The organism is Ruminococcus sp. YE71 (assembly GCF_900119155.1).
Classification (GTDB): domain Bacteria; phylum Bacillota; class Clostridia; order Oscillospirales; family Ruminococcaceae; genus YE71.
The window spans coordinates 25,672-138,785 of record NZ_FPIR01000010.1 but is presented as its reverse complement, the minus strand read 5'-3'; the positions used below and the strand labels follow the sequence as shown (position 1 = coordinate 138,785).

At 52.0% G+C, this 113,114-nt stretch carries 101 protein-coding genes, 1 tRNA gene, 1 other RNA gene and 1 riboswitch; of the genes, 33 read left to right on the top strand and 70 right to left on the bottom strand.

Annotated features, from left to right (window positions below; genetic code table 11):
• The 7 genes from BT142_RS10975 to BT142_RS10945 all read right to left on the bottom strand — a co-directional run.
• The coding region (locus BT142_RS10975) for a hypothetical protein (protein ID WP_072418238.1) at nucleotides 1–309 on the bottom strand (309 nt) is incomplete at its 3' end.
• A 12-nt stretch (nucleotides 310–321) separates the two neighbouring features.
• Nucleotides 322–2,145, bottom strand: a complete 1,824-nt coding sequence (locus BT142_RS10970; protein ID WP_072418237.1) for a VirB4 family type IV secretion system protein — start codon at nucleotides 2,143–2,145, stop codon at nucleotides 322–324.
• Nucleotides 2,142–2,714, bottom strand: a complete 573-nt coding sequence (locus BT142_RS10965; protein WP_072418236.1) for a hypothetical protein — start codon at nucleotides 2,712–2,714, stop codon at nucleotides 2,142–2,144. The genes BT142_RS10970 and BT142_RS10965 overlap by 4 nt, the downstream gene beginning before the upstream one ends.
• The gene (locus tag BT142_RS10960) at nucleotides 2,715–2,897 is read right to left on the bottom strand and encodes a hypothetical protein (RefSeq protein ID WP_242871962.1); all 183 of its coding nucleotides are present in this window, start codon (nucleotides 2,895–2,897) and stop codon (nucleotides 2,715–2,717) included.
• 149 nt (nucleotides 2,898–3,046) lie between these two features.
• A complete protein-coding gene (locus BT142_RS10955; RefSeq protein ID WP_072418234.1) occupies nucleotides 3,047–3,235 on the bottom strand; it encodes a hypothetical protein in 189 nt (62 codons plus the stop codon).
• 89 nt (nucleotides 3,236–3,324) lie between these two features.
• Nucleotides 3,325–4,251, bottom strand: a complete 927-nt coding sequence (locus BT142_RS10950) for a conjugal transfer protein TrbL family protein (RefSeq protein WP_084659435.1) — start codon at nucleotides 4,249–4,251, stop codon at nucleotides 3,325–3,327.
• Nucleotides 4,251–4,532: a helix-turn-helix domain-containing protein gene (locus tag BT142_RS10945; protein ID WP_072418233.1), complete on the bottom strand. Its 282-nt coding sequence runs from the start codon at nucleotides 4,530–4,532 to the stop codon at nucleotides 4,251–4,253. The genes BT142_RS10950 and BT142_RS10945 overlap by 1 nt, the downstream gene beginning before the upstream one ends.
• Before the next feature lie 139 nt (nucleotides 4,533–4,671).
• On the opposite strand from BT142_RS10945, the gene BT142_RS10940 reads away from it, so the two are divergent.
• From BT142_RS10940 to BT142_RS10930, 3 genes are all read left to right on the top strand, one after another.
• Nucleotides 4,672–8,343, top strand: coding sequence for a hypothetical protein (locus BT142_RS10940; RefSeq protein ID WP_072418232.1), 3,672 nt, complete (start codon nucleotides 4,672–4,674; stop codon nucleotides 8,341–8,343).
• Nucleotides 8,344–8,717: 374 nt separating this feature from the next.
• Complete coding sequence (locus tag BT142_RS10935) at nucleotides 8,718–10,223, top strand: O-antigen ligase family protein (protein ID WP_072418231.1); 1,506 nt, start codon at nucleotides 8,718–8,720, stop codon at nucleotides 10,221–10,223.
• Between the two features lie 289 nt (nucleotides 10,224–10,512).
• Nucleotides 10,513–12,969, top strand: a complete 2,457-nt coding sequence (locus BT142_RS10930; RefSeq protein WP_072418230.1) for a SpaA isopeptide-forming pilin-related protein — start codon at nucleotides 10,513–10,515, stop codon at nucleotides 12,967–12,969.
• Between the two features lie 83 nt (nucleotides 12,970–13,052).
• Here BT142_RS10930 and BT142_RS10925 read toward each other — a convergent pair whose 3' ends face one another.
• A complete protein-coding gene (locus BT142_RS10925; protein WP_072418229.1) occupies nucleotides 13,053–13,433 on the bottom strand; it encodes a GntR family transcriptional regulator in 381 nt (126 codons plus the stop codon).
• A 377-nt stretch (nucleotides 13,434–13,810) separates the two neighbouring features.
• Here BT142_RS10925 and BT142_RS10920 point away from each other — a divergent pair, with 377 nt between their 5' ends.
• The 6 genes from BT142_RS10920 to BT142_RS10895 all read left to right on the top strand — a co-directional run bounded on the left by BT142_RS10920 (nucleotide 13,811) and on the right by BT142_RS10895 (nucleotide 18,651).
• Nucleotides 13,811–14,089, top strand: coding sequence for an HU family DNA-binding protein (locus tag BT142_RS10920; RefSeq protein WP_072418228.1), 279 nt, complete (start codon nucleotides 13,811–13,813; stop codon nucleotides 14,087–14,089).
• Between the two features lie 15 nt (nucleotides 14,090–14,104).
• The gene (locus BT142_RS10915) at nucleotides 14,105–14,470 is read left to right on the top strand and encodes a DUF6465 family protein (RefSeq protein ID WP_072418227.1); all 366 of its coding nucleotides are present in this window, start codon (nucleotides 14,105–14,107) and stop codon (nucleotides 14,468–14,470) included.
• A gap of 219 nt (nucleotides 14,471–14,689) precedes the next feature.
• The gene (locus BT142_RS10910) at nucleotides 14,690–15,499 is read left to right on the top strand and encodes an alpha/beta hydrolase (RefSeq protein WP_084659434.1); all 810 of its coding nucleotides are present in this window, start codon (nucleotides 14,690–14,692) and stop codon (nucleotides 15,497–15,499) included.
• A gap of 341 nt (nucleotides 15,500–15,840) precedes the next feature.
• The gene (locus tag BT142_RS10905) at nucleotides 15,841–16,422 is read left to right on the top strand and encodes a cyclase family protein (protein ID WP_072418226.1); all 582 of its coding nucleotides are present in this window, start codon (nucleotides 15,841–15,843) and stop codon (nucleotides 16,420–16,422) included.
• Nucleotides 16,423–16,428: 6 nt separating this feature from the next.
• Nucleotides 16,429–16,893 carry a GNAT family N-acetyltransferase gene (locus BT142_RS10900; RefSeq protein WP_072418225.1) on the top strand — a complete coding sequence of 155 codons (465 nt, stop codon included), beginning with the start codon at nucleotides 16,429–16,431 and terminating at the stop codon, nucleotides 16,891–16,893.
• A gap of 447 nt (nucleotides 16,894–17,340) precedes the next feature.
• Complete coding sequence (locus BT142_RS10895) at nucleotides 17,341–18,651, top strand: serpin family protein (RefSeq protein WP_175444930.1); 1,311 nt, start codon at nucleotides 17,341–17,343, stop codon at nucleotides 18,649–18,651.
• 591 nt (nucleotides 18,652–19,242) lie between these two features.
• On the opposite strand, the gene BT142_RS10890 is transcribed toward BT142_RS10895, so the two are convergent.
• A complete protein-coding gene (locus tag BT142_RS10890) occupies nucleotides 19,243–19,527 on the bottom strand; it encodes a DUF378 domain-containing protein (RefSeq protein WP_347497660.1) in 285 nt (94 codons plus the stop codon).
• Between the two features lie 53 nt (nucleotides 19,528–19,580).
• On the opposite strand from BT142_RS10890, the gene BT142_RS10885 reads away from it, so the two are divergent.
• Nucleotides 19,581–20,369, top strand: a complete 789-nt coding sequence (locus BT142_RS10885; protein WP_072418223.1) for a ZIP family metal transporter — start codon at nucleotides 19,581–19,583, stop codon at nucleotides 20,367–20,369.
• A gap of 69 nt (nucleotides 20,370–20,438) precedes the next feature.
• Here the strand turns inward: BT142_RS10885 and BT142_RS10880 are convergent, their stop codons facing one another.
• The 5 genes from BT142_RS10880 to serC form a co-directional block, all read right to left on the bottom strand.
• Nucleotides 20,439–20,732 carry a hypothetical protein gene (locus BT142_RS10880; RefSeq protein ID WP_072418222.1) on the bottom strand — a complete coding sequence of 98 codons (294 nt, stop codon included), beginning with the start codon at nucleotides 20,730–20,732 and terminating at the stop codon, nucleotides 20,439–20,441.
• Complete coding sequence (locus BT142_RS10875) at nucleotides 20,732–21,883, bottom strand: 3-phosphoglycerate dehydrogenase family protein (RefSeq protein ID WP_072418221.1); 1,152 nt, start codon at nucleotides 21,881–21,883, stop codon at nucleotides 20,732–20,734. The genes BT142_RS10880 and BT142_RS10875 overlap by 1 nt, the downstream gene beginning before the upstream one ends.
• Before the next feature lie 24 nt (nucleotides 21,884–21,907).
• Nucleotides 21,908–22,102: a DUF6440 family protein gene (locus tag BT142_RS10870; RefSeq protein ID WP_072418220.1), complete on the bottom strand. Its 195-nt coding sequence runs from the start codon at nucleotides 22,100–22,102 to the stop codon at nucleotides 21,908–21,910.
• Nucleotides 22,103–22,112: 10 nt separating this feature from the next.
• On the bottom strand, nucleotides 22,113–22,328 hold the full coding sequence (locus BT142_RS10865) for a DUF6440 family protein (protein ID WP_072418219.1): 216 nt from the start codon (nucleotides 22,326–22,328) through the stop codon (nucleotides 22,113–22,115).
• Nucleotides 22,329–22,444: 116 nt separating this feature from the next.
• Nucleotides 22,445–23,530, bottom strand: a complete 1,086-nt coding sequence (gene serC, locus BT142_RS10860) for a 3-phosphoserine/phosphohydroxythreonine transaminase (RefSeq protein ID WP_072418218.1) — start codon at nucleotides 23,528–23,530, stop codon at nucleotides 22,445–22,447.
• A gap of 332 nt (nucleotides 23,531–23,862) precedes the next feature.
• On the opposite strand from serC, the gene BT142_RS10855 reads away from it, so the two are divergent.
• Together BT142_RS10855 and BT142_RS10850 are read left to right on the top strand one after the other, a co-directional pair.
• Entirely contained in the window at nucleotides 23,863–24,171 is a 309-nt protein-coding gene (locus BT142_RS10855; protein WP_072418217.1) for an autorepressor SdpR family transcription factor, read from the top strand.
• Complete coding sequence (locus BT142_RS10850) at nucleotides 24,146–24,766, top strand: SdpI family protein (RefSeq protein ID WP_072418216.1); 621 nt, start codon at nucleotides 24,146–24,148, stop codon at nucleotides 24,764–24,766. Before BT142_RS10855 ends, BT142_RS10850 begins: the two co-directional genes overlap by 26 nt.
• 43 nt (nucleotides 24,767–24,809) lie before the next feature.
• On the opposite strand, the gene BT142_RS10845 is transcribed toward BT142_RS10850, so the two are convergent.
• From BT142_RS10845 to BT142_RS10810, 8 genes are all read right to left on the bottom strand, one after another.
• Nucleotides 24,810–25,391, bottom strand: coding sequence for a DUF6434 domain-containing protein (locus BT142_RS10845; protein WP_072418215.1), 582 nt, complete (start codon nucleotides 25,389–25,391; stop codon nucleotides 24,810–24,812).
• Nucleotides 25,392–25,402: 11 nt separating this feature from the next.
• Nucleotides 25,403–26,242 carry a carboxylating nicotinate-nucleotide diphosphorylase gene (gene nadC, locus BT142_RS10840; protein ID WP_072418214.1) on the bottom strand — a complete coding sequence of 280 codons (840 nt, stop codon included), beginning with the start codon at nucleotides 26,240–26,242 and terminating at the stop codon, nucleotides 25,403–25,405.
• Entirely contained in the window at nucleotides 26,239–26,739 is a 501-nt protein-coding gene (locus tag BT142_RS10835; RefSeq protein WP_072418213.1) for a hypothetical protein, read from the bottom strand. Before BT142_RS10835 ends, nadC begins: the two co-directional genes overlap by 4 nt.
• Before the next feature lie 10 nt (nucleotides 26,740–26,749).
• Nucleotides 26,750–27,172, bottom strand: coding sequence for an SMI1/KNR4 family protein (locus BT142_RS10830; RefSeq protein ID WP_072418212.1), 423 nt, complete (start codon nucleotides 27,170–27,172; stop codon nucleotides 26,750–26,752).
• 6 nt (nucleotides 27,173–27,178) lie between these two features.
• Nucleotides 27,179–28,693, bottom strand: a complete 1,515-nt coding sequence (locus BT142_RS10825; RefSeq protein ID WP_072418211.1) for an L-aspartate oxidase — start codon at nucleotides 28,691–28,693, stop codon at nucleotides 27,179–27,181.
• A 29-nt stretch (nucleotides 28,694–28,722) separates the two neighbouring features.
• The gene (locus BT142_RS10820) at nucleotides 28,723–29,367 is read right to left on the bottom strand and encodes an NUDIX hydrolase (RefSeq protein WP_072418210.1); all 645 of its coding nucleotides are present in this window, start codon (nucleotides 29,365–29,367) and stop codon (nucleotides 28,723–28,725) included.
• 234 nt (nucleotides 29,368–29,601) lie between these two features.
• Complete coding sequence (locus BT142_RS10815; protein WP_072418209.1) at nucleotides 29,602–30,807, bottom strand: GGDEF domain-containing protein; 1,206 nt, start codon at nucleotides 30,805–30,807, stop codon at nucleotides 29,602–29,604.
• A gap of 15 nt (nucleotides 30,808–30,822) precedes the next feature.
• On the bottom strand, nucleotides 30,823–31,986 hold the full coding sequence (locus tag BT142_RS10810) for a substrate-binding domain-containing protein (RefSeq protein WP_072418208.1): 1,164 nt from the start codon (nucleotides 31,984–31,986) through the stop codon (nucleotides 30,823–30,825).
• A 537-nt stretch (nucleotides 31,987–32,523) separates the two neighbouring features.
• On the opposite strand from BT142_RS10810, the gene BT142_RS10805 reads away from it, so the two are divergent.
• The 6 genes from BT142_RS10805 to BT142_RS19100 are packed head-to-tail and all read left to right on the top strand — an operon-like array spanning nucleotide 32,524 to nucleotide 39,193.
• Entirely contained in the window at nucleotides 32,524–33,588 is a 1,065-nt protein-coding gene (locus BT142_RS10805) for a leucine-rich repeat protein (RefSeq protein WP_072418207.1), read from the top strand.
• A 57-nt stretch (nucleotides 33,589–33,645) separates the two neighbouring features.
• Complete coding sequence (locus tag BT142_RS10800) at nucleotides 33,646–34,992, top strand: protein kinase (protein ID WP_072418206.1); 1,347 nt, start codon at nucleotides 33,646–33,648, stop codon at nucleotides 34,990–34,992.
• Nucleotides 34,993–35,032: 40 nt separating this feature from the next.
• Nucleotides 35,033–35,827 carry a vWA domain-containing protein gene (locus BT142_RS10795; RefSeq protein WP_072418205.1) on the top strand — a complete coding sequence of 265 codons (795 nt, stop codon included), beginning with the start codon at nucleotides 35,033–35,035 and terminating at the stop codon, nucleotides 35,825–35,827.
• 39 nt (nucleotides 35,828–35,866) lie between these two features.
• Nucleotides 35,867–36,772, top strand: coding sequence for a PP2C family serine/threonine-protein phosphatase (locus tag BT142_RS10790; RefSeq protein WP_072418204.1), 906 nt, complete (start codon nucleotides 35,867–35,869; stop codon nucleotides 36,770–36,772).
• A gap of 55 nt (nucleotides 36,773–36,827) precedes the next feature.
• Nucleotides 36,828–37,853: a GGDEF domain-containing protein gene (locus BT142_RS10785; RefSeq protein WP_072418203.1), complete on the top strand. Its 1,026-nt coding sequence runs from the start codon at nucleotides 36,828–36,830 to the stop codon at nucleotides 37,851–37,853.
• Nucleotides 37,854–37,888: 35 nt separating this feature from the next.
• The gene (locus tag BT142_RS19100; RefSeq protein WP_175444929.1) at nucleotides 37,889–39,193 is read left to right on the top strand and encodes a hypothetical protein; all 1,305 of its coding nucleotides are present in this window, start codon (nucleotides 37,889–37,891) and stop codon (nucleotides 39,191–39,193) included.
• 141 nt (nucleotides 39,194–39,334) lie between these two features.
• On the opposite strand, the gene BT142_RS10775 is transcribed toward BT142_RS19100, so the two are convergent.
• The 11 genes from BT142_RS10775 to BT142_RS10725 form a co-directional block, all read right to left on the bottom strand.
• Nucleotides 39,335–39,838, bottom strand: a complete 504-nt coding sequence (locus tag BT142_RS10775) for a hypothetical protein (protein ID WP_242940032.1) — start codon at nucleotides 39,836–39,838, stop codon at nucleotides 39,335–39,337.
• 308 nt (nucleotides 39,839–40,146) lie between these two features.
• On the bottom strand, nucleotides 40,147–40,734 hold the full coding sequence (locus BT142_RS10770; RefSeq protein ID WP_072418202.1) for a manganese efflux pump MntP: 588 nt from the start codon (nucleotides 40,732–40,734) through the stop codon (nucleotides 40,147–40,149).
• A gap of 400 nt (nucleotides 40,735–41,134) precedes the next feature.
• Nucleotides 41,135–41,947: an AraC family transcriptional regulator gene (locus BT142_RS10765; protein ID WP_072418201.1), complete on the bottom strand. Its 813-nt coding sequence runs from the start codon at nucleotides 41,945–41,947 to the stop codon at nucleotides 41,135–41,137.
• 9 nt (nucleotides 41,948–41,956) lie between these two features.
• A complete protein-coding gene (locus tag BT142_RS10760; protein WP_072418200.1) occupies nucleotides 41,957–42,550 on the bottom strand; it encodes a hypothetical protein in 594 nt (197 codons plus the stop codon).
• A gap of 125 nt (nucleotides 42,551–42,675) precedes the next feature.
• Nucleotides 42,676–43,158: a hypothetical protein gene (locus tag BT142_RS10755; RefSeq protein ID WP_072418199.1), complete on the bottom strand. Its 483-nt coding sequence runs from the start codon at nucleotides 43,156–43,158 to the stop codon at nucleotides 42,676–42,678.
• Nucleotides 43,159–43,205: 47 nt separating this feature from the next.
• Complete coding sequence (locus BT142_RS10750; RefSeq protein WP_072418198.1) at nucleotides 43,206–44,723, bottom strand: bifunctional ADP-dependent NAD(P)H-hydrate dehydratase/NAD(P)H-hydrate epimerase; 1,518 nt, start codon at nucleotides 44,721–44,723, stop codon at nucleotides 43,206–43,208.
• Between the two features lie 4 nt (nucleotides 44,724–44,727).
• Nucleotides 44,728–45,090 (bottom strand): holo-ACP synthase, encoded by a 363-nt coding sequence (gene acpS / locus BT142_RS10745; RefSeq protein ID WP_072418197.1) that lies wholly within the window; start codon nucleotides 45,088–45,090, stop codon nucleotides 44,728–44,730.
• Complete coding sequence (locus BT142_RS10740) at nucleotides 45,087–45,599, bottom strand: hypothetical protein (RefSeq protein ID WP_072418196.1); 513 nt, start codon at nucleotides 45,597–45,599, stop codon at nucleotides 45,087–45,089. The genes acpS and BT142_RS10740 overlap by 4 nt, the downstream gene beginning before the upstream one ends.
• 22 nt (nucleotides 45,600–45,621) lie before the next feature.
• The gene (locus tag BT142_RS10735) at nucleotides 45,622–47,157 is read right to left on the bottom strand and encodes an O-antigen ligase family protein (RefSeq protein ID WP_072418195.1); all 1,536 of its coding nucleotides are present in this window, start codon (nucleotides 47,155–47,157) and stop codon (nucleotides 45,622–45,624) included.
• A gap of 66 nt (nucleotides 47,158–47,223) precedes the next feature.
• Nucleotides 47,224–48,801: a ribonuclease Y gene (gene rny / locus BT142_RS10730; RefSeq protein ID WP_072418194.1), complete on the bottom strand. Its 1,578-nt coding sequence runs from the start codon at nucleotides 48,799–48,801 to the stop codon at nucleotides 47,224–47,226.
• Between the two features lie 686 nt (nucleotides 48,802–49,487).
• On the bottom strand, nucleotides 49,488–50,762 hold the full coding sequence (locus BT142_RS10725; RefSeq protein ID WP_072418193.1) for an amidohydrolase family protein: 1,275 nt from the start codon (nucleotides 50,760–50,762) through the stop codon (nucleotides 49,488–49,490).
• A gap of 722 nt (nucleotides 50,763–51,484) precedes the next feature.
• Here BT142_RS10725 and BT142_RS10720 point away from each other — a divergent pair.
• Together BT142_RS10720 and BT142_RS10715 are read left to right on the top strand one after the other, a co-directional pair.
• A complete protein-coding gene (locus BT142_RS10720; protein WP_072418192.1) occupies nucleotides 51,485–52,858 on the top strand; it encodes a TrkH family potassium uptake protein in 1,374 nt (457 codons plus the stop codon).
• A 279-nt stretch (nucleotides 52,859–53,137) separates the two neighbouring features.
• Nucleotides 53,138–53,785: a potassium channel family protein gene (locus tag BT142_RS10715; protein WP_092983156.1), complete on the top strand. Its 648-nt coding sequence runs from the start codon at nucleotides 53,138–53,140 to the stop codon at nucleotides 53,783–53,785.
• Between the two features lie 92 nt (nucleotides 53,786–53,877).
• On the opposite strand, the gene BT142_RS10710 is transcribed toward BT142_RS10715, so the two are convergent.
• The 8 genes from BT142_RS10710 to rnpB all read right to left on the bottom strand — a co-directional run bounded on the left by BT142_RS10710 (nucleotide 53,878) and on the right by rnpB (nucleotide 61,957).
• On the bottom strand, nucleotides 53,878–54,726 hold the full coding sequence (locus BT142_RS10710; protein ID WP_072418190.1) for a sensor histidine kinase: 849 nt from the start codon (nucleotides 54,724–54,726) through the stop codon (nucleotides 53,878–53,880).
• A 10-nt stretch (nucleotides 54,727–54,736) separates the two neighbouring features.
• Entirely contained in the window at nucleotides 54,737–55,480 is a 744-nt protein-coding gene (locus BT142_RS10705; RefSeq protein ID WP_072418189.1) for a hypothetical protein, read from the bottom strand.
• Between the two features lie 253 nt (nucleotides 55,481–55,733).
• The gene (locus tag BT142_RS10700; protein ID WP_072418188.1) at nucleotides 55,734–56,405 is read right to left on the bottom strand and encodes a response regulator transcription factor; all 672 of its coding nucleotides are present in this window, start codon (nucleotides 56,403–56,405) and stop codon (nucleotides 55,734–55,736) included.
• An 11-nt stretch (nucleotides 56,406–56,416) separates the two neighbouring features.
• Complete coding sequence (locus tag BT142_RS10695; RefSeq protein ID WP_175545494.1) at nucleotides 56,417–58,756, bottom strand: ATP-dependent Clp protease ATP-binding subunit; 2,340 nt, start codon at nucleotides 58,754–58,756, stop codon at nucleotides 56,417–56,419.
• A gap of 317 nt (nucleotides 58,757–59,073) precedes the next feature.
• Complete coding sequence (locus tag BT142_RS10690; RefSeq protein ID WP_072418187.1) at nucleotides 59,074–60,012, bottom strand: hypothetical protein; 939 nt, start codon at nucleotides 60,010–60,012, stop codon at nucleotides 59,074–59,076.
• The gene (locus tag BT142_RS10685; protein WP_242940031.1) at nucleotides 60,009–60,650 is read right to left on the bottom strand and encodes a class D sortase; all 642 of its coding nucleotides are present in this window, start codon (nucleotides 60,648–60,650) and stop codon (nucleotides 60,009–60,011) included. The genes BT142_RS10690 and BT142_RS10685 overlap by 4 nt, the downstream gene beginning before the upstream one ends.
• Nucleotides 60,651–60,785: 135 nt before the next feature.
• On the bottom strand, nucleotides 60,786–61,385 hold the full coding sequence (locus BT142_RS10680) for a hypothetical protein (RefSeq protein WP_072418185.1): 600 nt from the start codon (nucleotides 61,383–61,385) through the stop codon (nucleotides 60,786–60,788).
• 224 nt (nucleotides 61,386–61,609) lie between these two features.
• Nucleotides 61,610–61,957, bottom strand: an RNA gene (gene rnpB / locus BT142_RS10675) — RNase P RNA component class A.
• A 338-nt stretch (nucleotides 61,958–62,295) separates the two neighbouring features.
• On the opposite strand from rnpB, the gene BT142_RS10670 reads away from it, so the two are divergent.
• Nucleotides 62,296–63,570: an aspartate aminotransferase type Ic gene (locus tag BT142_RS10670; RefSeq protein WP_072418184.1), complete on the top strand. Its 1,275-nt coding sequence runs from the start codon at nucleotides 62,296–62,298 to the stop codon at nucleotides 63,568–63,570.
• 153 nt (nucleotides 63,571–63,723) lie between these two features.
• Here the strand turns inward: BT142_RS10670 and BT142_RS10665 are convergent, their stop codons facing one another.
• From BT142_RS10665 to BT142_RS10650, 4 genes are read right to left on the bottom strand one after another with little or no spacing between them, the layout of a single operon-like run.
• The gene (locus BT142_RS10665) at nucleotides 63,724–65,379 is read right to left on the bottom strand and encodes a S41 family peptidase (protein ID WP_072418183.1); all 1,656 of its coding nucleotides are present in this window, start codon (nucleotides 65,377–65,379) and stop codon (nucleotides 63,724–63,726) included.
• A gap of 12 nt (nucleotides 65,380–65,391) precedes the next feature.
• Nucleotides 65,392–66,177, bottom strand: coding sequence for an ABC transporter permease subunit (locus tag BT142_RS10660; RefSeq protein WP_072418182.1), 786 nt, complete (start codon nucleotides 66,175–66,177; stop codon nucleotides 65,392–65,394).
• Nucleotides 66,178–66,187: 10 nt separating this feature from the next.
• Complete coding sequence (locus BT142_RS10655) at nucleotides 66,188–66,997, bottom strand: ABC transporter permease (protein WP_139182219.1); 810 nt, start codon at nucleotides 66,995–66,997, stop codon at nucleotides 66,188–66,190.
• Complete coding sequence (locus tag BT142_RS10650; protein ID WP_072418180.1) at nucleotides 66,948–67,904, bottom strand: ABC transporter ATP-binding protein; 957 nt, start codon at nucleotides 67,902–67,904, stop codon at nucleotides 66,948–66,950. Before BT142_RS10650 ends, BT142_RS10655 begins: the two co-directional genes overlap by 50 nt.
• Before the next feature lie 213 nt (nucleotides 67,905–68,117).
• Between BT142_RS10650 and BT142_RS10645 the strand changes: the two genes are divergently transcribed.
• Nucleotides 68,118–68,873 (top strand): GNAT family N-acetyltransferase, encoded by a 756-nt coding sequence (locus BT142_RS10645; protein ID WP_072418179.1) that lies wholly within the window; start codon nucleotides 68,118–68,120, stop codon nucleotides 68,871–68,873.
• Nucleotides 68,874–68,990: 117 nt separating this feature from the next.
• Nucleotides 68,991–69,077: transfer RNA gene (locus BT142_RS10640), tRNA-Leu, on the top strand.
• A gap of 160 nt (nucleotides 69,078–69,237) precedes the next feature.
• On the opposite strand, the gene BT142_RS10635 is transcribed toward BT142_RS10640, so the two are convergent.
• Nucleotides 69,238–69,600 (bottom strand): site-specific integrase, encoded by a 363-nt coding sequence (locus tag BT142_RS10635; RefSeq protein ID WP_242940030.1) that lies wholly within the window; start codon nucleotides 69,598–69,600, stop codon nucleotides 69,238–69,240.
• Between the two features lie 226 nt (nucleotides 69,601–69,826).
• Here BT142_RS10635 and BT142_RS10630 point away from each other — a divergent pair, with 226 nt between their 5' ends.
• Nucleotides 69,827–72,112, top strand: a complete 2,286-nt coding sequence (locus BT142_RS10630; protein ID WP_072418177.1) for a leucine-rich repeat domain-containing protein — start codon at nucleotides 69,827–69,829, stop codon at nucleotides 72,110–72,112.
• Nucleotides 72,113–72,377: 265 nt separating this feature from the next.
• Here BT142_RS10630 and BT142_RS10625 read toward each other — a convergent pair whose 3' ends face one another.
• The 12 genes from BT142_RS10625 to BT142_RS10565 form a co-directional block, all read right to left on the bottom strand.
• Entirely contained in the window at nucleotides 72,378–72,935 is a 558-nt protein-coding gene (locus BT142_RS10625; RefSeq protein ID WP_072418176.1) for a fibronectin type III domain-containing protein, read from the bottom strand.
• Between the two features lie 211 nt (nucleotides 72,936–73,146).
• On the bottom strand, nucleotides 73,147–74,115 hold the full coding sequence (locus BT142_RS10615; RefSeq protein ID WP_084659429.1) for a leucine-rich repeat domain-containing protein: 969 nt from the start codon (nucleotides 74,113–74,115) through the stop codon (nucleotides 73,147–73,149).
• Between the two features lie 3 nt (nucleotides 74,116–74,118).
• Nucleotides 74,119–74,322: a hypothetical protein gene (locus tag BT142_RS10610; protein ID WP_072418174.1), complete on the bottom strand. Its 204-nt coding sequence runs from the start codon at nucleotides 74,320–74,322 to the stop codon at nucleotides 74,119–74,121.
• Between the two features lie 240 nt (nucleotides 74,323–74,562).
• Nucleotides 74,563–75,213 carry an HAD family hydrolase gene (locus BT142_RS10605; RefSeq protein WP_072418173.1) on the bottom strand — a complete coding sequence of 217 codons (651 nt, stop codon included), beginning with the start codon at nucleotides 75,211–75,213 and terminating at the stop codon, nucleotides 74,563–74,565.
• A 191-nt stretch (nucleotides 75,214–75,404) separates the two neighbouring features.
• The gene (locus tag BT142_RS10600) at nucleotides 75,405–77,885 is read right to left on the bottom strand and encodes an FtsX-like permease family protein (RefSeq protein WP_072418172.1); all 2,481 of its coding nucleotides are present in this window, start codon (nucleotides 77,883–77,885) and stop codon (nucleotides 75,405–75,407) included.
• Nucleotides 77,885–78,586, bottom strand: a complete 702-nt coding sequence (locus BT142_RS10595; RefSeq protein ID WP_072418171.1) for an ABC transporter ATP-binding protein — start codon at nucleotides 78,584–78,586, stop codon at nucleotides 77,885–77,887. Before BT142_RS10595 ends, BT142_RS10600 begins: the two co-directional genes overlap by 1 nt.
• Before the next feature lie 69 nt (nucleotides 78,587–78,655).
• Nucleotides 78,656–79,285: a TetR/AcrR family transcriptional regulator gene (locus tag BT142_RS10590; protein WP_072418170.1), complete on the bottom strand. Its 630-nt coding sequence runs from the start codon at nucleotides 79,283–79,285 to the stop codon at nucleotides 78,656–78,658.
• A 226-nt stretch (nucleotides 79,286–79,511) separates the two neighbouring features.
• Nucleotides 79,512–81,026 carry a serpin family protein gene (locus tag BT142_RS10585; protein WP_072418169.1) on the bottom strand — a complete coding sequence of 505 codons (1,515 nt, stop codon included), beginning with the start codon at nucleotides 81,024–81,026 and terminating at the stop codon, nucleotides 79,512–79,514.
• Nucleotides 81,023–81,574 carry an RNA polymerase sigma factor gene (locus BT142_RS10580; protein ID WP_072418168.1) on the bottom strand — a complete coding sequence of 184 codons (552 nt, stop codon included), beginning with the start codon at nucleotides 81,572–81,574 and terminating at the stop codon, nucleotides 81,023–81,025. The genes BT142_RS10585 and BT142_RS10580 overlap by 4 nt, the downstream gene beginning before the upstream one ends.
• A 236-nt stretch (nucleotides 81,575–81,810) precedes the next feature.
• Entirely contained in the window at nucleotides 81,811–83,013 is a 1,203-nt protein-coding gene (locus tag BT142_RS10575) for a cation:proton antiporter (protein WP_072418167.1), read from the bottom strand.
• Between the two features lie 42 nt (nucleotides 83,014–83,055).
• Nucleotides 83,056–83,141, bottom strand: a riboswitch (Fluoride riboswitch).
• Nucleotides 83,142–83,213: 72 nt separating this feature from the next.
• Complete coding sequence (locus tag BT142_RS10570; protein WP_072418166.1) at nucleotides 83,214–83,786, bottom strand: Type 1 glutamine amidotransferase-like domain-containing protein; 573 nt, start codon at nucleotides 83,784–83,786, stop codon at nucleotides 83,214–83,216.
• 79 nt (nucleotides 83,787–83,865) lie between these two features.
• Nucleotides 83,866–85,875 carry a cellulase family glycosylhydrolase gene (locus tag BT142_RS10565; RefSeq protein ID WP_242871965.1) on the bottom strand — a complete coding sequence of 670 codons (2,010 nt, stop codon included), beginning with the start codon at nucleotides 85,873–85,875 and terminating at the stop codon, nucleotides 83,866–83,868.
• 330 nt (nucleotides 85,876–86,205) lie between these two features.
• Between BT142_RS10565 and BT142_RS10560 the strand changes: the two genes are divergently transcribed.
• The 5 genes from BT142_RS10560 (at nucleotide 86,206) to arsA (ending at nucleotide 90,309) form a co-directional block, all read left to right on the top strand.
• Nucleotides 86,206–86,517 carry an ArsR/SmtB family transcription factor gene (locus BT142_RS10560; protein ID WP_072418164.1) on the top strand — a complete coding sequence of 104 codons (312 nt, stop codon included), beginning with the start codon at nucleotides 86,206–86,208 and terminating at the stop codon, nucleotides 86,515–86,517.
• A 16-nt stretch (nucleotides 86,518–86,533) separates the two neighbouring features.
• Nucleotides 86,534–86,971 (top strand): C-GCAxxG-C-C family protein, encoded by a 438-nt coding sequence (locus BT142_RS10555; protein ID WP_072418163.1) that lies wholly within the window; start codon nucleotides 86,534–86,536, stop codon nucleotides 86,969–86,971.
• A gap of 82 nt (nucleotides 86,972–87,053) precedes the next feature.
• Complete coding sequence (arsB, locus tag BT142_RS10550) at nucleotides 87,054–88,100, top strand: ACR3 family arsenite efflux transporter (RefSeq protein ID WP_072418162.1); 1,047 nt, start codon at nucleotides 87,054–87,056, stop codon at nucleotides 88,098–88,100.
• An 89-nt stretch (nucleotides 88,101–88,189) separates the two neighbouring features.
• Nucleotides 88,190–88,573 (top strand): arsenite efflux transporter metallochaperone ArsD, encoded by a 384-nt coding sequence (gene arsD / locus BT142_RS10545; protein WP_072418161.1) that lies wholly within the window; start codon nucleotides 88,190–88,192, stop codon nucleotides 88,571–88,573.
• Entirely contained in the window at nucleotides 88,573–90,309 is a 1,737-nt protein-coding gene (gene arsA / locus BT142_RS10540; protein ID WP_072418160.1) for an arsenical pump-driving ATPase, read from the top strand. The genes arsD and arsA overlap by 1 nt, the downstream gene beginning before the upstream one ends.
• Before the next feature lie 93 nt (nucleotides 90,310–90,402).
• Here the strand turns inward: arsA and BT142_RS10535 are convergent, their stop codons facing one another.
• From BT142_RS10535 to BT142_RS10500, 8 genes are read right to left on the bottom strand one after another with little or no spacing between them, the layout of a single operon-like run.
• Complete coding sequence (locus BT142_RS10535) at nucleotides 90,403–91,695, bottom strand: O-acetylhomoserine aminocarboxypropyltransferase/cysteine synthase family protein (protein ID WP_072418159.1); 1,293 nt, start codon at nucleotides 91,693–91,695, stop codon at nucleotides 90,403–90,405.
• Nucleotides 91,696–91,708: 13 nt separating this feature from the next.
• Entirely contained in the window at nucleotides 91,709–92,653 is a 945-nt protein-coding gene (locus tag BT142_RS10530) for an ABC transporter ATP-binding protein (RefSeq protein ID WP_072418158.1), read from the bottom strand.
• Between the two features lies 1 nt (nucleotide 92,654).
• Nucleotides 92,655–93,629 (bottom strand): ABC transporter ATP-binding protein, encoded by a 975-nt coding sequence (locus tag BT142_RS10525; RefSeq protein ID WP_072418157.1) that lies wholly within the window; start codon nucleotides 93,627–93,629, stop codon nucleotides 92,655–92,657.
• Entirely contained in the window at nucleotides 93,622–94,551 is a 930-nt protein-coding gene (locus BT142_RS10520; RefSeq protein ID WP_072418156.1) for an ABC transporter permease, read from the bottom strand. The genes BT142_RS10525 and BT142_RS10520 overlap by 8 nt, the downstream gene beginning before the upstream one ends.
• Nucleotides 94,544–95,497, bottom strand: coding sequence for an ABC transporter permease (locus BT142_RS10515; RefSeq protein ID WP_072418155.1), 954 nt, complete (start codon nucleotides 95,495–95,497; stop codon nucleotides 94,544–94,546). The genes BT142_RS10520 and BT142_RS10515 overlap by 8 nt, the downstream gene beginning before the upstream one ends.
• 27 nt (nucleotides 95,498–95,524) lie before the next feature.
• Nucleotides 95,525–97,144, bottom strand: coding sequence for an ABC transporter substrate-binding protein (locus tag BT142_RS10510; protein WP_072418154.1), 1,620 nt, complete (start codon nucleotides 97,142–97,144; stop codon nucleotides 95,525–95,527).
• 25 nt (nucleotides 97,145–97,169) lie between these two features.
• Nucleotides 97,170–98,489, bottom strand: a complete 1,320-nt coding sequence (locus tag BT142_RS10505; RefSeq protein ID WP_072418153.1) for a nitrogenase component 1 — start codon at nucleotides 98,487–98,489, stop codon at nucleotides 97,170–97,172.
• Nucleotides 98,486–99,982 (bottom strand): nitrogenase component 1, encoded by a 1,497-nt coding sequence (locus BT142_RS10500; protein WP_072418152.1) that lies wholly within the window; start codon nucleotides 99,980–99,982, stop codon nucleotides 98,486–98,488. The genes BT142_RS10505 and BT142_RS10500 overlap by 4 nt, the downstream gene beginning before the upstream one ends.
• Nucleotides 99,983–100,608: 626 nt before the next feature.
• Between BT142_RS10500 and BT142_RS10495 the strand changes: the two genes are divergently transcribed.
• From BT142_RS10495 to BT142_RS10480, 4 genes are all read left to right on the top strand, one after another.
• Entirely contained in the window at nucleotides 100,609–101,460 is an 852-nt protein-coding gene (locus tag BT142_RS10495) for a tRNA 2-thiocytidine biosynthesis TtcA family protein (protein ID WP_347497659.1), read from the top strand.
• Nucleotides 101,457–102,575, top strand: a complete 1,119-nt coding sequence (locus BT142_RS10490; RefSeq protein WP_072418151.1) for a cysteine desulfurase family protein — start codon at nucleotides 101,457–101,459, stop codon at nucleotides 102,573–102,575. The genes BT142_RS10495 and BT142_RS10490 overlap by 4 nt, the downstream gene beginning before the upstream one ends.
• Nucleotides 102,576–103,035: 460 nt before the next feature.
• Nucleotides 103,036–103,161: a hypothetical protein gene (locus tag BT142_RS19870; RefSeq protein ID WP_278277572.1), complete on the top strand. Its 126-nt coding sequence runs from the start codon at nucleotides 103,036–103,038 to the stop codon at nucleotides 103,159–103,161.
• Nucleotides 103,162–103,782: 621 nt separating this feature from the next.
• A complete protein-coding gene (locus BT142_RS10480; RefSeq protein ID WP_139275799.1) occupies nucleotides 103,783–106,203 on the top strand; it encodes a hypothetical protein in 2,421 nt (806 codons plus the stop codon).
• Between the two features lie 131 nt (nucleotides 106,204–106,334).
• Here the strand turns inward: BT142_RS10480 and BT142_RS10475 are convergent, their stop codons facing one another.
• From BT142_RS10475 to BT142_RS10460, 4 genes are all read right to left on the bottom strand, one after another.
• Nucleotides 106,335–108,059, bottom strand: coding sequence for a phospho-sugar mutase (locus tag BT142_RS10475; RefSeq protein WP_072418148.1), 1,725 nt, complete (start codon nucleotides 108,057–108,059; stop codon nucleotides 106,335–106,337).
• Between the two features lie 179 nt (nucleotides 108,060–108,238).
• On the bottom strand, nucleotides 108,239–109,768 hold the full coding sequence (locus tag BT142_RS10470) for a YifB family Mg chelatase-like AAA ATPase (RefSeq protein ID WP_072418147.1): 1,530 nt from the start codon (nucleotides 109,766–109,768) through the stop codon (nucleotides 108,239–108,241).
• 36 nt (nucleotides 109,769–109,804) lie between these two features.
• Nucleotides 109,805–110,881, bottom strand: coding sequence for an alpha/beta fold hydrolase (locus BT142_RS10465; protein WP_072418146.1), 1,077 nt, complete (start codon nucleotides 110,879–110,881; stop codon nucleotides 109,805–109,807).
• Nucleotides 110,882–111,129: 248 nt separating this feature from the next.
• Nucleotides 111,130–112,707 carry a relaxase/mobilization nuclease domain-containing protein gene (locus BT142_RS10460; RefSeq protein ID WP_278277573.1) on the bottom strand — a complete coding sequence of 526 codons (1,578 nt, stop codon included), beginning with the start codon at nucleotides 112,705–112,707 and terminating at the stop codon, nucleotides 111,130–111,132.
• Nucleotides 112,708–113,114: the final 407 nt, after the last annotated feature.

Genomic DNA, 113,114 nt, shown 5'->3' with positions numbered 1-113,114 from the left:
CGAATCGAGATCATGCTTGTCATAAATCTCACGGAGCATTTCGCTGAATGTTTCTCTTGCCGCTATATCCATCGGGTCGTAGCGGCTGGCAAGAGTGCCCATCAGCACCTCCAGCGGATTCTTGAAACTGAGCAGATAGTCAGCCGCATCATCGAGAATACAGGATTCAATATTCGTTCTGATGAACTTGACGGCTGCTATCTGTTCGGCGTTCTCAATCAGCTCATCGGCTGTCATGTCCCACCAGATCTCACGCATGGATTCGTATTCAAGGTTTATCTTTTTCAGCAGCTTATCGATCGCAGTCATGCTCTCACCTCACTATCTTCCCCCAGCCGCTCCGAACAGTGCCGCCTTATAGGGCGGTGCAATGACCACCAGCAAATACCTTTCGTTGCCGCAGCGATACAGACACGTTCCTCGCTCAGGAAACTTGATTAGATCGAACTCGGACGGTTCAAGCTGCAAGGTGTCGATGAACGGTTCGGCGGCGATATTGCCGGGATTGAAGAGAAAATGGTGGGTCGGTATGCTGAACAGCGGTTTTGTGAACTCCTTTATCTCCGGTAATAAGAAATCCTCAATGTTCTGCGAAGCGAGAATGAACGATGATTCCTTTTTGCGGACACGCTTCATGCCGTTGCGGATATATTCTATCGCCGTCAAGTTGGTGAGAAATAAATATAGCTCATCAACAGCCGCCACCGTGTTTCCCTTGCCCAAAAGCTGATTGCTCATGTAGCTGAGAATATTAAACAGCAGCGTATCTTTCAGCCGCTTGTTTGTGTCCATAAGACCCTTGACCCCGAAACACACAAACTCGCCGTCCTTGATATTTGTATGACCATTGAAGTATTTCGATTCCGCACCCTTGCACATACTATGAAGACCGAGACAGATATTTTGCAACATATCCTCGGTGTAAATGTGCTTCACTTCCTTGTCGAACGCCATGAACTCCTTTTCGATGAGGTCGTAAAGGTCGCTCATTATCGGATAGTCCTCGTCAGTCAGCGTGTCAAGGTCGGTCATATCATCAATGCCGAAACGTGCATATAGCTTTATGAGCATGATCTCGATAGTGTCAATTTCCGCGTCGGTGAAGTCCTTGTACGCCCTGAAAAAATCCTTGAGGTAGCTTATGTGCTGACTCAGCTTTGTGACCTTTTTGAACGCTTCGGGACTGTCACAGCCGCCCCTTTCACCATCCGTCCACGCTTTCGGTTCAAGGGGATTTATCATAAACTCACCCGACATCATGTCGATATAAGTTCCGCCGAGATTGCGGCACAAGTCCTCATATTCATGCTCGGGGTCGAGAACAAGAACACTTTTTCCTGCTTCACGGTTGTTGCAGAGCAGCAACTTCATGAGGTAGCTTTTGCCCTGACCGCTGTTGCCGAGAATCAGAACATTTGAGTTGGTCTTGTCCTCAGTACGTCTGTCGAAATCCACAAGCACATTGCTGCCGTACTTATCTCTCCCGAGGTAAAAGCCGTGTTCATCGGTCTTGCCGGAATAATTCAGCGGATACATATTTGCAACACTCGAAGCCGGCAGCACCCTTTCAAACTGACTTGCAAACGAATTGCTGCCCGTAGGAAGTGCAGACAAGAACGCTTCCTTCTGCCGGAGTATCAGCCTGTCTACACTTATTTTGGAGCGTGTCAACTCCATCTGTATATCCGACTGTAACTCTTTCAGCTTGTCCTCAGAAGTTGCCCTAAGCTCGATAAACACAGCACAATGCAGTAGCGGTTCTTTATTTCTGCGAAGCTCGGAAATCAGCTCCACCACATCATTTATATTGTCCTGTGCCTTGATGTTCTCGTTCACATCGCTCACAGTGGTCATCATGTGATTCTTCCGCATCGACTGCTGAACGATCTTCCGCTGCTCCATGCTGTCAACAAGACGGTTGTAAATGCGGAGTGTCACGCCGTTGCGGTCGGCAAGGTGTGCGAGTATCGCTGTTTCTTCAGTGCTCGGCGGATACTCGGTAATCGCCCAGCATGACTTGTAATAATTGCCGCAAATATAGTGGTCGGAATAAAAACGCAGTATCCCCGGCACAGCCCTGTCGATGAATTTCTTTGTGCTGATGATCTCCTGCTGTTCCTCGGTCAGATCTCTCTTTTTCTTCATACAGTCGCCTCCATGTCAAAGTAGTTTTCGCCCTCAATGTCGGGTATCTCATCGCCAGTGATAGACGTTCCGAAGTAGAGTGCAAGCATTCTTTTGATCTCAGATTTGCTCATTCGTCTGGCAGAAAACCCATGCTCAGAAAGCGTTTTGTCAACACGGCTTACAATGTTGAATATCTGCTCCGGCTTCTCCCTGCGGAAACGCACCGCAAACATGAACTGTCTCGCCGAGGACATTTCAAGCTGAATCTCATCGAGAAAATCGTGGTCTGCCTGCAACAGCTTTCTCACCGCTTCGTTCTGTTCGGTCTGAAGCCGCTTGCTGATATACCACTTGTTGTCATCGAAACGTTCAGCACTGTCTGTTGCGATAATTTCAAGGTCGGGTATCACCGACAGCACCATCATGAGATTATGCACCTTGCTCTCGATATTTTCAGCAGACAATACGCTGATATTCGTCGGCTCGACCGAGAAAAAGACCAACTCTGCCTTGTCCGTTTTTACGCCATAATTAGTAAAGCGTTCAAGCCCGATGAGAGCCTGAACGCCGTTCTTTTTCTTCTTCATTTATCCGTCCTCCTTTAGCTGCCAGCGGAACTCCTGCTGTGTCAGCAGAAAGTATTTTACTGCGTTGATGATATAGTCCATGACCGATGATTCGTCAGCGCGAAGGCTCAGAAACGCATAGCACAGCGTCACCGCCGCCGGGATAATGTTCCACAGCTCCGCGACCACCGCAACAGATGCCACGATGCCAACGCATATTATAATAAAATCTCGAACGCTCCAGAACCACAGCTTTACACTGGATTTCAGGTTTTCGGGGTAGATATAGGTCTTTATTTTTCATCACTCCTAAAAAAAAATAAGCAGCCGACATTTCTGCCGACTGCACAAAATCATGAAGCTATCTCGAAGTTCTTGAGAAGCTGTTCTTCAGAAAACTTAGCCTGACCGCCGTCCGTCCAGTCAACGAATATCTGGTCGAAATCATCGATATAAACTATCGTTGCGGTGGAACCTATCGGGGTCTTTCCGTCAATATCTTTTATCAGCGTTATCATACTGCCGACTGTTATCTTGTCCATTTTCATACCTCCCGAAAAGTGCTTGCTGCTGAACACAGCTTTATTATTATACTACTTTGCGGAGATGGTGTCAAGATGAATTTGCAAACTCACTTTGCCGCCTTTGCCAGACTGACAGCCTTGCTTCCGAGACTGACCGTCTGGCTTATGCTCATCATATTGACCTTTACGCTCGTTTCGAGACCGTACATCTGAGCTACCCTCGGCACCTCCGTTGCAGACAGGCACAGACCTATTGCGATAAGCGGATGCGCCGTGTAGGTCAGCAGTCCGAGGTACAAAATCGTTGTCTGCAAAAATGTCGTAAGGCAGGTCGCTATCACCTGCTTGCACCAGCCGTAGAAACCGTCCGTGAACCCTCTCGGAACGCCGAACATATACAGACTCCCGACCGCGATCTGACACAGCAGAATGCCACCACGTTTGATGTTTGCAAAGACGATTTTCACTGTGCAGTACCCTATGAGGATAATGAACACGAGGTTGAACAGTGTCGCATTTCCGCTGAGTTCCAGAAGAACGAGTTTTGCGGTCGTCGAAATATCAGAAGACATCGCTCCCGTGAAAGCACTCACAAGGTCGCCGGCAAATGACCCTTGCAAATGACAACAGAGAGCATACAATTTCGGCGGAATATCTGCAAAAAGATACGCCGCCATGAATCCCTTGAAAATGTTTATCGCCGTGTTCTTGATATTCGCACCGCCGTTTTCATACGCCACCGCACAGTCGAACACAGCGACCACAAATCCGCAGATAAAGAGAATCTGCCCCATTGAAGCGAAAAGTGATATGAACGTCTGCACCCACGCAAGTGTGAAAATGTTGCTTGTGGTGGAGTTGATAAACTCGAAAAAGTCGGAGAAGCACCCATAGACTGTTTCAAACAGCCACGAAAACATCATGTCCCATACCGCTTCGGTGACCGCCGAAGCCGCCGAGCCGACCGTGTTTCCCCACAAACTTGAAATGCTCTCTCCGATCCAATCGACAGCATCGCCTATCCAGTCAAACACTATGCACCGCCCCCTTTGCCAGAAATATCTGTCAGCTTGTAGAGGTTGGAGCTTATGCCGCCGCTTGTGCGGATACGCTGTTTTTTCTCTATCAGACCGCACTTTTCAAGGTCATTCAACGCCCTGAATACCGTGCGTCTGCTGAGGCTGAGGTCAAGCGCTATCGTTTTTGCCGACGGAAAGCATTCGCCTTTTTTGTTTGCCCTGTCGCACAGATAACAGTAAACCGTTACCGCCCTGTGCGGCAGACCAAGATCGTAGATCCGTCTTGCTACTATCAATCTATCAATCCCCCTAACTTCCGGTTTTTATTGGTCTGCCACGTTTCTCCGCAAAGCTGCCGTCCTCGGGACAATATTCGTCAGGCGGCTCCGGCTTTGCCTGCGGATATTTCTGCTCAATGCCGGCGGTCTTGTAGGCATGATGCAGCCTTACAATTCAGGAGGAACTTCCTGTATTGCTGAGTTCCAGAACTGCACAGTTGAAAAGATCAATGTCAACGGGCATTATGCAGGCGGTTTTTACGGCGGTAAATGGTTCAGCGGAAATAATACATATGTTCCGTATCAAATTACTCTGGATAAATGTCAGATGGTCGGTGATACAAGCACAAATAATACCATCAAAGGAAACTCCGTGAGAGATGCCAATGGTTACGCAGGCGGATTCCTTGGGTGCGGTAATGTTTATACAAACGGCTCGCCAAATATTACCATCAAGGACTGCAAAGTACAAAATTACACAATAACTTCGACAGCATACACAGATGGAAAAAAAGGTTATGTCGGCGGCTTTATCGGCTATACCGGTTCATCTGTAGAATCTAGCTCAATAACCTGTTATATCCATGACAGCTCTGTTGAGGATTGCACTATCGGAGCAAGCGGCAACTATGCCGGCGGTGCGATCGGTCAGGTCTATAGGAGAAGTCCTAACAGCACAAACAAAATTCTCGGTTACAACATCAAGCTTGATGATGTTACGCTCGGCGGTGCTAATAACGGTGCCTGGATCGGGCATTTGGGAGAAACAAAAGCCAATATTACCACATCGATTCAGTTCACAGGGCTTGGCATCTATGGAAAGAATTATGCAAGAAATATTGGAAACTGGTCTGATGCAGACAACCGTACAAACACTAAAGCCTCCTTCGTTTTCGCCGATTACGAAGGCACCTGTGAAAACATGACATCAAGTAGTGCGGGCTACTCAACCTTTAATGCAAGCTTAGAGACCAATGTTGAGATGCCAAAGTATCCCTATGTCAATGTTAATCCGCAGTCGGCGCTGGGTCCTGATGAAGTCATCTCGGGTGACGGTGCTGTGCTTTACGGTTCTGTGGTCACAGGTTTCACGGGAACCGGCAAAAATACAATGGCAGCAAGGATACATTCTGAAATAGGTAATTCGGGTGCGACAAAACAGTATTATAATACTTACGTTGATACCCCTATTACCGGCGCTAATACAATCGATTACTACATGAACCGCTCGATAACTGATGAAGGTAACCGAATCTCAACCTTTGCTACCGAGCGTGGTATGAGTGCAGGAGATCTTGCGGCAGCAGGCTTTGAAAATTTTGCTGTTCTTGTAATAGCGACTGCCGCTGAAACTGAAACGACCAATCTCATCAACCGCTATATACAGCTTGTAACGAACACCACAAATGATTATGCCGCCGGAAGTGAAGACGGATATTTCAATGTGGATATCCAGACCTGCGAATATGATAACGGCAGCTTCAGCATCGATACTGATGCAACGGCTCACGGTCTGACGAACAACAACAAAAAGTTCCAGCTCAACAATGATCATGCTGATTCTCTGAGCGGAACCTTTACCCTGCTTGACATTCAGTTCATGGATCCGATGAAACCAATTGTCAAGAACAACGCGGGCGAAATAACTGATACAGGTAAAATTGCTTACCATTTATATGTTCCAGTATATACCGTCAGAGAGATGGCTGTTAATTTCTATGCTTCTGCAAAAACAGGAGCGTATTCAGTAGCGTATCCGGGAACAAATCAGTACCAGAGTCTCATTGATGAATGTGTCACAGAGCAGGCAAATACCCCTGACATTCACAGAAAACGTAAACACGCTGATACACTGGATACCTGGGTAACACAATACATTCGTTATGAATATCGTGATCTTGACATTAATGCACTTCTGAATTCCGGAAATGTTAAGTGGAACTATAATAAGACCATCGATTTTGAAACAATGACCAACGGTAACGATAAAAAGCGGCTGCCTGACGGAACATTTATGGTTTTAGTTGACCCGAACGGTGACTCTGACAGGGTTTACTATACAACAGCTGACCCGACAAATCTTACCCACTATACAATTCCCGACAGTAATGACGGAACAAAGAATTGCTGGAGAGTACCGCTTACAGCATTCAAAGCCGAAGATTATGACGGAAACGATGCTAACAATGTTCCGTTCAGTGTGCCTACGCTCAATGATGTTATTGCATCAAAGATAGAGCCGAAAAATGCTTCTGGAGCGGGCTGGTACCGAAAGCTGTCACCTACTGCCCAGCAGCTTGAAAGCGGGAATTTTGAGTATGATGTTTATACCATAGAAAACGGTGTAAAACAGTACTATGAGTTCACAGAGGCTAAAAACGGAGCTTATAATCTATCGGTAAGCGGCTCAGTCTATGAGGATTATTATATCAGCGTAAAGGTTCCGCACAATACTGTTGTTACTGCTACAGATGTATATTTCTACCAGATCAAACTACAATCTGAAAGATTACAGATAAGCGATATTTCCGGCAGCAATACGTCACCTAAAGCTGCTGGTATAACTCAGCAGAATGAATTCCAGATCCTTATTGCAGACCTGTTCGATCAGTCGGGTACAATGGTCGTCAAACCTGATGTCCAGCAAATAACAACAACAAATCATAAAATAAATGCTAAGGTGTCAACGGTAGTAACACCTAAAAACTCGACAGCCATTTACTATCTGAATGGTGATGAGTTCTTCCATTCGTTCTACATCACTTTGATCCGTACAAGTTCAAACGGTATAGAGAGTGATATCAAAGCATTGAGTACTTCGGATATAACAGCAACGTATAAGATCAATAACGGCACAGCTTCTGAGTGTAGCAATATTGATCTGAATCTGGAGGCGAATTATATCAACGTTCATACAACATCAGCCGAAGAGTCCTCGAATCTTATTGCTTATCTGAGAACGACCGGAAGCTTTACGATCAGTGCTGATATAGAGATGGACTTCGATCCGGATGAGCTTCAGGATGAGTTCCCGAAAAGAACTACCGGAGAAGAGTACGGTGTAAACGTAAGAGCAGCGTCCAATATCGCTTATGAAAGCAATGCGCTGGTCAACGCGAGCATGACCTATTCATATCCGATCGATGGACATAACTATTACATCGAAACTGTGAAGAGGGCTACACTGACTTACGGGCCAAAGACTGATGAAATCGACACGATCTACGATGAAATTGGCTATAACAGTAAAAACCAGACAACATTGGGTGTAAATGGATTGTCCGCGAATGAGGCATCGCGTACAGATATGCCGGTAAATACGGAAGCATTCTATAATGTTCAGTCCATTACTGATTCAGACATGGCTGTGGCTAAGGTGCTTAAACTGACGCTGAAGCTTGAAAAGAAAACTGATTCGTCAGGCTCACCTGTCAGCAACGTTGATTATGTACCGATAACCAGTATTCAGAATTATATCAACGGAAGCTTTACGTTCAGGTCAAAGGATGCGGAAGCCATAGCTTTGGCAACTGGATCAACGATAACAGTATATCTTGATGTCAGTGAATGTGAGCATACGGGTAAGATCTTCGATATTGACATCTTATTCAATGCCAAGTCCGGAGGAAGCTTTATAGAATATGCAAACTATAAGGTCGATCTTAAAGCCGAGCTCTACAGAACTGCGATAGTAGAAGGCGGAGTGATTACCGGTGTTGATAACGAGTCTGTTATTACAAGCAGTCCGGCAGAAAACTACCTGATCTATACAAACGCAAAAATCTGTCCTGAGTTCATACAGATTCAGCAGGAGGAAGCTGAACCGTAAGCATCACAGCACACGTCCCAGAGCCGAGAGCTACGCTCTCGGCTCTGATCATAATCAAAGGAGAATAAACCTATACCCGAACTCACCCACAAGAAAATGCGAATTGCGAAACTATCGTGTTGACCCTACAAAAATCGAGACCCTGACGGAAATACCATCCCGGCAGGGTCTTGTGCATTCATCGCCTTTAATTATCTTATCAACATACTCGATCATATCCTTGCACACTCACTCCATACCATCCATTCACACTCACAAAAAAATAACTTCAACATATATTTTTTTAATAAATCCGTAATACCTATTGCAAAATCAAGTAAAATATAGTATAATAAATATATCACCAAAGCAATTCCCGTCAACAGGAGAGACCAATGGATACTAACAACAGAAACGAACAGCTTGATGAACGGCTGAAAGACGTCGATCAGGCTGATCTTGAAGCGTTTATTCAAAAACGCCTTGATGAAGAACAGAACAAAAATGAGACTGCTTCGGCAACTCTGAGACTTGAGTCGCTGGGGATTCTCGGCAATCTGCTGATAATTTTCGTGCTCGGATTGTTTATCGTGTCGCCGCTGATACAGCTGATAGTTCGCGTCGTGACCGATAACAGCGATAAGATCCTGCTGGTATCATCGCTGACTGTCAAGCGGTATCAGTGGACTATCCGCAACATCAACCGACTTGCAAGATTCACAGCGGTGCTGACTTACCTGTGGATAATTCTCTACGCTGTCTCGAAGCGCATCGAAAGCAGGCGGCACGGAGTCGCTGTAAAAAAATCCGAACTCACGGTGGGGGAGAGAATATCGAAGTGCGTGCCGTTCATCGTGTTCGTGATGTTCGTTGTCAGCATAATCGCCGTGACCAGGATACGCGGCGCGAACGAATATGACCTCACGGGTCACCCGTATATGTATGAGAGCATTTTCAGCTACATAACTTATCCGCTGGTGTATTTTTTCTGCGGAATGATGCTGTTTGATGAACGCCTGAGAAAATTTCTGCTGTATGTCCTGCTTTTTTCGGGACTGCCGCTGAACATTCTCGCTCTCGTCGATAAGTGGGTGACTCCCGTCAAGTACTACACAAGCACGGGCGTTTCACCCTGCGCTGTCTTCCACAACTCGAACCATTACGGCTACTATCTGGCGATAACGGTCATTACGGGCGCACTGATGTTCGTCTATGAGAAAAAGCTGTGGCTGAGGATAGTCTCGGCGGTCTCGGCGGTCATCGCAAATATCGTGATGATAATGAACAACACCCTCGGCGCGTATCTTGCGACGCTGTTTATCTTCATCCTGTTTATCATCTACTGCTTCGCGTTCGTCAAGGAGAACAAGAAAGAATCGCTCATCATCCTCGGCGTTTTCATTCTCATAACTGTTGTGATGAGGTTCTTTTATTCGTCGCTGATGTCGAGCTTCCTGACGCTGTTCGGCGACATCAACATGATAATCGAAGACCCACTCGAAGCCGATTCGGCAGGTTCGTCGCGCTGGAGACTCTGGAAGGGGACTGTGGAACACATGGGCGAGAGCCCGTTCCTCGGTTTCGGCGTTGAGGGACTTCTCAACACCTACGGCGTGGGCACGCCCCACAATGAATTCCTGCAATATGCGGAGTTTTTCGGGATACAGACAAGTCTGCTGTACATCATAGCCTGCTCGATGATACTGCTGAGGGTGTTCTTCAGCCACAAGACGCTTGACAAGACCTCTATGATATGCTTTTTTGTGAGTCTGGGCTATCTTGCAAGCTCGTTCTTCGGAGTGGCTATCTACTACACAACGCCGTTTATCTACATTTTCCTCGGGCTTACCTATGCGGAATACTTCAAAAAAGGCAAGCCGAAAGCTGCAAAAACCGAATGATGGATAAAGAAAACTCCTTTTCCCGCGGCTGCGGGAAGAGGAGTTTTTTTGTGATATTTTATAGTATATCAAAAATTTAACCTCGTTTTCTAAAAGTAAGTTTGATTTTTTTACATTGACACAAAAAAACTAAATAAAATTTAAAATGCCTTAAAACCCTCTTGATTTATGCGTAAAACAGGTGTATAATATAAGATGGTATGAAAAAAGCGGCGATCATTATTATTTTGGGGGATCCGCCGCGTCATACCAATAGAAAGAATAACATTAGAAATTGGAGGTATCTAAAATGAAAGGGTTATTCAAACGTGCAGGTTCGGCAGTAATGTCGGCGGCTTTGATCTGCACAATGCCGTTCACATCGGTCTCGCAGGTCGTGACTGCGGTCGATAACACCGAGATCGACGAGGACGAGTACTACACCATCAACAGCTATAACAAGGATGATATAGTTTTTGATGAGGAAGGCGCAGTTGTCAAGGGACACGCTTACTGTCTCGATTACAAGTGCCACACTCCCGCGGGTCAGAAGTTCAAAGCCTGCAAGCTCTCGGAGCTCACTACACTTGAGAAGGAAGTTACCGAGGGCGGTAAGACCTATACTTACACCCGCAATTACACCGACGCAGTCAAGAACAGACTGCTGAAGATCGTTATCGCGGATGACCAGATCAAGGCTTACGCCAAGACCCTCAACGCCGACACTGCAAGGGCAAATATCATCAGCAAGAAGAAGAACCTCAAATCTGAGGAAGCCATGAAGGAAGACTGGAACAAACTGCTGAATGAAGCTCCCCAGTATCTTGTCTGGGCGTGCGTTCATGACGATTCCGAGTGGGCAAACTGGGTGACGGATAAAGATCAGGAAGGTCATGCCGATTTCTACTGCTTCAAGGAAACATCAAATACGGGCTACGGATATGAATCTGATTCGCCGCTGACCGATGAGGATTCCCTGTGGAGCGTTTACTTCAAGCCCCTCATCGAATATATCGACAACGAGATCGAGGATTACTACTACGAGGGCTACGACGGTTACGTGTTCAACGGTCCGAAGGATCACCAGTCGATGATCTGCGGCGCCTTCAAGAGGGGCGATTTCGATATCAGCAAGGTATCCATAACCAACGGCAATGAGCTGAGCGGCGCCGAGCTGACAGTTACATACAACGGCGAAGGTGCCGATCTTTCGGGCGTTTCGCTGATACGCAACGGTTATCCCGTTGAATGCACCATCAGCGAGGACGGAAAGTCACTGACCTTCGTTTCGGGTAAATATCCGACGACTCTGAGCGGTCTGCCCGAGGGCGATTACACCCTGACGGAAGTTGCACCGCCGAACACCTACTCCTGCGCTGAGGACATCGACTTCCACATCAACGCGGACGGCACTCACTCGGTCAACGGCGCTGATAAGGTGACTAACAGGATCGTTATGGTAGACAAGCCGCTTGCAGTTCAGGTGACGAAGCTCGATTTCGACACGGGCGACGAGCTTGACGGTGCGGAGTTCGCGCTGTACTACGGTTCCGATTTTGACGAGATGACGGGCGAGCTTGCAGAGGGCGTTACGCCGATCGAAACATGGATAAGCGGCGGCGACGTTGATGAGTACGGCAACTCTGTCTCCCACGTTATCGGCAGTCTGACGGCTGACACCGAGTATGTTATCCGCGAGACATCCGCTCCCGAATATTACACCGTATGCCCCGACATCCACTTCACCGTGGATATCAACAATGTGGTTTACGTAGACGGCAAGGGCTCCGCTGGCGGCGAGATCGTCATCAATGACAAGATCAGCACTGTGGGCATCAGCAAGAAGGACATCGCGAACGAGAACGAGCTCGAAAACGCGGTCCTGACCCTGACGGGCGACGCTGACTGGGATTTCGTTATGAGCAAATTCACTCAGGATGATATCGAGAAGTACGGCATCACCTTCGATGTGGAGATCAACGGTATCACCTGGACTTCCGCCGACGAGGAGCTGTACGTAAAGGGTCTCAAATTCGATACCGATTACGTTCTTACCGAGAAGGGCGCTCCCGACGGCTACGAGTATACCGATGACATCACTTTCAGCCTGACAGACAGCTTAAACGGCTACGCCGACGTGAACGTGAAAACGAAAGACGGCGAGAGCGTGAGCGCAGACGGTATCGTGTCGATGTTCGACGCGGCTACCGACATTACCGTTCAGAAGGTGGATGCCGAGACAGGCAAGCCAATCAACAGCGACGCAGTGTTCGAGGTGCTCAAGGGCGAGGAGATCGTCTGCGAGATAACCGTTAACGGTTCGCTGGAGATCCAGGGACTTTTCGATACGCTGACCGAGTACACTCTCCACGAAAAGACCGCTCCCGATGGCTACGATGTGGCTGAGGATATCAAGTTCACGCTGGATACCGACGGAACCGTCATCATCGACGGCAAGGACACCGATGCTAAGGTGCTCTACGTTGAGGATGCAAAGCTCACAGCCGACGATTCCTCTTCGGACACCGACTCCGACAACAGCTCCAAGGCTGACAACGACAGCAGCAGTAATGGCAGCGGCACCGACGGCGATTCTTCGTCGAGCAGCAGCTCGTCGAGCAGTTCCACAACCTCGAAGGGCACAGGCACTTCTTCCACCACAGGCGGCAGCAGCGACGGCAACCCTGCAACGGGTCTCGGCAAGACAGCAGCTCCAATCCTGCTGATAATTGCGGCAGCCGCAGTCATCCGCAAAAAGAACAGCTGATGACGCAGCCGTAAAAACGCATAAATCAAGGCACTTTTGTCGATACTATGACAAAAGTGCCTTTTCGTTTGCCGTGTGAAAGGTCAGAAATTCATATGTGTGCTGTCGGATGCGTTTATCAGGTCGATGATGTCCTGATTCGTGAAGCCGATGCGGTGCGCTTCTTCGAGCATCCTGCGGACGTGGTTCTCGTAGAAATCCGACCTGCGCTCCTCGGTCAGCTGCCAGCAGGCGCCGCTGCACACGAACATCCCGAGACCTCGCTTCTTGTAGACGATGTTCTTTGCGACCAGCTGTTCCATAGCTTTCAGAACCGTTGCGGGATTGACGCCGAACGCCGCCGCGACTTCGTTTGTGGATGGAAGACGCCCTTCCTCGGGGAGCTCGCGGGAGATTATCAGGTCTTCATAATACCTTACGAGCTGTGCATAGATAGGTTCATGACCGCTGAGCTTGAATTTCATACGTATACCTCAATCCTGTATATGTGTAGTGGTTATGTACTTATGTAACTAAGTATATCACAAAAGCCCGAAAAAGTCAAGTCCTATCATCATATTATGATATCAGAGGAGTTTTTTTAGAAAAAAATAGGGGTCAAAACGACGCTAACACGATATTTTCCGCGTTTTTTTATCGCCATAAATTACAATTTCAATTTTCGGTAAAAGGCGTTTTTTGGTCGAGTATACAAAATTTGCGTATATGACGTAAAAACGCTGTTTTTGCATTTGACAAACCGTGTAAAATAGTATATAATTATGTCATGAAAGTTTATTAATTATTTATTAAGACTTATGATAGGGGTCTAATAAAAGCAGATCATTTCGGAGGAATTAGTATGAAAAAGTCAGAACTGTTAGCCGCGATCGCCGAGAAGGGCGGTTTTTCCAAGAAAGAAGCTGAGGTAATGCTCAAGCTGTTTACCGAGACTGTGACCGACGCTCTCGCAAAGGGTGAGAAGGTCTCCGTATCGGGCTTCGGTGTTTTCAATGTTACCGAGCGTGCCGCAAGAGACACCATCAACCCGAACACCAAGAAGCTTTCGCATATACCTGCAAGAAAGGCTCCCGTATTCAAGGCTTCTAAGGCTTTGAAGGAAGCTGTTGATAAAAAATAATAGGAGGATACGAACATGGCTGTTAAAAAGACCGCCGCAAAGGCTGCCGAGGAAGTAAAGAACACCGCAGAGAAGGCTGTTACAGAGGTTAAGTCCACTGCAAAGAAGACCGCTACCGCTGCTAAGTCTACTGCAAAGAAGACTACAGAAAAGGCTAAGAAGGTCGCTGAGAAGGCATCTGCTGTTAAGTCTGTAGAGGCTGTCAAAGTCCAGTTCTCCGGAGCAGAGTACGATGTTGCTGCTGTTGTAGCTGCTGCTAAAGCGGACTACAAGAAGGACAACAAGGCTGCGATCAAGTCCATCAGCGTTTATATCAAGCCTGAGGATTCTGCTGCTTACTACGTTGTAAATGACAGCGTTAACGGTAAGGTAGACCTTTAATAAATAGACAACAGTAAAAGAATATTGAATTTTTTACGGCTGCATGGTCTTTTGACTGTGCAGTCATTTTTTGTGTGAAAATTTAGAAATATGTTTACTGTTCGGTAATTACATATTGTCTGTTTATATGATATAATATAAATAGTATAAAGTATATATAACTTGTCCGTATGGAAACAATGGAAAGAGGAAATATGATACGTTAAAGGAGTTGATCTTATGCGCTTTTTTACCGTTTGTATCATACTGGGCTCGTTCGTTCTTGTATTTGGTTCGCTCATCACGCTGCTGGTGACGAAGCTGGCGCACAGACAGCTGAAACTTCCCGTTGCCGCGCTTATCGCGGTGTTCATCGGGGCTCTGCCCATCGTAACGTTGTCGGCAGTGGTCAGCTCGAAGTCCTACAAGCCCGACATCACCGCGCTGACCGCACTCGAAACCACACCTGCTGTCAGGGTCACGAGGGTCTCGCACGGGTGGTATTTTGACGGGAGCGGCAGAGAAAAGGCGCTGGTGTTTTATCCCGGGGCGTTCGTGGACGAGAGGTCGTATGCACCGCTGATGCAGCGGCTCGCGAGGGGCGGGATCGACTGCTTTCTGGCAGATATGCCGTTCAACGTCGCCTTCTTCGATACCGACTGCGCCGAACGCTTCATGAGAAATTACAACTACCGCGAGTGGTATATCAGCGGTCACTCGCTGGGCGGAGTCGTGGCTTCGATGTACGGCTCGGAACACTCGGAGGACATCGCGGGGCTGGTGATGCTCGCGTCCTACGCCACTCAGCCTGTTGACAACAGTGTGCCGCTTCTGTCGGTCTACGGCAGCAACGACGAGGTCATCATGTGGAACAACTTCGAGGACTACCGCGCCAACTACCCCGAAAAACACCGCGAGGTCGAGGTTCGCGGCGGCAATCACTCCTATTTCGGCTGCTACGGCGAACAGGAGGGCGACGGCGCCGCCGAGATAACCGCCGAACAGCAGCAGAAAGAGACCGCGAAGGCAATCATCGAATTTGTCTCTTGACATTTTCTGTGAATGTGCTATACTATATGTAGGCAGCATCGTACTACGCTGTACGGTGCTGCCTTTTCGTTACCCATGTTACTTTTGTGTTGCCGGGAAGATTGTAGTTTTATAGTTTGCGCCATGCCAAAAAGACGTTCATGAGTGCAGAAAAGTCGTGAGAGTCTATCTCCACGACCACAACTAACGAACGACATATTAAAAGTCTTTGGAAAGGGGTCTGGGGGAGAACCTTTCTTCAGAAAGGTTTCCCCCAGTAAAAACCCGCAGTCAGCACCACGCCCCCCCGGCACACTTTTGTAAATAGGCAGTTTTCTTTTTTGGACATATGGAGGTTCAGAATGATTATCGACATTTCGCAGGAGGTCTTTTCCTGCAAGGTCTTCCCGGGCGACCCTCAGCCTGTGCGCGAGGTCAAGCTCAGCATTTCCGACGGTGCGGTCTGCAATCTGACGGCCTTTTCGATGTGCGCTCACAACGGCACTCACGTTGACGCGCCCTACCATTTCATCAACGACGGCAAAACCATCGACAGCGTCCCCCTCGACAGCTTTGTGGGCGACTGCTGCGTAGTGAAGCGCTCGGGCGAGATACACGCCGAGGATGCCGAGGACATTCTTTGCGAGGCTAAGGGTGTGGGCGCGGCGGAGCGCATCCTGCTCGCTGGAAAGCTGACGGTCTGTGCCGACGCTGCCGAGGTCTTCGCTGCGGCAGGCGTCAAGCTGCTCGGCAACGAATCGCAGACGGTCGGCCCCGAAGAAGCCCCGATGGAAGTGCATCTTATCCTGCTGGGCGCAGGGGTCGTGCTGCTCGAAGGCATCGTGCTCGACGGGGTCGAGGAGGGGCGCTATACTCTCTGTGCCGCTCCGCTGAATCTCGGCGGCGCGGACGGTTCGCCCTGCCGTGCGATACTTATGAGATGACGCGCCATGAGATTTGAAAAAGCGTCATTGGACGATATCGGCACCCTTACCGAGCTCAGAGCCGCCTATCTGCTGGACGACCACGGCGAGATACCCGAGGAGGAGCTTGGCGTTCTGCGGCTGAGACTGCTCGACTATTTCCGTGCTCACCTCGGCCGCGATATGACCGCGTTCGTTGCCCGCGAGGGTGACGAGATCGCCGCCTGCTGCCTTCTTCTCACCGTCGAGAAGCCGCCCTCCCCTTCGTTCCCGAGGGGGAGAGTCGGCGTGGTGTTCAACGTCTACACCCGCCCCGAATACCGCAGACAGGGCGCCGCACGCAGGCTCATGGAGCTCCTTCTCGACGATGCCGAAGAACAGCAGCTCGACCACGTCGAACTCAAAGCAACAGACGCAGGCTACCACCTCTACCGCTCCCTCGGCTTCGAGGACACCGCCTCGGAATACCACGAAATGAAATTTTTTTTCTAAACCTGTAATATTCCTCCTCCGTTTTACGTCATAATAATCAAAGGGCATCAACCGCCCTGAAAAACACCTTCGGGTTGTGTGACTTGGGGGAGACCCTTTTGAAAAAGGGTCTTCCCCCAAACCCCCTCACTAAAACTTTTAATACTTTTTGGCAAGGGGAGATATTCTTCCAAAGATAGAGTTGGTTGGAAAGATTGTGGTTCTCTTGTTAGATAGTGAGCCCCTTGCCAAAAAGACGTTCATGATTGCAAAAAAATGCGGTGAGAGACTATTTTTCCGAACACATCCGACTTTCAACATCTTAAAAGTCTTTGGAAAAGGGTCTGGGGAAGAACGTTTCTTCTAACCGTGCGAAGCTAAGACGGGTTTCACCAGCTAAACCCGCACTCATGAGGATAAATAGCAAAACCCAAGAAGGGCAAGGAGACAAAAATGGAGGAGATCGTTATGAAAAGAAGATTTATTGCAGGTATGGCAGCGGCGGCGCTGGCGTTTGCGGGATGCGGAAGTGTTGCGGAGACGGCGGAGAGCGCAGGCAAGTCGGCGAGTGGTTCTGTGAGCGCGTCTGAGAGCAGGATATCGGCTGAGGTTTTGAAGGCTGACACTTCGTCGAGCAGCGTCACGGCAGCCAATTCGGACGGGTTCACCAAGGGTGCGGCGAATTTCTCGGCGGAGATGTTCAAGCACGTCATGGCGGAGCAGGGAAGTGAGAACGTGCTGATCTCGCCCGAGTCGGTGCTGATGTGCATGGGCATGGTCGCAAATGGCGCTGAGGGCGAGACTCTCGACGAGCTGACTAAGACCCTCATCGGCGGCGACCTCGACACGCTCAACAGCGGTGCGAAGGAGCTGTTCAAAAATCAGAACGCCCCCGAGCTCAAAGAGCTGTTCAACATGAGCTGCGCGAATTCCGCGTGGATTCAAAACGGTCTGAACGTCGAGCCGAATTATCTCAACACCGTCGCGGACGTTTTCGGCGCGGATACCGTGCTGACCCCGATGGACTCTTCGACCGTGGACGACATCAACATCTGGTGCAGCGACAAGACCAACGGCATGATTGACAAAATGCTGACTCCCGAAAGCATCGACGCCAATACGAGGATGGTGCTTATCAACGCGGTCTGCTTTGAAGCGGAGTGGCAGGAGCAGTACGAGGACTACCAGTGCGAGAACGGCATATTCCGCGCCGCTGACGGCTCCGAGAAGGACGTCACCATGCTCCACAGTACCGAGTCGCAGTACGTAGAGGACGGAAGTGCCACGGGCTTTGTGAAGTACTACGACGGCGGCTATGCGTTCATGGCGGTGCTGCCGAACGAGGGCACCAGCGTTTCCGACTATGCGGCTTCGATGACTGGCGACACGTTGACCTCGCTTTTCGAGAACCGTTCCTACGAATACGATGTTGACTGCAAGCTGCCCGAGTTCACCTACGACTGGGGTTCTGACATCAAGAAAACCCTTGCGGACATGGGCATTAAACGCGCGTTTGACGACAGCGCGGCACAGTTCGGCGGTATGACGAAGGATGCCGATCTGTTTATCAGCAAGGTCATCCACAAGACGCACATCGAGCTTGACCGAAACGGCACAAGAGCCGCGGCAGTCACGGCGGCTTTCGCGGACGAAGCCTGTGCACTGCCCGAGGAGCGCGAGACCAAGCAGGTCTATCTCGACCGCCCGTTTATCTACACGATAATCGACACCCAGAACAACATCCCCGTCTTCATCGGCTGTGTAAACGACATCAGATGAAAAAAGGAGCATATTCAGAAGGTCGCGATTAATAAGTAATTCAGCAGAGACTTCCGATACTAAGTGTCGGAAGTCTCTTTGCGTTTGATCCGACAGGCTGCCAATAGTGGCTAAAATCGGTTTGCGGTGCCGGCTGCGGGTACTCTTGGGGGAGCCCCCCTAACTAAAACTTTTTATACTTTTTGGCTTTTTGGTTGTTATTCCTTACATTGTGCAAGTCGGGATGATTGAGGTTTTATTTTTTACTGCCCCTTGCCCCAAAGACGTTCATGAGATCGTAACGCACCGTTGAGCGTATTCGTAAGATTGAATCTCATGAAATGTAGAGAGTCTATCTTCCCGAACACAAATAACGAACGACATATTAAAAGTCTTTGGAAAGGGGTCTGGGGGAGAACCTTTCTTCAGAAAGGTTTCCCCCAGTAAAACCCGCAGGCAACTTTAATTATGTACGCGAAGTGCTGCTTGGCACGGGCAGCGGACGGGTGAGCAGCTCACATTTTTCGTCCGCGCAAGCCCGCGCCGTATTTGGCCGAAAGAATGCTCATACTCTCCGCGGTGCTGTCCGCACCAAGCAGCACTCCGCCCGGGTCAGCTTCGCGCTTCGAGCATATCCTGCTCCTTGAAAAAGAGCGAGATACACCAGATGGCGCTGATACCTACGAGCACATAGATCACTCGGCTAAGCACAGCCGCCTGTCCGCCGAAAATGAACGCCACAAGATCGAACTGGAAGATGCCAAGCAGCCCCCAGTTTACGCCGCCGATGATCAGCAGCAGTAAAGCTATCCTGTCAAGCACTTTTATCACCTGCCTTACGTTGATGAGCTTATTATGCCCGTCCGACGGCGGTTTATTCGCTGTCACATTTTTCATAAAGCGGCATAAAATGCTATTAAAAGCATTTTTATGTAAAATGAGGTATGTTTATGAACGGTGTACTTTTTGCGGCGCTCGGAACGGGCTTTACTTTTTCGATGACGACTCTTGGCGCGGCGGCTGTGTTCGTGTTCCGAAAGTCCCGACCATCCGACCGACTCAACCGTTGTTCGCTGGGTTTTGCGGCAGGGGTGATGATCGCGGCTTCGGTGTGGAGCCTGCTCATCCCCGCCATCGACAAGGCGGAACAGCTGGGACGGATCGGCTGGGTGCCTGCGGCAGGCGGTTTCTCGCTGGGGGTGGCGTTCCTGATGCTGCTCGATAAGCTGCTGCCTGCGTTTCATGCAGGCGCAGACCGTCCCGAGGGTGTCCGAAAGAGCCTCGGACACACGGCGATGCTCATCTTCGCCATAACCCTTCACAACATCCCCGAGGGGATGGCTGTGGGAGTGGCGTTCGCTCTGGCGGCACGTCAGAACAGCGGCGTTCTGCTGGCGTCTGCGACCGCGCTGGCGATCGGCATGGGGATACAGAACTTCCCCGAAGGCGCGGCGATCTCCCTGCCGCTGGTGCAGTCGGGCATGAAAAAGAGCAGGGCGTTCGTCTGGGGGATGCTGTCGGGTCTGGTCGAGCCTGTGACGGGCATCCTGACCGTGTTCGTGGCAGGCACAGCCGAACAGCTGCTGCCCTGGCTGCTGAGCTTTGCGGCTGGCGCGATGCTCTACGTGGTAGTGGAAGAGCTCATCCCCGAAGCGAAGCTCGCAGGTTCGCACGTCGGGACTTTCGGCACGATGTCGGGATTTCTCATTATGATGATACTCGACGTGGCACTCGGATGAATACAAAAAAACACCCTCATCCCGAAATTGATCGGAATGAGGGATTATTTTTGTACAGCTGGAAGCGGTTCAGTCCTCGTGCATAACTGCAACAGCGACGCCGTTTATCAGCCCTATATACGCTCCGCAGACCGCAAAGTACACCTCACGGCGGATGCCGCAGAGGAGACACACAGTCCCGAAGCCGAGTATGAACACAAGCACGCTCGCAAGCTGCACCGCCGCCTTGTGCGTTCTGAGGAACGTCAGCCTGTCGGCGAGTCGCCCCGTGAATGCGAACCTGCGTTCAGCGAGCAGATACGCAGACTGTACAGCCGCCGTCGGCAGCCCCATCCACAGTATCAGCCCGAAAAGTTCATTCATTAAAGAACTCTTACCTTAACAACGCCGTCGATAGCCTTGATAGCGTCGATGTCAGCAGAACCTGTAACGTCGAGCATGGTGCAGCTCCAGTCCTTCTTGGACTTGTTTACCATGTTCTCGATGTTTGCGCCCTTGTCAGCAACTGCGGTAGTGATCTGCGAGATCAGAGCAGGAACGTTCTTGTGGAGCACGCAAACGAGGGAGTCGCCTGTCTTTGCAAGCTCGATGTTCGGGAAGTTCACGCTGTTGAGGATAGCGCCTTTCTCGATGTAAGCGATGAGCTCGTTAGCAGCCATAACAGCGCAGTTATCCTCGCTCTCCTCAGTGGAAGCACCGAGGTGGGGGATAGCTACAACGCCGTCAACGCCGAGAACTTCGTCGCTCGGGAAGTCAACAACGTATCTTGCGACCTTGCCGCTGCCTAGAGCCTCAACGATAGCAGCACCGTTTACCAGCTCGCCGCGGGCGAAGTTCAGGATGCGAACGCCGTCCTTGCAGAGTGCGAGAGTATCCTTGTTGATGGTATCCTTGGTGTCAGCGTTGAACGGCAGGTGGAGCGAGATGTAGTCGCTCTCAGCGTAGATGTCGTTGATGTTAGCGGTAACCTTTACCTGGGGCTTGAGGTTCAGAGCAGCGTTTACGGACAGGAACGGGTCGTAGCCGATAACGTTCATGCCGAGGGAAATAGCGATGTTAGCGAGCTTGCCGCCGATAGCGCCGAGACCGATAAGACCGAGGGTCTTTCCTGCGATCTCACAGCCTGCGTAGTTGGACTTGCCTTTCTCAACGAGCTTGCCAACTTCGTCGCCCTTGCCCTTGAGGGTCTTAGCCCACTCGATAGCCTCGGGGATCTTTCTGGAAGCGAGGAGCAGACCGCAAACAGCGAGCTCCTTAACAGCGTTAGCGTTAGCACCTGGGGTGTTGAAAACAACGATACCCTGCTCAGCGCACTTGTCAACGGGGATGTTGTTTACGCCTGCGCCTGCTCTTGCGATAGCGAGCAGATCAGCGCCGAACTCCATGTCGTGCATCTTAGCCGAACGAACCATGATTCCGGTAGGGTTCTCTACAGCATCGCCTACAGTGTACTTGCCGTCGAAGATGGAAGTACCGCAGGCAGCGATCTTGTTAAGTGTAAGGATATTATACATTTTACTTCGTACCTTTCTTATAGATTATTCATCAAAATCATTGATGGGTGTGATGACGGGTTTTCCGTCGCGGCCGAGCAGGGGAGTGAGCCCGCCTGCGTAGCCTTCTGCAATAAAGAGGTAGTTGATACCTGTCTCGCGGTCAACATAGATCTCCTTTGCAACAAGACTGCCTTCGCCAAAAACCTTGACAAAGCGTTTGTTATCATTTTTTGCCATATCATTCACCTCAATGATTAACGGGAGTAACGATGGGCTTGCCGTTGGCATCGACCATTACGGAAAGACCCGCACCGGCTCCGCTTCCTCTTGCGTAGAGGTAGTTTACGCCTGTAATAATGTCAACAAGCACTTTGATCTCTTCAAAGTAGTTATCGGTGCCGTTAGATTCGGTAACGATAAAGCGCTTTGCAGCGTCTGCGTTTTTGTTAAAATCAAGCTCCATACAGTCACAGCCTTTCATTAAAAGTTTGGATTATAAGCTCAAAAGAGCAGACAGACGTTTTGCCGCCGCCTGCTCTCATGAGAAAAATTTACAATTGAAAACGAGTCAAGAAAAGATTACGAGTTCTCAGCCTCGAACTTCTTCATGAACTCAACGAGCTTTTCAACGCCCTCGATAGGCATAGCGTTATAGATGGAAGCTCTCATACCGCCAACGGTTCTGTGACCCTTGAGGTTCTCGAAGCCTGCTGCCTTAGCCTCAGCAACGAACTTCTTGTCGAGCTCCTCGTTGCCGGTGATGAAAGGAACGTTCATGAGCGAGCGGTCCTTCTTCTCAACAGTGCCCTTGAAGAGCTTGCTCTCGTCGAGGAAGTCATACAGGATCTTAGCCTTCTTCTCGTTGTGAGCCTTCATGCCCTCAAGACCGCCCATCTTCTTGATCCACTTGAATACCTTGCCGCAGATGTAGATGCCGTAGCAGGGAGGAGTGTTGTAGAGCGAGTCGTTGTCAGCCTGGATCTTCCAGTCGCACATAGTCGGGGTCTGCTTGAATGCAGGGCCGTCAGCGATGAGATCCTCACGAACGATGATGATCTGAACGCCTGCAGGGCCAACGTTCTTCTGAACGCCGCCGTAAACAACGCCGTACTTGGAAACATCAACAGGCTCGGACAGGAAGCAGCTGGAAAGGTCAGCTACGAGCTCGTGACCCTTGGTGTTCGGCAGCTGCCAGAACTTGGTACCGTAGATGGTGTTGTTCTCGCAGATGTAAACGTAGTCTGCATCCTCGGGGATGTCGAGGTCGGAGCAGTCGGGGATATAGGAGAAAGTCTTGTCAGCGGAGGAAGCAACTCTTACTACCTCGCCGTACTTCTCAGCCTCAGCAGCAGCCTTCTTAGCCCACTGACCGGTGATGATGTAAGCAGCCTTGCCGTTCTTCATCAGGTTCATCGGAACCTCAGCGAATACGAGGGAAGCGCCGCCCTGTACGAAGATGACCTTGTAGTTGTCGGGGATGTTCATCAGATCGCGGAGATCCTTCTCTGCGTCCTTGATGATCTCGTCATAAGCCTTGGAGCGATGACTCATCTCCATAACGCTCATGCCGGTGCCCTTGTAATCGAGCATCTCGTCTGCGGCTTCCTTGAGAACTTCCTCGGGAAGTACAGCAGGACCTGCACTGAAATTGTAAACTCTGCCCATTGTAAAAACCTCCATGTATAATTTAACATAGTGTATATTTGATCGGCAATATATATGACCGATAATACCATATTATATTATAATACTTTTCCTCGCTAAAGTCAATACCTTTTCCACAAAAATCTGCAAGTCGGGAAATAAAATTATGCAAAATTGGCAGACGGGGGCTCTGTAGTTATATTTTATGCAGATTTGATGAATTTCGCCCTCGGTTTTGTGCATTTAGAAAAATTTCTAAATAGCTCTTGACAAACGAAATAAAATGTGGTATTATCTATTTAGAGAGAATTCTAAATAGAAATTCCTCAATAATGCGAAAGGAGAGTGAGAATATGGGATTCCCCGAGACTTTCAAGGCGCTGGCTGACCCTGCGCGGCGTGAGATACTCATGATGCTCAGAAACGGCAGGATGTCGGCAGGCGATATTTCCGAGCGGTTCGATATGACGGGCGCTACTGTCTCATACCATCTCAAACAGCTCAAAAAGGCAGAGCTCGTCTACGAAACGAGGGAAAAGAACTTTATATATTACACGCTTAACACCTCGGTATTCGAGGAGATAATGATGTGGGCGGCACAGTTCGCAAACATCTCAGGAGAAAAGGAGGAACAACATGATGAAGAAGATCAGACTGACTAAGCTCGACGTTTCCACCGCCCTGCTGACGCTGGGTTCGGTCATCCCGGGCGCTGCGGTATACGGCAGACTTCCCGAAAAGATTGCTACGCACTTCAACATCAACAATCAGCCCGACGGCTGGTCGGGAAAGGCTTTCGCGGTGTTCGGCATCCCGCTCATCATGACCGCGATGCACCTGCTCGTCTGCCTGCTCTCAAACTCAGATGAGCGTCTCGGACAGTCCCACAAGGTGAACACAGTCGTGCGTTTCATAGTACCCGTAATGGCATTCACGGTCGAGACGATCATGGTACTCTACGCGCTGGGCAGACTGACGAACATCGGTACTGTTACGCTGTGCCTTCTCGCAGTGCTGATGATAGTTCTTGGCAACTATATGCCCAAGTCCCGTCCGAACAAATTCTTCGGGGTAAGAACACCCAAGACCCTCTCTGACGAGGCGGTCTGGAACAAGGTACACAGATTCACGGGATACGTTATGATGATAGCAGGCATCGTTCTGATGATACTTGCACTGATGGATCTGTTTATCCCCGCGCTGATCGTTATGACAGTCGCGATACTGATCCCGCTTATCTACACCGCAGTTATCTGAACAAAAACGACCGCAGAGGAGTGAACTTCTGCGGTCGTTGACTTTATTCTCCGAGAGCCGAGAGGTCTGAGGGTTCGTACCTGTTGTGACCTTTCAGGCTCTTTTTGTATTTCCAGCAGGTTATCGCGTCGGCGAGCAGTCTGCCCTTGTTGTCCGCGAAAAAATCTCGGATGTAGGTGTTGTACTCGAACTGCCTGCCGATGTCTGTTCCGCCGTTCTTTTTCACGGCGAGTATGGCGTGATAAGCCTCAACAGCCTCGGCGTAGGTCTTTCCCGCGTTCGCTTTGAGCCATTTCTGGAACGGCACGTTGAACGAGAACGACCTGCCTATCTGTTCCCTGAAAAAAGCGCGGTGCTTTTCCGAGCAGACGATATTCTCTTCGATGATGCTGTCGGGTGACAGCTCGTGACCGTCCGTGCGCCTGTTTTTTGCGCGGACGGGAGCAGGGGAGAGCACTTCGCCCGTCGCGAGGAAGTGCGCTATCCGTTCGGTGAGTTCGGTCTTGCCGCCCGAAACGGGCAGTCCGTTTTCCCTGCAAAAGGCGGTCAGTTCGTCTTTGAGGTAGTAGTATTCACGGAACGTTTCGGCGCTTAGCCCTTTTCCGAGCTTTGGTCTGTCAGCCATGGTATCACTGCTCACTTATCCATCTTCATCGAAATATCGAACGCCTGAACGGAGTGTGTCAGTGCGCCGAGGGAGATGATGTCAACGCCTGTCTTTGCGATGGCGGCGATGCGTTCCTCGGTCACGTTGCCCGAGGCTTCGAGCTTTGCTCTGCCTGCGGTCATCTTCACGGCTTCGGTCATTTCCTCGATGGACATATTGTCCAGCATGATTATCTCACAACCCACTTCGAGAGCCTCGCGCAGGCTGTCGAGATTATCCACCTCGACCTCTATCTTGACGGTGTGACCCATCTTCTCGCGCAGGGCGTTGACCGCTCCCGTTATGGAACCGTAGGCGTCAAGGTGCGTGTCTTTGAGCATCGCACAGTCGGAGAGGTTGTAGCGGTGATTGCGTCCACCGCCCACCGTTACCGCGTACTTCTGGAAAATGCGCAGACCGGGGAGAGTCTTTCTCGTATCGGCAACAGTCGCGTTCGTGCCCTCGATGAGCTTCACGCACTTGTTTGTTGCCGTAGCGATGCCCGACATATGCTGCAAAATATTCAGCGCCGTGCGTTCGCCCTTGAGCAGGGCACGTGTGTGGGCGGTGATGCGTGCGATGATGTCGCCCTTTTTCACCTGCTCGCCGTCCTTGATAAGCACCTCAAAGGATGCGGTCGGGTCAAGAAGTGTGAACACCCTCAGCGCAATCTCGATGCCGCAGAGCACGCCGTCAGCCTTTGCGACGTAGCGGGCGGTGTTTATCTTGTCCTCGGGGATGAGGTAGTCGGTGGTAACGTCGATGTAGTTGATGTCCTCGGCGAGTGCCAATTTTATCATGTCGTCTATCTGAAATTGCATCAGTCTCATATTTTTTCTCCTTTATTTTCCTGCGGCTCAGTCCCTCTGTCGAATGTCATTTGTATATCAAGAAAAGCAGGGTAGCCGTCATGTTTTTTTAGCCGCTTGTCACGAATGGAATACGCCGCCGCTATGCTGATGTTGAACGCCAGCGGTATTGCAAACCGCAGGTCGAGTATCAGCAGCAGAGCCGAAAAAGCTGCCGCCGCAATATAGTTTTTCTTGACAAGTGCAAGTAGGATGAACGCCGCCGCATACGCAAGCAGTATCCCTGCACCGAGAGCAGGCTTTTCAAAAACCTTTTCGGCTTCTGCGGCAGAGAATACGCCTGTCAGCAAAGGGTCGGTTATGACAAACGCCTCCTCCAGCAGCTTCATACGCTTGCTTTCTGCACGGCATTCGGTCATTTCTCTGTTGTATGCTTCCACCGAGCGGCTGACGCTTTCGGGCGTGTCGGCGTAGATCGTAATGCGTTTTGTACGCTTGGCTTCTGTAAAGCGGTCCATGTGTTATTTATTATTCCTCGTCAATATCGTAGTCCTCGTAAATGCCTTCGATCACATGATCCTCTATCCACTTTGCAAGATCAAGCTCACTCAGCGGAGGGCGGCTTTCGCAGTCGCAGCGGATAAGCCTGCCGTTTTCGTCCGAAACGATGTAGCAGCCGTCACCGATAAGCCAGCCGAGGTTGAGCCAGCCGTCAGGAACACCTTTTACGCCCTCGATGACCTTGATCTTTTCAAGCGGATAGACATTGAAGTTCCAGCAGTGCTCAAAGCCGTTGGACATTCTGAGAAAATCCTTTATCTCATCAGGCAGGCGTTTTCCGTGAGATGTTTCCCATGCGGAAATTTCCTCCTCCGTGGCAGGTGAGTGAAGCCTGTCGGTCAGACCTGCTTTTTCAAGGACGTTTTTAAGTCTATCAAGTATCTCTTTCATATCACATTATTCTTCATCAGGTTTGTCGAAGATAGGCATATTCGGGATGTCGGCACTTTCCGAGCAGATAGCATACGCCTCTTTCAGGATTATGTGCGCACAGGTCGCAAGGCTCCTCGCTTCGACGTAGTCGCGGTCGATGATGAATCTGCCCTCGTCCAGCGTCTTGACTATCTCGCTTACCTCTTCGAGTCCCTTTCCGAGTCCTTCGACGTTCGGGATGACGAAGTAGTCCTCCTGCATGATCTTGCGTATCTTTCTGCGGAAGCCCTCGGGCATCTTCGGTGCGCCCTCATGCAGGTCGAACTCGTATTCCGCGAAGCCTTCGGGAGCGTTCTTTGCCTTCTCGTTGATGTCGCCTGCCGCTCTGCGGGAGAAAACGTGTGCTTCGAGCAGCGAGTTGGACGCAAGACGGTTGTTGCCGTGAACGCCCGTGCAGCTGCATTCACCGCAGGCGTAGAGGTTCTCGATGTCGGTGCGTGCGTAGGTGTCCACCTTGATGCCGCCCATCAGGTAGTGCTGGCAGGGGAATATCGGGATGTAGTCCTTCGTCATGTCGATGCCCTGTGCGAGCAGGTTTTTGTATATCATCGGGAAGCGGCCGCGTATGAAATCGGGGTCCTTGTGGGTGATGTCGAGGAAGAACTCATCGCTGTCCACGCGCTTGCTCTCGAAGATTATCGAGTGGGATACCACATCACGGGGCGCAAGTTCAAGACGCTTGTCGTACAGGTGCATGAAACGTTCGCCCTTGCAGTTTCTGAGGTACGCGCCCTCGCCGCGGACTGCCTCGGAGATGAGGAAGCACTCGCGGGTGTGGCGGTTGTTGAATGCGGTGGGGTGGAACTGGATGTAGCTGAGGTTCTTTATCTCCGCACCCAGTCTGTACGCCATAGCGATGCCGTCGCCCGTAGCGATAGCGGAGTTGGTGGTGTACATATACACTCTTCCGATGCCGCCTGTCGCGAGTATCGAGAAGTGGCAGTTCACCGTCTCGAAGCTGCCGTCAGCCATCTTCACGAGGTAGGAAAAACCCGTTTCGGTCTTGGCCATATCGCAGACAAGAGCGTTCTCCCATATCTCCACGTTGGGCAGAGCCTGAACGGTGCGGAGCAGGGTAGTCTCTATCTCGAAGCCCGTAGCGTCGGCGTGGTGGAAGATGCGGTGTTTGCCGTGACCGCCTTCGAGGGTACGGTGGTAGTCGCCGTCCGCCTGCTTGTCGAATTCAGCGCCCAGCTCGATGAGCTTTCCGATGTCGGTCTGCGCCTCGGTAACGAGAACTTCGGTAGCTTCTGGGTCGTTCTCATAGCCGCCTGCCACGAAAGTGTCGTGCTTGTGGAACTCGGGGGAATCGTCGGGGGAGTTGTACACGCCTGCGATGCCGCCCTGCGCCAGCGCGGAATTGCAGAGAGTGAGCTCACGCTTTGCGATGACGAGCACTTTAAGATCGCGGCTGAGGTTATACGCACCGTACAGACCTGCCGCACCTGCGCCTGCTATAACTACATCATAATTTTTCATAAAAATCATTCCTTTACTTACCGCCGCCGTTATTCGGGCTTCTGGCGGTAATATTTGCTGGGGCGGTGAGCGTCACCCGAGGTCATCTTGTTGGTGTCCTCGATGAGCGGTGCGATCTTGCGCCTGAAGTTCGCCTTATAAAGCGGCTTTCCGAGCAGTATCTCGTATACTCTTTGCAGCTGCGGAAGCGTGAATTCCTCCGGCAGGAATTCAAAGGCTATGCGTGTGTATTCGGTCTTGTTCTTGATGCGTTCCCGACCGTAGGCTATCATCTCGCGGTGGTCGAATGCGATCGGCGTATCGGAGCTCAGCAGTTCCTCAACATCGTAGAGCGCGGTAGCCGAAGTCCGTTCCCCCGCGTTGAGGGTGATGCGTTCCGAATCGACCAGCGAGAGGTACGAGACTGAGATTATCCTGCTTCTGGGGTCGCGTTCAAGGCTTCCCCAGGTGTACAGCTGTTCAAAGTAGATGCCCTTGAGCCCTGCCTCTTCCGCGACGCCGCGCTGTGCGGCCGCGTCGAGCGTTTCGCCCTGTCGGACGAACACTCCCGGTAGGGCGAGCTGACCCTTGAACGGTTCTTCGCCGCGCTGTACGAGCACGAGTTTCAATCGGTCGTCCTTGATCGTGAACACCAGGAGATCGACCGCGATCATCGGCTTTTCAAATCCAGACATTACCAATATCTCCCTCCTTAGTTTCAATGTATTACTTTCTTTAATACTATGATAGTATATCATAGCTACTATGTCAATAGCATTTCGGAATATGTCGATTTATTTCGTATGTATGCACAATAATGTTGCATGATATTGTATGATATGACGACTTAGTTTTAAATCAGAAATAAGTGTGGGCACAAAAAAAGCTCCCGTGCTTTTCACACGGGAGCGGAATGATCTGAGGAAATATCAGATACCAACAACAGGAGCTACAGCGTTACCGCCGTTGAGCTTAACGTTGCGCATTACGTTATCCATCTTTACGAGGAGAGAGGAAACGTTGAGGCAGTCACCGGGGAGGTAGTGGTAAACACTGCCCGAAGCGGTGAGCTGAGTACCGATATTGAATACGTTGTAGTAACCCGACATGGTCTGGAGAACTCTCTCTGCGATACGCTGAGTCTGAGCGTCGGGAACGTCGCTGTTGAAGATGAAGCAGAACTCATTACCGGTGATGTTGTAGATCTCGGCGATGTCGCCATACTCTTCCTTGAGCTTTTCAGCTACGGTAACGAGATACTCGTCGCCGAAGTCGTAACCGTACATATCGTTGATGCTGCGGAAGTTATCAAGGTCGAATACTGCGATATTGAACTGATCCTTCTCAAGTCTGTCGGTAAGATCGTTATCAAGAGCATAACGGTTCTTCATACCTGTAAGGATGTTGGTAAGAGCGATCTCGCCCACCTTCTGACGCTGAGTCTGGAGCTTTGTATCGATCTCTTCGAGCATCTGAGCACGTCTTTCGAGAGCTGCCTGCTGTCTCTTTGTGATAAGAGCAACGAGTACGATACCTGCTTCCGCTACTACCCAAACGATAGTCATGATTACGAGGATCATGAGCCATGTATAGCGGTTGTATTCGATCTGCTGCTGCTGCGACTTCTTACCGAGGTCGATAGAAGCCGAAAGCATTTCGGATGCGTTGGTCTGGAGAGGGTGTACCTCCTGGATGTATGTAGCCTTTACAGTCGAAGCTTCCATAGTGGCGAACTTGTCCTGATAGGTGTACATTTTCGAGTGGTAAGCATCAACGAATGCCATAGCGGCCTTAAAACGTCTGAGCTCCATTTCGGACTCATGGTCGAGCTTGAGGTACTCTTCACGAGCATTGTTGATGTCAACGAACTCCTTACTGATGTCGTTGGTAAGGGTATCGCGGTTACCGATTCCCGACACGAGCATCAGAACGTTACGGTTTACGGAAGCAAGGTTGTCGTTGATGGTCGAAACGTAAGTCATCGAGTTAACGATGTTGTTTCTTACTTTTTCGTTGGTGTTGTACAGTCTGTTAACGAGGAAGATATTGATGAATGTTACGACGAACATAAGGATACCCGCGAATATGTAAACTCGCGCGTTAAAACTGTTATTAGCTGATTTGTTCTTTGCCATTTTCTGCCGACCTCCTTACAGTGCACTTCTCGGGTCAAGCAGAAGCTTAACATCAGTTTCTTCGATGTTCTGCATCGTTACGTATGTCGCACCACTATCGATAGACTCATAAACGTTTTCATCCCTGAGTGCCTTATCAGCGTATCTTACACCGAGGTAGCCCATGTTGTAAGGCGACTGAACGATAAGACCGGAAATAGTACCGTTTTTGAGGTATTCGATCTCGGCGGTATCGGAGTTGAATCCTACAACGAGGATCTTGCCCTTCTTGCCTGCTTCGTTTACGGCGTCGCAGATACCGAGGGTGGAGTTTGTGTTTGTACCGTAAAGAACTACGAGGTCGCTGTTCTTCGAGATAAGCTCGGCAGCCTTCTGCTTAGCTATCTCACGGTCGTTGTCACAGTGAACGGGTTCAGCGATCTTGAGGCCCGATTCCTGAAGGACCTGGCTCTTGAATGCTGCATATTTTGTAGGATCGCCGGAAGGGATACCATTATCGTATGCGTCTGCGAGTGCAGTGTCCTTATATGCCTCCTGGAATGCATCTTCCGACATTGCCTTAACTTTTACGTTCTTCCATGTGTTGAAAAGAACGCTGACAAATTCGGTGTCGAATCCTTCGATACGCTCAAGGGCTGTCGAGGATTTTTCACCGTGTCCGACGATGCCGATAGTGCCGTTCTCGAAATCGGTACGGTTGCTGAGGATGGTCGCGATCTGTCTTGCTGCGATGTTTCCGCAGGAGAGGTTATCCGATGCGATACAGGACAGTCTGTCGTTGAAATCCTTTACGTCGGAGTTGATGGTGATGATCTTGATGCCCTGGCCGGAAGCCTTTTTGAGAGCGGTGTTGAGCTCGGTAGTGCTGTTGGGAGCTACGATGATAGCCTTAACACCCTCGGATATAGCCTGATTGATGAAGCCGATCTGCTCATCGATACTGGACTCCTGTGCAGCGCAGTTATATATGATATCATAACCGATCTCTTCGCCTGCGTCCTCAGCGCCCATTTTTACATAGTCCCAGAACGATACGCCCTGTGCCTTGCAGATAACGGCGATCTTGCCGTTATTTTCTGCCTCTTCTTTCTTGCCGCAGCCGCCGAAAGAGGTAGCTGTTGTCAGTGCAAGAGAGACTGCAAGCATTCTTTTAAGAATGCTGCCTGTTTTTCTGTTCATACATGAACCCTCCTTATTAATTAGAGTCTTTCCGCATATCCCTCAGTTTTATGCAGAACCATAAATAAGACCCATGATCTGCGGAGAAAGCACTCAAAGAGTTCTTGACCGCAGCGACGTACGGATATCCAAACCATTATCCGCACATACTCATAATATAATTTTATCACATTATAATCAAAATTTCAAGTAAGAAGTCTTGTTCAGAATGATGATTTTTTTTGTAAGATTTAACGAATATCTATAGAATAGATACAAAATGGAATATTATTCCAGCTAAAATCGTTGTATTTGGCTATTTTTATGCATTTCAGCCTGTTTATGCTCTGTGACAGCTGTGTGAAAACAGATCCCGATTGTGCTAAAATATTCCAAAAAGCAATTTTAATATGACATTTTTTCAATCAGTACTTGACAATTTTACGAATTGGTGTTATACTATAGTATAAGTAAGTTATTATCGGTCTTTGAACTAAGACCGCATATGCTTTTTTCTGTATTGTAAGAATTTATTTTTTTATGTCAGGAGAGTTGATTATGCAGTGCGAAAACTGCCACGCAGAGCTTCCCGAGGGCGCAGTTTCCTGTCCCGAATGCGGAGCACCGGTTCCTCAGAATGTTGAGGGCTTTGATAATACTATCGAGATCCAGCAGCTCATGAAAAAGATGGTCGATGAGAACGGCGCGGAAGTGCTTACCAACACCGGAAAGCTCGTTGCGTTCGTTAATGATTGTCTGCCTGAATACGATAAAGAACGCAGGCTGCTCGAAAATATGCTCAAGGCAGGTGTCCTCAAGAACATCCTCGATGAGAGCGACCAGAAGATCGCTGTCATGAGAGCCAAGAGCTATATGCTTTCGGAATGTTTCGTTTCCGAGACCGCAGCGGAGTTCGTTCTCCTTGTATTCACTTATATGCTCGGCTGGGTGTACGAGCCTAACATCACAGGTTCCTCCCCCGAGAAGGAGATCGTACAGGTAGAGGAGAAGGAAAAGAAGAAGAAGATCACCGAGCTCGATATCGAGATGAACGTGTTCGTTCCGACTTCTGCCGCCAAGTACAGACTCGCAGGCAATATTGTTATCCCCGACGGTATAACAAAGATCGACAATTTCTGCTTCGACGGCTTCGGTTTCATGAAAACGATAAAGCTGCCGGAGACTTTGCTGTGCATAGGCGATTACGCCTTCACAGGATGTAAGAGACTCAAGGGCGTAGACCTTCCCGAGTCCCTCAAGATAATCAGCCAGGGCGCGTTCAGCCAGTGCGTTAAGCTCCAGGTCATCAAGCTGCCTAAGGGCATCTTCGAGATCGGCGACCACACCTTTGAATTCTGCGAGAGCCTTGAGGTGGTAGAAGTTCCGCCTACGGTCAGCAGTATCGGCGCTCAGGCATTCCTCGGCTGTGAAAAGCTCAGGAGACTGTTCCTCCCCGAAAGCGTAAAGTTCATTGACGAAAACGCTTTCTCGTACTGCCCCGATCTTACGATCCGCTGCTACGAGAACTCTTATGTACACAAATATTGCATGACTCACCGCATCAAGGTCGAGACGGTCGAGACAGGCAAGGCTCTCAGAGGAAAGAAACATCTTGAACTTTGAGACCGCTCTATATTAATATAGTATATTTTTTAGTAAGGTACAGGAAGGATGAATTAAATGATCGAACTGAAGATAGGTCAAGAGATCGAGATGGAATTTGGCGGCAAGGCAAAGGTCATCAAGGCTCTCGGTGCCGGCGGTCAGGGTATCGTTTACCTCGTTGAGTTCAACGGTACCAAATGGGCACTGAAATGGTACGATGTCGATAAGATGAGAAGACCGAAGGAATTTCGCAGGAATATCCAGCAGAATATCACCGACGGCGCTCCCTCGAATAAGTTCCTCTGGCCGAAATATCTCACAAAAGAACGTACTGACGGTGCATTCGGCTACCTCATGGAGCTCAAGCCCGACAGCTTTGATACGTTCGTTGATATTCTCAACACCTATAAGCTCGTTATCGACCCGCTTACGGGCAGAGCTACCAAAAAGGCAGTAAGGTTCTCAAGCCTTTACGCAATGGTGACTACCGTCATCAATATAGTAAACGCTTTCCGTCAGCTCCACAGAGTCGGAAAGTCCTATCAGGACTTGAACGACGGCGGTTTCTTTATCAACACCGATACGGGCGCAGTACTCGTCTGCGACTGCGATAACATCGCTCCCGACGGCTCGAACTTCGGTATCGGCGGTAAGCCGGGCTACATGGCTCCCGAAGTTGTAAGAGGTATCGCTAAGCCTAACGTTCAGACGGATAAGTATTCGCTCGCAGTTGTTCTTTTCAAACTGCTGTTCAGAGGCGACCCGATGGAAGGCGAAAAGGTCGTTAAGGACGTCTGCCTGACAGAGTCCAGCGAGCTCAAGCACTACGGTCAGAACGCCGTGTTCGTGTATGACCCGAACGACGCTTCCAACCGCCCCGTAAGAGGTATCCACGATAACGTGATTAAGTTCTGGAGACTTTACCCCGATTACATCAGAGAGGCTTTCATCACCTCCTTTACTTCGGGTATCTCTGATCCTAATAAGCGTATAATCGAGAATGAGTGGCAGAAACTGTTCATAAGACTTCGCTCCGAGATAATCATGTGCGGCTGCGGCAGAACAAACTTCACCTCGATGTACGAGAAGCCGAATGAAAAGACTTACCGCTGCCCCAGATGCGGCATGGAATTCGCAACACTGGGCTTCAATAACCGCGAGTACAGGATGCCGCTGTATGTGGGCTGCCGCTTCTATGAATGCGAGATCGACCCCAACTCGGATGACTTCCTGAACATCGCAGGAGAGCTTGTTGAGAATAAGCTCAAGCCCGGAGTTCTGGGAATAAAGAACTGCTCGGACAAGTCCTGGAGGGCTAAGATGCCTAACGGTCAGATGGCGGATATCGCCCCCGGTAAGGGCTTCCCGATCTGGCAGGGACTCGAGATAGAGTTCGGCGGCGGAGTAGTCGCAAAGATTTAAAGACCGCAAATGGTTTTAATAGAAAGGGAGTATCTAACTTATGAGTAACGAAAATACAAAGGGCTTCGACAGTATGCTCGATTTTGATGATGATGACCCCCTGAACGCTACCGGTGTTTCGAGAAAAAGTCTTGTAATCTTTTTCATGATCGATACTTCGGGAAGCATGAAGGGTAAGAAAATGGGTGAGCTCAACACCGTTATGGAAGAGCTTATCCCCGAGATCAGAAGAGTTGGTGAGGCTGATACCGATGTTAAGATCGCAGTTCTGACCTTCTCCACAGGCGTTTCGTGGATGTACTCCGCTCCTATCTCCATCGAGGAGTTCGAGTGGGCAAGGCTCCGCGCTGACGGCGTTACCAGCATGGGCGCTGCTTTCAAGGAGCTTTCGGCAAGAATGTCGAGAAACGGCTTCCTGAACTCGCCTTCGCTTTCCTTCGCACCTGTTATCTTCCTTATGACAGACGGTTATCCTTCCGATGACTATAAGGCAGGACTCAAGGCTCTTCAGTCCAACAGCTGGTATAAGTACGCTCTGAAGGCTGCACTCGGTATCGGTAACGAGGCTAACGACGATATGCTCGCTGAATTCACAGGCGCTAAGGATACCGTTGTTCACGCTTACTCGGGTGGACAGCTCGCTCAGATGATCAAGATCGTAGCAGTAACCGCATCTCAGATCGGTTCCAAGTCTATGACTCTCTCTGATGAGACTAACACGGAGCTTAACGAGGAGGACGTATTCGCTGCTAAGCAGAAGATGCTCGGTCAGCAGATACAGGAGCTTGTAAGTCAGGACGACTCCGCCGATGTCGGCTTCGATACGGGCTGGTAAACAGACCGTTATCCGAAGATTTAGGGAGGTAAAAGGAATATGTACACCGGTTTCAGCCGTTCCGTAATGGGCGCAAGCCATGAAGCCAAAGGTACCGTGTGCCAGGACAGTTCGGCATATAAGGTCGGAAACGGCTTTGCTGTATGCGTTGTGGCAGACGGACACGGAAGCAAAAAACATTTCCGCAGCAATATCGGCTCGAAGTCGGCGGTAGAAGCTACTATCGAGACTATCGAAAGGTTCTATGCCGACCCTGCTGCGTTCGAGGCTGAGTTTCCCGAGCATCACAAGAGAATAATCAGGAATATCGAAAAGCAGATCATAACGACCTGGAACCAGAAGGTCAATAAGCATCACGAGGAAAATCCCGTGACCCCCGAGGAAAGAAGCAAGTTCACTGACGAGGAGTTCGAGAAGATACCCGTCGAATCCTACTACGGTACCACGCTTATCGCGGCTATCGCAGGAAACGGCTACATCTTCGGTATACAGATCGGTGACGGAAGCCTCGTGGCAGTGCTTGACAGCGGTGAGACAATGCTCCCGATGGAGTATGAGGAGTCTAACCCCGCTAACATCACTTCTTCGATGTGTAATACCAACGCGGCAAAAATGTTCGAGAGCTTCTATATCGAGAACAAGAAACTGCTCGCGCTGTTCGCATCGACCGACGGTCTTTATACATCGTTCGGAAGTGAATACGATTTCCTTGATTATCACACGATACTTACAAGCCAGCTTGTGAATCTCAAGGAATTCGAGCCTGCGATCGAGAGAAATCTCGTAAAACGTTCGCACTTCGGTACTGAGGATGATATCTCACTCTCGTGCGTGTGCGACTCTGAGCTTATTGCAGCTCAGCTTGAAACTTTACAACAGAAGATAGCTGATAATAAGGAACACGCTCAGGCAAGAAAAGCAAGACGTATCCGCAGGAATACCTGATCGGGTATGCTTATAAATTTTTAGGACATATTTTTGTTGATAGGGAGAGGTTTTTATGGAAACTAAAAAGAAGCAAAATACTTATTTGATCTTGATCGTGGGAGCGCTTATCTACATCCTGCTGATCGCGTTCAACGCAAGAAGCACTGCAAGCGCTGCCCGCGGAGCTGCTCAGGCGGGCGAAGGTGCTCCTGAAACAAGCGTTTCACAGACTGAGGAAGATCAGGGCGACGCTCCTGCAAAACAGGGCGGTCCCAAAACTAACGGTCTGAACGGTGTTATCGGACAGATACAGGTCGTTGTGGCTGTTTCGCTCGTACTTCTTTGCAAGAAACTCGGATTCCTGACCGTATCGGTACTCTGCGGCACAAACGCATTGTTCGTGCTGTTTACACAGGTGCTCAGCGGTAAGAACCCGGGAGCATTGCCGGGCGTTGTGGTTTCGGCACTGTCAATAGTCATCTGTTTCATCATCTACTTCTACGTAAGCAGAACCGAGAAGATGACCGCTGAACTTACCGAGAGCTACCAGCAGGCTATTGAGCAGACCCGCATTATCGAGGAGAAGGATGAGACTCTCAAGTTCCTCGCTTACTACGACAGACTTACTCAGATGCCTAACAGACAGTCCTACATGGACGAGCTCGACGGACGCATCAACAGCAACTCCAGCTGTACAGTTATCTACTGCGATATCGATGATTTCAAGCAGATCAACGATAACTTTGGTCACAATATCGGTGACGAACTGCTTATCAAGTATTCCGAGAAGCTTCAGGAATACTGCGGAAGTGAGATCTTTGCCGCAAAGATAGGCGGAGATGAATTCGGCTTTATCCTCGGCGCAGGTTACAACGGCGAGGACATTATAAATGTAGTGAACGGAATCGCTAACATTTTTGGTACACAGGTAGATATCCGAGGCGACGTTTTCGCACTTACTGCGAGCTACGGCGCTGCGACCTTTCCGAACGATTCGAGAAGCTCCGAGGATCTTTTCCGCTGTGCTGAGACCGCGATGTTCACTGCGAAAGCACAGGGCAAGCGTCAGCTCTGTTTCTACCAGAGATATTCTGGATGACGCAAAAATCCATGAAAGGAAATTCGGTGTAAATTATGGAAATCAATTCTTTGTACACTACCGCGATGGAGTACGCACAGAAAATCAAGGACGAAAAGCCTGCATTTCTGGTTGATTCCGACGCCTACCTCTGCCTGATCGTTACTGACAGCGACAAGCTCGTTGCAGGGGTTTCGGGTATCAGAGTCGTAGACGGAAATGTAGAAACTGTTGCAGCTGATTTTCAGTCTATCGCTTCACTGATTTTTGAGTTCAGAGCTGTTGCCAAGCAGATGATCGTTATCTCGTTTGACGATTTCAGCATCGTTCAGCCAGGAACTCAGGCAATCGAACTTCTCGTTCAGTCTAACGCACTTAACAGCGAGTGCGAGATCGCAACTGCTTCTGATTCCGCTGTAAAGGCAGGCGAGCTGAGAGATCAGAACGCTACCGCCGTTGCGGACGCAAATGAGTTCAGCGGCGAAGACGACTTTATGAGCGGTTTCGATGATGACGGTTCGGCAGCAGCTGCACCTGCTTCCGAGGAGGCTCCCGCAGATGATGCTGCGGCTGCACCTCAGGTAGGCGGTTCGGTAGAGTTCGCTAACGGCTTCACCGTTGACGAGTCCAACCCGTTCTATGAGCCCCCCGCATCCGATCAGCCCCAGTCTAACGTTCAGACCATCAACAACGGCGGTCAGGGTCAGCAGGGTGTAAATGTTATGTATAATCAGCCTCAGGACGCTGTTCAGCAGGGTGCCGCAGGCTTCAATCCTTACGGTCAGCAGCAGGGCTATCCTCAGCAGCAGGGCGGCTTCCAGCAGGGTTATCCCCAGCAGGGCGGCTATCCTCAGCAGGGCGGCTATCCCCAGCAGGGTTACCCGCAGCAGGGCTATCCTCAGCAGGGCTATCCTCAGCAGGGCTACCCCCAGCAGGGCGGCTATCAGCAGCAGGGTTACCCGCAGCAGGGCTATCCTCAGCAGGGCTATCCTCAGCAGGGTTACCCCCAGCAGGGCGGCTATCAGCAGCAGGGTTATCCCCAGCAGCAGGGCTACCCGATGGGCGGCGGAGCAGCTCCTTACACCGGAGCTCACACTCAGAGCGCTTATCACACCTCCGTTCAGGCAGGCGGCGTTTTCCAGCAGAGCCAGCAGTTCTCTCAGAGCGTGAGCGCGAGTGTTCCAGGCGGCGCTGCATTCAAGAGAAGACTTGCTTCCTTCGTTGATGACGATGACGATAATACTTCGCAGATGATCGAAGAAGAGCTTCACGGCGGTGCTCCTTCTAAGGCTGACCTGCTCAAGCAGGCTAAGCAGGCTAAGAAGGTCTCGAAGAACAATTCCGCGTTCAGAAAGAGATAATCACATCGGATTTCAGACTGCGCAGTCAATGGCTGCGCAGTTTTTTTATGCGCAAAATCAAACTATGCTGACAGAAACGAACACAAAAAAAAGAAAGCCATACGGAACTTGCCCGTATGGCTTTGACTATGCTTATTAGTATTACTTGAACGCGATGCCCCAGTTTGTGCTGACCTTCTGATACAGCTTCAGCTTTACGTTCTTCTTCTGAGAATTGTAAAGGAACATAGAAGCCGCAACGCCTGCGATAGAAAGAACGACAGCAACAATAACACCTACTGTGCCCTTGATGATAAGAGCAAGTATAATCGCAACAACAACTACGCCCAGAATGATAGGCAGACAGAAGTTTGCGAAAGAGCGGTTATTAACTTTGATGTAGTGAAGGATCTCCTTCTGGCTGAAGGACTCATAGTAACGAGCGATAAAGGTATCAGGTCTTGCCCACTGGCAGAATTCCTTTACACCCGCAAATCTGATGGAAAAGTCCTGTCCTGTGTCGGTCACACGATAATCTACAACGACGCCGTCGTCGATCTCCTTAGTTCCCATGATATGAACTAATGTTCCTGCCTTGACCTGATTGCTCAAGCTCTTGGTAACAAGAAACTTTCTGTCAACAGCTTCGTCAATACTATTGAGCATATACGTCATAATGATCTTCCCTTCCTGATATATAAAATACTGTTCGTCTGACACGACAGTCATAGTTCTTATATAATATTATAACACGTTTTTTCCGAAAATGCAAGTTTATTTTAGGATTTTTTTAAATATACCCATAGAAAAAGTGTAAAAAAAATGATATAAAAATATCGTTTAAGTATAAATCATGCACAAATCGGAGGTTCGATTTTAGAACATTCGGCATAATATTACAGGTAGTATATATATTATATCATAATTCGCCGTCTTTGTCAATGCTCTTTTAGAACAAAGTTAACAAAAATATTTTATGATAAGATACCCTTGATAAATATCTCAAGTCCGATGCCGATGAGAATAATTCCGCCGAGGATCGTCGCCTTTCCGCTGAGCTTTGTGCCGAAGGTCTTGCCGATACGCACGCCCGTCAGACTGATGCCGAAGGTCACGACGGCGATGAGCAGAGAACAGACGAGCGCCATCACAAACCCGTAGTCCGAGATGGTGAAGCCCACAGACAGCGCGTCGATAGAGGTCGCGATGCCCTGCGTGAGCAGCGCGGCAGGGGTGAGCCTTGCGACTTTGCTGTCCTCGTCGCCGCCTTTGATACCCTCTTTGAGCATACTGCCGCCTATCCAGCAGAGCAGGATCAGTGCGATCCACGGAATCAGCACGCGGAAGCTCTTGAACAGCTCGGCGGCGGTACAGACTACGAACCACCCGATCAGCGGCATGAGCCCCTGAAACGCACCGAACGTCCCCGCGATAGACATGGACTTTAAACGGCGCATTTTCGGCTCGTTGAGGCCGTTCGCAAGCGATACCGAGAACGCGTCCATGGCGAGCCCGACTCCGAGCAGCAGACTGTTGACAAAAAATACAGCAGAAAATCTCACAAAAAATTCCTCCAACAAAAAAAGTCATGACGCAAAGCCATGACAGTCAGAAGGGTATATTACGACCGTGCATAGCTTTAACATCTATGCACAAGTCTCGCAATTCAAAGCAAGCCAGACGTTCCAAACGCCAGTATGTTGACTTGCTGCTCACCGAGCCTGCTACTCCCTTGTACAAACCTTATTATACCATAACCATCGGGGCTTGTCAACCCGATTATAGAAATTTAACAATCCCCGATGGCTTGGTTTTTTCTGACATAAGTGAGTATTTATTCAGAACAAATCTCATGAAATGGTCAACATCAAACTTCTAAATCTACTCAAAATTCTTCAAATATTAAAAGTCTTTGGAAAGGGATCCGCCTTAGCTTCGCACGGCAAGGGGAGAAAAGCACACTCAATGCAGCCCCGTGCGGTACTCGCCGGGCGTGCAGCCCTCGTGGCGTTTGAAGAGCTTGCAGAAGTAGCCTGCCGTGCAGAAGCCTGTTTCGACCGCGATGTCCTCGACGGGCTTTTCGGTGGTGATGAGCTGCTCCTTGGCGGCTTTGATGCGGCATTTCGCGATGTATTCGGTGGGACGGCAGTTCATCGACTTGCGGAACAGGCGGCAGAGGTGCTGCTTGGACACGCCCGAGACGTTGCACAGATCATCCATCGTGATCTTCTCGCTGAAATGTCCGTTGATGTAGTCGATAGCGCGGACGAGGGGTGCGGAGGGCTTGGACTGCTCCTCTTCGCCCGAGATGATGCGGTAGAACTCAATCAGAAAATCGTAGAGCAGCGCCGATGCGCGGTAGTTTCCGAAAATGCTGTCGGCGGTCAGCGTCTCGTGGATGCGGTTGAGGATGCGTTCAAGGCGCGAAACGTCGCCGAGCTTAAACACTTTCGGCGTCGTGAGCTCCATCGTTTCCAGCATATTGTAGAAGCCGTCGCCGCCGCCTGCGACCCAGTAGGTGTCCCACACATCGCCGTTCGTGTAGTACTCGTGGGGGTAGCCCTTGGGCAGAAAGAATCCGCAGTTCGGGTTGATGCGGTACTCAACGCCGTCAACGATGAGTGTGCCGCTGCCCTTGGTGCAGAAAATTATCTGAGGGTGATAGTAGCCCTCGTTGCGGATGACGTGGTATTGAAACAGGTTGTGGCCTGCTGTGAACAGATATATCGGCAGTCTTGTTTCGCCGCCGACGATCGGGAAATCTGAAAAATACATATTCTCCTCCTATATCCTCTTGACCTTCTGCCATTTTTTCTTTCCGCTCCAGTAGTCGGGCGGGTCGCGGTAAACTGCTGTGAGCTTCGGCGCTGCGATGATGTATGCAGCACTCTTGACCCCAAGCACGCAGGCAGCCATTATCTTTGCGAGTTTTCTGTAATCTGCGGCACGTTTTTCGAGGTCGGCTATCTGTGCGGCTTCGATCTCGGGCGTTGTGTTTCTGATCTGTGCGTCCTTGACTGCGTAGGCGAGGGAGTTGTCGATGATGGGTATCAGCTTGCTGAGCAGAAAGCCCATATCAGCCGCCGTGAACGCGACTAGTACCGCCGCGAACAGCAGATAGAACATCTTTTCCCTGCCGTCTTTCAGATGCCACTCGTACCTTCGCAGTACGTTCGTGTGGTGAACCGCCATCCACAGGCAGAAAGCGCAGGTGGCGGCCGCGAACAACACTGGCAGAACGATGAACCATACCGTCTGCGAACTTTCGTGGTCGATAGTCACGCGGTCAAAGGCTGTTTGCAGCAGCAGGTTTGAAAGCACCGTGAAGCCCCCTGCGAAGATCGCCATCCTGCCGTAAAATCTTCCTGTGAATCTCATCTGATATTGTTGTCCTCAATTGTGTCTCGTCTGTATTCCGTACCGACCGAAAGCGGTGCCTGCGGTCGGCGGACTTCGCGAAAACGCTTGTCCTTGATTAATTATACCATATTGCGCACGTTTTTTCAAGTGTCGTAATCGTTTACCTCAGAAAAATCGCAGAAAGTTACCGAAAAATCTGTTCCCGCCACCAGCTGAACGGGCTGTCCTCCGTCAAGTTCGGCGGCGTAGTGCTGACCGTAGAGCTCGCCTTCGGTGCGGTGCTTAACGCATCGGTCGAGAACCGCCGCGGTGAGTCGGACCGGTGAAGCCTGCAAAATGTCCTCGTGGGGCGTGGTGAAGCTCAGCTCACCCGAACGGATGGTCATGTTCTCGCCCGTGATGTGGAAGCTGACACCCTCGACGGTCTCGGGGGCGGTCATGACGATGTCCCAGCCATTTGCGGAGCGGGTCATCTCGGCGGTGCAGGCGAAATCGCCGTCGGTCATCTCGGCGGTTACCGAGAAATTCTCGGGCAGAGGACGGTCGGGGTCGGCGGACTTTGCGCCGCAGGAGCAGAGCATGACTGCCGCAGCGCAGACGAACGGACAAACGCAGGTTATCTTCATAGTGTACCTCCAAAAAAATCCCCCTCGGATGAGGGGGAGAGTTCGGTTCACAAGACCATGAGCGAATGCCGCAGTTCCGCGATGATGTCGGTGGCGGTAACAGCCGCGGGCGAGCTGCCCTCGCAGAGAAGTTCGGCGGTGCGTCCCATGATGTACGAGCCGAGCCTGCACGCGGTCTCAAGCGGTACGCCCTGCGCCGCCATCGAGCCTGTCAGTCCTGCCAGCATATCGCCTGAGCCGCCCTTCGCCAGCGCGGAGCAGCCGAAGTTCGAGACGCGGCAGCTGCCCTCCGAGAAGGTCAGCGTCGTGCTGTCCTTTGCGTGGACGGTGACGCCGTACTTCGCCGAAAGTTCCAGCCCAAGCGCGTAGCGGTCGGCGGAAGCCTGCGCCGCAGTTACGCCGCAGAGCCGTGCCAGCTCGCCGATGTGCGGAGTGAGCAACACCTCACAGTTCTTGTCCCTCAGTACATCTATATTCTTCGCCAGCTGATTTATTCCGTCTGCGTCGATAATAAGCGGTATTTCGAGGTTTTTCACAAGTCCCTCGACGACTGCCGCCGTGCCCTCGGTCTGCCCGAGTCCGCAGCCGATGACCGCGGCGGTGCAGTTCTTCGCGTGGGCGAGGAGTATCGGCAGGGCGTCGGCGGTGATGAAGCCGTCCTCATCGCAGGGCAGGGGAGTGTAGACGCACTCGGGAGCCGTGCCTGCAATGGTGCGGATGACCTCCTTCGGGGCGGCGAGTTCGGTGATGCCGCAGCCGCTTCGGAGGGCAGCCCTCGACGCTATCGCCGCCGCGCCGATGTAGCTCTCACAGCCGCAGACCATCAGCAGCCGACCGAAAGTGCCCTTGTGGCTGTGTTCTGGTCGGAGGGGGAGTGCGCGGTGCAGGTCGTAGGCGAGTGGCTCGGTAATGCGAGTCGGGTCGGCGAGCCGTTCTTCCCACCCCGCGGGGATGCCGATGCTGCGGACGGTGACTTCGCCGCAGAAAGCCCTCGCAGGTTTCAGGCACATACCCAGCTTCGCCGCGTGGAAGGTCACGGTGTGAGCGCATCTCAGCGTTCCCACGGCGGCCTGACCCGTCATGCAGTTGACGCCGCTGGGGCAGTCGCAGGCGATGAGCTTCGCCCCCGAATCCTGTATCCTGCCGAAGAGCTCTTTCAGTTCCGTACTGAGTTCGCCGTGGAATCCCGTGCCGAACACACAGTCGATAATAAAGTCGGCTTTGAAGAGTTCGTCATCCGTCTCGCGGCGGATATCCATCCCCTCGCAAAGCGTAAATGCGCGTTTTGCAAGGTCTGTCTTTGGCTCGCCCAGCAGGTAGACGGTGACCTTGAGGCCGTTTTCTTCAAGCTGACGGGCGCAGACGAAGCCGTCGCCGCCGTTGTTTCCGCTGCCGCAGAGCACAGCCGCCCTGACGGGCTCAGCGCTGTCCGAGCTGGCGAGGGTGTACACACAGTCCGCCAGCGCCTCGCCCGCGTTGTTCATCAGATCCCAAAGCGAAACGCCGAGTTCAGCGCTTGCTGACTCGGCATTTTTCATCTGCTGCGGAGTAAGTATCCTATCCATACTATCAGTCCTTTTCTAACACGCAGAACGCCTGCGCGTAGTCATGTTCGTGGGAAATGGAGATGTGGACGGTGAGCCCCTCGGCGGCTTTTGCGGCGTTGCCCGTCAGTTCGAGATAGGGTTCGCCGTTTTCGCCGTGCAGCACGCTCACCTCGTCGAGCGAGAAACCCGAAACGCCAGTGTGCAGAGCCTTTCCGAAGGCTTCCTTGGCAGCCCACGCACCTGCCATGCTCTCGCAGGGGTCGCGCATCCCGTCAAAGCGCTGACGTTCCTGTTCGGAAAACGCGCGTCTGACGAAGTGTTCCTTTTCGGCAGCCCGCCTCATCCTCGCGATCTCGGTGATGTCGCAGCCGATACCGTAGATCACAGTTTGTTCCTTGCGTTTCTCGGGGCACTTGTCATGATGAGATCCATCAGCTCGGTGCTCGGGGTGAAGAGCAGGACGGTCTTGCCGTGATCCTTGTGATCGAATCTGAGGAAAAAGTCGGTGAGCTCGGGATTGTTCGCGGTCGCCTGCACAACAGTCTCATCGCCGCCCACAGCAAAATCCTCGTCTATTCTGCCGTACTCGGTGACCTTTGTCATGTCAACGGTGCAGAGACGCTTGCGGGATGCCTGATTGGTGATCTTGTCGATGTCGAGATCCTTGTTGGTGAGGGCGTATTCGTACTCGACGAAGAACTTTGTCACCAGCTTCCAGCCGCCCCAGCCGCAGCCGAGGGCGAGTATCACGCTGATGCTCCGCAGAGCCGTCCCCAGAAGCAGTCCGATGAACGAGAAGCCGAGAGCCACCGCTCCCACCATGATGAACAGTATGCTCAGCCTCTCACGGGTGCCTATCTCTTTTTTGACGATGAATTCCTTGAAAACGTCCATTTATCTTTATGCTCCTGTCGTTTCAGTTTTCTGCTTTTTTCTTCGGGAAGAGCCTGTTCAGAGCCTCGTAGCTCCATATCAGACCGATGGTGAAGTAGAAGTAGGGGGTCGAGCAGACCGAGGTGGTGTTGAACATCGACTGGATGAAGAAGCAGAGGAACGCGGTGAAAGCGCCGATGCCGACCGCCTTGTCAGCCTTGCCGGTGCAGGCGGCTTTCAGCAGTCTGCAAGCCTTGCCGAAGGTCAGGATGATGATCGCAAGGTAGATGACCGCGCCGATTGCGCCGCGTGTGATGGCGGTATCGAATACCTCATTGTAGGTGCGGTCGGTCTCCATGCCGTAGCCGTTCATGTACATAGCTCCCCAGTTGTCGGGACCCACGCCTATCACGGGGTACTCCTTGAACACGAGAGTGCCGTCATACCAGAGGGCGGAATAGATGCTGTCATCGTGCTCGGTATGGGCATTGAAGGCGATACCGAGACGCTCGAAGGAGTCGGTAAAGATTATCTGTTCGTTGCTCATGCGGAAGTTGTCGGTAAGAACTATGCCTGCCGCGATGCAGCCTGCTGCCGCCAGTGCCAGTGCAGAGGTGATGACAGCGGTCTTGCCGCTCTTTGAAGCGGCGGAGGTGATGAGGGTGACAAGCAGCACGCAGCCCACTCCCAGCATAGCGGGGAAGGTCTGGGTCACGATGGCAGCGCCGCTCATGATGCCTGTGCAGATGAGGCAGACGATGCGCGAAGCGGTCTTGTCGGTATGAGCCGCCTTGTTGACTGCAAAGGCTGATGCGATGGTGAGCATAGCCGCAAGAGCGAAAGGCGAGCAGGTGAAGCCGTCGGCGGCGTAGGAAGCGTCGTAAGCGGCGTAAGCGTTGAAGTACTCGGCGACGCGCACGCTGGACTTGTAGCCGAGGAACAGGTAGTTATAGTAGCTGGGAATCCACTTCGAGAGAGCGGGGATGCTCTGAAGGATGCCCATGACGGCGTTGACGGTGCCGATGCCGATAACGGTATTGGCGGCGCGGCGTCTCCAGTCAGCGTCGGTAAGGCAGATGCCGATGGTGAAGAATCCGAGGTAGCCCACGAGGGATACAAGACCTTCATCGCGGTCGAGGTATCCGTAGAAAGCCGTTCCGCGGTCGGCAGATGCGATAGTCGAGATCACCGATGAAACGAGCGACAGCGCGAAGAGCAGCAGCGCCTTATTCCTGCCGATGACGACCTCTCTCTTTACGCAGGCTATCATGAAAATAAGCATCCCGATGAAGCCCGACGCGATGAGCAGGGTCATGATGAGGAAGATGAGCGTCTCGTTGTTTTCTGTCCTGAGCATCATGTAGTCGCTGCCTGTGCCCACAGCCTTCGAGATGTAGTAAGGCACGCTGGACAGCGCCACGAGGAGCATAGCGATGATGCTGTAGATACCGCAGAGCTTATGTGTTCCCTCGGGGGTCATATTAACGATGAAGTCGGAATTTCCGCTCGAACCGAACAGATGTTTATGTTCGGCGTGGGTATCTGTTTTTGCGCTGTAAGTAGCGCTTTTCTTTGCCATATTCAATTCACTCCTGTCGGATAAATCAAATGAAAAGAGCGGACTTATGTCCGCCCTTAACTTTTTTTACTTTGCGTATTCAACGACGCGGCTTTCGCGAATAAGATTGATCTTGATCTGTCCCGGATAATTCATCTCGTTTTCGATCTTCTTAGCGATCTCTCTTGCTACGATCACCATTTTTTCGTCATTGAGCTTTTCGGGCTTGATCATAACTCTGACCTCTCTGCCTGCCTGGATAGCGTAAGTCTTTTCTACGCCGTCAAACGAGGAGCAGATCTCTTCGAGTTTTTCAAGTCTCTTGATGTAGTTTTCGTAATTCTCGCTTCGTGCGCCCGGTCTTGCCGCCGAAATAGCGTCAGCCGCCTGTACAAGAGCTGCCACAACGGTGCGTGTTTCAACGTCGCCGTGGTGAGCCTCGATAGCGTGGATCACTTCGGGAGATTCCTTATATCTCTTGCAGACATCAACGCCTATCTGAACGTGAGAACCTTCGATCTCGTAGCTCAGGGCCTTACCCACGTCGTGCAGGAGACCTGCGCGTCTTGCAAGGTTAGCGTCAACGCCCAGCTCGGACGCCATCATTCCTGCCAGGTGCGAAACCTCGATCGAGTGATCGAGAACATTCTGGCGATAGCTTGTCCTGTAGCGGAGTCTGCCTATCAGCTTCACGAGTTCGTGATTAAGTCCGTGAACGTTTGTTTCCATCACGGCTCTCTCACCCTCCTGCTTGATCCTGTGTTCAACCTCGCGTCTTGCCTTATCGACCATCTCCTCGATACGAGTAGGATGGATCCTGCCGTCTGCGATAAGTTTTTCGAGTGCTATGCGAGCGATCTCGCGGCGCACCTGATCGAAGCACGAAACTGTGATAGCCTCGGGCGTATCGTCGATAATAAGGTCGGCTCCCGTCAGGGTCTCGATCGCGCGGATATTTCTGCCTTCGCGTCCTATGATTCGACCCTTCATGTCATCGTTGGGAAGTGTTACCACCGAAACTGCGGCTTCGGATACCTGATCTGCGGCGCAGCGTGCGATCGCGAGAGAGATGTACTGTCTTGCCTTTGCCTCGCAGTCTTCCTTGACCTGTGCCTCGTAAGCCGATACCCTTACGGCCTTTTCGTGAGTAAGTTCGTCGTCGAGGCTTGCGAGCAGGTACTCCTTAGCCTGATCGACGGTGAACTGAGAGATCCTTTCAAGTTCTGCCTGCTGGCTTTCCTTGATCTTCTCAGCTTCGGCTATCTTATCGTCTGCCTTTTTGAGCTTTGACTGGAGCTGATCCTCCTTACGCTCAAGGGAGTTCATCTTCTTATCGAGAGATTCCTCCTTCTGATTCAGACGGCGTTCCTGTCTGGACACTTCGCCGCGGCGTTCCTTGATCTCCTTTTCAGCTTCCTGGCGCTGTTTGTTGATCTGGTCGTTTGCCTCAACGAGTTTTTCCTTCTTGATGTACTCAGCGTTTTTCTGAGCCTCGGCGAGCAGTCTTTCGGCTTCCTTTTCGGCTGAACCTATTGCTGCCTCGGCTGTAGTACGGCGGTATTCGACACCCTTGCTGAAGCCCTGCTTATAGAATATGTAACCGGCTGCGGCTGCGCCGATAACAAGCATGGCGAAACAGAGTGCTACTACACCAAATGTTCCCATTGTATAGCCTTCCTCCTTCTCTGAAAGCACGGAACACATCTGAGCTTTGTTTTCTGCGGTATCCGCGCGTTTTTTTCGCGTTTACGGATCGCTCTGTTTCAAAGTCTTAATGTTCCGCTCATATGAAATTTTAAAGATACAAGCATTTTTATTTTATCAAAACGTAAACGCCGTCAAGGTCTGACCTGCGGCACGATATTTTAAAAAACATAATGCATAATTTAATTGTACAATATTTTCCTGCGTTTGTCAAGGTATTTTTTCTACTTTTAATAAAAAATCCAAAAATAATTGCGGGGGTGTTTTGCGGGGGTTCTTGCCGGTTTTTCGGGTGGTTTTGGGGGTGTGGGTCTATTGCCGCTCTTGGCGAGCGGCTCGGGGGTTTGGCTCGAATCGCTTGCGCTCTCTCGCCAAAATAAAATAGGCAAATCATATGTGTTCTTGATAATGTGTTTGGGTCTTTTGGTTTGCGACTTTTTTGGCGTTTTCTCGGGATTTGCCGATTTTATGTTCGGGCGTACGCTTTTTTTTGGGGGGCTTTTTCGCCTTTGGCGAAATCGAGAGTTTCACTCTCGGGCTCTTGACCAAAGGCTGCCGCCTCTGGACTCTGCCAAGCGCGGTGGCGCTTGACCCACGGGATCGAAGCTCATTTGTTTTGGTCTTTTATTTTGAGCTCGGAAGGGGCGTTAGCTCATTGAGGTTATGATCTCGTTGGCTTTTGCGTAGATCTCGCGGGGGTCTGTGCCTATGTTGAATTCGCCGCGTTCATACAGGACTTTACCTGCACACATCGTCAGCATCACATTCTGCTTACTGCCGCTATATACTATATTATTCGCGATCGAATTCAGCGGCTGCATATTCGGCTGATTCAGGTCGATGATGATGAGGTCTGCCTGCTTGCCCTCAGCAAGGTTATCGCAGTCCTCAAGTCCCATCGCGTGCGCCGAACCTGTCGTCGCAGCTTCCAGCACCCACTGGGCAGGGCACGCCGCCGCGTCGTCCAGTTTCAGCTTCTGGAGCGCGGTCATGAGGAACATCTCGCGGAACATATCGAGGCAGTTATTGGAGGAAGGTCCGTCGGTGCCGACCGCCAGTTTCACGCCTGCGTCGTGCATCTTCACGATGGGTGCGATACCGCTCGCCAGCTTTGAATTCGAGCCCGGGCAGGTGACCGCGTACAGCCCTCTGTCGCGGAAAATGCTGATGTCGTTATCCGACAGGTGAACGCAGTGGAAGCTGCTTCCTCCGAACTCGAACAGCCCCAGACTGTCGAACAGTTCGGTCGGGGTCTTGCCGTATTTTTCAATACACTCGCGGACTTCCTTGGCGGTCTCGGAGTTGTGGGTGGAGACGCCCTGACGGTATTTCTTCGCGAGTTCGGCCATGCCTTCGAGCAGTTCGTAGCTTGCGGTGTACTCGGCGTGGAAACCGAGTCTGTAGCTGATGAGGGGGCTGATGCCGTTGAATTTCTGCATATAGCCGTCGAGCCTGTCGAGGTTCGAGGGTTCGCCCGCTATCGAGCCGCAGAGCACTGTGCGGAAACCGCTCTCGATGTTGGCTTTCACGTAAGCGTCGGGCTCGAAATACATATCGAAGGAGGCTGTCACGCCGCTTGTGAGGTATTCGAGGATCGCCAGCTTTGAGAGCCAGTAGATGTGGTCGCCCGTCAGCTTCGCTTCCATCGGGAAAATTTTGTTGAAAAGCCATTCCTGAAGCGGGAGGTCGTCGGCGTAGGAGCGCAGGAAGGTCATCGCAGAGTGGGTGTGCGCGTTCTTGAAGGAGGGCATCACGAGTCCGCCGTCAGCGTCGATCTCGCGCTCAAACCGCGTGTCTGCGAACTTTTTCGCGTCTGGCTGACCGACGAATGCGACCTTGTCACCCTCTGTCCAAACCTCGCCCTTTTCGATAGCTATGCCGTCTGTCATGGGCATTACGAGTGCATTTTTGATCCTTATCATATATATCACCGTTTTCTAAAAATAATTTTTATATTTCTATTATAACAGGTTATCTTTGCGTTGTCAAGAAACGGTTACGGATTTGGTTACAAAGAAATTACAGTGGGGGTGAAAATACGGACTTTTCAACAGCCTTTTGAAAGCTGTTGAATCAAAATAGTGTTTATTTGCATGGGTTTTTAACAGTTTCAACAGCTTTTTCAACATTATTTGGATCATTCAAAGAGTTTCTCAACTGTACGAATATTTGGCTGTAACTCTTTCGTAACCGTGAGGTTACATGGCATTTTCTGTGCGAAAAAATTGGTTTTTGGGCAAAAACACGCTGAAAACGCCGATTTTCTGTACTTTTAGAAAATTGTTCACACTTTCGGAAGGTTTTCAACTGTCCCTGTAGGGGGACTTTAAACTGTTGTTTGAAAACCCTGATGTTTAAAAAAGCGTTTATAGCGTGAGTTTTTAACAGTTTCAACAGGGTTTTCAACATTTTTTTGCGTTTGGAGCCGATTTTTTCAACAGTCCAAATATTTTCCTGTAACTTTTCTGTAATAAAATCCGCCCGAGGCGGCAGGACAGTGGATTTATTATGCCAGTCTCTATTTTTCGTTAAGAAACGGTTAAATGCTTGACATTTCCGCCTCTCGGGTGTATAATTATGAGGAACGATTATACACTAATTTACACTATAATGAAAGAAAGTTGCGAAAAGAGAAAAGAGATTTATGGAAAAGGTCTCAAGAATTGCAGATAAGTTCACCGCCTTCAAGAGAAAACTCACCTTCACACAGTACCTCGTCTGGGGGTATCTGCTGCTGATACTGGTCGGGGCGCTGGTACTTATGTTTCCCGTAAGCTCGCGAGAGCGGCAGTTCACCAACTACCTGGAGTGCTGTTACACCGCGACTTCCGCCCTAAGCGGTACGGGTCTGATGCTTTACGATGTGTACACCCACTGGTCGCTTTTCGGGCAGGCTGTGATACTCGTCATCATCCAGATAGGCGGTATCGGTTTCATGTCGATGGCGATATTCGCTCTGTCATTCACGAGCAGGAAAATAGGTCTGAAACAACGCGTTACCATGCGCGAATCGGTCAGCGGGATCAACAGCGGCGGCATCGTCAAGATGACGCGCTTCATCCTTGAGGGTACTATCATCTTTGAGGGTGTGGGCACGCTGCTGCTCGCTTTCCACTACGTGCCGAAGCTGGGGCTCGGGCTGGGCGTTTTCTACGCGCTCTTCCACTCCATCTCGGCGTTCTGTACGGCAGGTATCGACCTGATGGGCAGATTCGAGCCCGGCAGCTCGATGATAACCGTCCGCACCGACCTGCTGGTGAACCTCACGCTGATAATCCTGCTGAACATCGGCGGTATCGGCTACCTGACCTGGGACGACATCAGGACTAACAAGCTGCACTTTAAAAAGTACCGCCTGCAAAGCAAGATAATCCTTGTGATAACGCTCATTTTCTACATTGTGGGACTTCTCGTGATGCTGTTTCTTGAGTGGAACAACACCCTTCGCGACCTTGACCACATCGGCGATAAGGTGCTCGTGTCCTCGATGCTTGTGACCTCGGGACGCGACGCGGGCTTTGCGCCGCTGGTCTGCGCCGAACTGAAGCCCGCAACTATCATGATGATGCTTGTGTTCATGTTCGTGGGCGGAGCTCCCGGCTCGACTGCCTGCGGTATCAAGACCACTACTTTTACAGTCATGGTCATGACCATCGTCAGCGTGTTCAGAAAGCGCAAGAGCGTTGAGCTGTTCGGGCGGCGTATCGACGAGGAAACGGTCAGAAACGCTTGCTGCGTGACTACCCTGTATCTTATCGTGGTGACGGTCAGCGCAATATTTATCACGGCTATCGACGGTCTCGACCTCACGCCTGTGGTGTTCGAGCTGGTGTCGGCGATAAGCTCCTGCGGTCTGTCGATGGGCATCTCGTCCCAGATGTCCCACTGGTCGGTGTTCATCGTGACGCTCGTGATGTTCTTCGGCCGAATCGGCGGTCTGACTTTCATCGTCTCGCTCGCAGGAAGCGGCGTCCACGCAAGATCCCAGCTCCCCGAAGAAAAAATAATGGTAGGTTGATATGCTACGGCTGTAGAACGTCTTCACCATTTTGTGTTGGTCGTCTACTCATAGATAGCTTCTGCCTGCAAAAAGACGTTCAATGGTGGTTAACGCATCATTGTGTGTGTTTTTCAGACGGTCTCTCTTGAAATGTCAAGGGACTATCTTACCGACCACAACAAACGAACAACATATTAAAAGTCTTTGGAAGGGGGGCCGGGGGAGAACCTTTCTTCAGAAAGGTTTCCCCCGGCTAATACCCGCACAAAGTAAATAAACTTAATGGAGGAAAGTGAAATGGCTCGTTCATTTCTTATTGTCGGACTCGGAAGGTTCGGCAAGCATATGGCAAAAACATTGACAAAGCAGAATAACGAGGTGCTCGCTATCGACATCAACGAGGACCGCGTGAACGACGCGCTCAAATACGTCACTGACGCGCAGATAGGCGACGCTACCGACCCTCAGTTCGTTGAGGAGCTGGGCGTGAACAACTTCGACGTCTGCATCGTGGCGATAGGCGATAACTTCCAGAGCTCGCTGGAGACCACCTGCCTGCTGAAGGAGATGGGTGCGCACTACGTTTTCGCGCGTGCGAGCCGCGATATTCATAAGAAATTCCTGCTGAGAAACGGCGCGGATGAGGTCATCTATACCGAGCGCGAGACTGCGGAGCGCTTTGCGATGCGTTTCGGGTCGGAGGGTATCTTCGACTACTTCAAGCTCAGCGACGACTACGCGCTTTACGAGGTCAACGTGCCCGAAAGCTGGTACGGCAAGACTATCATCGAGCAGAACGTCCGTCAGAAGTACAACGTAAACGTTCTGGCGATAAAGTCCGACCGTCAGTTCGACGCTCTGCCTGGCCCCGACCACCGTTTCGCTCAGGGCGAGAAGATACTCGTTCTCGGCACGAAGGAGTCCATCAAGAAGCTGCTCAAGTAATAAAACAAGCCTGCCGTTCACGGACGACAGGCTTTCATGTTTCTAAGACCGCAAAAAACCTGCCGCTCCGAAAGGAACGACAGGCTGTTTTTTTATTCCGATACCTTAAACCTTACGCTTATCTCAATGGTGCTGCCATCGAGCGATGCCGCCACCTCGGCGTTCTGCTTTTCTGCGAGTATCCTGACGATGTAGAGCCCCAGCCCTGCACCTCCGCCGCTGCGCGAACTGTCGGCGCGGTAGCTGCGGTCGAACAATCGTTCGGTGTCGGGGATACTGCCGCTGACGCTGTTTGCGAAGCGGACGCAGCCGTCCTCTGTAACGGCGAGTTTCAGGTCGCCGTCCGAGTATTTCAGCGCGTTGCCGAGAAGATTGCCGAGCATACGCCCGAGCATCTGCGGGTCGGCGCTGATAAAGACCGATTTTGAGGGGAGCGAGATCTCGGGCTCGATTCCTGCCATCCGTATCCTGCCCTCATTTTCGAGTATGAACTCCATCATCGCGGAGGTCAGGTCGATGCGTCTGAGGCGGATAGGCTCGGTGCTGCTTTCGAGCACTGCGAGCTCGAAAAAGCGGTCGGTCATTTCTTTCAGCGTCTCGGTCTTTTCGAGACAGGTGTCAAGGTAGTCTTTCAGCTCACCCGTGAGCGCACCCGAGCGCTCGATAAGCTGTAGGTCGCCTTTTATGACTGCAAGCGGCGTTCTGATGTCGTGAGCGATGTCGGACACCGACCGTCTGAGGCTTTGTTCGGCAGCCTCGGCTTCAAATTTGAGCTGTTTCTGGCGGTCGAGCGAGCGGTTTATCGCAGCCGCAAGCTCTATGAGGTCGTCGTCGATAAGCTGTACTCTCACCTGACGGTCGTAACCCATTTCACGGGCACGGTCGATCTCGAGAGCCAGTTTTCTCAGCTGCCGCTTGAGCAAAAAGGTCTTTCGGAGCATTTACCGTCTATTATTCTGCGGTTGCAGCGTCAGACTCGATGCCGAAGCTAGCAGCAATATCGTTGGTGAATGATTCCATATCGAACTCGGTGTACTCGTCAACCTTCTTCAGGAAGAGCTGAGTAACGTCGCTGCTGTCCTCAGAGGTGAAGAGCAGGTAGCCCTCGGAAGTGATAACGCCCTTGAGGGTCTCGCCGTCGGAATCAACGGTGATGCCGTTGGAATCGTACTTCCAGGTCAGAGTGGTAACGTCGGGAGCCGAAGCGTCAGCGCCGGAAAGGCTTGCAACTTCGCCTGTACCGTCAGCCTTGATCTCGATGTGGATCATAGCGTAGAGAGGCATACCCATGATGGAGTCGTAAGCTGCGCCCTCAGCGCCCATGCAGTAGCACTCCCACTTGCCTACGAAGTCAGCCTCAGCAGAGTCAGCAGCGTCGGTTGCAGGCATAGTTACCTCATTGAACATAGCGGAAAGATCCATGGAATCGTCAGCGGTGCTGGTTACAGCCTCTTCGGAAGAAGCGTCGTCAGCGGAAGCGTCAGCAGAAGCGTCGCCTGTCTCTTCGGAAGAAGTGTCAGCAGCGGCATCCTCGGAGCTTGCCTCTTCCTTGGTCTCTTCCTTGGACTCAGCAGCTGCGGAAGTGGTCTTGGAATCCTTGTCTTCGTCCTTATCTTCCTTTTCGCCGCAGCCAACGAAAGCGGTCACTGCGAAAGTAAGAGCTGCGAGAAATGCGATAGACTTTTTCAGTTTCATAGTTTTAGTCTCCTTAACAATATCAAAAATTACCGTCCCTATATCGGACATTTACATAATAGCATATTTGAGTTTTTTTGTCAAGATATTATCAATCTTTTAACAAACACTTCGTTAATACTGTTTAAAAACAGTGAAAAAAAGGGCTATAATCTGTAGTTTTTAACTCTGAAATTCTGCAATATCGTCATTTTCACGACTGCCGCCCGATGTGAAAATAGCACCGCAGCCGAGCCTGACTGCGGTGCCGTTCTCACTCTTTCATACGGTATCCGATGCCCCATACCGTTTCGATGCAATCGTCGCCCAGCGCCTTTCTCAGCTTCGACCGAAGATTGCTCATGTGAACATTTATAGTGTTGTCTTCACAGTAATACTGCTGTTCCCACACCAGCTCGTACAGTTCCGCCTTCGAGCGGACGCGCTTGGGCTGTTCAATGAATAACCTCAGCAGCGTCAGTTCCTTCGCTGTCAGCGTCAGCGGTCTGCCGTCGGCTTCTGCGCGGTTCTCCTCGGTGAAAAATCTCAGCCGTCCGAAAGCGATGACGCTTTTCTGCTTCGCCGCGCCGCTTCTTCTCAGCTGCACCTCGACCCTGACCAGCACCTCGTCCAGATCGAAGGGCTTGATGATGTAGTCGTCCGCGCCCATCCTCAGCATTTCGAGCTTTGTCTCCATCATGCTTTTGGCGGAGATGACGATGACGGGCACATCCGAACGCTCCCTCAGCTCGGCGATCAGCGTGCCGCCGTCCTTGTAGGGGAGCATCAGATCCATCAGCACCAGATCGGGCTGTTCCTCGCGCAGCATTATCGACGCTCTGCCGCCGTCAAGGGCGCTTATCGTCTCATAGCCGTTCGATTCGAGCAGTTCGGTGAGTATCCTGCTTATCTCGCTGTCGTCCTCGATGACCGCGATCTTCGGCATACTATCACTCCTTACTCCGCTTTGATGGTGAGTTCGCCGTTCTCCTCGCCGATGAATACCATGCCAACGGCGCCTTCGCCCTTCTCGACGATCATCTCGCTGAGCTTATCCTCGATCTCGGTGCGGATAACGCGTCGGATGTCTCTGCCGCCCAGCTTCTTGCCGTAAGCCTTGTGAGCGATGACCTTGAGGGCTTCCTCGCTCCAGCCTGTGGTGATGGCGCGTTCTTCGAGGGCTTCCTTCATCTCGGTGAGCATCAGCCCGGCGATCTTCGCGTAGTTGTCCTCGGTCAGCGGCGAGAATACCACCACTTCGTCGATACGTCCGAGGAATTCGGGGCGCAGGAACTCGCCCAGTGCCTTCATAGCTCTGTCGCGGCTGATCTCCGCATCGGTCTTGTTGAAGCCGACGCCCGTCTCCTTCGAGGTGGATCCTGCGTTGGAGGTCATAACGATAACGGTGTTCTTGAAGCTGACAAGCCTGCCCTGTGCGTCGTGAATCTCGCCCTCGTCGAGTATCTGGAGCAGGATGTTCATGACGTCGGGGTGAGCCTTTTCGATCTCATCGAAGAGCACCACGCTGTAGGGTCTGCGGCGTATCTTTTCGGTGAGCTGTCCTGCCTCGTCGAAGCCCACGTATCCCGGAGGCGAACCGATGAGCTTGGAGACGCTGTGGCGCTCCATATATTCGGACATATCGACCCTGATGAGGGGTTCGTTCTCGTCAAAAAGTGTCTCGCCAAGCACCTTTACAAGCTCGGTCTTGCCGACGCCCGTAGGTCCCACGAAGATGAAGGACGCAGGTCTGATGCGCTTCGAAAGGTGGACTCTGCTTCTTCTGACTGCGGCACAGACAGCGCTGACAGCCGCATCCTGACCGATAACGCGGTCGGAGAGCGCCTTCGGGAGCTGACGGATCTTCGCGTACTCGGTCTCCTCGATCTTGTTGGCAGGGATACCCGTCCACACCTCGATAACGTGTGCGAGGTCGGACTCGGTGACTTCTGTCGCATCGGCTTCCGCCTTGAACTTGTCGAGCTGTTCCTTGAGGGTGAGCACCTTCATTTTCTGCTCGCCTATCTTCTCGTAATCGGGAGCGTCCTCGCCCTCAAGCTCGGTCAGCGCTTCCTCGGCTTCCGAGTAGTCCACGTTGGTCTGCTTGAAGCCCTCGATAGCCTTGCTTCTGATAGCCGCGTAAGCGCAGGCTTCATCCAGCAGGTCGATAGCCTTGTCGGGCAGGAAGCGGTCGGTGATATATCTTTCCGAGAGGATTGCGCACTCGCGGGCGATATTCTCGGGAACTCTGATGCTGTGGTGCTGTTCGTAGTATTTCTTGATACCGTCCAGCATGAGGACGGTATCGGCTACGGTCGGTTCCTTGACGGTGACGGGCTGGAAGCGTCTTTCAAGCGCCGCGTCCTTCTCGATGTACTTGCGGTACTCTTTGAAGGTAGTCGCGCCGATGACCTGTACCTCGCCTCTGGAAAGTGCGGGTTTCAGGATGTTCGAGGCGTTCATGCTGCCCTCGGAGTCGCCTGTGCCGACTATCGAATGAACATCGTCGATGAAGAGGATGACATTTCCGAGCTTCTTGACCTCGTCGATGAGACCCTTCATACGGCTCTCAAACTGACCGCGGAACTGTGTTCCTGCGACGAGTGCCGCCATATCCAGCAGGTAGACCCTCTTGTTTCTGAGGTCGAAGGGAACCTCGCCTGCCTGTATCTTCTGAGCAATACCCTCTGCGATAGCGGTCTTGCCGACACCCGGTTCACCGATAAGGCAGGGATTGTTCTTCTGGCGGCGCGAGAGTATCTGTATAACGCGGTCGATCTCGCGTTCTCTGCCGATAACGGGGTCAAGTTCGGAGTTCTCGGCCTTTTCGGAGAGATTTGTGCAGTAAGTCGGGAGAAATTTCAGCTTCGGCTCACGCTTGGGCGCGGACTTGGGCTGTTTTTTCTCGGTCTTGTTTGTTTTCGGAGCGTCCTCATCCGCCAGTTCGGCAGGGAGGTCATCGCTTTCCTGTTTAGGCTTTTTGACGCCGCCGAGCATTTTCTCAACGTTGCCCATAAGGTCGCTGAAAAGTTCGGGCAGGGTATTCGAGCCGCCCTGTTCAAAGGAGTCGCCGTCGTCGAGGAGTTCGGAGGTCAGGTTCTCCATTTCCTCGATATCCTCGTCGGTCAGACCCATTCTTTTTATATATTCATCTATCTGGGGAATACCTGCCTGTTTGGCGCAGACGATACAGAGTCTTTTGTTTCCGCCTTCGTTAGGGGGTGTATCGCCGTTCTGGTTCATCTGGGAGATGAACACTACGGCAGGTCTTTTTCCGCAATTGGTACACATCAACATTACATATCCCTCTTTTCCGGATTTTTTCGGGGCAGGGGAGTCTGCCCGATGCAAGTGCTTTTATTAGCTTATAATATTTTATTATACACCAAATACGTTGATTTTTCAAGTGTTTTCACAGTATTTTCATCTGAGGGAGCGACACGTTTTTTGTTTCGCTTTTGGCGAAAACGAGAGTTTCACTCTTGCGCTCTTGACCAAGGGTTTCTGCCCCCGTAACCTGACCGACGCGGTGGCATCGGTCCCGCTCGGACTCCGGCGAACACGCTTCATTTGGCGGGGGGATATAATAAAACCCCGATCTCTCGGGGTTTTTCTTAATCTTCGTCATCGTCGTCGTATTCAAACTCTCTCGATGTTTTCGAGGCGTTCTTACGTACTTTTCTCACAAAGAAGAAGTGTATTATTATCGTCAGGATGAACAGACACACGCCGATCAGCAGGACGATATACTGGAAGATGATGATATTATCCAGCATGGCTTTCAGTGTGGCAGTCACGCTCTGATATATGTTCGTGTTCCTGATTATGAACGAGTCGAAATAGTTCGTCTTTTTCAGGTACAGCGAGGGTATCAGCAGCACCGCGGAGCTGCACATCAGCGCTGTTCCGAGCCAGTAGGGCAGATCTCTCGGGTGCTTGATATCCGTGATGATTATCAGCAGCAGGAAGAATATCGAAGCCACGCCCGTACACAGCATGAGGAATCCCACATATCTTGAGTACTTATGGCACTTGGGAGCGACCGCACCGCTTGAGAACTGATGGAGCATCAGGACATCGACCTTCGCTTCGATCTGTTCGTGAGACACCTTGATGGTATTGTCGAGCAGTTTCTGGTACTGTGCGTCCCTTTCGATGCCGTTTTCATCGGAGTAGTTCTCGATGTAGCTTGTGATGCTCTGGTCGATAGTGGAGAAATCGTACTCTATCTGAGGCTTTGCGGCGTTAGGGTCGGTAAGGTACGCGATAGAATCCTTGATATTCTTTTCAGCGCACTGCTGAAGATATGCAGGGTCGAGGGTGTCGATGAACACCTCGGCGGGGATACCTGTCGGCATCGCGAACTGTGTGAAAGTCTCGCTGAGGTCGTCGTAGATGACCTGACCGATATTCTCATCGTTGACAGCTGTCAGGTAGATATCTGACTTGAAAAGAACGTTCTGCGTGAACCACGAGCACTCGAACCCGATAAGCGAGATGACTTCAAGTATCGTCAGCAGAAGGATGAATGGGTAGTGATACAGACGTTTCATTCCTTCACCTCTTTCCATTCACGCTTCACGCAGTCGCAGATGACTGCGAGGCGGTATTCACTCATACCGAGTCTGCCGTTGTTCCAGCAGGTATACATGGTAAGGATGTCCCTGTCGCAGGGGCGGATATAGGTGAGGTCGCTCTGATGGAACACCTCGATATCGGATACCACGTAAGTCAGCTTGCAGTAAGAAGTTTCGAGAGTCACCTCATCGCCGACCTTGCAGTTAGGCAGGTGGTAGAAGGAGGTATGGTTATGACCTGCGATAACGACATTTCCCTCATGTCCGATGTAGACCGAGCCGTTATACCAGCCTGCGCCCCAGGTCAGGACGTCGTCGGTAGTACCGCTGTAGACCTTGATATCCTTCATTCCGGCGTTCTTGCAGTTGATAGTCGCGTAGTAATCGCCGTAGTAGGGGTAGATCATGGTATGGGTCTGCCCTGTTTCGTCGTCCTTGATATCTTTTGTTTGCAGGGGAGCGTCATCATCGCGGTATTTATTGAGTGTGCGGATGCTTTTGCTCTCAGCCTCATGCTGTTCAACGTCGAACACAAGGCGCAGATAGGGCTTTGCGTAGGAGTAAGGTTTAGCGAGACCGAGCAGCAATGTACTGCACACGATTATCAATATCAAAAAAGGTGTAAGGACAAAAGTGAATGCCCTTAACACCTTGTTCGACGAAGAATGTTTTTGATGATGACTCCTTGCTGCGGTTTTTGCAGAAGGTCTGTTCATAAAATCACTCCGAAATGTTCTTTTGTTTAGAGCTTATGCTCTGTTCTTTCTGGAAACGATAACTGCGCCGGTAGCAGCGAGCACGAGAGCTACGCCTGCGAATGCAACAGCGTTTCCTGCGCCGGTCTCAGCAGCCTCAGCACCTGTGCCTGCAACAGCAGAGGTAGTAGTAGTCTGTGTGCCGGAACCGTCCTTCATCTTAGCGGATACGTTGTAGTGAGCCTTGTCAGCCTTGGTAACAGTTACCTCAACGTTGTACTTAGCACCGAGTGCTACGAGGTCGTTGATGATAGCCTGCTTGTCATCCTCGCTCCAGGTCTTACCGATCTGGATCTTCTCATCCTCAGTGAGGTCGCCGGGCTTCTTGTTGAACAGCTCGGTAGCCTTAGGTGCAACGTACTTGTCAGATACAGCCTTCATGTCAGCGATCATATCGTCGTACTGAGCAGCAGTGAACTTGGAAGCGTTAGGCTCGAGGAAGTTCGACAGCTCCTGAACGTTGTGAGACTGAACGCCGCAGTCCTTAGCAGCCTGTACAGCTTCCTGCCAGGTAGCTGCGGAAGCCGAGATGCCCATTGTAGCAGCGATTGCAGCTGCAAATGCGGATGCAGTTAAAACCTTTGTGAATTTCATAATATTTTCCTCCCAAAAAATAATATCTGATATGCTTATTCTATCACACAAATTTACGGAATGCAACAGTTTTGATAACAATTTGCTCACTTTTGTAGGCTTGTACATCATTCAACCTGTCGATTTTCGATTTTTTGTGCAAACTATATATCTGATTCGTTAACATCTGCATCCGTCTCACTACTACAAAGACGCTGCGGCGTTGACGAAAAATGATATCATGTTAAGCGAGCCGACCTGTAAGCCGAGTTTTGTCGAGTACGGCAATCTATCTTGGCTGTACGTTGCCGCACAGCTCCAGCCGCCTACAGCGTATGCTCTGACGAGCAGCCATTGAACATACCACTGCCATTGGCGTTGCATCGGGTAAGGTTTACATGGCAGCGTCATCACTGACGCTCCGGTGAGCTCTTACCTCGCCTTTCCACCCTTACCTTCTATACAGAAGGCGGTATATTTCTGTTGCACTGGCTCGGAGGTCGCCCTCGGTTGACGTTATCAACTACCCTGCTCTGCGATGCTCGGACTTTCCTCAGTGTGCTGATGCACACCGCTGCCGTACAGCCAACTCGCTGTATTTTATTATAGCACATTACGAAATCGTTGTCAATAGGTTTTTTCAAAAAAAGTATTCCAAATTATTGCATATCTTCCGCCGATTTTCAGGCTTTATGCGGGGACGGGAATGAATCATTTTCACGTTTTCGATTCATCGCGGACGGCACTTTTTGCATTTTTGTTAGGTGAAATGTCTATATTAGGTCAAAAAACGCGGTTTTGTATGTGAAATATCATGATTTTTTTGCAAGATTTAGATTAAACACTTGCAAAATTGCTGTTCTTGGTATATAATATAGTAGCACTGTAAAATCAGATTATCAGCAATCAGTATGATGGAGGAATTGGTACAATGAGACCGCAGGAAATGACTAAGCAGGAGCTCGCAGCATTCAAGGCAGAGGCTCTGAAACAGTATGAGGACTACAAGGCACTGGGACTTTCGCTGAACATGGCGAGAGGAAAGCCCGGCGCTGAACAGCTGGCACTGTCGGCAGGACTGCTCGACTGCCTGACCGCGGCGGATTTCGCGGAGACTGACAAGAACATATTCAACTATGGCGGACTGGACGGCATCAAGGAGGCTAAGGAGCTCTTCGCACCGATGCTGGGACTTTCCCCCGAGAATGTCATCGTGTTCGGCAACTCAAGCCTGAACATCATGTATGACTGCATCTCGCGCTGCTACACCTTCGGCGCAGGCAAGGGTCTTACCCCCTGGAAGGACTGCGGCAAGGTAAAGTGGCTCTGCCCCGTGCCCGGCTACGACAGACACTTCGCTATCACCGAGCTGTTCGGCTTCGAGATGATAAACGTTCCCGTTGACGAGAACGGCCCCGATATGGACATGATAGAGCGTCTGGTGGCTGAGGACGAGAGCATCAAGGGTATCTGGTGCGTTCCGATGTACGCTAACCCCACAGGCATCACCTACTCGGACGAGACTGTAAGACGTATGGCAGCTCTCAAGCCCGCAGCTAAGGATTTCCGCATCTTCTGGGATAACGCTTACTGCATCCACCACCTGACCGACACCCCCGACAAGCTGCTGAACCTCTACGACGAGCTCGCAAAGAACGGCAGCGAGGACATGGTATATATGTTCGCTTCCACCTCTAAGGTGACCTTCCCCGGAAGCGGCGTTGCGGTAATGGGCGCATCTAAGGCGAACCTCGACTTCGTGAAGTCCACCATGACCATCCAGACCATCGGTCACGACAAGCTCAATATGCTCAGACACGTCCGCTTCTTCGGCGGCAAGTTCGAGAACGTTACCGCTCATATGCAGAAGCACCGCGCTGTTCTTGAGCCGAGATTCAAGGTAGTCGTTGACACCCTTGAGCGCGAGCTGGGCGGCACAGGCATGGGTTCGTGGCACAGCCCCAACGGCGGTTACTTCGTAAGCTTCAACGGCATGAACGGCACCGCAAAGCGCATCGTTCAGCTGTGCAAGGAGGCAGGCGTTACCCTGACAGGCGCAGGCGCTACCTTCCCCTACGGCAAGGATCCCGACGACAAGAACATCCGCATCGCACCGACTTTCCCCTCTGTTGAGGAGCTCCAGAAGGCTATGGACATCTTCGTTCTGGCTGTCAAGCTGGCATCTGCGGAAGTTCTGGGCGCATGATAAAGTAAACCAAACTCCATTAAGAATATAGCAAAACATAAGGCGGACAGCGTGAAAACTGTCCGCTTTGTGTTTGTACGGGAAAGCTCTGCGGGGGCAAAAAAAGAGAGTGCCGAAGCACTCTCCGATAAACATCTGAAAAACAGTATCCTGTCAGCCTTTGTGGCTCGCAATCTCTTCGATGGCGCAATTGAGAAGGTAGTCCTGACCGTCCGCGAATATCGCCTGAATGGCTTTGCTGTCGAGGGGTATCTTCACGCCTGTGTCGTCGGTGGACTGTCTGTCTTTGCCCGAGTCGATGAAGATGCTGCCGTCCCTGTCCAGCATTACAGAGCCTGAGTAGTTGAGGGTCCCCTCTGTGAGCTGCTTGCTGCACACGCCCTGTGCGGAGCCGTTGGGACCCGTGAAGCCCATGACGGTCACGTTGTCAAAACTGCTCATGACCTTCGTGAGATGGTCGGAAGCCGAAGCGCTGTGGTCGTTCACCAGCAGGACTATCCTGCCGTTTTCGCCGAGGATGTTGTCGCCGCTGAACACTATGTCGTCGTCGGGGAGATAGCCGCCCTTTCCGTCGGTGGCGTAGCAGCCCTTCTTGTCGTCCCAGAGGGCGTTGGTGACGTAGTAATGCTCGCCCTCGGGTGCGAACAGCGACGCTATCGCCTCGGTCATGTCTCCCGAACCGCCGCCGTTGGATCGGATGTCGATGATGATATCCGTGACGCCTTCGTCCATCATAGTGCGCACCTTGTCGCGGAGTTCGAGCTTCATGCCTGTGTGGTTGTCCTTGGATGCCGATACGCTGTCGTAGACCATCGACTTTACGCGGAGAACGGCGGTGGTGTCATTTATCTTCGTGACTGACATATGAGCCGCTTCGTAGCCCTGATAGAGCTTTTTGCCCATTTCTTCAAAACGGTCGTAGTAGCAGCCTCCGAGCTTCGGGAGCGTGACAGTCTGCTCCGAACCGTCGTCTGCTATGAAAGTCAGCTCGGCAGTGTCTCCGCCCGTGCCTGCGGCGAACATACCCTTGTGGAATTCGGCGTTGTCGGCGTCGGGGATGTTTTCCATCTGCGCGAGGGTGGAGCGTTCGTCTGCCTTGTCGGGTGTCTCGCCGTTCCAGCTGATGATTTGCGTGCCGAGATGGATGCCCTTGTTTGCCAGCGAATCGTCAACGTTCACCGCCGTGAAGGAACCGTCCGAGAGTTTCAGTATGACAAGTCCGTAGTCGTTGCCGCCTGCACGCTTGCAGGCTTCACGCACGGTGTCTTCATCATTCGGAGCGTAGCCCACATGACCGTCGTGGAACTCGGCGCAGAAACGCGCCCATGCGATGTAGTTCTCCACTTCGTCGCGGTCTTTGTCGGCTTTGCGGAACTCGGGGATGTACTTTTCATAGAGCGCATCGAAGTCGATGTCCTTGTGCTGAGTCAGGGGATAGTATAACCTCATGGAGCTGACAGCCTTTTTGAAATCCCCCGTGAAGTCGTGCCTTGCGCGGTAAGCGTCCGACAGCAGACAGCAGGGGACTGATATAAGCATCACTGCCGCGCAGACCGCCGAGGTTATCCTGCGGCTCTTCACGTCCTCGCGGAAGAAGCCTGCCGCAAGCCCTGCGCATCCGAGATACGCGCCTGCCATGAGCGGCTCAAAGCCGATGTTCAGCATGATGACCAGGGCGGTGACAGAGGGTATGAGCCAGCAGAGCTTGCTCAGTGAGCTGATGTTCTTTTCCGATCTTACCGCAAAGCGTTCGAGGAGCAGACATTGTGCCACCCCAAGAGCGATAAGCAATACATCCTGATATATCATTGTGCCGCCCCCTTATCTCAGATCGTCGCGGCGGAAAAAGCTGTAGCCGAGTATAAGATAGACCGCTGTCATGATGAGCGAGACTGCGGTTATCTGCACGGCGTCACCTGCCGCCACGAATGGTTCGCTTATCATGCGGTTTTCACCGTGAAGTGCGAATGTGTAGAAATAGTGCATATTATTAATGGTACTCATGCTCGAGAGACCCGTGAGCAGATTGCTGTACTTCACAGGCGTTTCGCCCTTTGCGATGTTTTCCAGCACCAGCAAGCCGTAATATATCCCCACCACAGCGGCAGGCTTCTTGATGATACAGCATACGAAGATGTAGAACGAGCCGATGCGGAGGAATATCGGGATAGTCAGCAGGATGCGCTGTAACAGTCCTGCCGCCGTTATCTCGTATCCCCACTCGTCGCTGAGCAGGACTGCGGTCACATACATTATTATATACTGCGCCATTGTGAAGAACAGTGCGACCGACAGTGAGGGTATCGCTCTGCCGAAGAAAGCGTCGCGCCGAAGCGTTCCCGAGGAAAGCTCGTGGTTTATCGTTCTGTCGGAGAGGTCGTTGCCGCATACGATAGCCGTGACTATCACCATGAGCATCATCATAAAGGTTGAGATGATAGAAAACAGCATGGCGCATATCTCCGAACCGCGCAGATGTTCTCTGCCGCCGTTTCCCCATATCGCCAATGCGAACAGCACCGTCATGACCGAAAAGCCGATGAATATGGTGCGCAGGACATTCGTGTGCCGCGCCTGAAAAAGCTGTGCTCTGATTATGTTTTTCATATCCGCCACCTCACTTTATATCACGCCTGCGGAACACCGCAAAGCCGAGGATGAGATATAACGCAGTCATCCCGATGCAGACCGCCGCACAGGACGCGCCGTCGGAGAATGTGAGCATACTCTTCACTATCTGAATATCCTCGCCGTTCTTGTAGCCGATGCCGATGTTCGATACGTCGAGGAATTTCTGCATCGCCGTTGCGGAGAAGAAATAGCCCGCTTTCTTGTCGAGCCCCAGCGAAGCGCTCTCCTGCATTATCATCACGATGATGAGCTCCGTCTGACCGATGATGAAACCGATGACGGTCGTGGTTTTCCAGTCCATCAGCAGGAAGGTCAGCATGGTGTACATAGCCGAGAGCCGCACGACGGTGATGAGGGTGCAGAAAGCGCGTCTGAGAGCGCCGCCCACCGTCATCATATCTCCCCAGCCTGCAAAAGCGGCAACTATGGCTGTAGGCACTATCATGAGGAAAGCGCAGGTGACTGCCGACCAGAACACGCCCACGATGAACCTTGCGAAGAACACCTGTGAACGCTTCACGCCATCGAGAAGCTCGTAGTTCATGGTGCGGTCGGTCATGTCGCATCCGCAGATGCGGGCGGTGTAGAGCAGTGTGAGCATATTCAGCAGGAAAGGGAAGCCGTCCGCGGAGATGACCGCGAAATAGCTCGCCGAAAACTGCGCTGTACTGCTGTCGGCCGCACTGATAAGGTCGATGCCGACGTAGATGATGAGCATCACGAAGATGATGTAGTAGGTCACATTGTCACGAAGCATCTGATACTGCTGTGCTTTTATCAGGTTGAACATCATCATCACCTACCAGTTCCATGTAATATTGTTCGAGATCTGCTTCCTTCATGAACAGCTCGGTCGGGGTCACGCCGTTCTCGAACAGCGTTCTTGAGATCTTTGCGGTGTCGTCAAGGCCCTCATAGAGCCGCACCCTGCCGTCCTTTTCCACCTCGAAACTCTCGAAGCCGAGCTTGTTGCGGAGTATGGCAGGCACAAGGCTGTCGTTGTCGGTGCGGATGCAGTACTGTTCACTGCACTGTTTTTTCAGCTCCTCAGCCGAAAGACGCTTCACCAGCTCGCCGTGACGGATGAACAGGTAGTCGGTGCAGAGCAGTGACAGCTCGGAGAGGATGTGGGAGGAGATAACGATGGTTATGTGCTCCTCGCGGTTGAGTTTCAGGAGCAGTTCGCGTATCTCCACGATGCCCTCGGGGTCGAGGCCGTTTATCGGCTCGTCCAGCACCATGACCTCGGGCTTCGACATGAGCGCCGCCGCGATGCCGAGACGCTGTTTCATACCCAGCGAGAAGTTCTTGACGGGTTTCCTGCCCGTGTCTCTGAGCCCTGCTATCTCCAGCACCTCGCCGATGCGTGCCTTGTCGGGAATGCCCTTTTGCAGGCGGAGCTTTTCAAGGTTCTCTGCCGCGGTCATGTTCTGTTTCGCGTAGGGCGTCTCGATGATGAAGCTCATGCGGCTTCGGGAGTGTGCGAGCCCGCTCTCCGTTGTCTCGCCGAACAGTTCGATACTGCCCTCGGTGGGGAGTATCAGTCCGCCCACGGCTTTCATGATGGTGGTCTTTCCTGCGCCGTTAGGCCCGACGAGACCGCATATCATCCCTTTCCCGACGCTGAACGAAACGTTTTTCAGCACGCGGCTTTTCTTGTACTGCTTGCTCAGGTCGTTGACGCTGATGAGTACTTCGTTCATATCACATTCCTCCTTGTTTGCGTTTGGGTATTGTTCTATGATACCATGATAACACCCGTTCTTAAAGAAACTCTAAAGATATTTAAGATTTACAGAATGTTCATATTTTGACCAAGCTTGATTTTTTTCGTCGGATGTGATATAATAGTCATGTTCCCGCTGACGAAGCGGCGGGACGATGTAAAAATACACCATTATAATAAGGAGACAGATATGTTTAAAAGATACCGCGACCTGTTCGCAAGGCAGCTTGCGATAGAGCTGAACTGTGAGCCAGGGGATTTTTTCAGGGCTGACGACCTGCTTACCGAGTCTGCCGCAAATGAGGGCAGGCGTGTTTACATCAGCAAGAAGCCGTTTTTGCAGATGACGACTTTCGGCGGGAACATCGTCATCACCGCCGACCCTGTGCTGCACGGGTATCTGCGCGGATTCATGGGGGGAGAGACCCACGGTCACTGGCTTTTTTCCGTCCCGAACTTCGTGAAGCTCAACGCCGAGCTGAACAAATACGGCTACGAACTTACCCAGACCCACCATATGCTCCTGCCTTACCGCGACGTTCAGCCCCGCGGCGACCTGAAAGTGAAGTGGTTTTTCGACGATGAGATTCTGCCGTTCTACGGCGACAAGCGTTTCGGGAACGCGCTCTGCCCCGAACCCACCGCCGAGCGTCCCGACAGGATAGCTGTCTGCGCCTACGACGGTGACACTATCATGGGCATGGCGGGCTGTTCCGAGGACGCGCCGTACCTGCTTCAGATAGGCATCGACGTGAGTCCCGAGTACCGTTCCCGCGGCATCGGCACGGCACTTGTCACGATGCTGAAAAACAAGATAATCGAGCGCGGCGAGCTGCCGTTCTACGGCTCCGCGATGGGCAACTACCATTCTCAGGCCATCGCCGTCAACAGCGGCTTCAAGCCTGCGTGGATAGACATCGAAGCGGTGAAGATAAAGAGTGAATAACACAAGTGTCCGATTTTAAGGATAGATTCGTTTTTTTCTTTGTGGCACTTGACAGAGCTCTGTTTTTGTGGTATAATATTCTGGCAGGCTTTGCAGGACATAGCTCTGCGGAATAAAGCCGGTGTGATGGAATTGGCAGACGTGACGGACTCAAAATCCGTTGGTAGCAATACCGTGCGGGTTCGACCCCCGCCACCGGCACCATTATGATCGCAGGTTCTTAGATGGAGCCTGCGTTTTTTTCATTTTCTTCATCTTCATCGTCGCCGAGGACTCTTGCAATGGTTTCCGCCGAAGAAATCCGTGACGAATAATCGAGATGACTGTAAAAATTCGCTGTTACGTTAAATGTCGAGTGCCCGAGCTAATCCTGGATGGCTTTCATGGACTCTCCGTTTGCAAGCAAAAGACTGGCACAACTGTAGCGCAGATCATGGAACCGCAGTTTCCTGAGACCATATTTCTTGACCATGTTTTTGAAATGGTCGCTGACGAAGTTCGGCGTGATCAGCTTGCCGTATGCGTCACGGCACACAAAGCCTTCGTAGGTTCTGTCAAAGTCGGATTTCAGGAGTTTAGAGTACATTTCCTCTTTCTGCTGTTCAATGAGCATCCGTTCGATATGCGGAATCAGAGGGAGCGTTCTCACGCTTGCTTCTGTTTTTAGCGTAAACTCATCAGAGAACTCGGCGGCGTGAATATCACCCTGTCGAAAGTTGTAAATCATATCAATCATTGTAAGCACCCTTTCGGTAATTATTTAGCTAATGTTTCCTTGAAAACTTCTTTACCGCAACTGTCCTAAGCAGCCTGGTTTGTGACAATATTTCTCCGCAGCATATTTCGGAAACACCGCTGATATAATAATGTTTTCTCTTGACTTAGCTAAAAAAACAATATATAATAGTATTATAGGCAAATATCGGAAACTTCCAAAAAGGAGATCGATAAATATGACAAACAGGATTGTAAAGCATACAGTCGCAGGGGTTATGGCGTTAGCGCTTACGGCAGGCTGCCTGACGGGGACTGCCGTGACGTGGAAAAGCTTCGGGATGACCTCACTGACTGCAAGCGCAAACTCTGAAAAGTTCTACCTGAGCTACTGGAGTTACCGTGAGCTTGACGACGGCACCATTGAGATCACCGCCTTTACCGGAGATTCTTCAGGGTGCTATATCCCGGCGGAGATCAACGGCAAAACTGTCACTCGCATCCGTGCCAATGCTTTTCAGTTTGGCATGAGAAATCTTACAACGATCTCGATACCCTCGACTGTCACGAATATCGACGAAGGGGCGTTTGATTACTGCCAGTTTCTGTCGAAGATCAATGTTGACAGCCAAAATGAATACTACTCGTCAATAGACGGCGTGCTGTACGACAAGGCTCAGACTAAGGTCATCTTCTGTCCGCGAAGCAGCGGACGCAGTGTTACTCTTCCCGATACCATAACGACCATCTGCGATAGGGCTTTTGGATCTGCACCTGTAAAAGGTGTTTTGAAGATCCCCGCTTCGGTCACAAGCATCGGCGAACACGCTTTCTACGGCTGCGGGTTCAGCAGCTATGAGGTAGATGAAAACAATCCGAATTACTCCTCTGCTGACGGTATGCTGTACAACAAGGATCAGACCGTGCTGATACAGTGCCCGAAAACGAAAGCAGAGCTGTCGTTCCCGCAGACCCTTACGGTCATAGGCGAAGGTGCGTTCTACAACAACAGCAAACTTCAAAATCTGGTCATCCCCAACGGCGTAACAAGCATCGGTGATGAGGCTTTTGGATCGGCAAGCGCACTTGTCAGCATCAGCATCCCCGAAAGCGTGACCGAGATCAGCAGCACGGCTTTCAGTAATAATCAGCAGCTTGGCAGCATAGAGGTGGACAGTGCAAATCCCGTGTTCAGCTCGGAAAACGGAGCGCTGTACAACAAGGACAAGACCACCGTAATCAAATGGACGTACACCCAGACTTCGGCAGTCATCCCCGATGGCGTAACAGCTATCGGCGAACACGCTTTTGAACTGAACAGAAAGCTGAGGTCTGTCACCATCCCCGACAGCGTGAAAAGCATCGGCGATCGGGCGTTCGCAAAGTGCTATAATCTTAGCAGCGTAACAACAATATCAGCAAATGTTGAAAATATAGGGTTCCAGGCTTTCTTCAACTGCAACACGCTCTCGACCCTTGACGTTGACAGCGAGAACCCGAATTACAGCTCTATTAACGGCGTGTTGTACAACAAGGAAAAGACCGTGCTGATACAGTGCCCCAGACAGCAGAAAAGCATAACTATCCCCGACACCGTAACGGAGATCGAAGATTACGCATTATACTATTGTAGTAATCTTACCAGTGTAGTTTTACCCGACGGCGTTACGAGGATCGGCAATTCAGCATTTTATTACTGTCAAAAGCTGGCTTCGGTAGAAATACCGTCGAGCGTCAGGGAGATAGGAGCGTCTGCGTTCGCTTCGACTGCGATGAAAGAGTTCGTATTTCCCGAGGGTCTGGAAAAGCTCGGACAGTACGCGCTCGCAAACAATCCTCTTACTCTTGTGGCGCTTCCGCTCAGCATACAGGAGATAGGCGAAGGCTGCATCACTTACTGCTCAAAGATCACTTACCCCGGAAGCATCTCGCGCTGGGAAAAGGTTGACCTTTCACCCGGCAATAAAGCGATAAACAATGCTAACCTCGGACACCGTAATCCGACTCCTTCTGTTAAGAAAGGCAATTATTGCATAAGGCTCAGCTGGAGCGAGAGAAGTGCCGCGGAGGAATACGGCATTGTCACTTACGATCAGGGCAGGTGGCGTATCGTCGCAACAGTCCCTGCTGACACCCGCGAATATACGATCCGCGGACTCAAGACAGGCGAACACTACTGGGTAGGTCTGATAACAAAATTCAACGGCGAATGGGAGACGCAGTTCAGACGCAGATATGTCACCCCTCTCGCTTCTGTCAGCCATCCCGACACAACTGTGGAGACAGAAGGAAACGCTCTCAGACTTAAATGGAAGGCAGTACCGTCAGCCGAGTCCTACGGCATCGCCTGCTATCAGGGCGGCAGATGGCGCATATTAAGGAGCGAGATCCCCGCCGACACTACGGTCTTTACGATGAAAAACGTCCCTTCGGGTACATACAAGGCTGTGGTTCTGGCGAAGATGTTCGGCGAGTGGGATCTTTCCGATCTTCAGAGCCGTATAGTTGAGATAGAGATCAAGTAAAACACTTGCACAGGCTCGGTGCTTTTTACGAGGTAAAAAAATGCTTTTCGTTCAGTAGGCACGAGGGACAGATACAAAAACAATAACGAGCTGCTGCATTTTATCCGTATTTTTAAGGAAGAAGATCGGTACAGGATAATATACAACAACAGATATGCCGATCACGAATACAGACAGCTTCTTGATCTCAGATAAAATAACAGCCCGTTTCGCGGTGAGGCGAGACGGGCTGTAATCGTATGCTGATATGAATATTATGTTCGGATCAGTTGACTGTAATGGTCACTGTCCTGCTGTTTAAGTTTGTGGTATCCCACTTGCCGTCGGTCTTCGCAATAACTGCGAGTTCGTAAGTGCCCGACGGGACTTTCGATATCGAGAACTCGGTCTCCGAAGCGGAGAGCTGTTTCAGTATCTTCCACTTGCCGCCGACCTTGCAGCCGACAGCGTAGCCCTCGGCATCCGAGATCGCATCCCATTCGAGGGAGACCGAATTGCCGTAGATGAACGAAGATACCTTCGGGTAGATATCCCCCGGCTTGACCCTGATCGCGTTTGTGACGTCGGTATACCATCTGCTGCCGATCTTTGCGATAACGGCGACATTGTAGTGCTTGCCGCCTGTAAGTCCCTTGAACGTATATGATGTGGTGCCGACCTCTGCGGCCTTCTGCCACTTGCCGTTGACATAAGCGAAAACAGCGTACCTGTCAGCGCCGATGATCTTATCCCAGTTGAGTGTGACTTCACCCTTGCCCTTTGTGTAGGTGACGACAGGGGTCAGGGTGCGGACAGGGGCAAGGAAGGTAAATGCGTTGTTCACCTTGTTCCACTGAGCCGCAGTTCCGAGATAATAGATCTCCTTCAGCTTAGAGTCATACGAAAATGCGGTTTCTTCTATTGTCTCGACTCCTCCGGGAATGATGAGCTTGGCCAGATCATTTATGCCTGCAAACGAGTTGGCGCTGACCGTTTTAAGCCCTTTCGGGAGCTTTAATTCGGTGACATTTTTGCAGGAGTAAAATGCATATTTGTCAATAGTCGTAATGCTGTCGGCAAGCAGTATTTTTTTTCATCGAGGTGCAGCCGTAGAAAGCATGATCCGCGATCGTCTTGACGCCTTCGGAGAACTTTACGCCCTCAAGACCCGAGCATTCAAAAAATGCACGGCTGCCGATGCTTTCTACGTTTCCGGGGAATACCACGCTCTGAAGAGCTGTACAATGATAAAAAGCATTTTCGTCGATGCTTTTTACGCTGTCTGGGATAGTTATCGTTTTTAGGGAGGTGCACTGCTCGAAGACCCATCCGGCAATAGAAGTGAGATTTGCAGGGAGACGTATCCCCGCAATAGCGGTCTCTCTGAAAGCACCATTGCCGATAGTTTCCTCGCTGTCGGGTATTGTGATCGACGAAAGATTCTTGCACTGACTAAACGCACCGACGCCGATCTCCGTAACACCTTCGGGGATAGTGATCTTTTTCAGTGCGGTGCAGTACATGAAAAGTCCTTTGCTGAGGCTTGTGAGACTGTCGGAGAGGACAACGTTCTCAAGGCTGCCGCATTGGTAGAAAGCATATTCGCCGATGCTCGTTATGTTGCTTGGGATCTTGACCGATTTAAGACCATCACACATACTGAAAGCATTTTTACCGATGCTTGTGATCTTATCGTTCATGGGTAAATTTGTAAATCCCGTACAACCGCTGAAAGTACCGTCGCTTATCTCTGTGACGCCATCGGGGATGGTGAGCTTCGTAAGGCTCTTACAACCCGAGAAGGCATAATTGCCGATGTCGGTAAGGTTTTTGGGAAGGTCAACATCAGTGAGCTTCGCGCATCCTAAAAAAGCATTTTCGCCGATAGAGGTGACGCTTTCAGGCAGAACGATACCTTTAAGGTTCTCACAGCCTTTGAAGATGTCGTGGCCGATAGAACTCAGATTTTTTGAAAGCGTCACGCTCGTGAGATTTGTGCATTTCTCGAATGCACCGCCTGTTATTTCTTAGACACTGTCGGGGACGATGATCTTTGTAGCCGTTTCATTGTCATTATATAAACACGGCCCGAGCACCCTGACGGGCAAGTCGTCGATCTCGGACGGAACAGTGATCTCAGCCTCCGAGCCGTAGTACACCAGCAGTTCAGCGAAATGAGAACCACCGACAAAGTGCTCCTGATACAGATAGTCTCCTGATCTGACGGGCATCAGAGCACTTGCGGTTATCGCAGTGTCTCCGAAAGACGTTCCGACATTTGTGCTTGCAGGGCAGGTAACCTGCGACGCAAAGCACAGCGAGCACACCCGAGAGTGTGCGTTTCATTACGTTTTTCATATTAATTCTCCCTGTTCGTTTATTTTTTTATCAAGCTGTTTTCAGCTTATAGAACATTATATCACATATTCTTCTCGATTGCAAGTCTGTCTGCTGTCGCAAGGGGCGATCGCTCAGAACACATATTCGTCGAGTGAGTTTATGACGGTCACACCCTGAATATCAGCGTTTCCGTTTCTCGAAAGATATATCGGCGTGATACCGACGGCTTTTGCGCCCTCCACATCAGATGTGACCGAATCTCCGATGTGTACAGCTTCGTCGTGTCTGACGCCTGCGGTTCTGAGCGCTTCCTCGAAGATAGCCCTGTGGGGCTTGCAGGCTCTGACCGTTTCGGCAGAAATGATACCTGTCGGGCGGATACCTTTCAGCCGAAAGGATTCTTCAAGATAGCACAGATCGTCGTTGGAGATAACATAGACGGGAAGTGCGGCTCTCTCGAAAAACGGCTTAACATCATCAAAAAGCGGCGCGTGTACCCATATCCTGCGCCATATCTCATGCATGAGATCGAGGTCGCCTTTCAGACCGCAGTTTTCCGTGCAGTATTTCAGTATCTTATCGACCCTCACGTCATTCCCTGCGAAATTCTCACCATAGCTTTCCGCTTCGATCTCTTTCACCTTGCTCCACACTATCCGAAGGACTTCCTTCGGGTCTTTGACATCGCTGTGTGCTATGAAGTATTTCAGCAGTTCTCTTGTATTGGGTTCATCTTCCATGACCATTGTTCCTGTGTAATCCATAAAGATCGCTTTTATCATCCGTTTTCTCCTTTCGGGCTCTGCTGACGGCATCTTTTGCAGAGTGCCTTGCCGCCGATATTTCTTACAGAAAAAGGCTGCCGATGAAATACCGACAGCCTTTTCGCTGATCTTTGATCTCTGCAAAGCCGCTGTTTCATATAATTATAGCACAAACAGCGTTTCAAGTCAATAATATTATCATCCGTGCGTCATTCCCTGTTTTTCAGCACCTCAGCAGGCGTGATGCGGCTGAGCTTTCTTGTCAGCATAGCACTGCTCACGAAGTATATCACCAGTACCGCGGCGTATATGATAACGTACAGGTACGGCGGGAACGTCAGCACCATCGAGCAGGCGATGTTCGGGATAAAGCTCGGGTAGATGCAGTCCATGAGGAATTTCGCAAGGGGGATGCAGATAAGCGCTCCTATCGACACGATCGTCAGATTGCCGTTGAGATACAGGCTGCGCACCTCTTTCGGGCGGTAGCCGAATATCTTTATCAGCGAGATGCCGAAGGAACTGCGGTCGATCATCACGCCCATCATCAGATACATGACCACGATGAAAATGACTGTTCCCGCGATCAGCAGCATCGAGATCAGCGAGCCCATCTGCTCCACGAACACGCCCGAACTTTTTTCGATGTCGGCTTTGCTCGTGACGCTGTACAGCCTGCCTGCGTCAATGTCGAGCTTCTCAGCGGAGTAGACGGCGTTGAAGTAGTCCTCATCCTCGCCGAAAAGCTCACGCATCGAATCGATGTCCATGAAGATCGTGAACCCCGGGGAGTACTGCGCAACGTCCATCACGGTGAAGCTGTAGTCCTGTTCGGCTGCGGAATCGGTGAAGGTCACCCTGTCGCCCTTCTTGTAGCCGTAGCGCTCCGCGAGGGAGTTGTTGATGACCGCCTTGTTCCTGCCCTTTTCGGGGCGTGCGTCAAAGTACCTGCTGTCCTCGTTGAGCCCGATGACCGTCACGTCGAGGGTGTAGCCCATGCAGTCGGTGGTGAGGGTCTTGACGAACGCGCTCTCGCCGCCCTTCGGCACTTCGTTCTCGGGGTACTTGTAGAGGTACATATAGGAGTAGTCGGTGTCGGCAACGTTGTCGCGCTTGACAGCCTCGCACATCACCATGCAGTCGAGACCCAGCATCACCACAAGCAGCGAAACCAGCATCCCGAACACAACGGTTATCGCCGAGCGCAGTTCGCGCACCATCTGTCTGATGCGGAACATGGTGATGAAGCTCTTCGCCCTGACGCTGAACCTGCGGTAGTTGGACGCGCTCTGCTCGTTCTTGATGAGCGACAGCGCCGTGCGTGAGAGCTTCTTGTTGATGACCAGCGCGTTGACTATCGCCGAGATGACGGGCGGCAGCACCAGTCCGTAGACAAGCAGATATGGCGCGTAGTAAATGTCATACTGCGGCAGCGAGAAATAGCCGTAGCTGTCCTTTAGCTGCATACCGATGCCTATCGGCGAGAATCCAAGCGCCGTGCCGACCGCTCCGCCGAAAAATGCTACGATGGTCGGCAGGGTGATGTAGTGCCTGAGCAGGTCTTTCTTCTTCACGCCCAGCGAATACAGCGCACCGATGACAGGCGCTTCGCTCTCGACGCGGTGAACGACAAACACCGAGATGACATATCCGAACAGGATCAGGATTATGACGCCTGCCACCAGACCTGCGTTCTTGTCCATCACCACGTCACCTGCGGCGGATTCAATGCGCTCGTTGTCGCCGCGCGGGACAAACGAGATGAGGTTCTCCATATCGACCTTGAACACCTCGTCGAGCAGTTCGTTCATGCCGTCCTGCATATCGGTGATACCGCTGTGAAGCTCCTTCGCGCCGTCGGTCAGCTCTTTGATGCCGAGCGCCGAAACGCCGTCCGCAAGTCTCTCCGAACCGTCCGCAAGGTCGGTCATGCCGTCCTCGATCTCATAGCGCTTTGAAAGCTCCTCGTCGATCATCTCGCGGAAATACTTGTCCTCCACCTTCGTGTAGTCAAGCTCGACCGACTTGATCTTCTCTTTGAGGTCGTCATTGGTCACGCCCTCGCCCAGCTTGTAGGCGTAGACGTACTCCTCCGCAGGCAGACCGCCGCCCGAACGCACATTCTCATAGCACTCATCGGTCACGAAGATCAGCCCGAAATACCTCGACTGCACCGCCGTGTCGGAAAACTTAGCTTTCGGCTGGTCGTAGTCGGGAACACAGCCGATACCCGTCACCTCAAATTCGTGACCGCCCGCAGTTATGCTGTCGCCGACCTTCAGACCGTTGACCGCCGCGTAGCGCTTCTCAACGACGCACTCGCCGTCAGCTTCCGCAAGCCGTCCCTCGTCGAGTATCAGCTTGTCGATGCTCTCGCGGTTCTTGAACATTCTGAGCTTTGTATCGGCATCGACCGTTAGGTCGGTGTAAAACTCGGGCTGTATCTCCGTGCCGTCCTTTGTCAGCGTATCGAGTTCATCATCGTTCAGCGGCAGGAACACAGTGAAAAATCCGTCCTCGGTGTTGAACACGTCGCGCTTTTCCGCCGCGCCGTGAAGCACCGTTTCCGCCGAGCCCACGACCCCGATGACCAGAAAAATTCCCATGGCGATGACCAGTATCAGCGCAAGATACCGTCCCCACCCTGCCCGAAGATCGCGGGGCAGACGCTTTCTGAGCACTCTGTTCATCACAAATCCTCCAGTTCGGCGGCGGGGACGCGGGTCTCGTTCGCGTAGTCTTTCTTTATCATGCCGTCCTTGACGATAATGACCTTGTGAACCATGTTCTTGATGGAGTTGTTGTGGGTGACGATCAGCATCGTCGTGCCGTATTTGGCGTTGATCTTTTCGAGAAGTATCAGGATGTCGCGGCTGGTCTTTGAATCCAGCGCACCCGTCGGCTCGTCGCAGAGCAGCAGCTTAGGGTTCTTGATGAGCGCTCTTGCAATAGCGCACCGCTGCTGCTGACCGCCCGAAAGCTGCGAGGGGAACTTGTTCTGATGCTCGGTCAGCCCCAGCACATCAAGCAGCTCGTCCATGTCGAGGGGCGACGGTGTGAGGTAGGCGCAGACCTGAATGTTCTCGCGCACGGTGAGGTTCGGCACGAGGTTGTAGAACTGGAAGATGAACCCGAGGTAGTCGCGGCGGTAGTCGGAAAGCTCAGCGGGTTTCAGCCCGAATATCTCCTTGCCGTCCACCTTCACCGACCCCGAATCCATGCTGTCGAGTCCGCCGATGCAGTTGAGCAGCGTGGATTTTCCCGAGCCGCTTGTGCCCTGGATAACGCACATCTGCCCCTTTTCCACAGCCGTGCTGACACCCTTCAGCACCTGAATGTAGCTGGTGTCCTTGCCGTAGCTTTTCTTCACATCCGATATTTCAAGAAACATTTTCGTTTCTCCTTTCAAAAAAGTTAGACTAAGCTAACCGTATTCCAAAATATAACGCGGCGAACCGCATCATACTTCATTTTCAAGCGAATACTCCATCCACGCCTTGATGAGCATATCCATCACAGGTCTGATGAAGTGAAGTGCGCTCTCCTTGTCCCGTTCGTGCTGCATCATGTGGAGGAAGGCGTTCACCTGCATATGGGTGAGCCAGTGGAGCATCTGTCGGTTGACCCGCTTTCCCGGCATGACGGCGGCGTATTTTGCGGCGAGCTCGATATAGATCGCGTCAAGCCTGTCGATGATGCCGTCGAGAAAACCCTCGTACTTCGAGCCTGCCGAGCGGTCAAGAAGTATCGTCATCTCGTCATAGTGGTCGTAGATGACGTTTACGAGCGCTTCCGTTAAAGCGTCGTGGTCGCCGTCCTGCTGTTGATAGACCGAGAAGTCGCTCTCGGTGTCCTCGGAAAAATGCTGCTCCAGCACTTCCGTCAGCTGACCGAGGGCTTCACCCACGACCCCCTCGAAGAGACCGTTCTTGTCCCCGAAGAAGAAGTAAACCGCACCTGTTGTCAGCCCCGCGTCGGAGGTTATTTTCCGAAGCGACGCTTTCGCGAAGCCTTTTTCGAGGAACTCACGCCTTGCGCACTCGATGAGCTTTTTGCGGCTCTCATTGTTGTCTGAATTTCTTTCGGGCATATCTCTTTCTCCTTTGATAACGGCGTTACGTAACAATGTTATTTTAACTCAAAATACTCCGTTTGTCAAGATGTTCCATGAAGATTTGTCTGTTTTTACAGTTTGCAGCCGAAATTCAACTTGCTTGCGTAATATTTATACAAAAAACAAGCGGACTGTCAGAATGGCAGTCCGCTTATGGTATCTATCTGATGTTTTTTATTGCGGTAATGTTCGCAGGCACGCCTCACTGAACAGGGTTGTTTACAACGCCCACAAACAGCGGAAGTCCCGAATCACTCATGATCTCAAAAATGAACGGTCTGTCCAGTATGAATTCCGCGTTTTCATCGGGCATAACACCTCCGGAATAAATCGCGACAGTCATCGAAGCCGCCTTGCAGCCTTCCTCGTCGATGGTGACACGGCTGTCCTGCTCGGCCTTGCTGAGGAAGATACTGTCCGTGTCCGTCAGGGGAGTGAAATCTGACTTGTTTGCGTCGAAGATGTTCGTGATGCCCATCGAATTCAGTCCGTCGCGCAGGTCTATCTTCGAGCAGACGTCGAACTTCGGGACAGACAGGGTGACATTCACGAACTTGCCGTTCTCGTAGTTGTCGTCTGAGTTGAGCATCAGCTCCTTTGCCTGAGCGTCGTTCAGGATGTCGGCGGGAGTATACCCCTCGTCGGGAAGTATCAGCTTCATGTGGCCGTTGTTTTCGAGCGACAGGCTGACCGAGGAAAAATGGTCTCCCCGGTAGTAATACATATCACGTTGGTCGTTCATGAAGTCGCAATTGATGTCGCCGCCGACAGCGTGGAAAACAGCCTGCTCGGTTTCTTCGGGCGAGAACTGATCTATCCATTTTCCGCTGTAATTCACGGTAGAAGCCAGCGTCATTATCATTCCGGGGTCGAGCTTTAAGTTTGCGACCTGATCGCTGAGAAGTCCGTCGGTCTGGGTGTTGAGCCAGTCGCCGAACATCTTGTTGTACTCCGCCGAGGCGGGGTCGCCTGCGTACACGGATGAATAGTAGGTATCGGCAAGCCTGTTCACGGTGTCCGACTTGTACTCGGCGCTGCTGTTTGTCCACAGGGAAGTGGCAAGAACGCATTTCGCCATGCCGTCGTCCGAATAGTTTGCCTGCCAGATAGACTTAGAATGCGACCTTAGAGTTTCAATGTCGCTCTGAGCGAGCGCGTCGAGTATCTGCTGTCTGCTTTCGCCGTCGGTTATCTCCGCCGACATACCCAGCGCCATGTACAGGCTGAGCGGGGAGTAAACATAGTTCTCACCGTTCGAGCTGTTCAGAAACGCCTTGGTGCTGTTCAGGAAAAAGGTATCGAACCCGTCCTGATAGCCCTCGGGCTGATCTTTGAGAGCCGATCGTGCGTTGTTCCATTCCTCGATCGCAGGTTCTAATTCATTCCAGTTAGTAATTTTGGTTTCATCGGGGTACTGCGGCATTTCGGGATAGACCGCCTCCGCAAGAAGCTCTGCGACCTTGTTCCCGATGACGACAGACGGCGCCTTGTCCTGTGCCGAAGCGTTCGCCGAGCCGTTCGATGACTCGGTGGGTACGGTCTTGCCCACGGGAGTTTTCGGGAGAATGGTCACGCAGGCGAACACCGCCGCCGCACAAACGCCGCCCAGCGCCGTCCATTTGAGTACGCTGTTCTTTTTCTTTTTTGCTGTCAGTTCGGGCACGAGTCTTTCATCGGTATCACCGATAACATCGAGAAGTATTTCTTTATTTTTCATACGCCTACACCTTCCTGTTCTAAATAGTCTTTCAGTTTGTTCCTTACGCGCTGTAATATCATTTTTACAGCTCCTTCTGACATATTGTTCCGTTTTGCTATCTCGGCGACGGGCATCATGTACCAGTAACGCAGGAGGAATAGCTTTCTGTTTTTTTCGGGAAGACTGTGCAGAAAGACGTCAATGAGCTCTTTTAACGCTATCCTGTCCTCTATGGGGCTCTCTTCGCCGATGCATTCTCCCAGTTCGTCAAGACAGAGCGCTGTCTGTCCGCCGCCGAACTTCTGTGACCTGTCCCTGCGGTATCTGTCTATTGCAAGGTTACGGGTTATCCTGCCGAGGAAAACAGCCAGACGGCTCGGCTTTTCGGGCGGCATGGCGTTCCATGCCCGAAACCAGGTGTCGTTGACACATTCCTCGGAATCCTCCGCTGAATGAAGGATATTGTTCGCAATGGCAGAACAGTAGCCGCCGTATTTGTTTCTGCTCTCATGGATTGCCGACTCTTTTCTCTGCCAGTAGAGTTCTATTATCTGAAGATCTTCCATAATGTACCTCCTTGTTGTCTCCTTCACCCTTACAGACGAGATCAATATCGCTTAGGTAACGGTCATCTGAAAAATTTTTCAAAAAAATTTTTATCGCGTTTTCCAAAGTCCTTTTGTGCGTATTTATCGGTCCTGCCATTCTTAATTGACCGCTCTCGCGCTGTCAGCCACGTCTTTTGGGCAATGGGGAGAACCTTTCTTCAGAAAGGTTTCCCTCAGGAAATAAGCTGTTTTGGTCATTGAACGTCGTGACCGAGCAGTTTTTTGTAGCTTCGGTCGATGCCGATGGCGCCGAGGGGGGCGGTTATGATGATCGCCAGCACCGCCGCCGAGAGTACGATCTTTCCGCAGGGCAGACCCAGCGACATCGGCACCGAGCCGATCGCCGCCTGCACCGTGGCTTTCGGGAGATATGCTATGACGCAGAAGGCTCGTTCACGCGTGTTCAGCTCGGTTCCGATCAGACACAGGCACACTCCGACCGCCCTGAATGCCAGCGCTATGAAGATCATCGCCAGCGCCGATGCGCCTGCCGTCAGGGTGTACCGCACATCGACGGCGGCTCCCACAAGCACGAACAGCAGGACTTCCGCGCCGATCCACAGCTTGCCGAACTTCTCCGACAGCCCTGCGGAAACGCTCCGCTCCGCTTTCAGCTTCACCACGCAGGCCATAGCGACCACCGCAAGCAGTCCCGATACCGCCGCATAAGGCTTCACGAGCGTTTCTATGCTCATCAGCAGGAAGGCGGTGCCGAGCAGGATGATGACTTTTTTGCTGCTGCGGATATTGTGTCCGCGCCGAAAGGCTTTCTCGAAGATCAGATACAGCAGAGCCCCCACCGCCGCTCCCAGAAGTACGCCGAGCACAATGGAAACGGGGATGTTCAGGAAGTCGGCCGCCCGTGCGGTGCCGCCCTGCGCCATCGTCACGAAGGTCGAGAACAGCACGATCACGAAAATGTCATCGCAGGAAGCTCCCGCAAGTATCATCTGGGGGATGCTTTTCTGCGTGCCCCATCTATCTTCGATCAGCTTCACCATTCGCGGCACCACAACCGCAGGAGACACCGCGCTCAGCACAGCACCCATGACGGCGGCTTCGATGCGGTCCACACCGAGCAGCAGCGGAGCGAACACCACATACCCGATGATCTCAAAGCAGGCGGGGACGAAGGACATCAGCACCGCAGGTCTGCCGACCTTTTTCAGGTCGGAGAGGTCGAGCGAAAGTCCTGCCTTCACAAGTATGATGATGAGCGCGATCTGCCGAAGCTCCGACGAGAGCCCGAGTATCGACGGGTCGAGCAGGTCGAGGACGTAGGGACTGACCGTGATACCGACGGCGAGCATACCGATGATGCGGGGCAGGCCGATCCTTTCAGATATGGCAGCGGCGGAGAGCCCTACAAGAAAAATTATCGCAAGTGACAGCAGCATAAAATACCTCCTGACAAATAAAAAAGCCGACAACGGTTGCGTAGGAACGCAGAAGTCATCAGCTTTGAAAGCGGTTTCACAGGCTCGCTCGGAGCCGTATGCGGGAGAACATCATTCCCGATATGAGATTTTCTTCTACTATTATAGCACATCTGCGGCGGATTGTCAATCACTATCCGCAGGCGGACTGTCCGTCGGGGTCACAGCAGTACGAACTCATCATCGTTTATGGTGACAAGCTCGGGCTCGGGGCCGATGAACTCCCTGCACATACGTATCTCGCGGAAGCCCCTGAGGTTGTAGTGGCAGAGCACGTATTTGTCGGTGAGCCCGAGGGCTGAAAAATCGCCGTCGGTAATAAAAATGTTGTCGTCGAAGTTCCTGATATATCCGACATCAGGGCAGGCAAGGCAGGCACCTGCCGAAAAGCCGATGTAATCCGCCCCGTCGGAGACTTGCTGTCTGATGAAGCTGTCAAGCCCGTACTTTCTCACAAGATGCAGCAGGGTGAAGGTGTTGCCGCCCGTAACGACGATATATCTGAATTTCTGCTCCCTGACAGCGTCGGGCTCGTTTTCGTCAAAGACGGTGATGTTTTCGGGGAGAAAGCCCTGTGAAACGGCACATTCTTTCTCGAAACTGCCGTTCTCGGCAGCCGACGAACCGCCCGCGAGGGGGATGATGAGCATTATGCCTGTGCGGTCGGGAAGAAGCCCGCTGATTTTTGTTCGGGTGAGCGGATGGCTGAATCCGTATGAACCTAATATCAACATAAAAATACCTCCGATACTTGCAAAAAACCGACAGCCTCCGAAGAAGCTGTCGGAATATTTTTTATGCGGAAAGCGGATATTACTTGGAAATAGTAACAGTGAACGCTCTCTTGTTCAGGTTGCTGATATCCCATTCGCCGTTGATCTTAGCGCCGACTACCAGCTTGTAGGTGCCTGCGGGGACCTTGGTCTTGGTGTAGCTGAGGACGTTGCCCTGAGCGAGGATCTTCCACTTGCCTGCGGAGTAGTAAGCAACGCAGTACTTGTCTGCGCCATCAACTGCGCTCCAGCTGAGCTTCAGAGTGTCGCCCTGTACCGAAGAGGTGGCAACGGGGTACTTGGGAGTGCCGGAATCGGGGGTAACGATGATAGAGTTGGAATAATCGGTGTTCCAGCTGCCGTCAGCCTTAACGATAACGGCTACCTCGTAGTTGGTGCCTGCTTTAAGGTTTTTCAGAACGTAGGAAGTGCTTGTAGTCTCATCGACCTTTGTCCAGCTGCCGTTTACCTTCTGATAAACTGCGTACATCTCAGCGCCGCTTACTGCGCCCCAGCTAAGGGTAACGCTGCCATTTCCTGCTGTGTAGGTAACAGTAGGATTGCTGACAGGTGTGGGAGGCTGCTGCTGACCGTTTACGATCGTGCCGTTGTCAAGGTTGCTGCCCTCGGTGGAAGCGTACTTGGAGTAGAAGTCGTTCAGCGAGACGCCGTTCTTGCCGAGTGCCACCTTGTGGTCGAGACCGATGAACTTCTTGGTCTTCTGGGTCTTCCAGATAGCGGGGTAGTAGTAATCCTCATACTTGGTCTTATCCCAGTTGATGTTAGTCTTGCCGACTATCTTGCCCGATGCGTCGGTGGTAGTGCCGAAGGAAATATCCTTCCACAGACCGCCTGTATCGCCCGAGTCGTCGTTGAGGCACCAGAAGGTGTGGTTGATGTGGTGCTTTATCATGTAGTCGCGGAGCAGTCCGAGCCACTTCTCGTTGTCGGGGTTAACGCCGAGCGTGCCGCCCCACTCGCCGATGAGAAGCGGATACATATCCTTGTCATTGATGTAAGCCCAGGTATCGTACCAGTAGTCGTCAAGCAGGGTCTGCTCGGTGAAATCCTTGTGGAACCAGGGCTGGTCGCTTACTACAGGACCGTAGTCGTGCGGAGAGTAAACGATCTGGCTTGTGCCTGCCTTGGGCAGTACGGGGTACTTGGCTACGCCGCGGAGGTTGCCGCCCCACCATGCGCCGTGACCCTCGAAGCCTTCAACACCCTCGATGAGGATGAGTGCGTTCTTGTTCTTTGCGAGGATAGCGTCTGCGCAGTCCTCAGCAGCCTTCTTCCAGTTGTTGGGAGCGTCGGAGTTGTCCCAGATAGCGTCAACAGGACCGCCGCCGTAGGTGCTGTGAGGCTCATTCTTCAGGTCGAAACCGATAAGGGTATCGTCGCCCTTGTAGTAATCAGCGCACCATGCAAGTGTGTCGATCCAGACCTGAGTGGTAACTTCAACTTCCTTGCCGTTGCGTGCGGTAAAGCTCTTGCCGTACCAGATACCGTAGTTATGACCCGAGTTATTGGATTCGGGGCTGTGGATGTCGATGAAGCACTTTACGCCGTACTTCTTGCACTTGGTGAGAAGCACATCGAAAAGCTCCTGGCTGTTTACGACCTCGCCGTTATCCTTGATAAGGTCAATGTTGAACGGGTAGCTGGGGTCGTTGTTGGGGTTGATGCTCTTGATGGGGTCGGGATCGCCGATCATCCAGTTGTAGAGCAGCTCGGTCGAAACGGGAAGTCTGAGAACGTTTACACCGTGATCTGCAATATCCTTTACCAGGTCGTCGATGTCGCCGCTCCAGAGATAGTGAGGCGAGCACTCGGTGCAGTTGAAGCCGAACCAGTTAGCACCTGTGAGCCATACTTCGTTGCCATCCTTGTCGTAAAGACGGCTTCCCTTAGCGTGCAGCCAGTCATCGTTGCCGTCTGCAACAACGCGTCCCGAAGCAGCTGCGGTAGCTGCGCTCGATGTCAGAGCTGCCGAGAAGCACGGTACTGCGCCCGAAACTGCGAGTGCTGCGATAGAAGCAGCGGCAGTCATCCTTTTGAAAAATCTGTTCATTTAAAAATCCACCTCTCCCGGATACCCTGCTTTAAGGTATCCAAATTGCCGTGCGGATGCCGATTCTTCCTCGGTCGGCATCCGCTTTTGAATATATTAAATATTGTAACTATATTGTATCATTCATTCTGTAAATTGTCAATAGAGATATTGTAAACTTTCGGCAAAAACAGGAGCAATATTTATGATTTTTTATTAAAAATACCCCGCGTACCGTGAGCGCGGATCAAAAAATTTTTTTAGAAAAAGTATTGACAAACTTCGATATATGTGATATAATATTGATGATCTTCGATATGAGGTGAGATTATGGAACTGACAAACAAACAGATCACAGTAATTTTCAAGGCTCTCTGCGACGAGAACAGAGTGCAGATATTCCGTCTGCTGCAAAAAGGGGAGCGCTGCGCCTGTGAGCTTCTTGAGGCGATGCAGCTCAGTCAGCCGACCCTTTCGCATCACATGAAGATACTCACCGACAGCGGACTCGTTGTCGGCAGGAAAGAGGGCAGATGGATGCACTACTCCATCTCGGAAGAGGGCGTAAGGATCGCTCTCGGCTGCATTGAGGAACTGACGACGGTCAGCGGCGGCGGGGAAGAGTGCTGCTGCTGTAAATGATTTTTGGAGGACAGCTATGGGACACGCTGAGACCGCAGGTGAATTGTTTTCAAAGAGGTATTACTGCTCGCAGGCTGTGCTTGCCGCTTTTGCCGAAGAACTCGGGATGACGAGGGATGAGGCTCTGAGGGTCAGCGCCTGTTTCGGAGGCGGGATGTGCAAGGCGGAGGTCTGCGGTGCCTGCACAGGTGCGCTGATGGTGCTGGGTCTGAGGTACGGTATGCACACCGACGGCGACTTTGAGTCGCAGAAGAGGGCAGACGGATATGCGGCGAGGTTCCTTGAGGATTTTGCCGCCGAGAATGGTTCGTACATCTGCCGCGAGCTTCTTGACTGCGACATCTCGTGCGATGAGGGGAAGGCGTTAGCCCGTCAGAACGGGCTCTTTTCGACCCTCTGTCCGAAGCTGATCGAGAGCGCAGTGCTTCTCACCGAAAAACTGCTCCGAGAGTGAAAAAAAGCCGTGTTCAGCACGGCTGTTATCTTGGAGTTGACATTGAAAGATTTGAATTTATGAATATATCTGAGTGATGAAAATGGAACAGACGAAGAACAGCGGCATCAGCGTGTTTCAGCGGTATCTGACGGTATGGGTGGCGCTGTGCATGGCGGCAGGGGTGCTGATCGGGAAATTTCTGCCGCAGCTGCCCGAATTTTTGGACAGATTCGAGTACGCAGGCATCTCCGTGCCGATGGCGGTGCTGATATGGCTGATGATAACCCCCATGATGATGAAGGTGGATTTCAGGAGCATCAGGAACGTCGGCAGAGAGCCGAAAGGATTGCTGGTAACATGGGCGGTCAACTGGCTGCTGAAGCCGTTCTCTATGTATCTGGTGTCGAGCCTGTTTTTCAGGGTAGTGTTCAGGGGGCTCATCCCGTCCGAACTCGCCACGGGGTATCTTGCAGGGGCGGTGCTGCTGGGTGCTGCTCCCTGCACGGCGATGGTGTTCGTGTGGAGTACACTGACAAAGGGCGACCCTGCCTACACGGTGGTGCAGGTCGCCACCAACGACCTTATCATACTCGTGGCGTTCGTGCCGATTGTAAGGCTCCTGCTGGGTGTCTCGGATGTGAAAGTCCCGATGGCGACGCTGTTCATCTCGGTGGTGCTGTTCGTGGTGATACCGCTGGCGCTGGGGATAATCACGCGGCTGGCCGTCATGAAGGCGAAAGGCGCGGATTATTTCACGAACACATTCCTGCACAGATTCGACGGCATCACTACAGTCGGACTTCTGCTGACTCTGGTGCTGATCTTCTCATTCCAGGGGAAAGTCATCCTTGAAGACCCTCTGCACATCCTGCTGATAGCACTGCCGCTGATTTTGCAGACATTCTTCATCTTCTGCGCGGCGTACTTTGTCTGCATGGCACTGAAACTGCCGCATAATATCGCCGCACCCGCGGGTCTGATCGGCGCTTCAAACTTTTTCGAGCTGGCGGTCGCGGTGGCAGCGGCGCTGTTTGGGACGTCGTCGCCTGCGGCTCTTGCCACGACGGTAGGCGTGCTGACCGAAGTCCCCGTGATGCTGATGCTGTGCAGATTCGCAAACAAGACAAGATCACGATTCCCAAGCTGACCGCGGTATCTGTCTTACTCACAAAAGAATTGTCTGACCCGAAATTCAGATAGATGAAAAAACGACCAATGTAAAGGAGTTTGTTGACTATGAAAGAAATGCAGATCTTTGAGCCTGCCCTGTGCTGTGAAACAGGCGTTTGCGGAGCGAGCGTCGATCCCGAGCTGCTGCGCATCACCACCATGCTCGACCGCCTGAAAAAGAACGGCGTGACCGTCAGACGCTTCAACCTCAACAGTACGCCGCTGGAGTTTATCACCAATCAGACGGTGAACGCCTTTATCAACAAAAAAGGCGCTGAGGCTCTGCCCGTTGTGCTGGTGGACGGCAGCATCGTCATCGAGGGCAGATACCCCTCAAACACCGAACTTCTCGACCTGCTGGAACTGCCTGCTTCGGCACTTCTTCCGCAGGACTTCGGCGGAAATAACGGTGGCTGCTGCTGTTCGGGAAGCGGAGGAGGATGCTGCTGATGAGCGTTTTTGACCCTATCAGAACGATAAAGACAAAATACGTCTTTTTCACGGGGAAGGGCGGCGTCGGGAAGACTTCCGCCGCCTGCGCCGCCGCCGTATCACTCGCCGACAGCGGTAAAAAAGTCCTGCTCATCAGCACCGACCCCGCTTCAAACCTACAGGATGTGTTCGCGATGGAGCTTGACAACAAGGGCGTTGAGATACCCGATGTGCCGAACCTCACCGCCGCGAACCTCGACCCTCTCACCGCGGCTGCCGAATACCGCGAGAGCGTCATCGCGCCTTTCCGCGGAAAACTGCCCGACAGCGTTATCGCCAATATGGAAGAACAGCTCTCGGGTTCGTGTACCGTGGAGATAGCCGCTTTCAACGAGTTCTCGGGCTTCATCACCAACGATGAGATACGCGGCCGCTACGACTGCATAATTTTCGATACCGCCCCCACGGGACACACGCTGAGGATGCTTCAGCTCCCGTCGGCGTGGAGCAGTTTCATCAGCGAGAGCACCCACGGAGCTTCCTGTCTCGGACAGCTTTCGGGTCTTGAGTCCAAAAAAGCGGTCTACAAGCAGGCGGTGGAGACCCTCGCCGACGGTTCGATGACCACCCTCATCCTCGTGACCCGCCCCGAAGATTCGCCGCTGAAAGAAGCCGCGAGAGCGAGCGCCGAACTCAGCGAGCTGGGCATCGTGAATCAGTTCCTTGTGATAAACGGCGTGCTCGGTCAGCACGACGACAGCGTTTCCGACAGCCTGTACGCAAAACAGCAGAAAGCCCTCGGCGCCATGCCCGAACGGCTGAGGGAGCTTTCGGTCTTCACCATTCCGCTTCGTGCATACAACGTCGCGGGGATAGGCAACATCCGCGCTCTGCTCAGCAGTGACAGCGGCACCTGCACTCAGACGTCGTCCGAAGGGACGGCGGCAAAGCGCCTGTCCGACCTGGTGGAACACCTCGCGGAACGGCACAGGAAGGTCATCTTCACCATGGGCAAGGGCGGCGTCGGAAAGACCACCGTTGCGGCGGCTGTGGCGCTGGGACTGGCGCAGAAAGGGCTGAAAGTCCATCTGACTACCACCGACCCTGCGGCACATCTGAAATACGTCATCAGCGGCGGCGGAAACCTTACCATGAGCAGCATCGACGAGAAAGCCGAGCTGAAAAAGTATCAGACCGAGGTGCTGGACAAAGCCCGTGAGAGCGGTATGGCAGACTCCGACCTTGCCTACATCGAGGAAGACCTTCGGTCGCCGTGTACGCAGGAGATAGCGGTATTCCGCGCATTCGCGGAGATAGTTGGGAAGGCGGATGACGGTATAGTCGTCATCGACACTGCCCCCACCGGTCACACCCTGCTCCTGCTGGAATCCACCCAAAGCTACAACAGGGAGATACAGCGCACGAAGGGCGAGACTCCCGAATCGGTCAGACAGCTGCTACCACGTCTGCGGTCGGAGGAGACCGAGGTCATCATTGTGACCCTGCCCGAAGCTACGCCCGTCTACGAAGCCGAACGTCTGGAGGACGACCTGAACAGGGCTGACATCCGCGCACAGTGGTGGGTGATAAATTCCTCGTTCAGCGCCGCCGAGATAACCAACGGAATGCTCCGCGCAAAGGCGGCGAACGAGGCGGAGTGGATAGACCGCATCAGCCGCCGCACCAACGGCAGTTTCGCACTGGTGAAGTGGCAGACCGAGGAGGTCAGGGGAGATACGCTCCTGAAACTCTGAAAATACCGATACGCACAAAAGCACGCCTTTCTCTTGAAGAAAGACGTGCTTTGTATATAGGTAACGATCACGTAGAGTTCGGTTATCTGTCCCTCATGCGAACACTTCGTCGAAGGCTTCGCGGAGGTCGTTTATGAGGTCGTCGGCGTTTTCGAGACCTGCGGAAATGCGCACCAGATCATCCTCGATGCCTGCCTTTCTGCGGTGGTCGTCGTCGAGCTCGGCGTGGGTGGTCTTTGGCGAATTGACGATGAGCGAGCGGACGTCGCCGATGTTGACATGGTAGGAGAAGTATTTCAGATGCCTGATGAACCTGTCCAGCTGTTCCTCCGTGCCCCCGAATCCGAAGGACAGCAGATAGCCTGCGCCTTTCGGAAAGTACTTCGCGGCGAGCTCCTTGTAGGGGCTGTCCGATGCGGTGGGGTATTTCACGAATCTGACCTCTTTGCGTGTTTCGAGGAATGCGGCGATCTTTTCGGCGTTGCGTGTCTGCTTTTCCACGCGCTCCGAGATGGTGGAAAGACCCTGTATCACAAGGTAGGCTTCAAACGGTCCAAGCGCCGCTCCGATGAACTCCAGATAGTACGCCCTCAGATGGATGCCGAGGGGGCCTTTCGGGTCAACATCGTATGCCGAACGGCGGTTCCCGAGGCGGTCCTTTATCTTGTAGGAGGGCTCGTAGAACTGCGGATACTTTTCGCGGCTGTACTCAAAATTTCCGCTTTCGAGCACAGCACCCGCGATGGCGTTGCCGTGACCGCCGAGGGCTTTTGTCGCCGAGTAGATGACGATGTCCGCGCCGTGCTTTATGGGGTTGAGAAGGAACGGGGTCGCCACCGTGTTGTCCACGATGAGCGGTATTCCGTGACGGTGTGCTATCTCTGCAAGCGCCTCGATGTCGTAGAGCTCCGCGTTAGGATTGCTGATAGTTTCGATGTAGATGCCGCGGGTCTTGTCGTCTATCTCGGCTTCATAGGATGCAGGGTCGTTCCTGTCGGCGACGAACTTTATGTGCGAGCCGAATCTCGGGAAGAAGTGCGAGAACGCGTCCTCGCTTCCGCCGTAGATGGAATTGCTCGCGATGATGTTCCCGCCGCCCTCTGTCAGTGCGAGTATCGTGTAGGAGATAGCCGCCATGCCCGAGGAGAGCGCCAGTGCCGAATACGCGCCGTCCAGTGCTTTCAGCCGTTCTTCGAGGACTGCGGAAGTCGGGTTGCCGACCCTTGTGTATATCGCGTCGTCCGATTCAAGCGCCCAGATGGATTCCGCTCTGTCGAGACTTCCCAGCTCGAAAGCGGCGGTCTGGTATATCGGCACGTTCACCGAGTTGTTATGCTCGGCAGGGTCGTAGCCTGCCCTTATCCTTAGTGTATCAAAATCAGCCATTTCTCTTGCTCCTTTATGAAATGTGTCTCAGACATGAGGTGAAGTGTTCGCCGTCGGCTCTGACAAGTCCGCAGGCGCCCTTATCGCAGATACCGCTGCTGAATTCGGCGCATCGTGATGAGAACCTGCATCCCGTCGGTACTTCGATTATACTCGGAATATCCTCGGCGCGGTGAACGGTCTTTCGCACCTCGTCGGGGTCGGTCTTCGACCTCGAATCAAGCAGCAGCTTCGTGTAGGGGTGCAGGGGCTTGTCGAACAGCGCACGGGAAGGGGAGAGCTCCATTATCTTCCCGAGGTACAGCACGGCGACCCTGTCGCATATCTTCTCCACAACGTTCAGGTCGTGGGAGATGAAGATGATGGTGATGCCCAGCTGTTTTCTCAGCCGCAGCAGCAGTTTCAGTATCTCGTTCTGGATGGAAACGTCCAGTGCCGACACCGCCTCGTCCGCGATGAGTATCTTCGGACGTATCAGCAGCGCACGGCAGATGGCAAACCTTTGCAGCTGACCGCCGCTGAGGTCGCGGGGGTATCTTTCCGCCATGCTGTCGGTCAGTCCCATGTAGCCCATCAGCTCGCTCACGCGGCTTTCGTATTCATCCTTTGCCAGCTTGTGTACCTTCGCGGTCTCGGTCAGCGAATGCTTTATGGTGTAGTGGGGATTGAAGGACGCCTGTGGGTTCTGGAAGATCATCTGAATGTTCTCAGAAAGCTCCGCCGCCGACATCTTTTCCGTGTCCCTGCCGTTTACCGTGACTTTTCCGCTGCGGTCCTTTATCAGCGAGAGGATGCCGCGGCTGAGAGTGGTCTTTCCGCTGCCGCTCTCGCCCACGATGCCGAATATCTCATTCTCCTCGACCTCGAAGCTGACGTCGTCAACGATGGTGAGCTTTCCGCGGCTCTTCGAGTTTTTTCTGAATCTGAGGGTCAGCCCCTCTACGGTCAGTACAGCCATTTCAAGCCCCCCTTCTTTCCGTAAAATGACATTCCGCGAAATGGTCGTCGCTGACGTATCTCAGCGGCGGCTTCTCGCGGAAGCAGATGTCCTGTGCGTATTTGCACTTGTAGGCGTAGGCACATCCGCCGTGTTTTTCGCCCGACTTCGGCTGAGGTGCGGGATCTGCGTCCTCATCGCCGCTGTTGAGTTCGTACTTGATGTTCTTTATAAGCTCCTCGGTGTAGGGGTGTCTCGGCGAATGGAATATCTCCGAAACGGTGCCGCTCTCAGCCACATGGCCTGCGTACATCACCGTGACCGTATCGCATATCTCCGCCACCACACCGAAATTGTGGGTGATGCAGAGTATCGACAGGCCTTTTTCGTCCCTCAGCTTTTTCAGGAGTTCCAGCACTCTCGCCTGCATAGTCACGTCGAGAGCGGTGGTCGCTTCGTCGGCGATGAGCACCTTCGGGTCGCAGGAGACCGACATGGCTATCATGGCACGCTGTAACATTCCGCCGCTGAATTCGTGGGGATACTGTGCCGCGCGTTTCTCACCGGGGGTGACGCCGACGCTTTCAAGGAGCTCCACAGCCTTCGCGTACGCTTCCTTCTTCGGCAGCTTGCTGTGGGCGCGGATGCCCTCGGCTATCTGCTCGCCGATGGTGAACAGGCTGTCGAAGGAAGTCATCGGGTTCTGGAAAACGTAGGCTATCTGACTGCCGCGGAGTTTTCTCATGTCGCCCTCTTTGATGGTGAGGATGTCGGTGTCCCCGAAACGGATGCTCCCCGAATAACGGGTGTACCTCTCGTCGTGAAGTCTCATGACCGATTTCGCCGTGACCGTCTTTCCGCATCCGCTCTCGCCCACGATGCCGTGTATCTCGCCTTCTTTAAGGTCTATCCTCACGCCGCGGACGAGCTGCACCATGCCGTTCTCGGTGAGCATCTCGACGTTCAGGCCGCGTATCTTCAGGATCTCATCACTCATGTGATGTCACCGCCTTTTTGAACACAGGTGTGAAGTGGTGCCTGTGGAAGCCGTGACGCAGGTCTTTTCCGCGTCTGAGTGGTCTGATGTTCTTTACGTTCGGGTCGATGTACGCCATTATCTCGCCGCTCAGGAGATTCAGCGCGAGCACCGCCGCCACGATGAGTATGCCCGGGATGAGTGCCTGTACGGTGTGGGTCATGATGAACTGCTGTCCGTCGGAGAGGATGTAGCCCCAGTCAGCCTGCGGCGGCTGGACACCCAGACCGAGGAAGCTGAGTCCCGCTAGGTCGAGGATGGCGTATGCAAGGTCGAGGGTCAGCTCTGCGATGATGGTGCTGACGCAGTTGGGGAGGATCTGTAGGAACAGTATCCTCGCGCTGCTGTAGCCCAGCACTCGTGAAGCCTCAACGTAGGTCTTGTTCTTTTCGATGATGGTCAGCGAGCGGGTCAGCCTTGATATCATCGGGATGTAGATGACACCGAGAGCGATGATGCCTGCCGTTATGCCCTTGCCGATGATGCTCATTAGAACGAACGCCAGCAGGATAGACGGGCAGGCGAGGATGATGCTCCAGATGTTGTTTATCACAGTGTCGGCTTTTCCGCCGTAGTAGCCCATGAATAGCCCTGCGGGTATGCCCGTCACCACCGATATGAGCACCACTGCCAGCGCACTCAGCAGGGTTGTCCTGCCGCCGAAAAGCACTCTCGAAAGTATGTCTCTTCCCACCTTGTCGGTGCCGAGAAGATGACTTGAGGATACGCCGCTGAGCTTCTGTGTAAGGTCGAGCTGCTCGGGCTCATAGGGTGCAAGCAGCGGCGCTGCTGCCGAGGCTGCCACTATCACCGCCAGTATGACGGCGGAAATGACGAATACGGGCGTGAACAGTTTTCTGTTCTTTTTTATAATGTCATGCATAAGCACCCTCCTGTTCTTTTATCCTCGGGTCGATGACCGCGTAGAGGATATTGGTTATAAGATCTGCTGCGAGAAAAACTGCTATCACTATCAGTGAGACTCCCTGAACGACCGATATGTCGCCCACGGTCACGCCCTGCACGATGAGCTTTCCGAGCCCGGGGAATGAGAAGATGTTCTCCACCAGCACACATCCGACTATCATCGCGCCGAACTGTATGCCCGAGACGGTTATTACGGGGATGATTGCGTTTTTCAGCGCGTGTCTGAAAATTATCGTTCCCTCGCCGAGTCCCTTTGCCCGAAGCGCGGGCACGTAGTCCGAGCTGAGCTGTTCTATCATGCTGCTGCGGGTTATCTTAGTGATGAGCGCCACCTGATGCGCCGCCATCACAGCCGCGGGCAGAGCCAGCCTTTGCAGGTATTCGCCGAAGTTCGCGTAGCTGCCCGTGTAGGAATACCCGGGGAAATTCTTGCTGACCACGAGTATCACCAGTATGCTCATGAGGAACACGGGCACCGCGAACATCAGCAGCGTTACGGTGAGTATCAGCTTGTCGATGAGCGTGCCGCGCTTTACCGCCGACCACACGCCCAGCAGTATCGCCAGCGGCTGCGAGATGAGAAAGCTCAGGACCGCCAGCCCCACCGTTACGGGGGCGTATTTCAGTATCAGACTGCTGACGGTGGTCTTGTACTTCACGCTCTCGCCGAAGTCGCCTGCCGAGATGTTTTTCAGCCAGAATACATACTGCATGGGCACCGATTTGTCGAGGTCGTATTTTTCCAGTCTGCTCTGATAGGCTTCCTCAGACATCCTGCCGCCGCTCTGGGTGGCGAGCACGGGATTTATCCCCGACGCCTTCACCATCAGGAAGATGAACACGGTGGCCGCCAGCATAACGGGTATCAGCCCGAGTACTTTTTTCAGTATGTATCTGCTCATGATAAATTTCAGCTCTTTTCGTTGGTATCAGTTCTTGGCTTTTTTCACGTCCTTGAAGTGAACGTTGTAAAGCATCATGTTTGAGAATTTGTAATCGAGTCTCTTGTTGACTGCGATGTTTCTGTAGGGGCTGACAACAGGCACGTCTGGTATCTCGTCCGAAAGGATGGTGAGGGACTTCTTGATGATCTCGTCTCTCTCCTCGCCCTCAGCCGCCGACTGCTGCTGCATCAGCTTGTCGAACTCGGGGTTGTTGTACTCAAACCAGTTTGAGCCGCCCGCTCCGTTGTTTGTGGAGACGAACATGGGCTGTATCGCTCCAACAGGGTCGGGATAGTCCGAACCCCATGCGGTGTACAGAAGCTCATATGTTCTGGTCTCGGAACCGCCGTATCTCTGGGTGAGCAGGTCGGCGTGGGTGAGACCCTCAAGGGTGATGTTGATGCCTATCTGAGCCAGATCCTGCTGTATTGCAAGCACCACCGACTCGCCCTCGCTGGAAAGCTCGTAGCTGAGGGTGGCGTCAAAACCATTGGGGACAGAGGACTTCGCCAGATATTCCTTCGCCTTTTCAGGGTCGTAGCTGTATTCATCCAGCGAGTCGAAGAATGCGTTCCACTCGGGGGTGTCGGGCTCGATAGTCCTCTCGAAGGGGAGCGACTTTCCGTAAACACCGAACTTGTTGTTGTAGAGCGCCTCTGCCAGCGACTTCTTGTCGATGGCGTAAGCGACAGCCTTTCTGACGTTCACATCGTCAAAGGGCTTCTTCGTGGTGTTGAAGGATACGAAGTAGGTGAGGAACATATCAACGGAGTCGATGTTGACGTTCTCGTAGTTCTCGACTTCCTTCAGCGAATCAGGAGAAAGTGAGAAGGCGATGTCCACCTGACCCGACTCCAGCGAGAGCTTCGTCACCGACTCGTCGGGGATGTTCTTGTAGACCAGCTTGTTGAAGTCGAGGGACAGATCCTTGTCCCAGTACTGTTCGTTTGCGGTGAGGACTATCTCCTCGCCCGGCTCCCACTCGCTCACAACGTAGGGACCGCTTCCGATGATGCCGCCCTGCGCTGTGCCGAAGTCCTCGGCGTGCTCCTCAAAGTACGCCTTCTCAATGACAAGTCCTGCCGATGTGGAGAGGGAATTCTGCCACATGGAATCGGGAGCCTTGAGCTTGACGGTAACTTCGTAGTCGCCCGTCTTTTCGATGGTGTCCACGTTATCGAACATCCATGCCAGCTCCGAGGGGTTCGAGGTGTCTCTGTGCCTTTCCAGCGAGAACACAACGTCGTCAGCCGTCAGCTTGTTGCCGTCGGAGAATGTCACGTCGTCGCGTATCTTGTAGATGTAGGTGGTCTGGTCGGGATGTTCGTAGCTTTCTGCGAGGAACGGCTGTACCTGATTGTTGCTGTCAAACTCGAAGAGTCCCTCCGCCACCTGCATGAGGATGGCGTCCGCCTGGTCGGAGTAGCCGTGTATCGGATCGACGACGCTCAGCTCGTCGGTGACGGCGATGGTTATGGTATCTTCACTTTCTGCCGAACCGCCGTTTCCGCCTGCGGTCTTGTCCGAAGCTGCTGTAGAGCTGCATCCCGTGAGCGCACCTGCTGTCAGAAGAAGTGCGGTGACGGATGATAATATCTTTTTCATATTCTTTCTCCTTGTTTTTTTACTGTCAGGTCCTGTAGGTCGAAAGGACGCCGTTGTATATCTCTTCGATAACTCTGAGACCGCCGTTGTAGCCGATGTAGGTGCAGTTGAGCACCAGACGGTAGGTCAGCGGGATGTTCAGCAGGAGCAGGTCTGCGTCATGTTCTTTTGCGTAGTGGCTCTCCCATGCGGAGCCGAGTATGATGAACCTGTTCTTGTGGTCGTCCTTGTCTATTTCGAGTAGTATCTTCTCGCCGTCGGTCTCGAATACGGGGGTCACGCTCCTGTATTCGGAGATGTTGTTCAGTTCTTCAGTCACGAGCTTTTGGAACTTCTCGGGGGTATTGTCCGAGATGAACACTCCCGAGGGGAGTATGCCGAGCTCGTTCACGAGGAACTTCGACATCCCGACTGCGTAGGAAGAATCCAGCACCGAGTAAAATCGCCTCGGTATATTGTACTTGAATTCGAGGATGAAGTCCGCCATTCGTTCGAGGTAGATGTAGAAGCGTTCCTCTTCTTTCTTGATGAACTGTTCGGTGAGCTTCTTGTCGGCGCCCACAGCGTCGGCTACCCTGCGAAGGAAATCGCTCGTCTGTTCTCCGCCTACGGGGAAGTAGGGGAAGTGCAGATAGGGCGTGCCGTACTTTCTTTCGAGGTGCTTTGCTATCTTCACCCCTGTCCATGCGTCAGCCACGATGTTTAGCTGTGCGTTTGGGATGGTCTTCCATTCATCCAGTCCGCCCGAACGGGAACCGAACAGGATGTTCACCTTCAGCCCGATGCCTTCGAGTATGCGTTTGAGCTCTTCGAGGTTGCCTTCCCAGTAGGGGTCCTGGTCGGGGATGGAAGAAAAGACGTTCACCAGTCCCTTTTCCACGCCCTCTCCGACGCGGTACTTGTCAACGTACTGGTCGATGATGGCGTTGACCACCGTGCTGTGGCTCGAATAGTTGTTGCTCTTGAATCCGCCCGTTTCGGCGTAGACCACGGGCTTTCCCTCTTCCTGATACCTTTCGGCAACACTTGCGATGTCGTCGCCGATGATGTCCGAGGTACATCCCGTCAGCACCACGAACAGGTCGCCGTCAAGCACCTTGAAGGAAGAGCGTATCAGTTCGTCCAGCTTGTTTACGCCGCCGAACACGACTTCCTTGCTTCCTGCGTTGGTACATGGGATCGAACCGCCGCCCACATAGGACTGCCCCTGTCCGAGAAGCCCGTGTACCTTGAAGGCGCATCCCGGACCCGAGTGGACTATCGGGACAGCGCGGGTTATGGCAAGCACCGTCTGCTGTGCGCCGAGAGCGCAGGTGTATTTTGGATGTGAGATGAAATTGCTCATTTGCTGCCGCCTCCTATCGTGAATGTATCCACGGACTGTTCAAGCCACCATTTTGTATAGGGCATTCGCGCGTGTTTTTGCAGATTCTTCGTGAACTCGATGGTATCGAGGGTCTCAAGTATCTTCTCGGCGTAATTCAGGATGCCCTTATAGCCGAAAGCGAACTGCTCGTCGTCCATTATGAAGGTCGGCAGACCCAGCTTTGCGCCCCAGACCACTATGCCGGGGTGACGGGCTATGAGGATGTCAACGTCGATCTTGTTGAGGACGTTGACTATCTCGAAAATCTGCTTGTTGCAGACGCGGTAATTGGGGATGTTGCCGTACATCTCAACGGTGTTCGCAAGGGCGTCGGATTCGGTGTTGCCGTTGTCGTAGAAGGCGTCGTGGTGATACACCGACGCACCAACCAGCGTCATGCCGAGATCCTGTATCAGCGAGGAGAGGGAGTGTCCGAATGCCGCTCCTGCGGTGACGTAAGCTCTCTTGCCGCTGAGCTTTTCCCTGTACTCGTTCAGCTTCGGCTCTATCTCGCGGTGGCGGCGCTCGATTATCTCCTCGACCTGTTCTTCGCGGTCAAGGACTCTTCCGAGCTCGCGCATCCATCTGTCGGTGCCCTTGATGCCGAACGCGGGTGCGAACTTGATCTCGGGAACGCCGTACAGCTGTTCGAGCGCCGCCCCGAGGTAGGAACCCAGTGTCGAGCATATCTGGATAGTAGCGGCGGCTTCCGAGATGTATTCCAGCTCCTCGTAGGTAGCGTAGGGGACGATGTACTGTGCTTCGTAGCCCAGCTCGTTCAGCAGGTCGTCGAATATCCTGCTGCCCCAGAAGTTTATGATATTTACCTTGTTTGTCTTTTTTCTCGTGGGCTTCACGATGCCTTTGAGCACCGAGTGGAACGCCGCGTCGAAACCGCTCGTCCACAGCTTTGAACGAAAGCCCTCACAGATACAGGGTGTCACGGGGATGCCGAACTCTCTGCTCAGCTCGTCCGCTGCCGCACCCACGTCGTCGCCGATGATGCCCGATGCGCATGAGGTGGTGATGAATATCGCCTTCGGCTTCTCCCGTGCGAATATCTCGCGGGCTGCCTCCTTCAGCTTTTCGATGCCGCCGAAGATAGTGTTCTTCTCCAGCAGGTCGGTGGAATAGAATCTGCCGTTGTAATCGGTGATACCGAAGTCGCTCAGTCCGACGCGGTTGATGAAATCAAAGGACTGGAAATCGCTTGCGCATCCGATGGGCGCGTGATTGATGACTACCACCCCTCGTATTCCCGACAGCTGACAGAAGGCGTTGCCCGATCCGCAGCCCGTGCTCTGGCTGAAAGCTCTGCCCTTGTCCTTCAGAGTGCCGCACTGCGACAGCTCCACCAGCTCGGCGGCGGTACCGCTGAAATTCGTCACCGAACCGAGTCTGACCTCTCTTATAGTCACCTCGGGGAGCTCGATGTTAATTGCAGGTACCTTGGTTTTGACTGTTTGAACCATTCGATCATTTCCTTTCACTTTCGTGCGTGAACTTTTGACAGTCCGTTTTTTCAAACGGAACATATCCGATGTGATAATTATATTTCAGACCGCAGAATAAGTCAAAGGAAAAACCCGATAACGTTATCGTGAGACCGCCGCCGCCGTCAGCAGTCGGGACTGTACGGGAACATCGCATTTTTTCACAAATTGTCGGGCTTTGGCAACTCTGCAAGAATGAAAGAAAAAAGTTCATATATTCTTATTCAAGATACCTAAACGCAGAAAGTATAAATCTATTCTATCTTGCAATATAACAATTATAGGCGAAATTTATACCTGAAAATAACGGCAACGTTTTCATGAAAAAAACACTGTGAGACCGCGGTTTCACAGTGTGGGGCAGGGAAGACGTGCATAAAACGAAGCAGTTATACGATTACGTTATCATGTGACCGTTTCACAATAGATTTTGCCTATATATAAATATATGCCGCACCTATGTGACATTCGGCGCGGCACTTATCCTCGGTGGGAGAAAAGGTCTGTGTTGGATGTACGTTGTGTAAATAACATATTAAGTCTATTGACTAACTATGATTATGATGCTATAATAATCATATAAAATGTAAGGAGTGCAAGTGAAAATGGAAATGGAGATCCCGAACAACATAGAACTTTCGGTGGTCAGGAAGTTCCGCCGCACCATCTGGTCAAGATTCCTCAAAGGCATCAAGGAATACGACCTGATACAGGAGGGCGACAAGATAGCCGTCTGTATCTCGGGCGGCAAGGATTCGATGCTGATGGCCATGTGTATGAAGCGTCTGCAAAGATACTCGAAGGTGCCGTTCGAGGTGGTGTTCCTCGTTATGAACCCGGGCTACAACGAGATAAACTACCAGAAAATAAAGGAAAATGCCCTTCTGCTGGACATCCCGATACAAGTATTTGAAACACAGATATTCGACGCGGTGGCGAAGGTCGATCAGCACCCCTGCTACCTCTGTGCAAGGATGCGCCGCGGCTACCTCTACAAGACCGCGAAGGAGATGGGCTGCAACAAGATAGCCCTCGGACACCACTTCGACGACGTTATCGAGACCATCCTCATGGGTATGCTCTACGGTTCGCAGGTGCAGACGATGATGCCGAAAATACACAGCGAAAACTACGAGGGGATGCAGCTCATCCGTCCAATGTACATGGTGCGCGAAGCCGACATCATCGCGTGGAGACAGTACAACGACCTGCAATTTATCCAGTGCGCATGCCGCTTCACCGAGAACTGCACCATGTGCGACAACGGCGGCGGCGGTTCAAAACGTCAGGAGATAAAGACACTCCTGAAACAGCTTCGCGCGGTGAATCCCTCGGTGGATATAAATATATTCCGCAGCGTCGAGAACGTCAACCTGCAAACGATAATCTCCTACCATCTCGGCGACGAGTACCATCATTTTCTCGACGATTACGATGGGGAAAGGCGGCAGAAATGAGCACGATCTACCTCGATTATTCCGCCGACACGCCCCCCGACGAGAGGGTGCTCTCGGTGTATGCGCAGTCGGCGAGGGCGTTCTTTGCGAACCCGAATTCGGCGCACAGCTTCGGCGCTTCGGCAAAGCAGATAGTCGATAACTCCCTCACGAAAACGGCGGAACTGCTCGGCGTTTCGTCTGATGAGCTTATCCTGACCAGCGGCGCCAGCGAGGCGAACAACCTTGCGGTCAAGGGCATCGCATGGGCGAACCGTCGCCGCGGAAAGCACATTGTCTCGACCTTTCTCGAACACAGCTCGGTGAGCGGTGCGCTGACATATTTGCAGGAACAGGGCTGGGAGATCGACCTCGTGGACATCCTGCCGAACGGCAAGGTGGATATCGAGCACCTGAAAAGGCTCCTGCGCACGGATACGGTGCTCTGTGCGGTCTGCGCGGTGGACAGCGAGCTCGGAACTGTCCAGCCTGTCGCCGAGATAGCCGAAGCGGTGAGCATCCACCCGAATTGCAGGCTGCACGTCGATATGACGCAGGCGGTCGGGAAGATACCCATCGACCTGACGGGCGTCCACACGGCGAGTTTTGCGCCTCACAAGTTCTACGGGCTGAAGGGTAGCGGAGTGCTCTACAAGGCCAAAGGCACGGTGGTCGAGCCGCTTATCCACGGCGGCGCGAGCACTACGATCTACAGGAGCGGCACCCCCGATGCGCCCGCAGCGGCGGCGTTATCGACTGCGCTTGAGCTTGCATTCAGGGAGCGGGAAGAGCGTTTCAGCCGCGTGAAGGCGCTGAACGGCAGGATCCGCGCCCACTTCGAGGGGAACAAGAAGGTGACGGTGAACAGTCCCGATGACGCCGTCCCCCACATCCTGAACCTGTCGGTCAGCGGCATCAAGGGCGAGGAAATGCGCCGCCTGCTGGACGAAAGGGGAGTCTGCGTGTCGGTGAAGTCCGCCTGCTCGGTGGCGAATACCCCGTCAAGAGCGGTGATGGCGGTCTCCCGCGACCGCAAACGCGCCCTCACTTCCTGGCGTATAAGCCTCTCCCACCTGACCACCGACGCCGAAGTTGACCGCTTCCTTTCTGTTCTTGACTCTGTTTTGAACTGCTGACGTGGGGAGAGTGCGGGTCTTGCTGGGGGGGGGAACATTTCCAAAGTCTTTTAATATGTCGTTCGTTAGACGTGGTTGGAAAGATAGGCTATCACCATTTCAAGAGATACCATCTGAACATCTTATGTAGGGTGGGGGCTTGCCCCCGCCTTTTTTATGCGCACACATCATGTTATGGACTCTTTTCTGTTTTTGGTGATATGGGTGAAGTTCACTTTTTGGTTTACTGTATCTACTCACAAAATATACGGCAAATGTTTGTAGAAAATTCACAAAAAAGCTGTCGGATCAATAAATTATAAGAAATAACCTGAAATGTTGAACCAACTGTGATATTATCGTTAACGTGGAAAAAACGTTGCCGTTCGGTAATAGTTTTTTCTGATGAGTACAGTAAATGAAGTGCAGAGCGCTTCAAAAAAATCTATACAAGGGTGGAATTCTTATGACGCAAAATGTTATGAAACGGACTCTCGCGGGTCTGACGGCTCTTCTGAGCGTGACGGGCAATATCCCTGCGGTCGTGGGAACGACAGGGCTGTTTGCCGAAACGGCTATCGTTGTGAGCGCGGATGAGTTACAGTAAAATACCGTAAATATCACAGATCTGAAAGGCGGCAGCGGTGCGTTTGATATTACTAAGGCAATACCGCACGACCATTGTGCGTCAGATGCGCCGCACCAGCGAAGCTGGTGCCACAGATTTTTCGTCAGATTGTCTAAATTCGACGCAGGCTTGCTGACGCAAGTCAAGGAGAATTTGGGCAATATGACGGAATAATATGTGTATCAAGCTTATGCTTGATACGGCATATGACGTGCAAAGGCGCGAGCCGGTGGTTGTGCGGTGTTGCCCTAAAGAAGGCTTTAATTTCTTAGGAGACAGCTGTGATTCAGACGGCTTGAATTTCGGCTATACCTCTGCTTTGGGTGACGTTTCTGTGACCATCACAGCACCAACGGGCACTTCAATAAAAAAGTAGAATTTACGACGTCGTATGATGGAAATGACTCGGTAGGCTATACCAAAGCTTCCGTGGGAAAAGTAAGTGTTTCGGGAAACAAGGTCGCAATCTCCGATATAAACAACGACAGTGTTACTATCTCAAATCCTGTCAATGGATTTAGATGGATCCGGTTCAATGCTGTAAAGATAACATATTATGTTCTGCCGGAGTTTTCGGGAAGCTTCAATAAGGTTAACGATGTGAGCACAGTAACAGCGGACAGTATCGGCAAAATTGACCCCGATACAGCAAAGAACTGGCTGATCTACTATATTAATACGATCAAGGCTGCGGACCCCGATCCCAACGGTTTTCGTGATTTCTTCTTTAAATATAAAGGTAAATACTATTATGAATGTGTAAGTTCTTCAGGTTTTAATTCTGATTACTTCAGAAGTTCAGATTTCAAATGGGGTATTGCCGATACCGAAGCATCTGCTTTTGAAGATATGCAATCGTGGGACGATGACGGTGACAGGATATTCATATGGGACAACACACCGGTACAGTCTGTCACTAAGGTCACCCTTACCGATGAAAACACCACCGTCACAATGGCAAATAATTCCGCAAGGGTAATATCTGTTGTTGCCGATGAAAAAACACTGACGACTGCCGATTACACCGTTAAATACAAGAACTCTGACGGCATAAATACCACCAGACCTACCAAACCTGGCAATTACACCGCTATTATCAAGGGTAATGGCAATTATAAGGGCAGTGTAGAGAAGAAGTTCACTATTGCGGTGAATACGACGGAAATGAGCGAAACTATCGATGTGACTTCAGGCGAAACGCGGACTACTCAGACCTATAATGGCAGAAAATGCTCGGTGATGGGCTATAATCATGACGGAGATGGTATTGCAGTTAGTTCTGATTATTACGGTGAAAACCGTGTTTTGACCGTAAATGCCGCACAGGGCTATAAGATAACGAAGGTCGAGTATACTATCGACTGGCTGAATCCGGCGCTGACCTTAGATAAATTGAAGATCTCTGACGGAATACTGTCCTCTGAGAATTTTGCAAACTATGGTGTTATTTTCGCAGACATACTTGATGGAGATGTAAATGAGCTTGTATTAAGTGATACCAAAGTACCTATGGTAAATATCAGATCTGTCAAGGTATATTATGAAAATACACAGCCTATCACCCTTACAGATGAAAACACCACCGTCACAATGGCAGAAAACTCCGCAAAGGTCGAATCCGTTGTTGTCGGCGAAGCAACATTGACGGCTGACGAATACACCGTTTCATACAAGAACGCTGACGGTACAGATCTTTCATCCGCTCCGACCAAAGGCGGCTCGTATATCGCTGTTATCACGGGTAAGTGGGATTATGTGGGGTCTGTGACGAAGCCCTTCACTTTCGTTTCATACGAAAAGACCGATGCCAAGACTGCTACCTACACCGAGGACGGCAACATAGAGTACTACACAGGCTCTGACGGCAAACTCTACACCGACGATCAGGGTACTTTGCTCACCGACCGCAACAACGACAACAAGGTCGATCCCGACGACACCATCGTCAGCGCTCTCGGTCACAGCTGGAACGCTCCGACCTTTGAGCGGACTGAGACCGCAAACGGCTACACAGCCACTGCGACATGCACCTGCAAGACCGAAAAGTCTCACACCGAGACGGTTGACGCAACCGTTACTGCTTCTGTCACCACGAACCCCACCTGCACCGAAAAGGGCGTCAAGACCTATACCGCAAAGGTGACGATCGACGGCGTAGAGTACACGGAGGATAAGTCGGTCGATATCGCAGCTCTCGGTCACGACTGGAACTCTCCGACCTTTGAGTGGACTGAGACCGCAAACGGCTACACAGCCACTGCGACATGCACCTGCAAGACCGAAAAGTCTCACACCGAGACGGTTGACGCAACCGTTACTGCTTCTGTCACCACGAACCCCACCTGCACCGAAAAGGGCGTCAAGACCTATACCGCAAAGGTGACGATCGACGGCGTAGAGTACACAGAGGACAAGCAGGTCGATGCTGACCCGATCGGCCACGAATGGTCCGCTCCTACATACACATGGTCGTGGGTAAAGGCTACTGGCGAGTGGAAGTGTACCGCTAAGCGCACCTGCTCTAATGATGAGACTCACATCGAGACAGAGACCGCGACCGTAACAAGCAAGATCACCACTCCCGCAGAGCCCACATACGTTGCAGACGGTAAGACCGTTTACCTCGCGACCGTTAAGTTCGGCGACAAGACTTATACCAACACCAGAACAGTCGCTATCGATAAGCTGACTTATACCGCTCCGACCGTGACATTCGAGAAGGGCGAGAACGCTGTCAAGCTGAACTGGACAAAGATCAAGGGCGCTGAGAGCTATGCAGTAGTTGCATACGTAAACGGCAGCTGGGAAAAGCTCGCTGAGGGCAATACCGATACTTATACCATCAAGAACCTCACCGCAGGCAAGTGGAAGCTCCTCGCTCAGACCACAGCAAAAGAGACCACATTCACCAAGACCAAGGTTCCCGCAGGCTCCTATAAGGTAGTCGTAGGCGCTAAGATCAACGGCGAATGGGATATCAGCAATCTCAACCAGAGAGCTGTTACAGTTACTATCAAGTAAGACTTCACCTCATCCAAGTAGTCATAAGAACCTTAAAGATCGGCAGCCCCTTCGGGGGCTGTTGGTCTTTTTTGTCCGAACACAAAAAAAGGACTGCCCTTGAGCAGTCCCTTTTTATGTACTGTTTAATATCAGAATCCGAGGATCTTCTTGAAGCTCTCAGCGAGCTTTCTTTCCTGAGCATCGGCTGCCTCACGGGTCTCGCCGATGGTGGTGTAGTAAGCCTTTATCTTCGGCTCGGTACCGGACGGACGGATGATGACCGAAGCGTCCTGTTCGAGTCTGAACGCAAGAACATCGCTCTTGGGCAGCTCGATGGGAGTTACCTTGCCGTCAGCGATATTGGTCTCGGTGGAAGCGAGGTAATCGCCGAACTTCTCTACCTTGAGTCCGCCGATCTCGGCAGGGGTATTCGTTCTGAGGTCGGACATTATCTCCTTCATGCGCTCCATACCGCTTGCGCCCTCGCATACGAAGGACTCCTGAGAGTGCTTGTAGTTGCCGTATTTAGCGTACATTTTGTCTCTTGCGTCGAGGAGCGAGATGCCCTTGGTGCGGTAGAACGCAGCCATTTCGCAGATGAGCATGGAAGCCACAACAGCGTCCTTATCGCGGACATACGAGCCCGAAAGGTAGCCGTAGCTCTCCTCGAAACCGAAGATATATCTGTCAGCCTCACCGTCAGCCTCAAGGAAGCCAATCTGTTCGCCGATGAACTTGAAGCCTGTGAGAACTTCGCGAAGCTCAACGCCGTACTCCTCAGCCATCTTCTTGCAGATGTCGGTGGAAACGATGGTCTTTACCGCAACAGGTCTTTCGGGCATGGTGCCGAGAGCCTTTCTTTCGGAGCAAACATACTCCATCAGCAGAGCGCCTGTCTCGTTGCCCGAGAACAGAACGTAGTCACCGTCGGGAGAAGGAACTGCGATACCTACTCTGTCGCAGTCGGGGTCGGTCGCCAGCAGCAGGTCGGGCTTCACGGTCTCACAGAGTTTCAGACCGTAAGCGAGAGCCTCCTTGATCTCGGGGTTCGGGAAGGGGCAGGTGGGGAAATTGCCGTCGGGGTTCTCCTGCTCGGGAACTACGGTAACTTCCTTGACGCCGATCTGCTTGAGGATAGCGCGGACGGGCTTGTTGCCTGTGCCGTTGAGCGGGGTGTAAACGACCTTCAGACCGCTGTCAGCCACGAGGTCGGTGTGGATGCCCTGCTTTCTTACCTCGTCGAGGTAATCGTTGATGCACTTGTCGTCGATGTAAACGATCTTGCCCTCAGCAACTGCCTTGTCGAAGTCAGCTACCTTTGCGCCGCCGAACATGGGAACTTCGCCGATCTTGCCGATAACGGTGTTCGCAACGTCGAGGGTGATCTGGCAGCCGTCAGAACCGTATACCTTGTAGCCGTTGTACTTGGCGGGGTTGTGGGAAGCGGTCACCATGATACCTGCCGAGCAGCCGAAGTAGCGTACAGCGTAGCTGAGCATCGGGGTGGGCATAAGCTCCTTGTAGATGTAGACCTTGATGCCGTTCGCAACGAGGACGCTTGCAGCAGCCTTTGCGAAAACATCGGACTTGATGCGCGAATCGTAGGAGATAGCCACCGAGCCGTTCTCGAAATCGCCGTTTACGTAGTCCGCAAGACCCTGGGTAGCGCGTCTTACGGTGTATATGTTCATTCTGTATGCGCCTGCGCCGATAACGCCGCGGAGTCCGCCCGTACCGAACTCAAGGTTGCGGTAGAAACGGTCGATGATAGCCTCTTCGTCGCCCGCAATGCTTTTCAGCTCTGCGGAAAGGTCAGCATCTTCGGTAGCGTTTGCGCACCAAAGCTCATAAAGTGCCTTGATCTCATCTGTCATAAAATATCACCTCATAAAAAAATAACGGTCTGAAAGCTGATGAAGCTTCGTCTCACTCTAAATTATATCATATTTACCAGAGTAATTCCAGTATGTTCGTGACATTTAACAATTTGTTCACGATTTTCAATAATCAGCATAATGATAACGTTTAAATAAACACAAATAAATATATGAAATCACTGAGACCAGTACTTCTTATCGAGCGTTCTGTAGCCTGTCGCTTCGATGATGTGTTTCGTGTCGATGACATCGCTCCTGTCGAGGTCGGCTATCGTCCTTGCCACCTTCAGCACCTTGTCGTAGGCGCGTGCCGACATCCCGTAAGCCTCGAACACCCGTCTGAGGGCGGTCTTTGCGCTGTCGGTCATGACGCAGACCTCTGACATCATATCGGGGGTGAGCTTTGCGTTGCAGGTGACGGGTGTGCCCTCGTAACGCCTGTTCTGTATGTCACGCGCCGCCTGCACTCTCTCTCGTATGGCTTCGGAGGGTTCGGCTTTCCTGCCCGAGGACAGATCCTCGAACTCAACCGAGGCGGCTTCGACGTTGATGTCTATCCTGTCGAGCATCGGCCCCGATATCTTCGAGAGGTAGGTCTCGACCTTCTTGCGGTTGCAGGTGCATTTTCGTGTAGGATGGCCGTAGTAGCCGCAGGGGCAGGGGTTCATGGCGGCGACCAGCATGAACGACGAGGGATATGTCACCGAACCTGCCGCGCGGGAGATGGTCACCTTGCCGTCCTCAAGGGGCTGACGCAGTATCTCAAGAGCGTTGCGGCTGAACTCGGGAAGCTCGTCGAGAAACAGAACGCCGTTGTGGGCAAGGGAGATCTCGCCCGGGCGCGGTACGCTGCCGCCGCCCGAAAGTCCTGCCGTTGAGACGGTGTGGTGGGGCGAACGGAAGGGTCTCTCGGAAACGAGGGGATGCTTCGGGTCTATCTCACCCGCCACAGAGTAGACGTTCGTCGCGGCTATCGCTTCCTCGAAGGTCATCCTCGGGAGTATGGAGGGCAGCGCCTTTGCGAGCATTGATTTGCCCGAACCCGGCGGCCCGATGAGCAGCGCATTGTGACCGCCGCTCGCCGCCACTTCGAGTGCGCGTTTTGCAAGCTCCTGCCCCTTGATGTCACAGAAATCGGCGGTGTGTTTCAGCTCCTCGTCCGCGGGTGTGTATTTCGGCTGAACGGTCAGCCTGCCGCCTATGGAGAAGTGCTCTATCATCTGCCGCAGGCAGTTCACCCCGTAGACGTTCACACCGTCCACCACCGAAGCCTCGGCAGCGTTTTCCTCGGGGACGTAGATGTCGGTGATGCCCTGCTCTCTTGCGAGGATGGTCATCGGCAGCACTCCGCGGACGCCCCTGACCTCGCCGCCCAGCGACACCTCGCCGATGAATGCCGACCGCTCGGTATCGCAGCCGCGTATCCAGCCCTGTGTCATGGCTATCGCCATCGCGATGGAGAGATCGTGGACGGTGCCTGTTTTCTTCACGTCGGCAGGAGCGAGGTTAACGATGACGCGTTCCTCGGGGAAGCTCAGCTTTGAAGAGCGGAAGGCGCTCTTCATACGCTCGCGGCACTCACGCACCGCGGCGTCGGCGAGACCGATTATCTGGAAATCGGGCAGATCCTTACTCGTCTCTATCTCGGCTGTGACGGGGAAAGCGTTGAGTCCCGTCAGCCCGAAGCTCTTTATCTTGAAGAACAAGCGCAAGCCCTCCTAATGATACGTTTTTTTGTACAATTAAAGATTGGAATCCAGGAATGTGAGTATATCCGCATATACCTCTTCCTTGTTAAGCTCGTTGAGCAGTTCGTGGCGTGCGCCCTCGTAGAGCTTCATCGAAGCGTCGCAGCAGTATTCGCACATCCTGTTGTAGACGTTCTTCACGCCTTCTCCGTAGCTGCCAACGGGGTCTTCCGTACCAGCCACGAGCAGCATCGGAATGTCCTTCGGCAGGTGGGAGTACCACTTGTCATCCGAAACGTAGTACAGCACCGAAGCCATGTTCATATAGCCGTTGACGGTGAAACGGTAATTGCAGAGCGGGTCTTCGGAGTACTTCGCGACTATCTCCTCGTCGCGGCTGACCCATTCGTAGCCCGTTTTCGCGTCCTTGATGCGGTCGTTGTACTTGCCGAAGCAGATGGCATCCAACAGTTTGCTGGTACACTGGTCGCCCTTGACGCGCTTTATCGCCTCAGCCTGTGTGAGCATGATGGTGATAGCCGCTTTGCCGAAGGTCTTTTCCTTGCCCGAGAGCATATTGAACAGCTTCTTGCCCATGTTCTGAGCAGACTGACCGCCGAGGCTCTTGTCTATCTCGTCCTCAATCTCCTCCGCCTTCGTGAAGCCCTTTGAGGTGACGTTCTTCACCTCGGACTCGAAGCCGTCGGCAGTACCCATGAAGATGTAGCCGTTGCAGGCTCTTGCGTGCTTGACGGCGTAAGCTCTCGCCATGAAGCTGCCCATGCTATGTCCGAGCAGGAAATAGGGCGTGTCGGGATATTCTTCCTTCATCAGCTTTGTCAGGCGGAACATATCGTTAACGACCATCTGCCAGCCGTTTTCGGGCGCGAAATAACCCAGCTCGGCAGGGGAATCCACGGTGCGTCCGTGACCGATATGGTCGTTGCCGCACACCACATAGCCATTGTCCGCGAGCCGGCTCATGAAGTCGCGGTAGCGGTCGATATATTCACACATTCCGTGGGCTATCTGTAAAATTCCCTTTGGCTCGCCGTCGGGACGCACAACGATGTAGTAGCACTGATGCAGCCCGTCCGAGCTCGCGAATCTCTTTTCTTCAAATTCTCTCATTGTAAAGACACCTCTTTCTGTTGTCCTGCCATATCTGTCTGTGCATCATTTTCCAATGTAAGGATACACTACATTAATTGTACCACATTCTCGCTAAAAAATCAAGTCCCACCCTCACAAACCGCGCATCTTCAAGCACTTTGCAGCTCTTAGTGACCGCTTGCAAACTATTTTGGTCAACAAACGGTCAACTCTTAAGCTGCTGCAAGTTATTTCAACCTGCGTTTAACATATCTTTTCACAAGCTATCAGCCCGTTTTGCGCTTGGGCATTTTCGGTATAGCCTTGGTTACGACCTCACAGCAATGACGGTCATTGTCTTTGAGGGTATGACTGTAGGTACGAAGCGTTACATCAGGTCGGGAGTGTCCTGCCCTCTTTGCCGCCTCGGGTATGCTTATGCCGTTCTGAAGCTGTAAGCTGATCGCTGTGTGTCTGAACTGATGAGGGTGTATTCGCGAGAGATGGTTTTTATCCGTAAAGTGCTTCAGCCAGTTTCTCGCTGTGCTGGGGCTCATAAAATATCCGGGGTTGGATATTTGATCGTAGGTATCACGAATATCGACGTACCGAACCAGCTTATTTCTTTTCTTCGTGAGCCTTTCTTTCATGTCCGAAATCTTTGACATAAGGCTTTCGTTCTTCCTTTTGAGCATAATTCTATCGGCTTGTGTCATGATATTATTTTCGTATACTGCTGTTCTGTATGTTTGCAGGCGAGCAAATTCTTCGGCGGACAAATCGGTTCTATTGGTATTAGCGAAATAATAGTCCGACTGCTCAATGAGCGTTTGCACCCTTTCTTGCTCCAAAAGAACGGCAGAATACTCCTCATGCTCCTTTTTGATCTCCGCGGAGAGCTTAATAATTCTGTTTTTCAGATCGCTTATCGAGCTTATATGATCCCAGTTCATGACCGCGATCTGCGCAGAAAGGCGGTAACAGTCAAGATCGTTATCCGTTCCATACGGACGCTCGGTATCATACCTGCGCGGCACTTTTCTTCTTTCATCGGCAAGAATACGGACATCGCCTAATACGTCAATATATGCACGCTCGATCTCTGTATTAGTGAAATGCAGATTGTCAATATTTCCGACCGCTCGCCAAAGAATTCTCGCTTTAAGCGATTCTTCGGTGTAGTCCTCGCCTAATGTTTTCAGACGGACAGAACGTTTCTTCCCAGGGGCTGTTACAGAGATATATTTCCCGCGATTAATGATGAACCTGCGCCTTTCAAGCGCGGCAAGCAGTTCTTCTACCGTATTTACCGTAGGCAGCAGATCGTCGATTTCATTACGGATACATTCCTTCCACGAGGTGCCGTTCTTCTGCTGCTCCCATTCGTAGTGCGAGATCGACCTACCCTCACCCTCAAAGTTTAGCGCGGGCGTAACGCCGAACATTCTGCATACCTCGTTGGACTTCTCGCGGACAAAGTGCAGCGACCGCATATTAGCATTATACTTGTGCCCGGTCAGCGAATAAGTATTTATTGCGAAGTGAGCATGGACGTGCGACTTGTCGGTGTGAACGGCTATGACCGCTTGGACATCTTTTCCAAACGCCTTTATCACAAGGGTCTTGGCTATCTTGAAAGCAAGCTCAGGTGAAACGTTCTCGGAATCGGCAAAGCTCATGATGTAGTGAATGGTCTTGACATGGGCGCGACCTTTCTTGGGCTTGGGGCTGTCGAATCTGTGACCGCTGTACTGCTCGTAAACCGCTTTCATCTGCAAATACGCCTCGTAAGGGTCGGTGGTGCAGTTGAGCGAGGTCGTGTAATGCAGCTGCTCGGTCTTATCGGCGTTCAGAATGTAGCTCAGATTATCCTGAACGGTGCTGTGAACACAGACGTGCTTGACATACGGCGTAAGTGCTCTACCTCCTCCCGCAACTTTTCTACATCGGCAGCATAAATGCAGTTCGTTTCGTTTGCCTTCTTCGCCACCTGATTGATATTGTGAGAAATAATACGCATTCCGTTAAATAGGGGCGCGAGTTCTTTGGCGTCATAAAACAGGGCGGGCTCCCGCACCGCCATTTGTCTGATGAAAGCGGTTGTATTGGTATTATACTAAACGACCTGATGTTGTTTAGTACAAAACAAACGCCCAGAAAACAGGCGTTTGAATAAAATGTCGGTATGGTACTGCTTTGATTTGAAAGGAGTTACTATGGCAAAGCAGACCATGGGACGAAATTCGTCCTACAATGCAGGAATTTACGTCCG

Coding starts and splice junctions, on each gene's coding strand:
- nadC (WP_072418214.1), bottom strand. CDS start 26,242: ATGAGACTGATGCAATTTCAGATAGACGACATGATAAAATTGGCACTC.
- BT142_RS10875 (WP_072418221.1), bottom strand. CDS start 21,883: ATGTATAATATCCTTACACTTAACAAGATCGCTGCCTGCGGTACTTCC.
- serC (WP_072418218.1), bottom strand. CDS start 23,530: ATGGGCAGAGTTTACAATTTCAGTGCAGGTCCTGCTGTACTTCCCGAG.
- BT142_RS10690 (WP_072418187.1), bottom strand. CDS start 60,012: ATGAAACGTCTGTATCACTACCCATTCATCCTTCTGCTGACGATACTT.
- BT142_RS10955 (WP_072418234.1), bottom strand. CDS start 3,235: ATGGACAAGATAACAGTCGGCAGTATGATAACGCTGATAAAAGATATT.
- BT142_RS10590 (WP_072418170.1), bottom strand. CDS start 79,285: ATGCCCGAAAGAAATTCAGACAACAATGAGAGCCGCAAAAAGCTCATC.
- BT142_RS10825 (WP_072418211.1), bottom strand. CDS start 28,693: ATGAAAAATTATGATGTAGTTATAGCAGGCGCAGGTGCGGCAGGTCTG.
- BT142_RS10850 (WP_072418216.1), top strand. CDS start 24,146: ATGATGAAGAAGATCAGACTGACTAAGCTCGACGTTTCCACCGCCCTG.
- BT142_RS10930 (WP_072418230.1), top strand. CDS start 10,513: ATGAAAGGGTTATTCAAACGTGCAGGTTCGGCAGTAATGTCGGCGGCT.
- BT142_RS10575 (WP_072418167.1), bottom strand. CDS start 83,013: ATGCTGCTGTCACTTGCGATAATTTTTCTTGTAGGGCTCTCCGCCGCT.
- BT142_RS10585 (WP_072418169.1), bottom strand. CDS start 81,026: ATGAAAAATAAAGAAATACTTCTCGATGTTATCGGTGATACCGATGAA.
- BT142_RS10710 (WP_072418190.1), bottom strand. CDS start 54,726: ATGCTCCGAAAGACCTTTTTGCTCAAGCGGCAGCTGAGAAAACTGGCT.
- BT142_RS10925 (WP_072418229.1), bottom strand. CDS start 13,433: ATGAAATTCAAGCTCAGCGGTCATGAACCTATCTATGCACAGCTCGTA.
- BT142_RS10785 (WP_072418203.1), top strand. CDS start 36,828: ATGGAAACTAAAAAGAAGCAAAATACTTATTTGATCTTGATCGTGGGA.
- rny (WP_072418194.1), bottom strand. CDS start 48,801: ATGGGAACATTTGGTGTAGTAGCACTCTGTTTCGCCATGCTTGTTATC.
- BT142_RS10530 (WP_072418158.1), bottom strand. CDS start 92,653: ATGGCTGTACTGACCGTAGAGGGGCTGACCCTCAGATTCAGAAAAAAC.
- BT142_RS10505 (WP_072418153.1), bottom strand. CDS start 98,489: ATGAGCAATTTCATCTCACATCCAAAATACACCTGCGCTCTCGGCGCA.
- BT142_RS10870 (WP_072418220.1), bottom strand. CDS start 22,102: ATGGCAAAAAATGATAACAAACGCTTTGTCAAGGTTTTTGGCGAAGGC.
- BT142_RS10475 (WP_072418148.1), bottom strand. CDS start 108,059: ATGACAGATGAGATCAAGGCACTTTATGAGCTTTGGTGCGCAAACGCT.
- BT142_RS10560 (WP_072418164.1), top strand. CDS start 86,206: ATGGAACTGACAAACAAACAGATCACAGTAATTTTCAAGGCTCTCTGC.
- BT142_RS10495 (WP_347497659.1), top strand. CDS start 100,609: ATGGAAATGGAGATCCCGAACAACATAGAACTTTCGGTGGTCAGGAAG.
- BT142_RS10900 (WP_072418225.1), top strand. CDS start 16,429: ATGAGATTTGAAAAAGCGTCATTGGACGATATCGGCACCCTTACCGAG.
- BT142_RS10595 (WP_072418171.1), bottom strand. CDS start 78,586: ATGTTTCTTGAAATATCGGATGTGAAGAAAAGCTACGGCAAGGACACC.
- BT142_RS10635 (WP_242940030.1), bottom strand. CDS start 69,600: ATGATTTACAACTTTCGACAGGGTGATATTCACGCCGCCGAGTTCTCT.
- BT142_RS10765 (WP_072418201.1), bottom strand. CDS start 41,947: ATGTATTTTTCAGATTTCCCGATCGTCGGCGGCGAAACAAGACTGCCG.
- BT142_RS10555 (WP_072418163.1), top strand. CDS start 86,534: ATGGGACACGCTGAGACCGCAGGTGAATTGTTTTCAAAGAGGTATTAC.
- BT142_RS10905 (WP_072418226.1), top strand. CDS start 15,841: ATGATTATCGACATTTCGCAGGAGGTCTTTTCCTGCAAGGTCTTCCCG.
- BT142_RS10815 (WP_072418209.1), bottom strand. CDS start 30,807: ATGGCAAAGAACAAATCAGCTAATAACAGTTTTAACGCGCGAGTTTAC.
- BT142_RS10775 (WP_242940032.1), bottom strand. CDS start 39,838: ATGCTCAATAGTATTGACGAAGCTGTTGACAGAAAGTTTCTTGTTACC.
- BT142_RS10940 (WP_072418232.1), top strand. CDS start 4,672: ATGATGCAGCCTTACAATTCAGGAGGAACTTCCTGTATTGCTGAGTTC.
- BT142_RS10655 (WP_139182219.1), bottom strand. CDS start 66,997: ATGATGATGTTCAACCTGATAAAAGCACAGCAGTATCAGATGCTTCGT.
- BT142_RS10670 (WP_072418184.1), top strand. CDS start 62,296: ATGAGACCGCAGGAAATGACTAAGCAGGAGCTCGCAGCATTCAAGGCA.
- BT142_RS10705 (WP_072418189.1), bottom strand. CDS start 55,480: ATGAAACTGAAAAAGTCTATCGCATTTCTCGCAGCTCTTACTTTCGCA.
- BT142_RS10965 (WP_072418236.1), bottom strand. CDS start 2,714: ATGAAGAAGAAAAAGAACGGCGTTCAGGCTCTCATCGGGCTTGAACGC.
- BT142_RS10760 (WP_072418200.1), bottom strand. CDS start 42,550: ATGAGATTCACAGGAAGATTTTACGGCAGGATGGCGATCTTCGCAGGG.
- BT142_RS10610 (WP_072418174.1), bottom strand. CDS start 74,322: ATGCCCGTCAGATCAGGAGACTATCTGTATCAGGAGCACTTTGTCGGT.
- BT142_RS10935 (WP_072418231.1), top strand. CDS start 8,718: ATGGATACTAACAACAGAAACGAACAGCTTGATGAACGGCTGAAAGAC.
- BT142_RS10865 (WP_072418219.1), bottom strand. CDS start 22,328: ATGGAGCTTGATTTTAACAAAAACGCAGACGCTGCAAAGCGCTTTATC.
- BT142_RS10880 (WP_072418222.1), bottom strand. CDS start 20,732: ATGAATGAACTTTTCGGGCTGATACTGTGGATGGGGCTGCCGACGGCG.
- BT142_RS10830 (WP_072418212.1), bottom strand. CDS start 27,172: ATGAAAGAGATACTTGATAGACTTAAAAACGTCCTTGAAAAAGCAGGT.
- BT142_RS10700 (WP_072418188.1), bottom strand. CDS start 56,405: ATGCCGAAGATCGCGGTCATCGAGGACGACAGCGAGATAAGCAGGATA.
- BT142_RS10600 (WP_072418172.1), bottom strand. CDS start 77,885: ATGAACAGAGTGCTCAGAAAGCGTCTGCCCCGCGATCTTCGGGCAGGG.
- BT142_RS10895 (WP_175444930.1), top strand. CDS start 17,341: ATGAAAAGAAGATTTATTGCAGGTATGGCAGCGGCGGCGCTGGCGTTT.
- BT142_RS10715 (WP_092983156.1), top strand. CDS start 53,138: ATGGCTCGTTCATTTCTTATTGTCGGACTCGGAAGGTTCGGCAAGCAT.
- BT142_RS10795 (WP_072418205.1), top strand. CDS start 35,033: ATGAGTAACGAAAATACAAAGGGCTTCGACAGTATGCTCGATTTTGAT.
- BT142_RS10605 (WP_072418173.1), bottom strand. CDS start 75,213: ATGATAAAAGCGATCTTTATGGATTACACAGGAACAATGGTCATGGAA.
- BT142_RS10855 (WP_072418217.1), top strand. CDS start 23,863: ATGGGATTCCCCGAGACTTTCAAGGCGCTGGCTGACCCTGCGCGGCGT.
- BT142_RS10660 (WP_072418182.1), bottom strand. CDS start 66,177: ATGAAAAACATAATCAGAGCACAGCTTTTTCAGGCGCGGCACACGAAT.
- BT142_RS10800 (WP_072418206.1), top strand. CDS start 33,646: ATGATCGAACTGAAGATAGGTCAAGAGATCGAGATGGAATTTGGCGGC.
- BT142_RS10525 (WP_072418157.1), bottom strand. CDS start 93,629: ATGAGTGATGAGATCCTGAAGATACGCGGCCTGAACGTCGAGATGCTC.
- BT142_RS10465 (WP_072418146.1), bottom strand. CDS start 110,881: ATGAGAGAATTTGAAGAAAAGAGATTCGCGAGCTCGGACGGGCTGCAT.
- BT142_RS10645 (WP_072418179.1), top strand. CDS start 68,118: ATGTTTAAAAGATACCGCGACCTGTTCGCAAGGCAGCTTGCGATAGAG.
- BT142_RS10725 (WP_072418193.1), bottom strand. CDS start 50,762: ATGATAAGGATCAAAAATGCACTCGTAATGCCCATGACAGACGGCATA.
- BT142_RS10810 (WP_072418208.1), bottom strand. CDS start 31,986: ATGAACAGAAAAACAGGCAGCATTCTTAAAAGAATGCTTGCAGTCTCT.
- BT142_RS10740 (WP_072418196.1), bottom strand. CDS start 45,599: ATGGACGTTTTCAAGGAATTCATCGTCAAAAAAGAGATAGGCACCCGT.
- BT142_RS10890 (WP_347497660.1), bottom strand. CDS start 19,527: ATGAAAAATGTGACAGCGAATAAACCGCCGTCGGACGGGCATAATAAG.
- BT142_RS10535 (WP_072418159.1), bottom strand. CDS start 91,695: ATGGCTGATTTTGATACACTAAGGATAAGGGCAGGCTACGACCCTGCC.
- BT142_RS10665 (WP_072418183.1), bottom strand. CDS start 65,379: ATGATATATCAGGATGTATTGCTTATCGCTCTTGGGGTGGCACAATGT.
- BT142_RS10920 (WP_072418228.1), top strand. CDS start 13,811: ATGAAAAAGTCAGAACTGTTAGCCGCGATCGCCGAGAAGGGCGGTTTT.
- BT142_RS10490 (WP_072418151.1), top strand. CDS start 101,457: ATGAGCACGATCTACCTCGATTATTCCGCCGACACGCCCCCCGACGAG.
- BT142_RS10720 (WP_072418192.1), top strand. CDS start 51,485: ATGGAAAAGGTCTCAAGAATTGCAGATAAGTTCACCGCCTTCAAGAGA.
- BT142_RS10750 (WP_072418198.1), bottom strand. CDS start 44,723: ATGGATAGGATACTTACTCCGCAGCAGATGAAAAATGCCGAGTCAGCA.
- BT142_RS10915 (WP_072418227.1), top strand. CDS start 14,105: ATGGCTGTTAAAAAGACCGCCGCAAAGGCTGCCGAGGAAGTAAAGAAC.
- BT142_RS10565 (WP_242871965.1), bottom strand. CDS start 85,875: ATGACTGCCGCTGCTTCTATCGCAGCACTCGCAGTTTCGGGCGCAGTA.
- BT142_RS10885 (WP_072418223.1), top strand. CDS start 19,581: ATGAACGGTGTACTTTTTGCGGCGCTCGGAACGGGCTTTACTTTTTCG.
- BT142_RS10570 (WP_072418166.1), bottom strand. CDS start 83,786: ATGTTGATATTAGGTTCATACGGATTCAGCCATCCGCTCACCCGAACA.
- BT142_RS10845 (WP_072418215.1), bottom strand. CDS start 25,391: ATGGCTGACAGACCAAAGCTCGGAAAAGGGCTAAGCGCCGAAACGTTC.
- BT142_RS10805 (WP_072418207.1), top strand. CDS start 32,524: ATGCAGTGCGAAAACTGCCACGCAGAGCTTCCCGAGGGCGCAGTTTCC.
- BT142_RS10735 (WP_072418195.1), bottom strand. CDS start 47,157: ATGGCAAAGAAAAGCGCTACTTACAGCGCAAAAACAGATACCCACGCC.
- BT142_RS10580 (WP_072418168.1), bottom strand. CDS start 81,574: ATGGAAGATCTTCAGATAATAGAACTCTACTGGCAGAGAAAAGAGTCG.
- BT142_RS10650 (WP_072418180.1), bottom strand. CDS start 67,904: ATGAACGAAGTACTCATCAGCGTCAACGACCTGAGCAAGCAGTACAAG.
- BT142_RS10910 (WP_084659434.1), top strand. CDS start 14,690: ATGCGCTTTTTTACCGTTTGTATCATACTGGGCTCGTTCGTTCTTGTA.
- BT142_RS10790 (WP_072418204.1), top strand. CDS start 35,867: ATGTACACCGGTTTCAGCCGTTCCGTAATGGGCGCAAGCCATGAAGCC.
- BT142_RS10680 (WP_072418185.1), bottom strand. CDS start 61,385: ATGAAATTCACAAAGGTTTTAACTGCATCCGCATTTGCAGCTGCAATC.
- BT142_RS10970 (WP_072418237.1), bottom strand. CDS start 2,145: ATGAAGAAAAAGAGAGATCTGACCGAGGAACAGCAGGAGATCATCAGC.
- BT142_RS19100 (WP_175444929.1), top strand. CDS start 37,889: ATGGAAATCAATTCTTTGTACACTACCGCGATGGAGTACGCACAGAAA.
- arsB (WP_072418162.1), top strand. CDS start 87,054: ATGGAACAGACGAAGAACAGCGGCATCAGCGTGTTTCAGCGGTATCTG.
- BT142_RS10695 (WP_175545494.1), bottom strand. CDS start 58,756: ATGTTGATGTGTACCAATTGCGGAAAAAGACCTGCCGTAGTGTTCATC.
- BT142_RS10520 (WP_072418156.1), bottom strand. CDS start 94,551: ATGCATGACATTATAAAAAAGAACAGAAAACTGTTCACGCCCGTATTC.
- BT142_RS10500 (WP_072418152.1), bottom strand. CDS start 99,982: ATGGTTCAAACAGTCAAAACCAAGGTACCTGCAATTAACATCGAGCTC.
- arsA (WP_072418160.1), top strand. CDS start 88,573: ATGAGCGTTTTTGACCCTATCAGAACGATAAAGACAAAATACGTCTTT.
- BT142_RS10755 (WP_072418199.1), bottom strand. CDS start 43,158: ATGAAGATAACCTGCGTTTGTCCGTTCGTCTGCGCTGCGGCAGTCATG.
- arsD (WP_072418161.1), top strand. CDS start 88,190: ATGAAAGAAATGCAGATCTTTGAGCCTGCCCTGTGCTGTGAAACAGGC.
- BT142_RS10820 (WP_072418210.1), bottom strand. CDS start 29,367: ATGTCTGGATTTGAAAAGCCGATGATCGCGGTCGATCTCCTGGTGTTC.
- BT142_RS19870 (WP_278277572.1), top strand. CDS start 103,036: ATGAAACGGACTCTCGCGGGTCTGACGGCTCTTCTGAGCGTGACGGGC.
- BT142_RS10835 (WP_072418213.1), bottom strand. CDS start 26,739: ATGGACCGCTTTACAGAAGCCAAGCGTACAAAACGCATTACGATCTAC.
- BT142_RS10510 (WP_072418154.1), bottom strand. CDS start 97,144: ATGAAAAAGATATTATCATCCGTCACCGCACTTCTTCTGACAGCAGGT.
- BT142_RS10630 (WP_072418177.1), top strand. CDS start 69,827: ATGACAAACAGGATTGTAAAGCATACAGTCGCAGGGGTTATGGCGTTA.
- BT142_RS10515 (WP_072418155.1), bottom strand. CDS start 95,497: ATGAGCAGATACATACTGAAAAAAGTACTCGGGCTGATACCCGTTATG.